118 protein-coding genes and 2 riboswitches (2 of these 120 only partly in view) are annotated in these 115,343 nt (G+C 42.3%); of the genes, 25 read left to right on the forward strand and 93 right to left on the reverse strand.

What is annotated here, in order from left to right:
- The 6 genes from queE to MKY52_RS28725 form a co-directional block, all read right to left on the reverse strand.
- On the reverse strand, positions 1 to 701 hold the 5' portion of the coding sequence (queE, locus tag MKY52_RS28700) for a 7-carboxy-7-deazaguanine synthase QueE (RefSeq protein WP_341055203.1). It extends 22 nt beyond the left edge of the window; 701 of the gene's 723 nt are visible here — the first part of the coding sequence; its start codon is at positions 699 to 701; the stop codon falls past the left edge of the window.
- Positions 694 to 1,176 (reverse strand): 6-pyruvoyl trahydropterin synthase family protein, encoded by a 483-nt coding sequence (locus MKY52_RS28705; protein WP_076298716.1) that lies wholly within the window; start codon positions 1,174 to 1,176, stop codon positions 694 to 696. Before MKY52_RS28705 ends, queE begins: the two co-directional genes overlap by 8 nt.
- The gene (gene queC / locus MKY52_RS28710; protein ID WP_341055204.1) at positions 1,176 to 1,838 is read right to left on the reverse strand and encodes a 7-cyano-7-deazaguanine synthase QueC; all 663 of its coding nucleotides are present in this window, start codon (positions 1,836 to 1,838) and stop codon (positions 1,176 to 1,178) included. The genes MKY52_RS28705 and queC overlap by 1 nt, the downstream gene beginning before the upstream one ends.
- Before the next feature lie 29 nt (positions 1,839 to 1,867).
- Positions 1,868 to 2,341 (reverse strand): preQ(1) synthase, encoded by a 474-nt coding sequence (gene queF, locus MKY52_RS28715; RefSeq protein ID WP_042193989.1) that lies wholly within the window; start codon positions 2,339 to 2,341, stop codon positions 1,868 to 1,870.
- A gap of 163 nt (positions 2,342 to 2,504) precedes the next feature.
- Positions 2,505 to 2,548: riboswitch (PreQ1 riboswitch) on the reverse strand.
- 74 nt (positions 2,549 to 2,622) lie between these two features.
- Complete coding sequence (locus MKY52_RS28720; protein ID WP_341055205.1) at positions 2,623 to 3,309, reverse strand: ABC transporter permease; 687 nt, start codon at positions 3,307 to 3,309, stop codon at positions 2,623 to 2,625.
- The gene (locus MKY52_RS28725) at positions 3,306 to 4,154 is read right to left on the reverse strand and encodes an ABC transporter ATP-binding protein (protein ID WP_341055206.1); all 849 of its coding nucleotides are present in this window, start codon (positions 4,152 to 4,154) and stop codon (positions 3,306 to 3,308) included. The genes MKY52_RS28720 and MKY52_RS28725 overlap by 4 nt, the downstream gene beginning before the upstream one ends.
- 213 nt (positions 4,155 to 4,367) lie before the next feature.
- Here MKY52_RS28725 and MKY52_RS28730 point away from each other — a divergent pair, with 213 nt between their 5' ends.
- Complete coding sequence (locus tag MKY52_RS28730; RefSeq protein WP_341055208.1) at positions 4,368 to 4,703, forward strand: hypothetical protein; 336 nt, start codon at positions 4,368 to 4,370, stop codon at positions 4,701 to 4,703.
- A gap of 60 nt (positions 4,704 to 4,763) precedes the next feature.
- Here the strand turns inward: MKY52_RS28730 and murB are convergent, their stop codons facing one another.
- The 15 genes from murB to MKY52_RS28805 all read right to left on the reverse strand — a co-directional run bounded on the left by murB (position 4,764) and on the right by MKY52_RS28805 (position 20,454).
- Positions 4,764 to 5,675, reverse strand: a complete 912-nt coding sequence (murB, locus tag MKY52_RS28735; protein ID WP_076283599.1) for a UDP-N-acetylmuramate dehydrogenase — start codon at positions 5,673 to 5,675, stop codon at positions 4,764 to 4,766.
- 151 nt (positions 5,676 to 5,826) lie between these two features.
- Positions 5,827 to 6,627, reverse strand: coding sequence for an ABC transporter ATP-binding protein (locus tag MKY52_RS28740; RefSeq protein ID WP_042188632.1), 801 nt, complete (start codon positions 6,625 to 6,627; stop codon positions 5,827 to 5,829).
- Positions 6,628 to 6,702: 75 nt separating this feature from the next.
- Positions 6,703 to 7,737 (reverse strand): FecCD family ABC transporter permease, encoded by a 1,035-nt coding sequence (locus MKY52_RS28745; RefSeq protein ID WP_341055210.1) that lies wholly within the window; start codon positions 7,735 to 7,737, stop codon positions 6,703 to 6,705.
- On the reverse strand, positions 7,737 to 8,792 hold the full coding sequence (locus MKY52_RS28750; RefSeq protein WP_341055212.1) for a FecCD family ABC transporter permease: 1,056 nt from the start codon (positions 8,790 to 8,792) through the stop codon (positions 7,737 to 7,739). The genes MKY52_RS28745 and MKY52_RS28750 overlap by 1 nt, the downstream gene beginning before the upstream one ends.
- Positions 8,793 to 9,013: 221 nt before the next feature.
- Positions 9,014 to 10,021, reverse strand: coding sequence for an ABC transporter substrate-binding protein (locus MKY52_RS28755; RefSeq protein ID WP_341055213.1), 1,008 nt, complete (start codon positions 10,019 to 10,021; stop codon positions 9,014 to 9,016).
- 201 nt (positions 10,022 to 10,222) lie between these two features.
- A complete protein-coding gene (locus tag MKY52_RS28760) occupies positions 10,223 to 12,040 on the reverse strand; it encodes an APC family permease (protein WP_042188640.1) in 1,818 nt (605 codons plus the stop codon).
- A gap of 123 nt (positions 12,041 to 12,163) precedes the next feature.
- Positions 12,164 to 12,322, reverse strand: a riboswitch (cyclic di-AMP (ydaO/yuaA leader).
- Between the two features lie 197 nt (positions 12,323 to 12,519).
- Positions 12,520 to 12,984, reverse strand: coding sequence for a disulfide oxidoreductase (locus MKY52_RS28765; RefSeq protein WP_341055217.1), 465 nt, complete (start codon positions 12,982 to 12,984; stop codon positions 12,520 to 12,522).
- Positions 12,981 to 13,733, reverse strand: coding sequence for a DsbA family protein (locus MKY52_RS28770; protein WP_042188642.1), 753 nt, complete (start codon positions 13,731 to 13,733; stop codon positions 12,981 to 12,983). Before MKY52_RS28770 ends, MKY52_RS28765 begins: the two co-directional genes overlap by 4 nt.
- Before the next feature lie 159 nt (positions 13,734 to 13,892).
- Positions 13,893 to 15,209 (reverse strand): hemolysin family protein, encoded by a 1,317-nt coding sequence (locus tag MKY52_RS28775; protein WP_042188644.1) that lies wholly within the window; start codon positions 15,207 to 15,209, stop codon positions 13,893 to 13,895.
- A gap of 312 nt (positions 15,210 to 15,521) precedes the next feature.
- Positions 15,522 to 15,983, reverse strand: a complete 462-nt coding sequence (gerQ, locus tag MKY52_RS28780) for a spore coat protein GerQ (RefSeq protein ID WP_076283593.1) — start codon at positions 15,981 to 15,983, stop codon at positions 15,522 to 15,524.
- A 125-nt stretch (positions 15,984 to 16,108) separates the two neighbouring features.
- Positions 16,109 to 16,540, reverse strand: a complete 432-nt coding sequence (locus MKY52_RS28785; RefSeq protein WP_076283592.1) for a cell wall hydrolase — start codon at positions 16,538 to 16,540, stop codon at positions 16,109 to 16,111.
- A gap of 213 nt (positions 16,541 to 16,753) precedes the next feature.
- Positions 16,754 to 17,146, reverse strand: coding sequence for a DUF2500 domain-containing protein (locus tag MKY52_RS28790; RefSeq protein ID WP_341055682.1), 393 nt, complete (start codon positions 17,144 to 17,146; stop codon positions 16,754 to 16,756).
- A gap of 191 nt (positions 17,147 to 17,337) precedes the next feature.
- Positions 17,338 to 17,514: a hypothetical protein gene (locus tag MKY52_RS28795; RefSeq protein WP_179085723.1), complete on the reverse strand. Its 177-nt coding sequence runs from the start codon at positions 17,512 to 17,514 to the stop codon at positions 17,338 to 17,340.
- A gap of 241 nt (positions 17,515 to 17,755) precedes the next feature.
- A complete protein-coding gene (locus tag MKY52_RS28800) occupies positions 17,756 to 19,045 on the reverse strand; it encodes a WD40/YVTN/BNR-like repeat-containing protein (protein ID WP_341055220.1) in 1,290 nt (429 codons plus the stop codon).
- A 26-nt stretch (positions 19,046 to 19,071) separates the two neighbouring features.
- Entirely contained in the window at positions 19,072 to 20,454 is a 1,383-nt protein-coding gene (locus tag MKY52_RS28805; RefSeq protein WP_341055222.1) for an amino acid permease, read from the reverse strand.
- A gap of 172 nt (positions 20,455 to 20,626) precedes the next feature.
- On the opposite strand from MKY52_RS28805, the gene MKY52_RS28810 reads away from it, so the two are divergent.
- Positions 20,627 to 21,550, forward strand: a complete 924-nt coding sequence (locus tag MKY52_RS28810; RefSeq protein ID WP_042188714.1) for an L-lactate dehydrogenase — start codon at positions 20,627 to 20,629, stop codon at positions 21,548 to 21,550.
- A gap of 91 nt (positions 21,551 to 21,641) precedes the next feature.
- On the opposite strand, the gene MKY52_RS28815 is transcribed toward MKY52_RS28810, so the two are convergent.
- Together MKY52_RS28815 and MKY52_RS28820 are read right to left on the reverse strand one after the other, a co-directional pair.
- Positions 21,642 to 22,547, reverse strand: a complete 906-nt coding sequence (locus MKY52_RS28815) for a tyrosine-type recombinase/integrase (RefSeq protein ID WP_076283590.1) — start codon at positions 22,545 to 22,547, stop codon at positions 21,642 to 21,644.
- A 63-nt stretch (positions 22,548 to 22,610) separates the two neighbouring features.
- On the reverse strand, positions 22,611 to 23,507 hold the full coding sequence (locus MKY52_RS28820) for a LysR family transcriptional regulator (protein WP_340970073.1): 897 nt from the start codon (positions 23,505 to 23,507) through the stop codon (positions 22,611 to 22,613).
- A 127-nt stretch (positions 23,508 to 23,634) separates the two neighbouring features.
- On the opposite strand from MKY52_RS28820, the gene MKY52_RS28825 reads away from it, so the two are divergent.
- Together MKY52_RS28825 and MKY52_RS28830 are read left to right on the forward strand one after the other, a co-directional pair.
- Positions 23,635 to 24,957: an APC family permease gene (locus MKY52_RS28825; RefSeq protein ID WP_341055224.1), complete on the forward strand. Its 1,323-nt coding sequence runs from the start codon at positions 23,635 to 23,637 to the stop codon at positions 24,955 to 24,957.
- Positions 24,958 to 25,044: 87 nt separating this feature from the next.
- The gene (locus MKY52_RS28830) at positions 25,045 to 26,001 is read left to right on the forward strand and encodes an alpha/beta hydrolase (RefSeq protein WP_341055225.1); all 957 of its coding nucleotides are present in this window, start codon (positions 25,045 to 25,047) and stop codon (positions 25,999 to 26,001) included.
- Between the two features lie 239 nt (positions 26,002 to 26,240).
- Here MKY52_RS28830 and MKY52_RS28835 read toward each other — a convergent pair whose 3' ends face one another.
- From MKY52_RS28835 to MKY52_RS28850, 4 genes are all read right to left on the reverse strand, one after another.
- A complete protein-coding gene (locus MKY52_RS28835; RefSeq protein ID WP_341055226.1) occupies positions 26,241 to 26,618 on the reverse strand; it encodes a hypothetical protein in 378 nt (125 codons plus the stop codon).
- Positions 26,619 to 26,777: 159 nt separating this feature from the next.
- A complete protein-coding gene (gerPC, locus tag MKY52_RS28840) occupies positions 26,778 to 27,398 on the reverse strand; it encodes a spore germination protein GerPC (protein WP_341055227.1) in 621 nt (206 codons plus the stop codon).
- Positions 27,399 to 27,446: 48 nt separating this feature from the next.
- Positions 27,447 to 27,668 carry a spore germination protein GerPB gene (locus MKY52_RS28845; RefSeq protein WP_341055228.1) on the reverse strand — a complete coding sequence of 74 codons (222 nt, stop codon included), beginning with the start codon at positions 27,666 to 27,668 and terminating at the stop codon, positions 27,447 to 27,449.
- Between the two features lie 12 nt (positions 27,669 to 27,680).
- Positions 27,681 to 27,905 carry a spore germination protein gene (locus MKY52_RS28850; protein WP_036687577.1) on the reverse strand — a complete coding sequence of 75 codons (225 nt, stop codon included), beginning with the start codon at positions 27,903 to 27,905 and terminating at the stop codon, positions 27,681 to 27,683.
- Between the two features lie 115 nt (positions 27,906 to 28,020).
- Between MKY52_RS28850 and MKY52_RS28855 the strand changes: the two genes are divergently transcribed.
- Together MKY52_RS28855 and MKY52_RS28860 are read left to right on the forward strand one after the other, a co-directional pair.
- A complete protein-coding gene (locus MKY52_RS28855) occupies positions 28,021 to 28,479 on the forward strand; it encodes an Hsp20/alpha crystallin family protein (protein WP_341055229.1) in 459 nt (152 codons plus the stop codon).
- Between the two features lie 237 nt (positions 28,480 to 28,716).
- Positions 28,717 to 28,893: a hypothetical protein gene (locus MKY52_RS28860; RefSeq protein ID WP_339241515.1), complete on the forward strand. Its 177-nt coding sequence runs from the start codon at positions 28,717 to 28,719 to the stop codon at positions 28,891 to 28,893.
- Positions 28,894 to 29,024: 131 nt separating this feature from the next.
- Here the strand turns inward: MKY52_RS28860 and MKY52_RS28865 are convergent, their stop codons facing one another.
- Positions 29,025 to 29,963: a GNAT family N-acetyltransferase gene (locus MKY52_RS28865; RefSeq protein WP_341055232.1), complete on the reverse strand. Its 939-nt coding sequence runs from the start codon at positions 29,961 to 29,963 to the stop codon at positions 29,025 to 29,027.
- A gap of 148 nt (positions 29,964 to 30,111) precedes the next feature.
- Here MKY52_RS28865 and MKY52_RS28870 point away from each other — a divergent pair, with 148 nt between their 5' ends.
- A complete protein-coding gene (locus tag MKY52_RS28870) occupies positions 30,112 to 30,507 on the forward strand; it encodes a hypothetical protein (RefSeq protein ID WP_341055234.1) in 396 nt (131 codons plus the stop codon).
- Between the two features lie 459 nt (positions 30,508 to 30,966).
- Here MKY52_RS28870 and MKY52_RS28875 read toward each other — a convergent pair whose 3' ends face one another.
- From MKY52_RS28875 to MKY52_RS28890, 4 genes are all read right to left on the reverse strand, one after another.
- Complete coding sequence (locus MKY52_RS28875) at positions 30,967 to 31,149, reverse strand: hypothetical protein (protein ID WP_341055237.1); 183 nt, start codon at positions 31,147 to 31,149, stop codon at positions 30,967 to 30,969.
- A 60-nt stretch (positions 31,150 to 31,209) separates the two neighbouring features.
- Complete coding sequence (locus MKY52_RS28880) at positions 31,210 to 31,623, reverse strand: VOC family protein (protein WP_341055240.1); 414 nt, start codon at positions 31,621 to 31,623, stop codon at positions 31,210 to 31,212.
- Positions 31,624 to 31,657: 34 nt separating this feature from the next.
- Positions 31,658 to 32,581, reverse strand: a complete 924-nt coding sequence (locus MKY52_RS28885; protein WP_341055244.1) for a ketopantoate reductase family protein — start codon at positions 32,579 to 32,581, stop codon at positions 31,658 to 31,660.
- Positions 32,582 to 32,868: 287 nt separating this feature from the next.
- Positions 32,869 to 34,644, reverse strand: coding sequence for an ABC transporter substrate-binding protein (locus tag MKY52_RS28890; RefSeq protein WP_341055245.1), 1,776 nt, complete (start codon positions 34,642 to 34,644; stop codon positions 32,869 to 32,871).
- 143 nt (positions 34,645 to 34,787) lie between these two features.
- On the opposite strand from MKY52_RS28890, the gene MKY52_RS28895 reads away from it, so the two are divergent.
- Positions 34,788 to 36,023: an MDR family MFS transporter gene (locus MKY52_RS28895; protein WP_341055246.1), complete on the forward strand. Its 1,236-nt coding sequence runs from the start codon at positions 34,788 to 34,790 to the stop codon at positions 36,021 to 36,023.
- Between the two features lie 169 nt (positions 36,024 to 36,192).
- Here MKY52_RS28895 and MKY52_RS28900 read toward each other — a convergent pair whose 3' ends face one another.
- Positions 36,193 to 37,149, reverse strand: coding sequence for a helix-turn-helix transcriptional regulator (locus tag MKY52_RS28900; protein WP_341055248.1), 957 nt, complete (start codon positions 37,147 to 37,149; stop codon positions 36,193 to 36,195).
- Positions 37,150 to 37,259: 110 nt separating this feature from the next.
- On the opposite strand from MKY52_RS28900, the gene MKY52_RS28905 reads away from it, so the two are divergent.
- Complete coding sequence (locus MKY52_RS28905) at positions 37,260 to 38,195, forward strand: Gfo/Idh/MocA family protein (RefSeq protein WP_341055250.1); 936 nt, start codon at positions 37,260 to 37,262, stop codon at positions 38,193 to 38,195.
- 288 nt (positions 38,196 to 38,483) lie between these two features.
- On the opposite strand, the gene MKY52_RS28910 is transcribed toward MKY52_RS28905, so the two are convergent.
- The 4 genes from MKY52_RS28910 to MKY52_RS28925 form a co-directional block, all read right to left on the reverse strand.
- Positions 38,484 to 38,963 carry a flavodoxin domain-containing protein gene (locus MKY52_RS28910; RefSeq protein ID WP_076298729.1) on the reverse strand — a complete coding sequence of 160 codons (480 nt, stop codon included), beginning with the start codon at positions 38,961 to 38,963 and terminating at the stop codon, positions 38,484 to 38,486.
- Between the two features lie 33 nt (positions 38,964 to 38,996).
- On the reverse strand, positions 38,997 to 39,644 hold the full coding sequence (locus MKY52_RS28915; protein WP_341055252.1) for a TetR/AcrR family transcriptional regulator: 648 nt from the start codon (positions 39,642 to 39,644) through the stop codon (positions 38,997 to 38,999).
- A gap of 184 nt (positions 39,645 to 39,828) precedes the next feature.
- The gene (locus tag MKY52_RS28920) at positions 39,829 to 39,930 is read right to left on the reverse strand and encodes a sporulation protein YjcZ (RefSeq protein ID WP_197069683.1); all 102 of its coding nucleotides are present in this window, start codon (positions 39,928 to 39,930) and stop codon (positions 39,829 to 39,831) included.
- A 184-nt stretch (positions 39,931 to 40,114) separates the two neighbouring features.
- Positions 40,115 to 40,660: a GNAT family N-acetyltransferase gene (locus tag MKY52_RS28925; RefSeq protein WP_341055253.1), complete on the reverse strand. Its 546-nt coding sequence runs from the start codon at positions 40,658 to 40,660 to the stop codon at positions 40,115 to 40,117.
- A gap of 164 nt (positions 40,661 to 40,824) precedes the next feature.
- Between MKY52_RS28925 and xerS the strand changes: the two genes are divergently transcribed.
- Positions 40,825 to 41,907 carry a tyrosine recombinase XerS gene (gene xerS / locus MKY52_RS28930; protein WP_339796103.1) on the forward strand — a complete coding sequence of 361 codons (1,083 nt, stop codon included), beginning with the start codon at positions 40,825 to 40,827 and terminating at the stop codon, positions 41,905 to 41,907.
- A 229-nt stretch (positions 41,908 to 42,136) separates the two neighbouring features.
- Here xerS and MKY52_RS28935 read toward each other — a convergent pair whose 3' ends face one another.
- The 8 genes from MKY52_RS28935 to MKY52_RS28970 all read right to left on the reverse strand — a co-directional run bounded on the left by MKY52_RS28935 (position 42,137) and on the right by MKY52_RS28970 (position 48,473).
- Positions 42,137 to 43,399 carry a molybdopterin molybdotransferase MoeA gene (locus MKY52_RS28935; protein ID WP_341055255.1) on the reverse strand — a complete coding sequence of 421 codons (1,263 nt, stop codon included), beginning with the start codon at positions 43,397 to 43,399 and terminating at the stop codon, positions 42,137 to 42,139.
- A 173-nt stretch (positions 43,400 to 43,572) separates the two neighbouring features.
- Positions 43,573 to 44,079: a DUF4178 domain-containing protein gene (locus MKY52_RS28940; protein ID WP_341055256.1), complete on the reverse strand. Its 507-nt coding sequence runs from the start codon at positions 44,077 to 44,079 to the stop codon at positions 43,573 to 43,575.
- Positions 44,080 to 44,093: 14 nt separating this feature from the next.
- Positions 44,094 to 44,498, reverse strand: coding sequence for a DUF350 domain-containing protein (locus MKY52_RS28945; protein WP_094869154.1), 405 nt, complete (start codon positions 44,496 to 44,498; stop codon positions 44,094 to 44,096).
- A 123-nt stretch (positions 44,499 to 44,621) separates the two neighbouring features.
- Positions 44,622 to 45,290 (reverse strand): PspA/IM30 family protein, encoded by a 669-nt coding sequence (locus tag MKY52_RS28950; protein WP_042188756.1) that lies wholly within the window; start codon positions 45,288 to 45,290, stop codon positions 44,622 to 44,624.
- Between the two features lie 70 nt (positions 45,291 to 45,360).
- On the reverse strand, positions 45,361 to 45,699 hold the full coding sequence (gene lpdD / locus MKY52_RS28955; protein WP_341055259.1) for a prenylated flavin chaperone LpdD: 339 nt from the start codon (positions 45,697 to 45,699) through the stop codon (positions 45,361 to 45,363).
- 23 nt (positions 45,700 to 45,722) lie between these two features.
- On the reverse strand, positions 45,723 to 46,655 hold the full coding sequence (locus MKY52_RS28960; RefSeq protein ID WP_341055261.1) for a dihydroorotate dehydrogenase: 933 nt from the start codon (positions 46,653 to 46,655) through the stop codon (positions 45,723 to 45,725).
- The gene (locus MKY52_RS28965; RefSeq protein WP_339265031.1) at positions 46,648 to 47,352 is read right to left on the reverse strand and encodes a dihydroorotate dehydrogenase electron transfer subunit; all 705 of its coding nucleotides are present in this window, start codon (positions 47,350 to 47,352) and stop codon (positions 46,648 to 46,650) included. Before MKY52_RS28965 ends, MKY52_RS28960 begins: the two co-directional genes overlap by 8 nt.
- Before the next feature lie 77 nt (positions 47,353 to 47,429).
- On the reverse strand, positions 47,430 to 48,473 hold the full coding sequence (locus tag MKY52_RS28970; RefSeq protein WP_341055262.1) for an NADH:flavin oxidoreductase/NADH oxidase: 1,044 nt from the start codon (positions 48,471 to 48,473) through the stop codon (positions 47,430 to 47,432).
- 185 nt (positions 48,474 to 48,658) lie between these two features.
- On the opposite strand from MKY52_RS28970, the gene MKY52_RS28975 reads away from it, so the two are divergent.
- On the forward strand, positions 48,659 to 49,540 hold the full coding sequence (locus MKY52_RS28975) for a polysaccharide deacetylase family protein (protein WP_341055264.1): 882 nt from the start codon (positions 48,659 to 48,661) through the stop codon (positions 49,538 to 49,540).
- A 132-nt stretch (positions 49,541 to 49,672) separates the two neighbouring features.
- On the opposite strand, the gene MKY52_RS28980 is transcribed toward MKY52_RS28975, so the two are convergent.
- Complete coding sequence (locus MKY52_RS28980) at positions 49,673 to 50,332, reverse strand: 3D domain-containing protein (protein WP_149647339.1); 660 nt, start codon at positions 50,330 to 50,332, stop codon at positions 49,673 to 49,675.
- A gap of 400 nt (positions 50,333 to 50,732) precedes the next feature.
- On the opposite strand from MKY52_RS28980, the gene ppk1 reads away from it, so the two are divergent.
- The gene (ppk1, locus tag MKY52_RS28985; RefSeq protein WP_339265039.1) at positions 50,733 to 52,847 is read left to right on the forward strand and encodes a polyphosphate kinase 1; all 2,115 of its coding nucleotides are present in this window, start codon (positions 50,733 to 50,735) and stop codon (positions 52,845 to 52,847) included.
- Here ppk1 and MKY52_RS28990 read toward each other — a convergent pair.
- From MKY52_RS28990 to glgB, 6 genes are all read right to left on the reverse strand, one after another.
- Complete coding sequence (locus MKY52_RS28990) at positions 52,795 to 54,324, reverse strand: Ppx/GppA phosphatase family protein (RefSeq protein WP_341055267.1); 1,530 nt, start codon at positions 54,322 to 54,324, stop codon at positions 52,795 to 52,797. The two genes, ppk1 and MKY52_RS28990, sit on opposite strands and share 53 nt — an antisense overlap.
- 157 nt (positions 54,325 to 54,481) lie before the next feature.
- Positions 54,482 to 55,204: an amino acid ABC transporter ATP-binding protein gene (locus MKY52_RS28995; RefSeq protein ID WP_042188767.1), complete on the reverse strand. Its 723-nt coding sequence runs from the start codon at positions 55,202 to 55,204 to the stop codon at positions 54,482 to 54,484.
- Entirely contained in the window at positions 55,191 to 55,856 is a 666-nt protein-coding gene (locus MKY52_RS29000; RefSeq protein ID WP_042128253.1) for an amino acid ABC transporter permease, read from the reverse strand. The genes MKY52_RS28995 and MKY52_RS29000 overlap by 14 nt, the downstream gene beginning before the upstream one ends.
- 106 nt (positions 55,857 to 55,962) lie before the next feature.
- A complete protein-coding gene (locus tag MKY52_RS29005; RefSeq protein WP_042188769.1) occupies positions 55,963 to 56,781 on the reverse strand; it encodes a transporter substrate-binding domain-containing protein in 819 nt (272 codons plus the stop codon).
- 330 nt (positions 56,782 to 57,111) lie between these two features.
- Positions 57,112 to 58,536 carry a glycogen synthase GlgA gene (gene glgA / locus MKY52_RS29010; RefSeq protein ID WP_341055268.1) on the reverse strand — a complete coding sequence of 475 codons (1,425 nt, stop codon included), beginning with the start codon at positions 58,534 to 58,536 and terminating at the stop codon, positions 57,112 to 57,114.
- A gap of 48 nt (positions 58,537 to 58,584) precedes the next feature.
- Positions 58,585 to 60,522 carry a 1,4-alpha-glucan branching protein GlgB gene (glgB, locus tag MKY52_RS29015; RefSeq protein WP_341055270.1) on the reverse strand — a complete coding sequence of 646 codons (1,938 nt, stop codon included), beginning with the start codon at positions 60,520 to 60,522 and terminating at the stop codon, positions 58,585 to 58,587.
- A 216-nt stretch (positions 60,523 to 60,738) separates the two neighbouring features.
- Between glgB and MKY52_RS29020 the strand changes: the two genes are divergently transcribed.
- Positions 60,739 to 61,962 carry a glucose-1-phosphate adenylyltransferase gene (locus tag MKY52_RS29020; RefSeq protein WP_341055271.1) on the forward strand — a complete coding sequence of 408 codons (1,224 nt, stop codon included), beginning with the start codon at positions 60,739 to 60,741 and terminating at the stop codon, positions 61,960 to 61,962.
- A gap of 196 nt (positions 61,963 to 62,158) precedes the next feature.
- Here MKY52_RS29020 and MKY52_RS29025 read toward each other — a convergent pair whose 3' ends face one another.
- The 6 genes from MKY52_RS29025 to MKY52_RS29050 all read right to left on the reverse strand — a co-directional run bounded on the left by MKY52_RS29025 (position 62,159) and on the right by MKY52_RS29050 (position 68,662).
- On the reverse strand, positions 62,159 to 63,217 hold the full coding sequence (locus MKY52_RS29025; RefSeq protein WP_341055273.1) for a GNAT family N-acetyltransferase: 1,059 nt from the start codon (positions 63,215 to 63,217) through the stop codon (positions 62,159 to 62,161).
- Positions 63,218 to 63,228: 11 nt separating this feature from the next.
- Positions 63,229 to 64,686 (reverse strand): sensor histidine kinase, encoded by a 1,458-nt coding sequence (locus MKY52_RS29030; RefSeq protein WP_042188776.1) that lies wholly within the window; start codon positions 64,684 to 64,686, stop codon positions 63,229 to 63,231.
- Positions 64,683 to 65,381, reverse strand: a complete 699-nt coding sequence (locus tag MKY52_RS29035; protein ID WP_042128265.1) for a response regulator transcription factor — start codon at positions 65,379 to 65,381, stop codon at positions 64,683 to 64,685. The genes MKY52_RS29030 and MKY52_RS29035 overlap by 4 nt, the downstream gene beginning before the upstream one ends.
- Positions 65,374 to 66,663 (reverse strand): hypothetical protein, encoded by a 1,290-nt coding sequence (locus MKY52_RS29040; protein WP_341055275.1) that lies wholly within the window; start codon positions 66,661 to 66,663, stop codon positions 65,374 to 65,376. The genes MKY52_RS29035 and MKY52_RS29040 overlap by 8 nt, the downstream gene beginning before the upstream one ends.
- Positions 66,664 to 66,691: 28 nt before the next feature.
- Positions 66,692 to 67,417 (reverse strand): phosphonate ABC transporter ATP-binding protein, encoded by a 726-nt coding sequence (locus MKY52_RS29045; protein WP_076283562.1) that lies wholly within the window; start codon positions 67,415 to 67,417, stop codon positions 66,692 to 66,694.
- A 90-nt stretch (positions 67,418 to 67,507) separates the two neighbouring features.
- Positions 67,508 to 68,662: an MFS transporter gene (locus MKY52_RS29050; RefSeq protein WP_076283781.1), complete on the reverse strand. Its 1,155-nt coding sequence runs from the start codon at positions 68,660 to 68,662 to the stop codon at positions 67,508 to 67,510.
- Between the two features lie 162 nt (positions 68,663 to 68,824).
- On the opposite strand from MKY52_RS29050, the gene MKY52_RS29055 reads away from it, so the two are divergent.
- The 3 genes from MKY52_RS29055 (at position 68,825) to MKY52_RS29065 (ending at position 71,354) form a co-directional block, all read left to right on the forward strand.
- Positions 68,825 to 69,742, forward strand: a complete 918-nt coding sequence (locus MKY52_RS29055; protein ID WP_341055277.1) for an ArsR/SmtB family transcription factor — start codon at positions 68,825 to 68,827, stop codon at positions 69,740 to 69,742.
- A gap of 36 nt (positions 69,743 to 69,778) precedes the next feature.
- Complete coding sequence (locus MKY52_RS29060; protein ID WP_341055280.1) at positions 69,779 to 70,525, forward strand: HAD family hydrolase; 747 nt, start codon at positions 69,779 to 69,781, stop codon at positions 70,523 to 70,525.
- Positions 70,526 to 70,628: 103 nt separating this feature from the next.
- The gene (locus tag MKY52_RS29065; protein ID WP_341055282.1) at positions 70,629 to 71,354 is read left to right on the forward strand and encodes a thioredoxin domain-containing protein; all 726 of its coding nucleotides are present in this window, start codon (positions 70,629 to 70,631) and stop codon (positions 71,352 to 71,354) included.
- Between the two features lie 91 nt (positions 71,355 to 71,445).
- Here the strand turns inward: MKY52_RS29065 and MKY52_RS29070 are convergent, their stop codons facing one another.
- Complete coding sequence (locus tag MKY52_RS29070; RefSeq protein WP_341055283.1) at positions 71,446 to 73,701, reverse strand: type IA DNA topoisomerase; 2,256 nt, start codon at positions 73,699 to 73,701, stop codon at positions 71,446 to 71,448.
- Positions 73,702 to 73,887: 186 nt separating this feature from the next.
- Between MKY52_RS29070 and MKY52_RS29075 the strand changes: the two genes are divergently transcribed.
- A complete protein-coding gene (locus MKY52_RS29075) occupies positions 73,888 to 74,751 on the forward strand; it encodes a pentapeptide repeat-containing protein (RefSeq protein WP_341055285.1) in 864 nt (287 codons plus the stop codon).
- An 11-nt stretch (positions 74,752 to 74,762) separates the two neighbouring features.
- Here MKY52_RS29075 and MKY52_RS29080 read toward each other — a convergent pair whose 3' ends face one another.
- The 9 genes from MKY52_RS29080 to pdhA all read right to left on the reverse strand — a co-directional run bounded on the left by MKY52_RS29080 (position 74,763) and on the right by pdhA (position 86,657).
- Positions 74,763 to 76,478, reverse strand: a complete 1,716-nt coding sequence (locus MKY52_RS29080; RefSeq protein ID WP_341055286.1) for a proline--tRNA ligase — start codon at positions 76,476 to 76,478, stop codon at positions 74,763 to 74,765.
- 423 nt (positions 76,479 to 76,901) lie between these two features.
- Positions 76,902 to 78,389, reverse strand: a complete 1,488-nt coding sequence (locus MKY52_RS29085; protein WP_076283556.1) for a glutamate synthase subunit beta — start codon at positions 78,387 to 78,389, stop codon at positions 76,902 to 76,904.
- Positions 78,390 to 78,619: 230 nt separating this feature from the next.
- Entirely contained in the window at positions 78,620 to 79,111 is a 492-nt protein-coding gene (locus MKY52_RS29090; protein WP_149647325.1) for a dihydrofolate reductase, read from the reverse strand.
- A 52-nt stretch (positions 79,112 to 79,163) separates the two neighbouring features.
- Positions 79,164 to 80,144, reverse strand: a complete 981-nt coding sequence (locus tag MKY52_RS29095; protein WP_341055289.1) for a thymidylate synthase — start codon at positions 80,142 to 80,144, stop codon at positions 79,164 to 79,166.
- Positions 80,145 to 80,251: 107 nt separating this feature from the next.
- Positions 80,252 to 81,226 (reverse strand): S66 family peptidase, encoded by a 975-nt coding sequence (locus MKY52_RS29100; protein ID WP_341055684.1) that lies wholly within the window; start codon positions 81,224 to 81,226, stop codon positions 80,252 to 80,254.
- Positions 81,227 to 81,403: 177 nt separating this feature from the next.
- Positions 81,404 to 82,816: a dihydrolipoyl dehydrogenase gene (lpdA, locus tag MKY52_RS29105; protein ID WP_042188806.1), complete on the reverse strand. Its 1,413-nt coding sequence runs from the start codon at positions 82,814 to 82,816 to the stop codon at positions 81,404 to 81,406.
- Positions 82,817 to 82,818: 2 nt separating this feature from the next.
- Entirely contained in the window at positions 82,819 to 84,486 is a 1,668-nt protein-coding gene (locus MKY52_RS29110) for a 2-oxo acid dehydrogenase subunit E2 (RefSeq protein WP_341055291.1), read from the reverse strand.
- 110 nt (positions 84,487 to 84,596) lie between these two features.
- On the reverse strand, positions 84,597 to 85,574 hold the full coding sequence (locus MKY52_RS29115) for an alpha-ketoacid dehydrogenase subunit beta (protein ID WP_042188810.1): 978 nt from the start codon (positions 85,572 to 85,574) through the stop codon (positions 84,597 to 84,599).
- 15 nt (positions 85,575 to 85,589) lie between these two features.
- Positions 85,590 to 86,657 (reverse strand): pyruvate dehydrogenase (acetyl-transferring) E1 component subunit alpha, encoded by a 1,068-nt coding sequence (gene pdhA / locus MKY52_RS29120; protein ID WP_042188812.1) that lies wholly within the window; start codon positions 86,655 to 86,657, stop codon positions 85,590 to 85,592.
- Positions 86,658 to 86,922: 265 nt separating this feature from the next.
- On the opposite strand from pdhA, the gene MKY52_RS29125 reads away from it, so the two are divergent.
- Positions 86,923 to 87,654, forward strand: a complete 732-nt coding sequence (locus tag MKY52_RS29125) for an alpha/beta hydrolase (protein ID WP_076298745.1) — start codon at positions 86,923 to 86,925, stop codon at positions 87,652 to 87,654.
- 136 nt (positions 87,655 to 87,790) lie between these two features.
- Here the strand turns inward: MKY52_RS29125 and MKY52_RS29130 are convergent, their stop codons facing one another.
- Positions 87,791 to 88,255, reverse strand: a complete 465-nt coding sequence (locus MKY52_RS29130; protein ID WP_076283779.1) for a low molecular weight protein-tyrosine-phosphatase — start codon at positions 88,253 to 88,255, stop codon at positions 87,791 to 87,793.
- 162 nt (positions 88,256 to 88,417) lie between these two features.
- Between MKY52_RS29130 and MKY52_RS29135 the strand changes: the two genes are divergently transcribed.
- Entirely contained in the window at positions 88,418 to 89,059 is a 642-nt protein-coding gene (locus MKY52_RS29135) for a thiamine diphosphokinase (protein ID WP_341055293.1), read from the forward strand.
- 379 nt (positions 89,060 to 89,438) lie between these two features.
- Positions 89,439 to 89,885, forward strand: a complete 447-nt coding sequence (locus MKY52_RS29140; RefSeq protein WP_445671050.1) for a C40 family peptidase — start codon at positions 89,439 to 89,441, stop codon at positions 89,883 to 89,885.
- A gap of 45 nt (positions 89,886 to 89,930) precedes the next feature.
- On the opposite strand, the gene MKY52_RS29145 is transcribed toward MKY52_RS29140, so the two are convergent.
- The 18 genes from MKY52_RS29145 to MKY52_RS29230 all read right to left on the reverse strand — a co-directional run bounded on the left by MKY52_RS29145 (position 89,931) and on the right by MKY52_RS29230 (position 108,133).
- A complete protein-coding gene (locus MKY52_RS29145; RefSeq protein WP_341055297.1) occupies positions 89,931 to 90,824 on the reverse strand; it encodes a response regulator transcription factor in 894 nt (297 codons plus the stop codon).
- Positions 90,769 to 91,809, reverse strand: coding sequence for a ThiF family adenylyltransferase (locus MKY52_RS29150; RefSeq protein WP_341055299.1), 1,041 nt, complete (start codon positions 91,807 to 91,809; stop codon positions 90,769 to 90,771). Before MKY52_RS29150 ends, MKY52_RS29145 begins: the two co-directional genes overlap by 56 nt.
- A gap of 72 nt (positions 91,810 to 91,881) precedes the next feature.
- Positions 91,882 to 93,435 (reverse strand): ABC-F family ATP-binding cassette domain-containing protein, encoded by a 1,554-nt coding sequence (locus tag MKY52_RS29155; RefSeq protein ID WP_042188823.1) that lies wholly within the window; start codon positions 93,433 to 93,435, stop codon positions 91,882 to 91,884.
- Positions 93,436 to 93,771: 336 nt separating this feature from the next.
- A complete protein-coding gene (locus tag MKY52_RS29160) occupies positions 93,772 to 95,271 on the reverse strand; it encodes a serine/threonine protein kinase (protein WP_341055301.1) in 1,500 nt (499 codons plus the stop codon).
- 120 nt (positions 95,272 to 95,391) lie between these two features.
- Positions 95,392 to 96,459 carry an SAM-dependent methyltransferase gene (locus MKY52_RS29165; RefSeq protein ID WP_341055302.1) on the reverse strand — a complete coding sequence of 356 codons (1,068 nt, stop codon included), beginning with the start codon at positions 96,457 to 96,459 and terminating at the stop codon, positions 95,392 to 95,394.
- Complete coding sequence (locus MKY52_RS29170) at positions 96,456 to 97,238, reverse strand: ABC transporter ATP-binding protein (protein WP_076283544.1); 783 nt, start codon at positions 97,236 to 97,238, stop codon at positions 96,456 to 96,458. The genes MKY52_RS29165 and MKY52_RS29170 overlap by 4 nt, the downstream gene beginning before the upstream one ends.
- Positions 97,238 to 97,561: a thioredoxin family protein gene (locus MKY52_RS29175; protein WP_339265077.1), complete on the reverse strand. Its 324-nt coding sequence runs from the start codon at positions 97,559 to 97,561 to the stop codon at positions 97,238 to 97,240. Before MKY52_RS29175 ends, MKY52_RS29170 begins: the two co-directional genes overlap by 1 nt.
- Positions 97,558 to 97,902 carry a cyclic-phosphate processing receiver domain-containing protein gene (locus tag MKY52_RS29180; protein WP_076283543.1) on the reverse strand — a complete coding sequence of 115 codons (345 nt, stop codon included), beginning with the start codon at positions 97,900 to 97,902 and terminating at the stop codon, positions 97,558 to 97,560. Before MKY52_RS29180 ends, MKY52_RS29175 begins: the two co-directional genes overlap by 4 nt.
- Before the next feature lie 2 nt (positions 97,903 to 97,904).
- Positions 97,905 to 98,762: a deoxyribonuclease IV gene (locus MKY52_RS29185; RefSeq protein WP_445671051.1), complete on the reverse strand. Its 858-nt coding sequence runs from the start codon at positions 98,760 to 98,762 to the stop codon at positions 97,905 to 97,907.
- Positions 98,752 to 99,567 carry an Fpg/Nei family DNA glycosylase gene (locus MKY52_RS29190; protein ID WP_341055306.1) on the reverse strand — a complete coding sequence of 272 codons (816 nt, stop codon included), beginning with the start codon at positions 99,565 to 99,567 and terminating at the stop codon, positions 98,752 to 98,754. The genes MKY52_RS29185 and MKY52_RS29190 overlap by 11 nt, the downstream gene beginning before the upstream one ends.
- 46 nt (positions 99,568 to 99,613) lie before the next feature.
- The gene (locus tag MKY52_RS29195) at positions 99,614 to 100,402 is read right to left on the reverse strand and encodes an HAD-IIA family hydrolase (protein ID WP_341055309.1); all 789 of its coding nucleotides are present in this window, start codon (positions 100,400 to 100,402) and stop codon (positions 99,614 to 99,616) included.
- A 284-nt stretch (positions 100,403 to 100,686) separates the two neighbouring features.
- Positions 100,687 to 101,634 carry a ribonuclease Z gene (gene rnz, locus MKY52_RS29200; protein ID WP_341055310.1) on the reverse strand — a complete coding sequence of 316 codons (948 nt, stop codon included), beginning with the start codon at positions 101,632 to 101,634 and terminating at the stop codon, positions 100,687 to 100,689.
- Between the two features lie 144 nt (positions 101,635 to 101,778).
- Positions 101,779 to 105,156: a methionine synthase gene (gene metH / locus MKY52_RS29205; protein ID WP_442950259.1), complete on the reverse strand. Its 3,378-nt coding sequence runs from the start codon at positions 105,154 to 105,156 to the stop codon at positions 101,779 to 101,781.
- A gap of 174 nt (positions 105,157 to 105,330) precedes the next feature.
- On the reverse strand, positions 105,331 to 105,756 hold the full coding sequence (locus tag MKY52_RS29210; RefSeq protein WP_341055313.1) for a FixH family protein: 426 nt from the start codon (positions 105,754 to 105,756) through the stop codon (positions 105,331 to 105,333).
- 248 nt (positions 105,757 to 106,004) lie between these two features.
- Positions 106,005 to 106,790, reverse strand: a complete 786-nt coding sequence (locus MKY52_RS29215) for an HAD family hydrolase (RefSeq protein WP_042188841.1) — start codon at positions 106,788 to 106,790, stop codon at positions 106,005 to 106,007.
- Between the two features lie 33 nt (positions 106,791 to 106,823).
- A complete protein-coding gene (locus MKY52_RS29220; protein WP_149647306.1) occupies positions 106,824 to 107,351 on the reverse strand; it encodes a hypothetical protein in 528 nt (175 codons plus the stop codon).
- A gap of 49 nt (positions 107,352 to 107,400) precedes the next feature.
- The gene (locus tag MKY52_RS29225) at positions 107,401 to 107,610 is read right to left on the reverse strand and encodes a DUF896 domain-containing protein (RefSeq protein ID WP_042188845.1); all 210 of its coding nucleotides are present in this window, start codon (positions 107,608 to 107,610) and stop codon (positions 107,401 to 107,403) included.
- 109 nt (positions 107,611 to 107,719) lie between these two features.
- Positions 107,720 to 108,133, reverse strand: a complete 414-nt coding sequence (locus MKY52_RS29230) for a LysM peptidoglycan-binding domain-containing protein (protein WP_339241620.1) — start codon at positions 108,131 to 108,133, stop codon at positions 107,720 to 107,722.
- Between the two features lie 295 nt (positions 108,134 to 108,428).
- On the opposite strand from MKY52_RS29230, the gene lexA reads away from it, so the two are divergent.
- From lexA to MKY52_RS29250, 4 genes are all read left to right on the forward strand, one after another.
- Positions 108,429 to 109,055 carry a transcriptional repressor LexA gene (lexA, locus tag MKY52_RS29235; protein ID WP_341055317.1) on the forward strand — a complete coding sequence of 209 codons (627 nt, stop codon included), beginning with the start codon at positions 108,429 to 108,431 and terminating at the stop codon, positions 109,053 to 109,055.
- A gap of 274 nt (positions 109,056 to 109,329) precedes the next feature.
- Positions 109,330 to 109,668: a L,D-transpeptidase gene (locus tag MKY52_RS29240; RefSeq protein WP_042188851.1), complete on the forward strand. Its 339-nt coding sequence runs from the start codon at positions 109,330 to 109,332 to the stop codon at positions 109,666 to 109,668.
- Positions 109,669 to 109,817: 149 nt separating this feature from the next.
- Positions 109,818 to 110,198: a hypothetical protein gene (locus tag MKY52_RS29245; RefSeq protein WP_042188853.1), complete on the forward strand. Its 381-nt coding sequence runs from the start codon at positions 109,818 to 109,820 to the stop codon at positions 110,196 to 110,198.
- A gap of 234 nt (positions 110,199 to 110,432) precedes the next feature.
- Complete coding sequence (locus MKY52_RS29250; protein WP_149647305.1) at positions 110,433 to 111,011, forward strand: hypothetical protein; 579 nt, start codon at positions 110,433 to 110,435, stop codon at positions 111,009 to 111,011.
- 125 nt (positions 111,012 to 111,136) lie between these two features.
- Here the strand turns inward: MKY52_RS29250 and MKY52_RS29255 are convergent, their stop codons facing one another.
- The 6 genes from MKY52_RS29255 to MKY52_RS29280 all read right to left on the reverse strand — a co-directional run bounded on the left by MKY52_RS29255 (position 111,137) and on the right by MKY52_RS29280 (position 114,830).
- Positions 111,137 to 111,919, reverse strand: a complete 783-nt coding sequence (locus MKY52_RS29255; protein ID WP_445671043.1) for an MBL fold metallo-hydrolase — start codon at positions 111,917 to 111,919, stop codon at positions 111,137 to 111,139.
- Entirely contained in the window at positions 111,916 to 112,416 is a 501-nt protein-coding gene (locus tag MKY52_RS29260; protein WP_341055322.1) for a cupin domain-containing protein, read from the reverse strand. Before MKY52_RS29260 ends, MKY52_RS29255 begins: the two co-directional genes overlap by 4 nt.
- Before the next feature lie 133 nt (positions 112,417 to 112,549).
- Entirely contained in the window at positions 112,550 to 113,173 is a 624-nt protein-coding gene (locus MKY52_RS29265; protein WP_076298757.1) for a DUF4352 domain-containing protein, read from the reverse strand.
- 266 nt (positions 113,174 to 113,439) lie between these two features.
- A complete protein-coding gene (locus tag MKY52_RS29270; RefSeq protein WP_341055324.1) occupies positions 113,440 to 113,643 on the reverse strand; it encodes a DUF5316 family protein in 204 nt (67 codons plus the stop codon).
- Positions 113,644 to 114,036: 393 nt separating this feature from the next.
- A complete protein-coding gene (locus MKY52_RS29275) occupies positions 114,037 to 114,315 on the reverse strand; it encodes a phage portal protein (protein WP_341055326.1) in 279 nt (92 codons plus the stop codon).
- Between the two features lie 95 nt (positions 114,316 to 114,410).
- Positions 114,411 to 114,830 (reverse strand): hypothetical protein, encoded by a 420-nt coding sequence (locus MKY52_RS29280; RefSeq protein WP_341055328.1) that lies wholly within the window; start codon positions 114,828 to 114,830, stop codon positions 114,411 to 114,413.
- A 242-nt stretch (positions 114,831 to 115,072) separates the two neighbouring features.
- Here MKY52_RS29280 and MKY52_RS29285 point away from each other — a divergent pair, with 242 nt between their 5' ends.
- A protein-coding gene (locus tag MKY52_RS29285) for a hypothetical protein (protein ID WP_341055330.1) crosses the window boundary here: on the forward strand, positions 115,073 to 115,343 show its 5' portion. The gene runs 533 nt beyond the window's last position; 271 of the gene's 804 nt are visible here — the first part of the coding sequence; its start codon is at positions 115,073 to 115,075; its stop codon lies beyond the right edge, outside the window.

The raw sequence follows: 115,343 nt of genomic DNA on the forward strand, positions 1-115,343 counted from the left end.
CAGATCAATGCATGCAGCTGTGGAAGGACACGTACTCTATTCATATCAGAGTCTACGATTACTTTATTAAACAACCATTCCAGCCTTCCCAAAAGTCGAGCAGAAATGTCGCCTTCTTCAGTGACATCATCATTCCCAGGCTGCAGAAAGAGCTGCACATTGGGATATCGCTCATGAATGTCTTTTGCATAATCAAAATCCTTATCGTCAAACACTACGACCTTCAAGCTATGCGTAGAACGACCCAGTTTCTCCATTTTACTCATGATGTTATCTAGAATTTCCCAATTCGTTGTCATTCCTGAGCTTGGGGGTTTAGGGCTAATTGTCAACACATCCACGTCATTGAACCACTCCTGCCATTTACTCCCCTGAGTTTCTATTGCAGCTTGAATCCCGCGCTCATGTAGCAGGTTAATAAAAGTGCCCATCCCGTCACCAATCAAAGCAGGATTTCCGCCTGAAATCGTAACACAGTCGAAATTATCTCCAGCTATAGCTAAAAGTTCATTCATAATTTCATCCGAGGTCATCATTCGAACCTTATCCTTAGCAGTACCATCCCAAGTAAAAGCAGAGTCACACCAGCCACAGCGATAATCGCAGCCATAGGTGCGGACAAACATCGTCTTCACTCCAATTACCGCACCTTCGCCTTGAATAGTCGGACCGAACATTTCAATTACAGGAATCTTACTCACAGTCACAGCCTCCATATAAACGGTAGGATGGCCCTTCATCCGGAACATCTTCAGCCAGCACCTCAGCCCAGGAGGTTGGAGTCTCCCATAGCTTTACCGAGTACAAAGGCAACCCTGCTTGCTTAAGCTTGTAGGCAATATATGAAGACATATTCTCCACTGTGGTGCGGAAAGACAACAAGGCTACTTTGGAGCCCGTATTCGTTAACGTCTCTAACACAGGTTCATTTCCCATAGCAAGAAAAGCGTGATCTAAACGATCTACAAGGCTTTGTTGCACAGTCGTCTTGATATCGCTGAAGTCAATAACAAACCCTTCGTCTGAATGGCCTTCCGTAGCCTCTGGTTTGCCCTTAAGCACTACTTCGAGCTTATAAGTATGTCCATGGAGATTGCTGCATTTCCCTTTGTGACCAATTAATTGATGCGCCGCATCAAACGTAAATATTTTGCAGACTGAAACCTCGTTAAGCATTAAGATCCGGCCTCCATTTTCTCCGCCTCATATTGCTCAAGACCACGCTGACGCAACAGACAGGCTGGACAAGTACCGCAGCCACTGCCAATAATACCGTTGTAACAGGTCAATGTGTGTTCGCGAACATAATCAAAATAACCAAGTTCATCTGCCATCTTCCACGTTTCTTTTTTATCCAGCCACATCAATGGAGTGTGTATCGCAAACTCATAGTCCATAGATAAATTCAGCGTAACATTCAATGATTTCACAAATACATCACGGCAGTCCGGATACCCGCTAAAGTCCGTTTGGCAGACACCAGTGACGATATGGGAGTAACCCAATTGTTTAGCTAATATTGCGGAAAAAGATAAAAATAACAGATTCCGTCCGTCAACAAATGTACTAGGAAGCTCATCACCTTCGCCAGCAACGATATCAATATCCTGGCGGGTTAGTGCATTTGGTGCCAGCTGATTAAGCAGCCCAAGATCAAGGATATGCTGTTTTACATTAAACTTAGCTGCTATTTCTGTAGCAACTTCGATTTCAGCTGCATGACGCTGATTATAATTAAAGGTAACTACCTGCACTTCCTCAAACTGCTTCAATGCCCAAACCAGGCAAGTGGTGCTATCTTGTCCGCCGCTAAATACGACGAGTGCTTTTTTGTTCATCTTAATCTCTCCTTATCAACTTGTTGGGATTAGCGGTTATCCACTTTTTCCGGATAGAGGTCGTGATTCATTAAGCGGTGCTCCGCCATCGCCTCATACTTCGTACCCGGTCTTCCATAGTTGCAATAAGGATCAATAGATATGCCTCCACGCGGAGTGAACTTGCCCCATACCTCAATATATCGTGGGTCCATCAGTGAGATCAGATCATTCATAATAATGTTGACGCAGTCCTCATGAAAGTCACCGTGGTTACGGAAGCTAAACAGATACAGCTTTAATGATTTAGATTCCACCATTTTCTGTTCAGGAATATACGAAATATACAATGTGGCAAAATCCGGCTGACCTGTAACAGGACATAAGCTAGTAAACTCAGGGCAGTTGAATTTAACAAAATAATCACGCCCTGGATGCTTGTTATCAAACACCTCAAGAATAGCTGGATCATAACCAAACTTGTACTGCGTTCCCTGATTACCAAGTAAAGTGACTTCTTGCATTTCCTCTTTCAATCTTCCTTCTGACACGACAAAAAACCCCTCTCTTTTCCTTCGGCCTTGGCCGGTAATGGAAAGAAGAACGAGATTTCGAAAACTTTGCTCCACTAAGAAGAAACGGAAGCAACATCCGGGTTAAGGACTGCATCCGCTTATAAGATTTAAGATACTCTTAGTTTTTTATAGAGGGAGTTCGCGAACCTCTCCTGCACAATCCGTGCAGACTTCTTCTTCATGCATATTGCGTCTTGAACTATACCATGGTAATTTGCTTCTGACAAGTTCTACGCTTTGCCCGTCTTCCAAATCCAGAGCGAAAGTACCACAATCCACAAGAGCAAAAGCAGGCTTTCTAGGAGCAATACTCCTTCTCCATTTAGAATACTGTTCAAATTCTGAACGATTTCAATACTTGGCAGAATAACAAAGATCGGATAGGTCCATTCTGGAAGAGCGACGTACACAGAAGCTACTAAGAAAAAAACAACCATAAATGCGGAGCAGATGGCTGAACCATTTTTGGAGGAACTTACCTTTAAACCAATGATAATTCCAACTTGCACAAAGATAATTCCACCCAATAACATATACAATAAGGAAGGGAGTAAATCCATTGTCAAACCTTGATTTAGTACATAAATAATCAGCTGTGATAACAAAGAAAAAACAAGAACAGATCCAGCTTTCGCAGTAATAATCTGGCCTCTGCTTAGCGGAGTAATCAACAGTGCATCATAAGTCTTACTCTCCCGCTCCTCAATTAATCCTGGGCCGGTAATCATGATCCCAACCATCACTTGCGCAAATAATATCCATGTAGAAAGAAGCATGAAGTCCAAACCGCTCTTGTCCACTACAGTGATGATGATTTTAGCCATAAATATAGGCAAAATTATTAGAATTACAGTCGCAGGATTACGCAGTATATCCTTACTTTCATGTTTAAACAGCTTCCATATCTGATAACTCAACTTAGCTCACTTCCCGTCAGGGCAGCGAATACATCTGCCAGCGAAGCTTCTTTGCTGTGCATACTTAGAATTTGATTCGTAGACATTAACTGATAGATATGATCTTTAGTAGCTTCTTCTGCAATCGGCCAGGATTTCATAACCACTTTCCCATCCTGCTGATATATAACTTCAATTTCTGGTTTACCATAAATGGTCTTAAGTCTATGCGGTTCATCAAGTGCCACCAATGCACCAGCGTGCATGATGCCCACTCTATCGCTTAATGCCTCGGCTTCGTGCATATCATGCGTCGTTAGGACAATGGTTGTACCTTCTTCTTGAATTCTCTTGACGTGATTACGTATGAGTGAAGCTGAATTTGGATCTAACCCACTTGTAGGCTCATCTAAAAACAACACTTGAGGCTTATGTAATAATGCTCTGGCGATTAGAACACGCTGCTTCCAGCCTTTGGATAAGCTGCTTACTTTAGCTTTTTCCTTATCTAACAGCTGGAGGGTTTCCATGACTTCATTCACTCGATTTCCTGCTACCCTATACAGATCAGCGAACAGCTCCAGATTATTTCGAATAGAACTACGCATGTATAGGTTCGGAAGCTCGAAAACAACACCAATTTGAGCATGGATTTCTTTTTTATGACGTGAAATATTCATGCCATTAATTAAAATTTCTCCGCTTGTAGACTGAAGAAGCCCTGTCATCATGCGCATCGTTGTAGTTTTCCCTGCACCATTGGGACCTAGAAATCCAAAGACCTCACCTTTCTCCACAGTGAAAGTAATTCGATCAACTGCACACCTCTCCTGATAATATTTTGAGACCTCAGTTAGCTGAATCAATAACACTCCCCCCTTTTTAGAATAGTTAACTTTCTTCTATCCTTATTCTGGTTGTAGAGGATTATCTCTGTTGTTGCTATTCTGTAACATTCGCTATTCCTTAGTACCTTCCTTTGTTCAAATCCGCTCAGATGTGGCAAAAATAAGGATTCAAATCCTAAGAAAAGGGTAACTTAAACATAATAATCTTCGAGGTAAGGGTGGGATCATCTAATGGAACAAAGTACACAGAAACTTATGGACTGGATTAACAGTCATGTGAATGAAACTATTGTAATTGAAAAGAAAGAGCTTCGTGATCTGGATAAAATTCATTTTAATCTAGAGGCTGTTGAGTTTCGGAGTGCGGAGGATGTTATCGATGATTATCTTGGGAGTGCATTAATATTAAAAGGATTTGGCAGCACTTTAAACGCCGATGGTGAGCTAGTATCACTACCTCACTCCACCTATGACTTAGCTATTGACGGGCTTCGGATTGAGGACATAAGTGATCGCAAGGCGGAAATAACTACTGAAAAAGCTAAATATACCCTTTCAGTGGATTAAACTATATGTAATGACAACAAAAGAGCCCACAGTAATCTGTGGGCTCTTTCTAATTAGAAGTTACTCTTCTCCAATGATCTCCACTTCAGTTTCAAGCTCCACGCCGAATTTATCCTTCACAGTCGCTCTTACATGGTGAATTAGCCCGATGTAATCGCTGGCGGTTGCATTATCTGCATTTACAATAAACCCTGCATGCTTCTTGGATACCTCAGCACCACCGATTCTTGTTCCCTGCAAGCCACTCTCTTGAATTAACTGACCTGCAAACCGACCTGGAGGACGTTTAAAGACACTACCACAGGAAGGATACTCAAGCGGTTGCTTGGATTCACGCAGGTAAGTAAGTTCATCCATTTTCGACTTGATGGCTAATGCATCACCTGAAGTCATAGCAAAATTGGCCTCAAGTACGATGTATTCACCGCTTGCGAACACGCTTTTTCTATAACCCCATTGCAGCTCATCCCCTTGCAGAGTCACTAATTGTCCGCTCTTAGTTATAGCCAGTGCACTATGCAGTACATCTTTAATTTCTCCGCCGTAAGCGCCTGCGTTCATGTATAACGCTCCACCAACCGTTCCTGGAATGCCACAGGCGAACTCAAGACCCGTAAGCTCCATATCCAGCGCATATCTGGAAACATCAATAATCTTAGCGCCGCACTCCGCATATAAGAGATTGTCTCGAATCCCCACATCCGTTAGTCCTGCCGTTTGCAGAACTATTCCACGCACACCTCCATCACGGATAATCACATTGGAGCCGTTCCCAAGTACCGTAAGGTTTATCCCATTCTGTTCCGCATATGTAACGATCTTTTGAATTTCCTCATAAGTAGCTGGTGCTGCCAAAATATCAGCTTTACCGCCCATTTTGGTATACACGTGATCTTTTAAGTTCTCATGACTCTTCACAATCCCTGCAGTCATTAGCTGCTCTAGGTCATTTTGAATTTTGTCAATATTCATGTTTCATGCTCCTTTAACCATGTATAAATGATGGTCCTTGATCTATTTTTAGTAGTGGTATCATGGATTTGTAGGCAACCACAACTGTAACAACGAACAGGCTCCCTTGTCAATGACGGGAGCCTGTTCGTTGTATGATTTTCAATTATGATTACACAGCTTTGTATGCAGCAAGCTCGTAAGGAAGGCACAGCGGCACACCGGTGCGTGGATCTGGAACAATATCTGCCTCAATTCCAAACACTTCCCGCAGTACATCTGGTGTCATAACTTCAGTAGGTGAGCCTTCACTAACCACAGTACCGGATTTAATAGCTACCATATGCTGTGCATAACGAGTAGCATGATTCAAATCATGCACGACCATGATAATGGTACGGCCTTCTTCCTCATTCAGCTTTTGCAGAAGCTGTAGAACTTCAAGCTGGTGAGCCATATCTAGAAATGTTGTTGGTTCGTCCAAGAATAGAATGTCAGTTTCTTGCGCCAATGCCATAGCGATCCAAGCACGCTGACGTTGTCCTCCAGATAAGCGGTCAATCGGACGGTCATGGAAAGGCTCCATACCTGTAACAGTGATTGCGTTGGAGATAATGCTGCGATCCTCTGCTGTCATTGTGCCAAATCCTTTTTGATGCGGGAAACGGCCATAGCTGACAAGTTCAGAGACCGTTAGTCCGTCTGGAGCCGTTGGGTTTTGCGGTAAGATCGCAAGCTGACGAGCTACCTCTTTCGTTGAAAAGTTATGGATCGATTTACCGTCCAACATTACACTGCCGCTCTTAGGCTTCATGATCCGGGCCATTGTTTTAAGAATTGTAGATTTACCAGAACCGTTAGCGCCCACTAGTGCGGTTATTTTTCCCGTAGGGATAGTTAAGTTCAACCCTTTAACAATTGTAGCCTCTGCATACCCAATACTTAACTCTTCTGTGTTCAAACGTTCTGACATGTTAACAACTCCTTAAAAGTTTTATGGAGCTATGCTCCTAGAATGAACTACATAGTAAAACTCGCTTCGTACGCATTATGCTTTCGATTTGGCGAGTAAATATAAAAAGTAAGGTGCACCAATGATCGCAACCACGATGCCTGTTGGAACTTCTGCAGGCTGTAACACCCATCTGCCGATAGTATCAGCAGTAATCATAAGAAGCGCCCCTGTCAACGCACTAGCGGGCAATAATACCTGATGACGGGGTCCCACAAGCTTGCGGGCAAGATGTGGTGCAATTAGGCCGACAAAGCCAATTCCTCCACTTACAGCAACGCAGGAGCCGGCAAGCGCAACTGCTGTCACTAGAAGGAGAATACGTTCCTTCTCCACTCGCATTCCAAGTCCTACTGAAGTATGTTCCCCTAGATTCAATACATTAAGAATACGGGCTTTATAGAAGGCGAACGGTAACAGAATCGCTATCCAAGGTAGCAGAGCAAGTACGAATCTCCAATCGCCACCCCATATTTTCCCGGCGATCCAAGTCGCTACAAACTGATAATTATTAGGATCAAGCCGAAGTGCCAACACCAGCTGGCAAGCGTTAATTCCGGCAGCGACTGCAATCCCGATAAGGATCAACCTTGTTGGAGATAGACCATCTGCTTTTCTATAAGCCAGAATATAGATTAAAGCGGCGGTTAAGCTAGCCCCTCCAAGCGCTAAGAGCGGCAAGACAAATACCGGAGCTGCTGTTGTAGCCGGAAAAAACGAGATAAAAATGATTACCGCAAAACCAGCACCCGCACTTATGCCCAGCGTAGCCGGTTCGGCAAGTGCATTTCTTGCGAGACTTTGTAAAATACAGCCTGACACTGCAAAGCCCGCTCCAACCAACAATGAAATTACGATGCGAGGTAATCTAAAATCAAATAAAATAAGCTTTTGCTGATGAGTTCCATCACCCAGCAGTGTATGTAGTACCTCCCGTGGGGATAGACGCATAAATCCTGTATTCATACTGACAATAAAAACAACAACGATCAATATGGCAAGGAGCGATAACACTGTAATAGCACGTGTACGGCGTTCATTATCATTGGGAGAAAGGGTTGTTCTGTGCATTACAGCTCCCCCTTCCGCTTACTCGCTAAGTAAATAAAGAAAGGTACACCGATGATGGCAATTAATGCGCCTAGCGGCGTCTCATAAGGGGCATTTATCATTCTAGCGGCGATATCCGCAAAGATGATCAATAAGCTCCCAAGAACTGCCGAGCAAGGAATGATCCAGCGATAATCTACTCCAACGAAATAACGTGCTACATGTGGAATAATTAGTCCTATAAAAGCAATCGGGCCAACCATCGAGACTGCACTTCCGGCAAGTACTACTACAACAATCATACATGCCAACTGTACTACTTTTGTCCGCTGCCCCAGACCAACTGCAACTTCTCTTCCTAAGCTGAGCAAGGTGACAGACCGCGCTAACATCATCGCTGCGATTAATGCCACGAACACCCAAGGGAAGATAATCTTGATCTGAGTCCAGCTTGCCCCACCCATTCCGCCAGCCAACCAGAAGGCTATATCCTGGGATAAGTTAAAAAGAATAGCTATGCCCTGACTAACAGCAACCAGTAGTGCACTAACCGCGGAACCTGCCAGCGTCAAACGTAAAGGGGTAAGGCCATTAAAAGATAGCGACCCGATTCCAAATACGATAAAAGACGCTATAGCAGCACCTATAAAACAAAACAACATAAGTGAAGTAAATGAGATCGAAGGTGCAAAAGCAAAAACTGTGGCCAGCGCTACACCTGCTCCCGCATTCAAGCCTAACAGACCTGAATCCGCAAGAGGGTTCCTTGTCATCCCCTGCATGATTGCCCCTGCTACAGCGAAGCAAGCACCGACCAAAGCACCTGCTATCGCGCGGGGAAATCGCAGTTCTCTTATCACCTGATGTTTTTGTATATCTGGATTGAAATGAAATATTGCTTCCCATACCGTAGCTAGCTTGATATCTGCCGCACCAACTGAGACCGAAAGTGCCAGTCCAAAGGCAATGGCAGCGAGTCCAATCACTAGAATACCCATCGCAGCTGCCGGTCGGGTATGTAGAGCTTTTTTTGTGTCATTTTTATTACGATGTGCGAAATCTGAGGGTGAAACCATGAGTCGTCTCCTTAATCGATAGTTACAATGGTCTATATGATAACAACAATCATTCTCATTATCGCAAAAAAAATTAAGTTGTACAATTGTAGGAGTTATTTTTCAGTAATACAGGAATGGTTTATAAAAAAATGGTGCAGATCTAAGTATCCTAAGATACTTGATCTGCACGCCCTTCCCCACCCAAATGATCAGTCTCATTCATGGTGAATTACGACTCTTTATTTCACAAAACTTTTTAACACATCGTCAATAATTTTGTCACCAGCGTTCGCACCACTGTATAGCCAACTGCTTGTTGAGCTCATTTCATGCACATTTCCAGCTTTCACAGCCGGGATGCCTTTCCAAATTGCACTGTCCAGAATCTCCGAACCCTCAGTCTTATCACTATTTACAAGGATAATATGATCTGCTGTCAGCTCAGAAAGCTTCTCTAGCGAAATTGGATTCCAAGTAGCTCTTGTACCAACAGGAATTTCTGTTACTAAGTTAGGCAGCTTTACACCAAGGTCTGTATATAATACAGCACCACTGCTGCGGGTTTCGTCTACAATATAGAAGTTCTTTTGTACCAACCATAAAATCGCCACGGACTCTTCTCCAATAGCTCCTTTAAGCTTTTCTTTCGCTGCAGCCGCCTTGTCTTCATAATCTTTAATGGCTTTCTCTGCTTCAGGGGTCTTGTTCAGAATTTCACCAATCTTGAGTAGCGATTTACGCCAATCTTGATTTAGCTTATCCCCAATCACATAAGTCGGTGCAATCTTATTCAGTTGGTCATAGATACCATTCTGTACAGATGACTCCGACGGGATGAGGATAAGATCCGGAGCGAAGCTGGTTACTGCCTCGAGCGGAAGATCGTAGCTGATCGTAGGAACATCCTTCAATTCAGTGGACAGATAATCTTGAATACCATTAGTCACTGACCATTGCGCTACTGGAGTCACACCTAGAGTTACCAAAGCATCCTCCAAATAAGAACCCAGTACACGCCCAGGATTAGCTGGAATCGTTACTTCATGTCCCATTGCATCCGTTAACGTCTTAGGAGCTGTAGGAGCTTCTGTAGCTTCAGCAGTAGGTGCCGTCGTTGGCTCTGTTCCTGCGTTTGAAGCGTTACCGGGATTATTATTACCGCAAGCGGATAAGAATAGCACCATCACCATTAATCCGACCATCGTTAATTTCATGCTTCCAAATCTTTTTCTGTTAAACAAAAACATTAAATACCCTCCTAGTGTGTACATCCTCTGTTATTCAAAGGTGTTGACTACCTCAGTCTCACTTTTAAATGATATTGATTCTCATTCTCTATGTCAACATATAAATTTTAAATTTTGTGGATTTGCAATAATTTCCTTCTTAAAAAGACAAAAAAGGCTATATTCCGAACGTTCCGGATATAGCCTCTCCTTAATGATCCATTATTTATTCAAATGATATGGGACAGTCGCAACTACAACATCTTTTGAATTCATTAGATACGAACGGATTAAAAAGCTGGTCTGATTATGAAGTACAGCTTGCCACCAATGCTTAGTTATAAACTGTGGAATCAGAATCGTGATATGATCCGTCGCTGCGGTCTTCCACTCCACTGTATCAATAAATTTCACTAACGGACGAATAATACTGCGATATCTGGAACGAAGTACAATCAGGCGTACACCTGGATTCCATTCCTCCCACCGTTGCTCCATTTTTTGAATGTCCTCTTCATCAAAGCCAACATACACGGCTACAACATTATCCGTTAGAGACTTGGCATAGCTGATGGAATGTAGTACAGCACGTGTTACACCCGCAACAGGAACAACAACTGTACTGCCCTTAATCAAAGGTTTATCTGTACTCGGGCATATACGAAGCTGATCTGCAGTGTTCAAATAGTGCTTGTGAATCCGGTGGAACACGAACATTACAGCAGGTAAGAAAATGAAAGCCATCCATACGCTTGAGAATTTAGTGATGATAAAAATAAGCGTAATCGTCAATGTTGTCAGCATACCGATGGTATTTACAACAAATCTTTTTTTCCATCCCGCTGGTTTTGTTTTAAACCAATGAACCATCATTCCTAGCTGTGACAATGTGAAAGGAATGAATACACCAACCGCATAAAGTGGAATCAAGCTTTCTGTATTTCCGTGGAATGCAGCTACAAGCACAGCAGACAGAACACCTAGAAAAATAATACCATTAGAGAAACCTAGACGGTCACCACGAACCATAAAAGCATGTGGCATATATTTATCTTTTGCAAACATAAATGCGAGCAGCGGGAACGCTGAGTAAGCCGTATTAGCCGCCAAGAACAAAATTACTGCTGTGATCCCTTGAATGAAAAAATATAAGGTTCCGCGGCCAAAGGTCGATTCAGCGATCTGAGAAACAACCGTTGCCTTTTCATCAGGCACTATGCCGTACCAATACGCCAGTAGTGTGATACCTGTAAACATAAATCCAAGTATAACCCCCATGACCATTAAGGTCTTGGCTGCGTTCTTTTCAGCTGGTGCTTTAAAGTTTGGAATGGCATTAGATACAGCCTCTACACCCGTAAGTGCCGAACAGCCAGAACTGAAGGCTTTTAATAGTAGAAACAAACTAACATTAGAAACAGCAGAGCCAATTTCCGGGACATTCGCATGTACGCCACCTGCTGCATATTTAATAACACCGGAGATAATCAAGACTACAATCGACACTACAAACAAATACACTGGAATTGCGATGAATGAAGCTGATTCTGTAACTCCGCGAAGATTAATCAAAGTAAGTAAAATAATAACTGATACTGCAATAAGAACGGTGTGATTATGAAGACTTGGAAAAGCCGATGTGATCGCATCCGTCCCTGCCGACGCACTAACAGCTACGGTCAGAATGTAATCCACTAACAAAGACCCTCCTGCTAAGAGCCCTGTCGGAACACCAAGATTACTCTTGGCAACGATGTAAGCTCCGCCTCCCTGAGGATAAGCGTAAATCGTCTGCCGATAGGATAAAATCAGGATGGCCAGCAGGCCCAATACGGCTAATGCAATTGGCAGGGAATACCAGATGGCAGTAAACCCCGCAGCCACCAGTACAATCAAAATTTGTTCCGTTCCGTAGGCTACAGACGAGAGCGCATCAGAAGACAGGACAGCCAGTGCTTTAACCTTGGATAACTTTTCATGATCGAGTTCGTTCGACTTCATCGGACGCCCGATCAATAGTCGTTTTACCTTGCTTACCATGGTGGATACAGTTCCTTTCTTTGGGAGCTGAAACGGAATTTCCGCGCGCTGTTTTCATTGGTGGATTTCATAAATGCAGACACTAAAAATAGCATACGGAAATGATCCGCATGCTATGCATGGTCATTATCCCACCTTTGCTTACGAGGTTAGCTGGCGGATTCGGGCTGTGGTTTAGCCCTACGGTATAAGTCTAATCGACCCATTCCGATTCACCCCATTGGCACATATGCCAAGTTTGGTTCCCCCGTTTTTCCTAAGAAAATTCAGCGCATATTCAACTTCTCACAAGGTCTAATATTAGTCTACAATGTGTATACAGTAAAGCGTTGAAAAAAATGAAAAAAGAATGAAAAAACATCCAGTAAGCGCAAATACAGCGTCTTATTGGATGCTCTCTTTCATTCTCTTCAATTATCCCTCTGGATCGTGTTTTTAATCACTTTTCACATTTTTTCGGATCCTTTAAAATTAAAAAATCAAAATCCTAAACTTTCCTCTGTATCTAACTCCATCACTTCTTCTTCCTTGCGTCCGTACCAAAGTAAAATGCTAATTAAAGCAAAAGCGATTAATGCAAGGAAAGGAATCGTCATGAATCCAAAAAAGTTCAAGTAATCCTTATTACAAGGAACACCAATTGTACAAGGAAGCACTTTACTTAACGCGGGAATCTTCTGCTCCGCATAATGATAGATCGAGATACTGCCACCAATCAAGCTTAGTGGAAGTACATATGGGATAATCCTTTTATCCCCTCGAAAGGTTGCAATTCCCAAGAGGAATAACTGAGGATACATAAAAATTCGCTGGAACCAGCAAAGCTTACAAGGTTCATATTTCAATACTTCGCTCAGATACAAGCTACCAGCAACAGCAACTAAAGAGACGAACCAGGCCAGATACAGGCAGTTACGCTTGCAAAAAGATAGGAACTTTGTCACTTTGCCTCCACAGCTTTTGCGGCGTCGTTAATCTCAGTTGAAATCGCTTCAATGTTAAATGGATCCGCAGTCATTACTCCATTGATATAAAGGGATGGTGTAGTCGTCACCCCAGCTTCACTAGCTAACTGCATACCCTTATTCAGCTCATCTGCATACGTACGATCTTTAATATCTTTACGAAGCAGTTCGTAATCGATAGCTAACTTCTCTTTCTCCGCAAGGCTTACTAAGAAATCTTCAGTCGCCCATTCTTCGCTCTCATCACCTTGCTGAGCATATACAGCATCATAGAACTTCCAGAATTCATCATGATTCTGATGGTAAACAGATAATGCAGCAAGTGAGGCAGTTTCAGAGTCTGGACCAACGAAAGCCATATTTACAAAGTAGAGCGCTGCTTTTCCCTCGTTGACAAAATCTTGAACAATTTTCGGTTTAACTGAAGTTGCAAATTGGGAACACGCTGGACATTTTAAGTCTCCAAATTCAACAATTTTAACAGGTGCATCCTCTTTACCGACTCTAGGTAGCTCACTGTAATTGAATGCTACTGGTTCTCCCGAAGTGGCATTTTTTGCGGCATCTTTCGAAGCTAACATAAACAATCCAACAAAAATGATGACTACTAAAGCTATTGAACTAATAATTAAAATTCTCGTCTTCTGCTTTTGCTGCTCCTGTTCTACCCGCCGTTTCTCTTGTTTGCTAAGCTGGGGAACACTTGTACTTTTATTAGGTTTACTCAAGGAGAGTTCCTTTCTGTCCTCTGTGGACTAATGTAGTTTTTATCATATACATTTAAAATTATATAATTTTTAATCTCTTTTTGGCAAACAATACTGTAAAAACGCTGTAAAAAAGACACAGCGCTATAGCACTGTGTCCTAATATTACTAATAAGTTCGTTATGCACCAGCTTCTTCAGTCAATAGCTGTAACTTCAGCAGCTTAATTCGAGAAATCCGCTTATTATCCGTTTCTTCCACAATAAACAGATGATCATCAAATTCTACAGACTGTCCTTTTTGAGGTGGATTAACCTCCAATTTAGAATACAGCCAACCGCCTATCGTATCATAATCCTCAGTATCCATATGGAGCCCCAAAAGATCATTGATCTCTTCAATAAGCATCAAGCCGTCGATGGAGTGTTCATCCTCCCCCAGCTTCTCAACACCAGGACGTTCTTCATCGAACTCATCCTGAATTTCTCCTACAATTTCCTCCATGATATCTTCCAGCGTAACCATTCCTGATGTTCCACCGTACTCATCAATCAGAATGGCGATTTGTGTCTTTGCGCGTTGCATGACCTTCAGCAGAGCACTAATCTGAATAGATTCTGGTACGGTTAGTATAGGACGAATCAATTTATTATAGCTTTGTTCACGATCCCTAATTAAGTCCTTGATATGAATGAAGCCTAGGATATGATCCTTATCACCATCACAGACTGGATAACGCGTCCTCATTCCATCAAAAGCAATCTCAAGGTTCTCTTCCGTTGAAAGATGATTATTCAGGCAGATCATTTCTGTTCGAGGAATCATGATCTCACGGGCCATTGTGTCCACAAATTCAAAAATATTGTCAACCAGCGCCATTTCGGTATTATCAATAAATCCGCTTTTATTACTTTCTTGCATGATAATACGGATTTCTTCTTCCGTATGCGCCGTTCCCAGCTCTGAAGCAGGGGATAAACGGAAGATCCGTAATAAACCACGTGCCAGCCCATTTACGATCCAAATCACTGGATACATGATCTTGTAAAACACATTCATCGGTCCAGATGTTAGCAAAAGGACAGATTCAGCCTTGTTAACTGCAATAGTCTTAGGTGCAAGCTCTCCTAGTACGATATGCAAGATAGTGATAAACATTAGAGCAATAATCAAAGATACAACATTAACAGCGGTTACTCCAAAACCTATACTTCCTAATAAGGGCCCAACAAGGTTAGCTATAGCGGGTTGCCCCAACCATCCTAGCGCAAGTGAAGCCAATGTAATACCAAGCTGACAGGCGGATAGATAACCTTCCAAGTTGCGTACGATGCTTCTCGCTTTTAAAGCTTTTTTACTACCTTCTTCAATAAGGGTATCAATTCTACCGCTTCGTACTTTCACCATTGCGTATTCGACTGAAACAAAAAATCCATTTAATAATACCAACAGAATAATAAGACCTACGTGTAATATACCGGGTAAAGGGTCGCTCAATTTATAATCCTATCCATCATTCTCCGTACGGATGGATAGGCCCACCTCCTTCGTTTTTTCAGAGTATCGGCAAGAAGCTTGCCAGTTGTTCCTTTCAGTATCAATTTCCCAATGGTTTCATCTCCAGTCTGGAATCACGTTTTTGAATATATACTTTATTATATTAATATATTGGGGCAAACCGCAAGCATGCGTGTCCTTTCGAAAAAAAATGGGTCTTTATTCCCCTTATTATTCCAAAACATCAGTATGTATAAAGAAAACCCCCTCACCGTTAAGTGTTGGGGTTCATCCAGAAATATAAGGACTTGATTAGCGACAGTTTCTTGTTGTAGGAGGATTACCGATCACTCCAGGGTACTGGTAAGTAAGGGGCTCATCAAATGTAGCATAATCAAAATAAATCATAAGTAATACAGTACGTTGACCAGTTACTGGGTCACTAATAATAATGTGGTCACGGCCCGCAGCTTCCAGCACACCCTTGTAAACTTTGGCATTCCACTCTTTGTTATTTTCATAAGTAAAATAAAATGTACCTACTTTGCCTAAATTCAGTCTGAAAATATTTTCGATATACGATTGTTCAAACTGTTGAGGTGGGTTTTGAACTACAACCCCTCCTGGTGTCATCGGACTTCCGCTGCTAACTTGTGGAGGCATGCTACCCATGCCTTGCATTCCTTGCATTCCTGTAGACATTGGCATTTGCATACCTGAAGAAGAAACACTACCAATAGTATAAGTGACGGGACGGTATGGTTGAACGATCATTTAATGAAACCTCCTAAATGTTTATCGGAGCAGTTGCTCCCTTTGGACACAAAAGAACCTTTACACTAGCTTACTGAGAGAATTACTCATAATAATGAGTAATTCTCTTTTACACAGTTACCCTGTTAATTACCAATAAATACAGCCGGGCAATCTTCTCCAGTCGGAGTAAAGAAGCAATGAGCTTTAAAGCGGCCTGTGTTTTGTTGGTTATACCAGGTTGGAGGGCAATCTCCTACAGGACGGAAGAACCATAAAGCATTGGTCGCTGGCCATGTTCTTTCACCTGCAATTGCACGTTTAGCAAGACGAATGTCTGCTTCTCTTGCTCGTTGATAGAAGTAGCTTTTCTGCGGGGCTTCGAATCCTCCTGGACTTTGATAGACCATGTCATTCACATTACGAATGTTCAAAAAATCAAGGCAATTGCCAAGAATCCGGTTGACACCAACATTGCCGACCATAAGCATACCGAGATCTCCATCTTCTTCAGCTTCCGCTCTCATCAACCGCGCTAGCACCTTCACATCTTCCGAGTTCGTTTTGATGACGGCCACGCTGTCTCCTCCTTGGGGTTGCTTCGTAAACAACCTCGTTCTTAACTGCATGGTGTATTGTATGTGCATTAGCCCAAGAGGTGACAGTTTCAACCTAATTTTAAAGCCATTTGCATTCTGTTTAGTTGCTAAATAGTCCGCAAATAAAAACCATCCCTCTGCTCCGTTGAATGGAACAGAAGAATGGTTTAAGAATGAATGTATAGCTAATGACTACTCCGCTGTGGAGTATTGTGGTTGTCGCTCAAATCCGTGATATCTGGTTCCTTGATAGGTAAGCATGCCTTTATCGCCTTCTGCACTCATTCCATATTCATGGCCATCTACTTTAAATTCAATTCGACTGCCCCCATTCAATTCGTACGTTAAGTAGTAGATTGTACTCGTACGACTTGAACCATTATCTTCTTGAACCTGCTGCTGCCTTATTTCACTCCGCTTGCTGACGATACGGGCAGGGATGGTTAGCATGGGCGAGCTATTGTTCCGGCTCCATTGAAGCAAACCCCTGCCTGCTGATAATGCAAGAATACCAACCATTACAATGAGAAATATTGGCATCACTGTTCCAGAGAAATCAAACATCCATGAAAGATCCGGGCCCATTCCCATGACATTTTCCCCCTTCATACCCATTAATTCAACCCATAACTTAGCTTCAGGCACTTCTGTACATGTATATGCCTCTTCTAGTTCAGAAAGCATTAAATTAGTGAGACTTCATGCAAAAAGACCACTTCGTTTTCTTAGAAATCAAGAAATCGAGTGGTCTTTAATCATAATTTTGAGTGATCAGATTAAGCATGAACGAGGTCTAGCAATTGCTTCGTTTCGTCAGTCTCAACATCTAACATACCATTGTCTGCCCAGCATGCTCTGCATTGTTCTTCCGTTTCACACAGGTGAGCGTCATCACAGTTGTAGCAAAGTTGCAGCAGGTTTCTTGTCATATAATCTGTTTCAAAAGTTTTCATTGTAATCTCTCCTATTCGAAAGTTAAGTTTGTGAAAATTTGAACTTGTTCTATGTGTTAAATATATCACACGATCACTTAAATGTCATGTGATTTTTTTCACATCTATAAAGAAAATTTTAATTAAGTTTTTTCCTTATATTCAATCAATCAAAAACATATTGATTTAGAAGTTCATTCTTATTCAAAAAAAGCTGTTTCAAAAGTATTATACTCTACTTTTGAAACAGCTTCACTTCACTTTACATCACACGCCAACTAATCCCACCATTTGTAGTTTGTAAGAGGAGCGAGCGTTTTTGTTCTTTTTTCTCAAGTAAAAGCCATCCCACCTCTGTGGAAATAAACTCCATCTTAATCGTCTCAGGATATTCCTCAAGCTTAGACTGCAGAACACTGCTCTCCTTAAGAGGGAGCCAAGTTTTCCCTTGGTTAACGGTATGGTAAAGAGTATCACCAATAATGGCCCAACCAACTTGCGAATTCAGAAACGTCGGAGCGCTCTGATGATTCCCTCCGGTTGGGCTCTTTAATTCAAAAGGTGTAAATTTCCAGTTATCTCCACCATTAGCGGTAAAGTAACCGTGGTAAGTAATCGTCTTATCTTTATCATTTTGGCAGCCCACAGACATCCAACCATTAGTCTTACTAGCATCGAAGAACTCTGGTTTGCCAGTAATGACTCTGTCACAGCTTTCCAGTTGTTCATTTACCAGAAAAGACTGTCCTGGATTCCAACTCTGACCACCGTCCTTAGTTATAAAGATCTTAGGAAGGGCACCGGTCTGCAAAGTCACAAATCCTTCTACACGACTCTTGAAGATCATTCCAGTACTTACACCTGTGAACGGGATCGAATGATTGGGAAGGTTCGGATTATACTGTTCATTCTGCATCACTTCTTCCCATGTGGCCCCACCATCTGACGTTGAATAAATCGCCTTGCTTTCCTTATTAGGAGTAGCGTTCGCAGAGGTCATTAGCCATCCCTGAGTTGGTGAATTGAAATAAACGGAAGATACATTATTATCATCACCTAACGAAGAGATTTTCCAGCTTTTTCCTCCATCTGTGGTTCGTAACACTATATTCTCTGTCGTACCAAATGCACTTCTTATAATCCAACCATGGTTAGAGTCAGTAAAAAAGATGCCTTTTCCATAGACAGGTGTGGACAGGAACTGCACATTGGGTGCAGGAGAAATATTAGCCCAGGTCGCCCCGTTATTATGGGTAACGTACAAACGAAGTTCATTTTTTGTTACACCCCATACCATGCCCTCTGTCTCACTAAGCAGATGAAAACCCGTAATTCGAGTTTGAACCTGATATTTCGGGCCACTCTCTTTGTTAGTATTGTTACTTGGTGGTGTAATCAGAGTAATCGTCTGTCCTTCTTCCGGTGCTTCTGTAGGCTGTGGCTGTGGAGAAGGCTCCGGTGGTGGTGAAGAACATGCTGAGACTATCCACGCTAAAAAAAATAGCATCATAAACATTCTTAGAGTTTTCAATCCAGCGGTTCTAGATGTCAATGCCCTCTCTCCTCTCAATTGGAATCTTATTTATGATTTAACTTACTATTACGGTAGCCGTATAGAAAATAGATCAGAAGTCCAAGACTCGTCCAAATCAGAAACCCAATCCATGTCTCACTTCCTAGATTATACATCAAATATCCGCATGTTGCCGCACTTAGCAATGGAATGAAGGGTACCCAGGGTACTCTGAACCCTCTTTTCATATTGGGATGAATAACCCGCAGGGCAATTACCCCCAAAGAAACGACAAAGAAGGCAAACAGTGTTCCAATGCTTGTTAAGTTAGCCAATCGATCCAAAGGAATAAAGCCCGTTAATACAGCTATAATGATCCCAACCATCCACGTACTACGAATAGGTGTCTGTGTTTTAGCATTGATCTTAGACAATCCTCGTGGTAAAAGACCATCACGTGAGATTGCGAATAACAGTCGGGTTTGACCAAACAGCATTACGAGCAGTACGGTGGTCATTCCCGCAATAGCTCCAACAGAGATTAGACCCGCTATCATATCTTGATTTACAACACGAAGCGCATAAGAAACGGGATCACTAACATTGAGATCCGTATACGGTATAATACCTGTTAATACAAGTGAAACTAGGATATACAATACAGAGCATATAGCAAGGGATGAAATAATCCCTATAGGCAAATCGCGCTGTGGCTGCTTTACTTCTTCTGCAGCAGTCGATAACGCATCAAAACCTATGTAGGCAAAGAAGACCGTTGCCGCACCGTTTACAACACCTTGATAGCCAAAGGGTAGAAATGGAGTCCAGTTCTCTGGTTTAACATAGAAAAATCCAGTTACGATAAACAAAAGCACTACACCTATTTTGATAACGACCATAATCGCATTAAAACGAGCAGTCTCTTTAGTTCCCCGAGTTAGTAAGTAGGAAATTAGTAAAATGATTATTACTGCTGGTAAATTAATAATGGTACCTGCTTCCGCATTATACGCCCCGGATAGTGCTGTAGGAATATGGATACCAAAGCCCTCTAAAAGTCCCTGCAAATAGCCTGACCATCCACTACTTACTGCAGCTGCTGCAACGCCATACTCTAACACAAGGTCCCAACCCAAAATCCAAGCGAGTAATTCTCCAAAAGCTACATAACTATAAGCATAGGCACTTCCGGAGACCGGGATGGTCGATGCAAACTCTGAATAACAAAGGGCTGACAGCACGCAGGCAAACGCGGCTAAAAGGAATGAAATGACCAGGCCAGGACCAGCGTGTTCTGCTGCCGCTACTCCTGTCATTACAAAAATACCAGTACCAATAATCGCTCCTACACCTAGCATGGTTAGATCCAGCGCACCAAGTGTTTTGTTCAACTTGGTTGCACCCGAGTTTGAAGGTGCGATTAGCGGTTTTTTGCGAAATAAATCCATTCTTACATTCTCTCCTGTCTAGTCTTGTTGTCAAATTGATTAGAGAATTTCTATTAAGTATGCCCAAAATGGGGTAATGCATTAAATAAGACCTGCTTGAAAACAATATCGTTAGCGATTATGATGGACAAGATTAAAAGCTAAAAATTTTAATTACTGAGGAGATGGAATCATGGCCCCCCCGAAACCCAATCGTGTCGTAGTCATTGGTACTGGAGCAGTTGGTACAACAACAGCCTATACATTACTGCTACGGAGACGTATGCCTGAGCTCGTACTTATTGACGTTAATCAAAAGAAAGCCCTTGGAGAAGCATTGGATATGAATCACGGCATGCCCTTTGTTGGTGGTGTGAAGCTATGGGCTGGTACATATGAAGATTGCCGGGAAGCGGATATCATCATTGTAACTGCCGGTGCATCACAAAAACCGGGTGAAACCCGGATAGATCTTCTCCGCAAAAACATTTCAATTTTCAAAGATATCGTTCAAAAAATCACCAAATATAATCAACATGCGATACTACTTATTGCTACTAATCCTGTAGATATTTTGTCATATGCCACTTTGAAAATAAGCGGTTTTGATCGCAGAAGAGTCATCGGTTCCGGAACGGTGCTGGATAGTGCACGTTTTCGCTACCTGATTGGACGCCACAAAGAAATTGATCCACGCAGTATTCATGGTCAGATTATCGGGGAACATGGAGACTCGGAACTTCCTGTTTGGAGTCTAGCGAATGTTGCCGGGATTGATCTCGGTTTTGACGAAGCAGAACAAGATGAAATATTCCAAGATACTAAGAATGCCGCTTATGAAATTATTGATGCCAAAGGCTCAACCTCCTACGCGATAGCATTAGCACTAGATCGTATTGTGGTATCCATTCTTCATAATGAAGGCTCTGTATTGAACGTATCTACTTTATTGAATAATTATAACGGAGTTTCGGATGTCTACCTTGGCGCCCCTTGCGTCGTAGATCGGTCCGGTGTACGAGAAGTACTAGATCTTCCATTAAATGAGACAGAACGAGCTCTATTCCAGAAATCTGCCGAGAAGCTTAAAGCTGAGATAGCTAAGCTAGAACTATAAGCAAATGAATACATGGGGCTCTCCCTGTTGTCATGATTACATGGCCGGGGATAGCCCCTTTTTCACGAAAAGAATTGCACTTTGAATTCTATCAAATCTGGACTTGCAATTTCGACATGGCTTCTTCCTTCTCACGGCTCGTGATATGCGTGTAAACCGTTGTAGTCTGAATGGAAGAGTGTCCCAGCAGCTCCTGAACCGTCCGCAGATCCGCACCTTTTCGTAGCAGCATGGTAGCGAAGGAATGTCGTAGCTTATGGCTTGAATAGGGGCGACGTTGCGCAGCAGGCACGTCCCTTTGGAAACGATCGAAGGTGTCCGCAGCGATTTGCTGAATGCCACGTATAGACAGCCTGCGTCCTTTTTGTGAAATGAACATAGCTTCCTCTTTACTGCGCCAAGGATTTAATCGTTCTTCTATTGCCAGATCAAGAAAAGGTACTACATCCTCTGGAATCGGTACATTACGCCATTTACGTCCCTTACCGAACACTCGAAGGGAATGTCTTTCTACATTATAATCACTTAAATTAAGCGTGTGGACTTCCCCCACCCGAAGCCCCATATAGGACATCAGTAAAAAGACTGCTAAATTACGACCTTTGTATTTCCCATCTATAGAAGACAAAAATCGCCCCAGATCACCTTCATCTAAGTAGACCGGTTCGCGATTGATCTCAGTTTTAGATTTCTTAATCCCAGCTGCTGGATTGGTTAGAAGCAATTCCAGCTCAATTAATGCCTTAAAAAAACAGTTAATTGAGGCATGCTTCCGGTTACGGGTAGCATCACTTACACCACGTTCACGCACTGACGTAAGAAAAGAAATAACATGTAGCTTCTTTACGGACTCTAGCTTTTTACCATTCAGACTTTCTAAAAACTGTTTTACATCCACTAAATAGGATTTCTGCGTATAGGGAGTGTAACCGGCATCCTTCATCCAGATTAAAAAAGCCTCAAGCCCCTCTTCGTAGTCTTCACTCCACTCATTCATGGCTTCGAGCCTCCCTTGTTTTCGACAATCTATTGTACCATAGAATAGCTACAAGAATTAAACTTAGCTGCTCCATTTTTCAGCATGCTTTTGCACAGCTTTTAAAAACTCTGTTAGAACAGGAGATTTCCATTTCTTATGATGATAGGCAATTTGAGTGGCCACACGCTGCGATTCATCATTCCAATTCAGCCTAGCTAACTTCCCTTCCGCTAATTCGTTGCTCACAGTAATCATTGGAATAAAAGCGATGCCTAGACCCGCCATAACACATTGCTTGATCGCCTCAATACTCCAAAACTCTAACGTAGGGTCCGGAAATACCCCGTGTCTGTTTAAATGATGTTCAAATAAAGTACGGTAGCTACAACCAGTTTCCGTATGCAATATCGTTTCGCCCTTAAGATGAACCGGTTCTACCACTGGAAGACTCAATAAAGGATGATCCGGCGGAGCGATCAGGGTCATTTGTTCATGCACCAGTGTTTCTATATTCAGATCTTTATCTTCCGTCTCTGGTTGCAGTAGGAAGGCCAAATCCAATTCACCGGATCGAACTAAATCCGTTAGCTCCCAGCAGGCCCCAGGCTTCAGAAGAATTTGGACCTTTGGATATTTCACGCGAAACTCCTTGATAATGCCTGGTAAGCGAAAAGCAGCCAGAGATTCAGGTGCGCCAATGCGTAAAGACCCTGTTAGCTCACTCTCGGAGCGAAGAGCATCTTGCGCTAGAGAATGCATTCTGGAGATCTCTTGAGCGAATGGGAGCAGACGGCGGCCTGCATCAGTTAGGATGATCTTTTTACTGATCCGATCAAATAAAGGCTGACCTATTTCAGTCTCTAACGCTTGGATCTGTGCGGTAATACTGGATTGTGCATAATCAAGCTTCTGTGCAGCTCGTGTGAAGCTACCCGTCTCCACTACGACTATAAAGGTAAAAAGATGACGTGATTCCATACGTGCCCACTGAATAATAGTTACCCATCGAAATTTCGAATGGATACTATTCAAAAAATCTGTTTTTCCAATGGATCTATTATCTGCTACTCTATAACAAAAGACAATGAAAGCAGGATTAAAAATCATGAAAGATTCAAGTTCAACCACTTTACGAAGAAACATCGGCATGCCGCAAGCTATAGCTCTTTATATCGGCGCTGTATTGGGCTCGGGAGTCTTAATCGTTCCCGGACTGGCTGCAGAAATGGCTGGTCCCGCTTCATTGCTGGCCTGGGGATTTATGACGCTGTTGATTTTGCCAATGGCCTTATCGATGGGCCTGCTCTCTGCCAAATTTCCTAACGCAGGAGGCGTGTCCCACTTTGTTACCCTTGCTTTCGGACCTAAAGCCGGATCTTTAGTGGGCTGGTTTTTTCTAATGTCTGTTCCGATTGGTGCGCCTGTCGCTGCGCTGACCGGAGCTGGTTATATGACAGCCGCAATGGGCTGGGATGAACCTGCGAGAATTACTATCGCTGCGGTGATGTTGGCCATCGGGCTAATTACAAACTGGATTGGTATGCAAGTGGCGGGAAAGGTACAAATTGCTGTAGTGATTGCGATTGTAGCTGTTCTCGTCTTCTCGTTTGCTACTGCGCTTCCTCGAATGGAGGTTGAACACTTCACTCCCTTTGCCCCACACGGATGGATGAGCATTGGACAGGCTGCAGCAATCTTATTTTGGTGTTTTATTGGTTGGGAAGCTGTCTCACATCTCTCTGAGGAGTTCAAAGATCCACAACGTGCTGCAGTTAAAGGTGTGACCATCGCTGCTATTATTGTAGGTGTTCTATATTTCTTATCCGCTTTAGCAACGGTTGGCACACAAAGCTACCTTAAAGGTGGGTCGAGCACTTCACTTGTCTGGATCATCAGCCAGCCTCTTGGACGCTGGGGAGGATTTATCGCAGGACTTACAGGTCTCTTCATCTGTACCGCCACCATTATCGCTTATGCCGGTGCTGCCTCGCGTGTGGCTTATGCGTTATCACGTCAGGGCTATGCACCGCAATGGATGGGGAGACTATCCAAACCATATCATACCCCTATCGGTGGGATTGCTTTCCTGCTCCTCTGTTTTGTAACGGTCATGTCACTGTACAGCAGCGGATTGATATCTATCACTACTTTGATCCAGTTTCCAAATGCGACATTTATCCTGACTTATATCGGAGGTTGTGCTGCGGGGATACGCCTACTTAAGGGAAGTAGATTAGGCGTAACGATTAGCTGGATCTCTTTTCTAGCTACCGCTGCCGTGTTTCCTTTTACAGGCTGGGCAATAGGCTATCCGTTACTTATTACTTTGATGTTTATTTTGATCTTCCGTATCAAACATAAACAAACGGTTGCCGGAATAAGGGATTTAAAAAGTGAAATTCGTGAGGATCAACGAAAAGCATTGTAAGACTCATATCGTTTCAGCATTCGTTTAGATGGTTATGGTATGAAGAGGGTAAACTATACTATGACCAGATAAAGGAGACGATACATCATGTCAAATCAACCAAAGATCATTCTTGAGCCAGCAGCGCAGAAATTTGCCGATGATAATTCCAAACCTCCGTTCCTTCCTGATCTTGGACCAGAAAAAGGCCGTGAGACGGTAGATACTGTACAATCCAGTGAGATATATAAACCTGAAGTCGAAATTGAAGATCTTATGGTGCCAGGAGGACCTAATGGTAATGTTTCCATAAGAATTGTCCGGCCCCCTAGCTCCTCTTCCGCATCGTTGCCAGTGATCCTTTACATTCATGGTGCTGGCTGGGTGTTTGGTAATGCACATACCCATGACCGCTTGATCCGTGAGCTAGCTGTTGGAGCGGAGGCTGCCATTGTTTTTCCAAATTACAGCCTCTCTCCAGAAGCTAAATATCCTACAGCAATTGAAGAAATCTATGCTGTTCTGAAATGGATCGCTGCACAGGGTAGTGATCATGCACTTGATGCTAGCAAGCTATCCATAGGCGGTGATAGTGTCGGTGGAAATATGGCAGCCGCCATTACGCTTATGGCTAAAGAACGCAGTGGTCCGAAGATAGGGAAACAACTTTTGTTCTATCCGGTAACGGATGCCTCCTTTGATACCGAATCTTATAATGAGTTCGCAGAAGGATACTTCTTGCAGCGTGATGGAATGAAATGGTTCTGGGATCAATATACAACTGACCCTGAGGAGCGGAAGCAGATCACAGCCTCCCCGCTTCGAGCTAGTGTAGATCAGTTACGCGATCTACCCGAAGCACTAGTCATAACGGGTGAAGCAGATGTTCTACGTGATGAAGGTGAAGCTTATGCCGCTAAATTACGTGAAGCTGGTGTCACTGTTACGGCCGTTCGCTTTCAAGGGATCATACATGATTTTGTGATGCTAAATCCTTTAGCTGAAACCAATGCCAAAAAAGCCGCCATCAAGCTGGCGACTACATGGCTTCGTGAAAGTTTCTAAATAAATATGTTCGTTCACCAAATTAAAGAAAGCCTGCAAATGTGCAGGCTTTCTTTAATTATGAGTTTAATGCTATTTCTATAGCAGAATACCTTTGATGGCCCTCTTTTTCGTAGCTCGAAGGTCTCTTATTTGTGAAAAGTACTTTCTTATAGGATAGTACCTTTTATTAGTTTACATAATAATGATTATGTAAACAATTTTATTTTTATTAAATAAGTATCAACAAATATGCCAAATTACCCCTCATCTTCTGAAGCTATTTCTCGCTTGAACTCACTGGTTCGACTCTCCAGATGAACTGAGCCACCATTTCCAATCTGGAAGGTCGTTCCAGAGCCAATCGATAAGATTTTAATAAATTTAATATTAATGCTTGATTCCTCAGAATCATTCAAAATCTCAACATCATCATTCACTTGGTTCGACCAGGTCGCAAGAGGGATGTCTAAGCGTAAAGCCTCTCTATTATTGCTATTAATCTCTTGTATGTTATTTAGGTAATTTTCTTTACTGCCCACGAATTTGGACTGAATCCGCTCTACAGATCCACATAAGAAAATCGAACTGTCAGACAGATTATTAATGTATACATCTTGTATACGCGAGTTATGCATTGTTAACTACCTTTTTGGACTTGATCCGGAGCACTTGGAGTATATTCTATCACGCTGTCAAACGCCGAAGAACAATTAATCGTCTGCGTATCCCCTACTAAAAATACCGAAGAACCTGATATCGAAAACACTTTTACCGCGTTTACATTTATTTCTCTGTTAATCACGGTTACTTTCATGCGGCTCCCGCCTTCCAGTTATGTTTATTTCCAAATGCCGTTCTACCGCCGTAACAATATCTCGTTTGATTTGTTCAACAATAGAAGCACTTTCCTCTTCTGTGTATCCACGCCCTTCTTCAGCGGCAGGAAGCTGGCTTACATACTCGTTAATCCGGCCATCCATCTGATTCAGCAGATCCTGGGTTACCATTTGGATATACTGCTCATCAATACTTAAGTTCTGCTCTTTTTCTAAGCGTGAAAATTGAAAAGGAACTTCCTCTTGTACATACTTCAGAATCTCTGGACGGATTTTATCCGATAATGCAGATGCAGAAGGTGTCCCCCCCTCTTGCTCCCCAATAGACTTACCGTTGATCATTGCTTCATCCAGATTATTTCCCTCATTTGGTGTTATGCCTATATTTAAAGTGCCTTCCAGCTTCTCGATTTTCAATTGTTCAAAATGATAATTTATAGGACCTATACTTGCAGTTTTATTGTTCTTTAGACTCTCTACGTCACCTTTTAAATCTTGGAGCTGTTTCTCTAGCAATTGAATCTTTTCTGCTTGCACTCTTAATGCATTAAAGACTTGCTGAACGTAATACGGGTTCATACAACCCCCTCCTATAGTTTATTGTATGCGAAGTATAGGAGCCTAATTCTATCGGGTATATAGTTCAGTTGGTGGAGGCAAGGGTACAAGAGGTAAATCACTTACCGCTGGAGTTGGCGCAGGAGGAGATTTTGGAACGTCCCCAGTCTGATAGCTATGAGACAAGGCATTAATGCGTCCGGATGTGCCGATCTGAAGGACCGATGAATTTGAGATCGTACCAATTTTTAGATTATTGACCGATATGCACTGATATACCGTAATATTCATATTAACCCACCCTTAAGGAGGCGATACTTGATCCACCACATCTGAATCCATCGTGTTCGTACTACTGGCAGCATTATTCGTAATGTTCGTGCCTATAGAGTCACCTATTGAGAAGGAGTTGGCACCGGCATAGATTTTAGAGTTACTGCTCAAGATAACAGATGCCGTATTTCCTACTAAGACTGTGGAACTAGGACCCACGCTGTTAATTTTAATGTTGCCGATGATTGAAACCACCAAACCACTCCTCCCTTCGGAATGATAACCTATTCTATGTAGATATTCGCCCAGATGTCACTGAATAAGTCATACGCCCATACAATGGATAAAAAATGAAGGAGGTTCAGCGTTCATGAGTCCGAATAAATCGAACCCTTTAGATTGGATGAACGAAGATCCCTTTTTTAAGAAAAAGCTATCCTTAAAGTCGCTTGAAGAGCAATGGAAGCTGGATCCAAGCCAGATCGATGGTTATGTTGAAAAAATAATCAAAGAAGCTACTGCAGCGACCTCTTCGTCATTTACGAACGAAACCTCAAGTCTGCAATTTGAGCATCTGGACACACATAATTATTTGATCACTAAAATTCGTATTCCAAGTGGAATTCACCCCGAAAGTATTTGGGCACAAATCAACCGAACACAAATCAAATTAAGCGGTCTTAGAAAAGATCATAGCGAGATCATCCCACTTCCCATTCCAGTCAATCCGGATCAGAGCAGAGGCACTTATAAACAAGGCTCACTGCAATTCAGAATGCTGAAAATGTCATCAGGTAAATTTAGAGATATCGATATCCGTTATTTATAAAAAAATCCTTAAAACCCCTCCTTTTTGCTCGTCCAAGTGGTGATCTTCCCTCAATAAAACGTCTTAAAATCAAAACAGCGTATAATTTAAGTTATGCGCTGTTTTTTTAGGGCGTTTTTTTGCCCTTTTTATCCTTAATTTTGTCTCCATCACAAAGGAATTTATAAGCTTCATTCTCCGAACTTTAAGGTTCCCTCGCTCATAAGATAGGGTATCAATCGCAAAGGTGGGCTATTTATGTCCAAAAACAAGCGTGGCAAAGCACTCTGGCGTATGCCATCCCGAAGCAGAGGAACATGTCTGATCTGCGGCAGCACTCGTATTAAGCTTTTGTACATCGGAAAAGGACTTTCTGGCGAAAAGGTTAACGTGTGTAAGAAATGCGAGGGTAAACAAGTAACTAACAGTAACTGAACAAAATTGTTCAGAGGATTTCCAGTCACCATTTATTACATGGCGAAAGGATTACTAAAAAAGTGCAATCCTATCATCGAACCTCGATGAAACCGAATCACACTTTGCTTAGTAATCCTCCACTTCAAAAACTATAGGAGCTCTATACGATACCGTCTTTCCTCACTCGATAAACTGAATCCGACAGATTCATAAAGATGCAATGCAGAATCATTATCTGTTAACACCATTAAATAAGCTTCTTCAAGTCCATGTGTTCTGAAATAGTTTAACGCTTGAGAAAGCATGTACCTAGCAATTCCAAATCTTCTCCACGGCTCAAGAACAAAAACATTTTCAATATACCCACTATTCTCTTCCTGCCATACCATCAAGCTGCCTACAACCCTCTCTCCTTCTCGAACAACCATAGAGTTCCAAAGCGGATTTTGCTTAAACTGAGATAGCCGTTCTTTCCCGAGTGGGGTTTCTGGCCAAACCTCTGCTTCCAATTCTAAATAAAGATCTTCTTCTTGTGGTGTCTCCATCATCCAAGTTGCAAATTCAAATTCCTTTTTCAGTTCAGGTACGGTGTAGGAATGATCAAGAGTATGATTCATTTTAAATAAGCTGTTGTATTGACAGAAGCCCTTTTCTTTTTCAAAAAATTGCGTATTTGCGATCTCCGATGCGTTATTCCCGACACATAGCGTCGTTTTGTAAGCTGTTGATAAAGTTTCCTTCAATTCAAGTGCTCTCAAGAGGAGCGTTCGATACATGCTCTCTAATAAATCGTAGTCTTCTTCTCGTTCAGGTATTGTTTTCAAATTCAAATAGATCGAATGTCTGCTTTCCTTTGAACGCCCGGGCGGCACAATATTTATGATCTCTACTTGACCCTTGGCAACCATTTTTCCATTTTCAAAGGCGCAGTACACATTCTCCCAGTTTTCCTCATCACCAACCCACCAAAAAACAGCATTTCCCCGCGAAGTAACCGAGTTATATAACTCACCCAGTAATGGCATGTCCCCTTGTTCAAAATGACGAATCGTTATTCCTTCTGATGAAAGAATCGTAGATTTTGTCAAAACAAAACCCCTTTTCATATAAATTTTGGCATACATTAAGGGTAGCACATCTCTTCCAATTTCACTTGTTAATGAATAGTTATAATTAATTCTTATATACCGTAACATTTATCGAGTGAACCCTGTCTTACTTACATAGGGGGACTAAATGATGAAGAGACGATTTTTTATAGGTATTGCTATATTTTCAATGGGTATTGTGATAGCTTTCGGGATCAGTACGATATCCAATATTCTGAGTCCATTTAAGAGTTTCTTGCTCACTGTAGATAATCAGTCGGATGATGATATTAGCTCTATTGAAATAGGTTTAATCCATACGGATTCCAAGGAATTATTTACAAGTCCCATCAAGAAAGGTGAAACGAAAAGGTTCAAACCTACACTGAGCTTAAGTGGTGAAGGTTCTATATACCTTAAGTATACTAACGCAAAAGGACAATCCACCCAAGAAACTGTATGCGGTTATACAGAGTTTCTATCTGGTTATTCAACTGTCACGATTACTAATGAGGGCACAACTGTTGTTCAGCAATGTAATTAAATCCGTTCTTCTAAGAAGAAACGATAGTGTCGTCTTTTAAAGACGATAACCGTTTCTCGTAAAAATAGAGGAGGTAAACCCTATTAGGTTCACCTCCTCTTTCATTTATGCAGCTTGCGATTATACCTCCTGAACTGCAGCCCTCGAGATCAGATAATAGTCGTTGAAAGACACCAGTGCGTTGCCCACAATTTTTGAATAACCACTATTTAATAGTGCGCTGATTCTTTGCTCAGCGGTAGGAATGGCCTTGGTAATCATCGCATCAACCCTAAAACAATCATAGAACTCCTTCTCAAACATAGAGAGGATCTCTGTAAGAACTCCTTCATTCTCCAATCTCGAGATCAGATCAAGCCTTAGAACACCAATCAGTCCTACCCCTTCAACGCTCTCATTTCTCGCAAAAAATTCAAAAGTACCAACAGCTTTATCACTATCTTTCTCTACAATACTAAATCAAACGTAACCATGTCCTGCATATTCATCCAGCCAGAATCGTATACAGCCACTCATCTCTTCTATCGTTTGAAAGTTAAAATCGTTATTACAGTTATCGCTATTGAAGAGCGGGATAGAAGCAGCGTCTGAATAACATTCCAGTAGGTCCTCAGCGTCTTCCTTTTGAACCAATCTATACATCAATTGATCACTTTCAAATACCGGGCATTCCTGATATGGGCCTTCTTCAAAGTTTTCTTGCTACGCATTCCCCGAAAAATTTAATTGCCAGGTCACGCCAAATCTATCCGCTACCCAGCCAAATTTCGGACTAAACGGATAGCTTCCAAGAGGCATTAGGACCTGTCCACCTTGTGCTAATGATTCGTAGACCCGATCAATTTCAGCTTCACTCTCACAATTCACATATAAGGATATCGCTGGAGTAAAGGTAAACCCGTGCTGAACATAACTATCTATACACATAAATACTTGTCCATGCAAAGAAAAGGAAGCTTGCATTACACTCCCTTCAGGTCCTGCTTCATTCGCTCCATATCGCTTAATGCTAATCACTTCGGAATCATCAAACAAGGACGTATAGAAATTCATAGCTTCTTCTGCCTTACCTTCGAACATTAGAAAAGTCATAATCTTTTGATTTGTTTCCTTCATAATTGTCCAGCTCCTTATTGTGATTTAAAGTAGATCATTTCATATCATTAACGCTTTCGTATACTTTCAAACGGGCATACACGGTTTCGAGAACCGGATACGCGCCTTGACCCGGAACAGCCATAGCCAGAAGTGCCCCATGCAGATGGTCCGCTTCTACAGGTAGTTGCTTATGCATATCCCGATGCATGGATGAAGTAAATTCAGGTAACACAGAAAGCATCTTTTGCATCGTGGAAGCTATATTTTCCGGTCCCACAGGCATTCCAGCATTTTGAGCCAAGCTAACAATCTCTTGAAGAAGCTGCTCATAGATTGCACGTGCTTTTGGGGAAGCAAAAATAGGCCCAACAGAGCTATCCATTAAAGTGGTAATCCCACTTAGACTAGCTACAAATATATATTTCTGCCACACTTCGCGCTGAATGTCAGAACTTAATGTCACTGTGAAACCGGCTTTATCCAAATGACTCAGAAGCAACTGTGTTCGTTCTGACTCACCACCTGCCCATTCACCAAATACAATACTATGGAACGAACTGCTTTGAACGATAGTACCTGCTGAATCTAAAGTTGTTTCTATATAACAAAGACCACCCAGTACATGTTCTGGGCCAAAACGCTTCTGCAAAATGCTAAATTGATCATAACCATTGAGGAGCGGGAGGATCAGTGTATGTTCACCGACGTAGGGTTCAATGTCATTCATCACCTGAGGCAAATGGTATGCCTTGACCGCTATAATAATGCAGTCGAAGGGCTCTACTGCTTCCCTATTAGAAATCGTTCGTACAGAAGTCTGAAAATCCCCATGAACACTTTTTACAATCAAACCGTCCGCTTCTAACTGAATCTGTTTGGCATTTCGGACGAGAAAAGTAACATCTTCTCCTTTTTGAACTAGACGACCCCCGAAATATCCACCTATAGCTCCTGCACCCACGATAAGAAAACGCATAATAATCTCCCCTTCTTTTCCCTTAATTTAAACAAACAAAAAGACCTTTTAGCTATCTGCTAAACAGGTCCGAAAGGCAAAAAAAGAGTCAAGTATCGACCGTTCTTTTGTCTCGGTCCTTACGGATCTGAGCAAAATCCAACGAGTTCACCTCCATGGCTACAAGTTAATTACTATTCATTTATTAAAACCTATTAGAGCACCATTCGATGATTTATCGATACAGCCTCCCTGGAAAGTATAGCAAAAGAAAACATTCCTGTACAAGCATATTTAGGTAACTCTCCTTAAAGACTAGTAGTTTTGATCCATAGTTTTGAGATATCCAGAAATCCGAATGAACTGGTGTGAAGTCCAAACAAGCTTTGATTTAGCTGCGCTTTTTTATTCATATGACAACCATATAACACCCAATAGTTGTCCCTAAGCACACCTTCTGCCTGATCCAGCAACTTAATTCTTTCTTCCTTTGGGGATTGCGTGAAATCGGTAAGTACATCTGAGAATAACAAGATCTGTTCATCTCTCAGCAGAGAAAAAAGATAATTAAGTTTATTATTAAAGTAGTTAACCATTCCCCACTGCCAATCATCCTCAAGAACCTCTTCGGCAAGTAGGATTTCGGAGGTGTTCTTTATATCTGCTGAGTTAAACTCGTTGAATAAATACAGCTCAATATGCAGTCCTACTGAAGCTGCTCGTGTTTGAAGCCACAGGGCTTCTTCGCGCTCTTCTTTTTTATCTTTTGTAGCTAATCTTAAGGTCTCCCCCTGGTAGCCACTTGCCACTAGAAGCTCTCTCGCATGTTCCAGAGTAGGCTCAATAATACTTCTCTTACTGCTCTCCCAAGGTAAAAAGCTATCAGCAGGGGTACTACGGTTCCCTCCTAACTCCTTAATTAAGGCTTCTCGGCTGTAAAGGATTCGTATAGCCTGCCGGAATAGTTGGTGTTGATGAATTCCGCCTTTATGGAAATTGAACAAGAGATATCGGCATCCCAAGGCAGGGTAGTCAATACTGTGGTTACAGATGATATTAGGTAACAAACCTTCCTGAGCAGATTCAGGAAGTTCATACAAGCGTTCATTTGAAGCTTGTTCTGGCAAATACCAGATTTCTACACGATCTAGTAGCGGGCGTATACCGTAATAATAGTCAAATGCCGCGAGGACTAGCACATCTTCATTAAGATCTAGTAAACGATAGGGCCCTGTTCCACACACTTCATTTACAAGATCTACATCATGAGGAAGAATCGACATATGAATACAACTGAACATATGGAGAAAAAAGAGATTCGGACGAGACAGCTCAAACCTGATCCTGTGATCTCCTTCAAGCTCTACTCGTTCAATATCTTTGTACAAGCTCAACGCCGGACTGTTCAAATCTATAAGTCGTTGAAATGTCTCTTTTACGTCTCTAGAGGTCATAGTCCTGCCGTGATGGAATCGCACACCTTTCCGTAGATAAAAAATATAACTAGTATAATCTTCACTTGCTTCCCACATATGCGCCAATCCGGGAAGAAAGGTATCACTTGCCGCATCATAGGTAACTAATGTGCTATAAATTTGTCCGAGTAAATAGGATTCAAACGCGGTATATACATAAGCTGGATCCAGCACTTCCATGTGCCGGTTTCGTGTAATTCGCAAGACATCCAATCCTGATGTCGACTCCGTTTCACTGCGGAAGCCCATCTGCTTATTTAACACCATTAATAACCGTTCCTTTAATGTGTCGCTAACCTGACCACGACTTAATAACTCTATAGCTTCCTTAATCTTCCCCTTATTAATCAGTTCCTGAAAGTTGTCCTCCAGCACCTCTTCAATCGTTCGAAGAAAAGTTAGCTGCGAGATATTTCCACGTCCTCTTCCAGGCTGCCAGTGTATAAAACCCTGCTCTTCAAGTTTTCGCAGAATAAATTTTACATTACGCGGAGTGCAGCACAGAATCGAAGCTAGTCTATCTATCGTCACTGGATTAGCTTCCCCTATATCTATTGAGGATGGGATGGCTATTGCTAAACATAAAAAATGATTACTAATATGGTCCACGATCGTTCACTCCTTTAAAGGTGAAACACTGTAAGTAATTCTTACACTTTTACTTCCCCCTTTTATCATTATAATTATACATATATCGTCAATGAATATGCAGTACTAAATTATAGCTATCAGATTAGGAGACCTTTTCAATTATGAACCAGCATCTTAGGCATATTCACCCACTAGCTTGGACTATCATCGTCGGTACGATGTTCGGACGTTTGGTAACTTCAATGAGCATTCCGTTCTTATCCATCTATTTAACCCAAGTCCTTGGAGCCACCCCCACACAAACGGGGATTACGGTAGCCGTCAGCTCTCTGGCGGGGGTAATGGCCAGCTTCTACGGAGGATATATCTCGGATATTGTAGGCCGCAAAATTGTCATGCTAATCTCCGTATTTGGCTGGGCGGCAGTATTCTTCGGATTCTCTGTTGCACAACATCTGTGGGTGTTCTTCCTGGTCAACACCCTGAACGGTTTATGCAGATCCGTGTTTGAGCCCACATCACGGGCACTTTTATCCGACATTACCCCTGCTGAAAGTAAGCTGCTTGTATTCAATCTTAGATACGCTGCGATTAACCTTGGTGTTGTCTTTGGTCCGATTATTGGAGTACAGCTCGGTTCTGCCGAATCAACGTTTCCTTTTATGATCGCTGGTATTGTATATGTTGCATATGGAATTGTATTATTCGTCCAATTTAAATTGCATCGTTCAACCATGCAGAGTCATATGCAAGCCGAACCACCACGTTTACTTGAAGCCTTGGCAACAACCGGTAGAGACCGTGTATTCTTGCCAGTTCTACTTGGTACAATCTTTTGTGTACTTGGATACGGACATTTTGGTTCCACTATGGCGCAATATTTAGCAATGAACACCCATTTCACAAATGGTGGGCAATTATTCTCCTATATGTTGTCACTCAATGCCATTACAGTATTAGTGGTGCAATATCCTATTGTACGTACTGCAAGCAAATTCTCACCCATTGTTCCATTGATTCTCGGAAATATCTGCGTTGCTATTAGTCTTCTCTTAGTAGGTTTAGCTGAAGGTGTAGCCCTTCTAATGTTTAGTGTCGTACTATTTACGATAGGGGAAGTACTGCTCTTTACGATGATGGATATGTTAATTGATCGGATCGCGAAGCCAGAAATGAAGGGTACGTACTTTGGAACGATTGGCTTTAACAATTTGGGGAGTGTAATCGCGCCTATCTTCGGCGGAGTGTTGTTGGATCATTATGGAGCTCAGAACGGCCTTACGATCTTCCTGCCACTCGCTTTAACCACGGCTATAGGTCTTCCTTTTCTAATCGTAGCGCACAAGAGGCTTACTGCTAGAGAAAAGTTATCTCTTGGCGTAGACGCTAGCACATAAAAGTCTAATTTATTAAATCTAAAGGTTATTATGGGGCAATCCCAAATTAGTTAACATATTAATTATTATGTAAACTTATTGAATGAATAAAGCCTATTCACAAATGAGCGGGACCGTTTCATTGCAGAACATGCAATCGAAACGGTCCCTTTTTCACAAAAAAATCATACTAATTGTAAACCTCCTGTAGCAAATTCGCCTGTACTTTCACATATTGTCTTAATTCCAAAGGTTCCACAATCTCGGCTTGTCCAAGTATCCTCCAAACATTCGTACATGCACTATCATAACTATACATATTTACAGTATGGGTTATTTGATCTCCTTCCTCTACTCTATTCATAATCTCCACCCCGTGTAGCGAGGCCTCTCTCCTCTTATCCGTTCTAATCAATACTGGGTAGATCTCTTCCTCTTTACAAGCTTGCTTAAATCCCCTCTCCTGCTGCTTCCAGTGCCTTTCTAATGAAAAGTCCTGAGGGATAGCATACTCTTCTTCTATAAGGTGTGTAGAGGCGATTCGCTCACATTTAAACGTGCGGATTTGTTCGATTTCTTCACAGTAGGCTATAAGATACCACTCTTCTTTTTTCACAACTAGACCATAGGGCTGTAATTTCCTGCTCGAAATGACTCCGTTAATCTTGTGGTACTCAATCTGCAGTTTCTGAGATCTCCAAACAGCAGTTCGAATCGATTCCAGACATGGAATCTCTAAGCGTTCTGTCCACCAAGGCGTATCATCAAAATAAAAACGTCTTTGTGCCTTCTGGATATCATTTTGATAGGAAGCGGGTAATGATTTTTCTAATTTCAAGAGGGTTGTCTTTAGCTTTAATCCGGAATCTGTATGTCCGCCAGTATGTATCCCCATTCCTGTTAGAAATAGATTGATTACATCTTCCCCATGAAGCTGATTTAGGTTAACAGTATACCCCTCCATCAAGGAGATGCCACCATTCGGTCCCGGCGTGGATAACAGTGGTATTCCTGCTTCAGCTAATACATCAATGTCTCTGTAGATAGAACGTACGGAGATTTCCAAGGCTTCAGCTAAGTCATTGGCCTTCATCTTCCCTCTTGATTCCACTAATAATAAAATTGCAATCAAACGATGCAAGCGCATGGGAGCCTCCAAGTTTTTCTTTTTTTATAGTATACATCATAATTCTTGCCAAGCTGTTGTCAACAATAGAAGGTTATGATTAGTTCATTACATTAAAGGAGCTGATACACATGATTATAGGCGTATTAGGAACTGGATTCGGAGCTTATCATGCGCAGTTATGGACGACAATGGATCGAGTTGACAAAGTAATTATCTTTGGTCGGAACGAATCTAAGCTGCAGGAGCTAAAACAAGCTTTAGGCGTTGAGATAACTACTAATATTGACGATATTATGCTTGATTCCACCATCAATGTGATTGATATCTGTTTGCCCTCTTTTTTACATAGGCAGTATGTAGTCGATGCGCTTAAGCATGGAAAACATGTATTCTGTGAGACACCGGTTTGCTACAACTTAGAAGATGCTCTTGCGATGAAGGAAGCTGAACAACTGTATAATTCGCGAGTTCTCGTCAACCAGTTTATTAAATTCGATCCTGCGTACAAATATCTTTATGAAACGACTCATAATGAGAAATACGGAAAACTCTTATCTCTTACCTTAAAAAGAGAAACGCCTCCTTTGTGGGGTGACCTCGGTCTGCATGCTATCGCTACAAATCTGATGATTCACGAATTGGATTTTGTGACCTGGATGCTGGGATCTATGGAGCCGCACTCGGTTTGGGGATCCGATGGTGGTAAAAGTACTCAAGCCTTAGTCCGTGCAATTTTTCAACAACCTCATGTATCCGCAGAGATCGTTGTTTCTTCACAAATGCCGGCTTCGTATCCTTTTACCGTAGGCTATGAGGCTTATTTTGAACAAGGCAAGCTTGTCTATCAAGAGAGTGACAACATGAATGGAGCTGTTGAAAGATCATTAGTTGAATATACCGCTGTAGGTAAACAAGATCTTTTGTTAGAACCAGCTAATCCCTATGAAAAAAGTTTGGAGTATGCACTCCAATGTCTAGTGGAGGGTAGTTCATCAATAATTGAGTTAGACCATGCGATACAAGCTATAGAACTAGCTATTTGCATTGAAAAAAAGCTTGTATAAATGGATCAAGGGATGTTATATCCTTTTTCATGGGTTTTGTTTGTAGGGTGAGGTGAATTGTTTATTGATGTGTAGTGTCTAGGGTGAGGCGATAGTGGATTTTGACTAATCTATTGTGAATTTTTCATATGATGAATTAGCGGAAAATAATAGCGATAAAATCAAAAATCAATACTTTTTATAAGCCCCCTTCTCCTATCTAACGATAATTGGTATCTGAAACAATAATCAGTTAACATAATAATGATTATGTTAACTGATTTCAGGAAATCGATTTTCCACACTCGTTCACCGCTTCTTTAGCGCAAGTGCGAACCGTTCTATCGTCTCTTTGGATAATCCATTTACACTCTTATTCTTCCCTTTTACCACTCGTAGAACCACTCGATCTAATGCAGTCATTTTTTCTTCGTAAATCTCATCACCGAACACTTCTTTTGTAATTGATTGGTTATACAGCTTCTCTGGAAATGAAGATTTCAATTCTTGTATGGCTTGCTCCCCCTTCGCTCCTGCACAAATAAACAATCCAACGCGCTTTTTAGCCAGTTCATTTTGATATTTTGAAGTAAACTCCGTCATTTGTTTTTGTATTTTCCCAAAATAAATAGACCCACCTAAGATGACAGTATCGTACCGTTCTAATGTAGGCTCTTTAGCATGCATTAAATTAACTACTTCAGTCTCATCATCCAATTGATTTTTCAATAAATAGGCAGCTTTCTCCGTACATCCATATTTAGAAGTATAAATAATAATCGTCTTCATTCTGATTCTTCCCTCCACCCTCTGATCATCCTACTATGTTAAAGGCTCACGAATCTCCCTGGTGGCTATTGAAACCATAGAATCCAAATAACAAGATATCAGTGCTTCAACCTGATCTTCAGGCAAATCCTTTTCCACAATCAAACGCATAATTAATCCGAACGCAGCACTCCACATCACTTGAGCAGTGAGCTCTATCGAAGATTCCATATGTTGTTCTTTCGATTCGAACCTAGATAGACATTGACAGAGCATACCTATCGCTTTACGCTCCTGACCAGCTCCCTTGAATAGAACTGCTGTGTAACTAAGAACAGCCGGTGTATCATTTAGCATAACATTACGGTACTCAACACTTGTGGAAAGGGTCATCCTGATCCATTGCTCAAGCGATTGTCTCAAAAGCATCTCTGGTGGCAGTTCATGCTCTGCCTTTCGTTGTACAGACTGAAGCCCGTCAACCATATCTGTATATTTCTGTTGCAAATATCTCACCACAATTTCATCTTTACCCTGAAAGTAATGATAAATAATACCCGGAGAATACTCGATTTTCTCTGCAATTTTGCGAATAGAAAGCTTTTCAATCCCCTCCTCTGCAATCAACAAAGCCGCAGCCCCTAAAATTCTTTTCTTCATTTCCTCACGCTCACGCATTTGCCTTTGTTCTTTAGTCATCATGACGTCTCCTTATAATTTGAACATCGTTTAGTCATTGAACATTGTTAAATATATATAATTTATAACGCTCTTTTCTATATAGTAAGTCACAGGCAAACCACCCAACCCTTATTGTCATATCCAAACATGAAAAATCCGCCAGTCCTTATAGACTGGCGGAACCAAACTTCATGATGTTAAAGGATTACAGACAAAGAGTTTTAGTGATGATAACCAACAGGATAAACAGAACCAGAATCGCTCCTGTGGAAGTAAATCCACCATATCCTCCTGCGAATTCGCCCATTTTAACTCCTCCTTTGTAATTGAGTACACCATAAGATATGCTAAATCCCACTCTGTGCTTGGGTGAAATGAACAAAAATAACCCAACAATCCTGTTAAGACTGTTAGGTTATTCATTTATGGTTTACATAACAATTATTATGTAAACTATTGCTGCATTTATCTTAATTATCGTAAGATAACCATTAATTTTTCATGACTACATCATCGCTGTTACCTTTACAATTATTAACCTTATTATTAGTTAATGTGTTGAAGTATTGACTCGGATTTCCTTGAGGCGGATTAAAACGCTCTTTAAATTCTCCATTTGTGTACTCTCCAATCACTCTATGCCAGAAATTACGGGCAGGCGTATTCGCGCGTACCTGTGACACCTTCCAGTCGCCTGGGTACATATCAAACAACTTATGCGCGGCCCAGGTCCCCACACCGCTCCGGCGATATTTTTGCATCACAAAAAACTCAGTCATGTAAAATTGCCCTTCGGGATCATACAACAACCGTTCTACCAATGCAAATCCGGCAATATTCCCGTCTACTTTAAACAAATACGCTAATTTATTGTTGCCACTACTCCAAAATGATTCTAATCCCGGATAAGCTGGATATACTCCATCTTGATCTACATCAAGCTCCAGATAACGGGTGAAATCATATAAATAGTACTGCATTAGTTTGCTTATCGTCTGTTTCCGCTCTTTGGGAACCAGCTCCATTCCAAGTTCCATTTAGTGCACCTCTGCCATTTATGTTTACTACACATCATATAACTTAGTTACTTCAGGAGCAAGTTCATCGCTAGTAAATAGCTTTGATCAAAGCCCATGGGAGGACAAAACATGATAAGATAGAAAGAAGAAATGATATGCAAACTATGGAAAAGGTGAATCACATGAGCGTTCAAAAGAACGATGACCGTAAAAAACTGGATCTAAAGCTACCTCTCATGCCTTGGTTCGTTCAGCAGTTTATTGATTATAAGCGTCCTGATCTATCCCCTTCCACCCTCCTGGAGTATATTCGGGACTATGAGTCCTTTTTTGGATGGCTGCGTGCAGAAGGCCTCTCACAGGCCAACTCCAATACAGAGATCACCCTGCTGGAATTAGAAACCCTGCATATGGATAGTATTGTTGGATACCGCCTACACCTCACTACCCGAGCTGAGGGAACCAATACACGTGTAACCGTGTCCCGTAAGCTGTCCGCATTACGCTCTTTATTTCATTATTTAAGTCAAATCGCTGAGGACGAGAACTTCTATCCATTGCTTAAGCGAAACATTATGGCTAAGGTTGAAGTTAAACGAACGCATAAACCTAAGGATACTGCTGCTAAATTAAAGGGCAAGATTCTAGAGGATGAGGAACTGCTGGAATTCGTGGGGTACATTTTCGAAGGATATGGACGAGATGTCGAAGGAAACAAGCAGGCCTATTACTCCTTTCAATTAAATCGTGAACGCGATGCCTGTATTGCCAGCTTAATTCTGAATTCTGGTCTTCGTGTATCCGAAGTAGTCAATCTAAACGTAGATGATCTGGATGTTAACAACAAGCTGATCTATGTCACCCGAAAAGGGAACAATGATGAAACCTTCAAAACCCCTGTTTATTTTCGAGAACAAGCTAAAGAGGATTTAGCTCTTTATTTAAGCCTACGTCAATCCCGTTATAAAACGCCGAAGAGGGAAAAAGCTTTATTTATCGCTTTGCCCAATGGACGGCAAGAAGGCAAACGCATGACCAAAAGAGCCATTCAAGAAATGATTATTAAATATGCAAAACGCTTTGGTAAGCCCTATCTTACGGTACATAAGCTTCGTCACTCTTTTGCAACAGACTATTATCTGCAAAACGATATTTATAAAACGAAAGAACAGCTCGGGCATGCTTCGACAGAAACAACCGAGATCTATGCTCATCTCACGGACAAAACGATGTCTGAGGCGATTGAACGCCGTTTGGATAGTTAATTTTTGCGAAAAGCCGGCCATACCCTATCCGATTTTTATGGAAAAGGTGTGGCCGGCTCTCTTTTTACATGGTTTAGAAAGACTGATCAGATTAGCATTATGTTGAATTATCGGCTTTTCTATTGTGAATTTTTCATATATTGAAATGTTGTAAATAATATCGTTGGCATATTAGATAATTAGCTATTTCCGTCCTATTGTTAATGTCAAAAAGCATTTTACCTTTATCCTATCCCCGTATTTCTCCCGGAAGCTTGATAATAGTCACTTTAGCACCCGCAGATAAGCCTCGATCCTCTGGTGGAACAACAATCAGACAATCGCTATCCTTGATCGTGACCATCACGGAAGATTCGTCTATCGCTGCTGGAATGGCATAAAGGCTGCCTTCACGGATCTCTAATCGCGCTCTAACAAATCGGGTAAAGTCATTCACTCTGTTATAATCTGCACCGAGTGTGGCTGTCCATTCTGGTAAGAACGGCTGTGACGCACACTGCATTAATCTGATAACCGGACGTGCGAACAATTGAAAACCAACGAAACAAGCACCTGGATTACCTGATAGGGCTAACAGCAGCTTACCACCTCTAACAGCAGCAGTGGTTACACTCCCCGGACGCATCGTCACTTTATTAAATAACATATCTCCACTCTGTTCACGAACTAAATCGCCCATAATATCATAATCTCCTACCGATACTCCACCCGTAGTGATTACAAAATCATAGGTTTCCAGCGCCATCTGTACTTTACTTCGAGCCAGCTCCAGATCATCCACAATAGATCCCAGCATCACTGGCTCCCCACCTGCCTCTTTGACTAAAGCTTCGAGCATGGGTGAGTTGCTGTTTCTAATTTTGCCAGGCTGTAGTGGTTCATGTACCTCTAGCAGCTCTGTGCCTGTCGCAAAGATAGCTACCTTAGGCCGACGATAGACTTTCACTGTATGTATGCCAAACGCTGCCAGAACAGCTATATCCCCCTCAGAGATTAATCGCCCCGCTGGCAGCACTAGCTCACCAGAGCTTAACTCCAGCCCCATCGGTGTGATATTAGACTTCGCTTCCTGCTTCTTTCGAATACCTACGTAAGTCTTTCCTTCTTCCTCACGTGTCTCCGTTACTTCTAGCATAACTACAGTATCTGCCCCTGACGGCACTTGTGCTCCAGTCATTATCCTTGCTGCTGTTCCCGAAGTTATATCTACCGATGCCACAGCGCCACATGGAATATTGTCCACCATTTCTAACCATATGACTTGTCCATTTACACAGTGATTAGTATCTGCTGCAATAATTGCATATCCATCCATGCTAGAACGGTTAAACGCGGGAAAAGGATGTGGCGCAATCACTTCCTCAGCCAAATAACGTCCACAGACCTCATTCAATGAGACCTCCTGTGACTCTAGCGGATTAGCAAATTTGATTATTTTGGCCTGTGCCTCTTTTACTTGAAGCGCTCTGCGCTGAAATTTATGATCCTTCATACCATACCTCCGCTCTAAATCGTCCATTTTTGCAGTACAATAGGTACTATTTTAACATGAGCTATCCTGAAGTAAAATGAATGGTGGAAACGACATTAATCCCTTACCGATTTCATCTACGTAATTACAAAAAAAAGATGCGATCTCAAGATCACATCTCTTACGATTCATGTCTAGGATGCTCTAATTACCTTCACATCACCAGGAATTACTTTCTCCCCTTCATACAGCATAAACCGTCCATGTTGCCATTCTACACGCAGAAGCCGAGAATCATCTGACTGATATTGCCATACATGCTGCTCTCCACCATTCATAAAAGGGGTTTGGCCTATGGCAGCAACATATCCATCATACTCTTCCTCCAGAAAAAATGTATAATCGTCCAGTTCAAGTGTTGTTGGAACCTCAGCAGGATTATCTAAGCGCCCATCAATAGGTTTATATAAACCATATTGCAGCTGTTCCCGCTCCTCAATATGCAAATAGGCAATTTGACTACCATCTCTTAATGTCAGCACTACCGCATTTCGTCCACGATTATGGGTCCTGCCGGTTACCTCGTAGGTAACGAGCGATACTTCACAGATGTCTCCGGGAGACAAATTAAGCATACTTTTCTGAACTTCCTGAGCCGCTGGTTTGGAGAAAAGATTACCTATACGTTTCCATATACTCAACTTGATCGTTCCCCCTACATAAATGCAGAAATAATTAAAGCTCCCGTAATTTGCAGTGAGCCTGATAATAAGCCGTACCCGATTTTGCCAAGCTGTGTACCATGATCCAGATCCAGATTCCCCCATTTAGCCAAGAGGAGACGGACCGTTCTTTCCAATATAAGCAAAAGAAAAAAAGATACAATCGAGATCAGCAAAGCATCTGGCAGGCTGTTAGAAGCAGCTATCGATGATGATAAAATGAATGCCTGTGCCAATAGCTTCATTACAAAACGTGTAGTAACTGCCATATTTCCAGCCTTTAACTCTTCTAAATCATTGTATCGAGTGAAGAGTGAATCTACGAACATCAGCACAAACAGCAACACCGCGCCGCTCACTGTCCACACGACCATGGACACCAGGATATGGAAATCCATTCTAATAGCCCCCGCTTATTCATTTTGCATGCTGTCATAAGCATAGATAAAGCGAAGAGGAAACGATATTCTTGTCTCCCCTTCGCCTGTGAACATCAGCCGTGAAACGGCTAAGATCAAATGTTATTGCTTCTCGTATTGTTTCATCAGAGCAGCCAATTCATCTTCTACTGCTTGATCTTTGTTCAACTTCTCGAACTCATCATCAAGTGATTTGTTGCCCGAGCTCATCTCGTTGCTAGCTTCGGCTTGAGCTTCTGCTTGCAGCATTTTTTCTTCCATACGTTTCAGACCAGCAGATGCGGAATCAGAGCTGAAACCGCTCATCGCTTTATTAATTTCAGTTTGAGCTTTGGCAGCATTATAACGTGCAACCAAGGTTTCCCGTTTGTTCTTCATTTGAGTGAGCTGCTTACGCATCTCGTCAAGTTTGCCGCGAAGATTATCCGCAGATGCTTTGTTCTGGTCGAAGCTAGCTTTGTATTCTACCAGTTTAGCTTCAGCAGCCTTCTTCTCTTCTAGAGCTCGACGAGCAAGGTCAACATTACCAGCTTGAGCTGCAGCATGTGCCTGTTGCGTACGTTTGTTAACTAGTGCTTCCTGCTCTTCATACAGCTGCTTGAACTTCTTCTCAATAGCGATTTGAGCGGCTACCGCTTTTTCTGCATCTTCCAAATCTTCGGTCATATCACGAATGTACTGATCGGTCATCTTAATCGGGTCTTCTGCTTTGTCGATAATCGCATTCACGTTAGACATTGTTAAATCGCGCAATCTTTTAAATATAGACATGGTTTCATTCCTCCAAAAGATAATTTAAATACTCACTTGATATCTTTTACGCAGAATTGCCAATCCCGTTTCACATTTGTTGCGCTAAATATTGAATTACTTTATTATTTACGATCTCAACGACCTCTTTAATACCTTCTTTCGTGAGATTGTCGTAATGAATGCCCATAACCACTGTGACCGTCCTGTTTAAACCCTCAGCTACCCTAATGGCAATATCTTCGCTTATCGTATGCTCTTTATGATGAGGAACGGCAGAGGTCTGCACTTCCACCCGCTCTCCATTTAAATACGCAGTACTTGCCGCTCCAATATGACGAACGCCCCCACTAATTACGAGTAAAAGATCACGACCGACAGACGTCGCCGTCAGCTCAATATCCTCAGGGTTAATCTTGTTAGAAGTCAATAGTATCTCCTCACTACTCCACTTTATATAATGCCACGTATTTCATCCAAGGATTGAATATTCTCTTGAACCATGAATTGCTCAAGCTCTTCAACAAGCTGGCTACCTGCTCTCAAATTCATGAAATTGTAGGTTCCTACTTGGATTACCGAAGCACCTGCCATAATAAATTCAATAATATCAGTAGCTGTGGTGATGCCCCCCATTCCGATTACTGGAATAGATATGTTCTGCGCGACTTGATGCACCATGCGCAAAGCAACTGGCTTAATCGCTGGTCCGGACAGTCCGGCATACAAGTTATTAAATACACTACTTCTCCGTCGCACATCAATTTTCATCCCGGAAATGGTATTGATCAGCGAGACAGCATCTGCTCCCTCTGCCTCACACATTTGCGCCATCCCAACGATATTCTCAGCACCTGGAGACAGCTTTACCGCAAGTGGTAGCCTAGTAGCACATCTAACAGCTTGTACTACTTTTTGCGCTTCTGAAGTCTTGATTCCAAATGCAATTCCGCCCTCTTTTACATTTGGACAGGAAATATTTAACTCAATCATATCAACAGCTGGTTTACCTGCGCTTGATCGAAGATCTGCATCACGCTGGATCATTTCTGCTCCAAGTACGTAATCCTCAAGCGTCCCTCCCCCAAGATTCACCAAACGGGCTGTATCGAGTGTTTCCCAATAAGGGCATTCTTTTTCCAAGAACGCAGCTACACCAGGATTCTCCAATCCTACACTATTCAGCATGCCAGAGGCTGTCTCATAAACTCGAGTGCCAGGGTTACCTGCTTTTGGATGGAGGGTGAGCCCTTTCCCTGAGATTCCACCTAGCAAAGATACATCATACAACTTTCCATATTCACGACCAAAGCCGAATGTTCCTGAAGCCATTACAATCGGATTCTTAAAATGAACGCCTGCAATTGTTGTGCTCATCTTAGTCATGGAAAATCACCTCCTCAGAAAGGAACACGGGTCCGTCTGCACAGGCTTTTCGCTGACCATCACGACAAGAAACACTACAAACAAGACAGGCACCAATGCCGCAAGCCATTCGATTCTCTAGAGAGAGATAAACTTTTGTATTGCTACCCGCCTCTTCGGCCGCTACGCCTTTAAGCTGTGCAGCTTTAAGCATAGGATGTGGGCCGCAAACGAAAACATGATCATATTGACTAAAATCCACACGATCCAAAATAAATCCGCCTACATCTACTGTAAGCTCGGCTGCTAATGGACGAAAAGCTTCTGTCCGGTAAGCTTCCCGACTAAAACCTAGAAAGATATCACAACTAGGCAGCTGCTTTGCACAATAATATAGAGGCGCTATCCCAATTCCACCACCAATAAGTGCAACCTTGCCTTCGACCTGCGGGAATCCCGTGCCAAAAGGCCCTTCAAGCTCCACTGAGTCACCAGGAGTCAACCGTGAAAAGATCTCAGTGCCTTCCCCCACTACGTGATATAAAAATTCGACACTATCTTCTTTTACTTCATGTATACTTAACGGTCTGGAAAGAATCGGATAAGCATCCCATGCCCGTAACATGTAGAATTGACCCATTTCACCGCCGCTATTCGTTTCAACTTTAAGGTGGTACACTCCGTCAGTTAGCCGATCGTTACTTAAAACCATCCCCACGTTATCAAGCTCCTTCAAATTTTATCTTTATTAAGATTGCCTTAGAAGGAGTATAAAATCTGTGACAAACTTCACATTCAAAGCGCGCTTCCCTTTTTCCAGATCCCGCGTTCATAAGGTTTGGGTACATTACGTACGCCTACAAGCGCTTCTTCCGCATGTAAAGCCCAATAGGGATCGCTCAACATCCCACGGCCAACGGCTATCAGCTCTGCCCGTTCTTCCGCGACGATGGACTGTGCCTCAGTAAAGGATTCAAGCCGCCCCACAGCAATTACAGGCACCTGTAATTCACTACGGATAAACTCTGCCAGATCCACTTGATAAGCAGGGCCTGCACCCAGCCCTCCATTTGAACCTATAGGACCTTCTCCTCCAGAAGAAACATGGAACAGATCCACTCCAGCATTCTTATACCGTCGGCAAATATCCAGAGCGTATTCAGCATCATATCCACCCTCTACATATTCCTTCGCAGATATTCTCATAATCAATGGCATGTCTACAGGAACCACTTCTCGGACTGCTTTAACTACCTGTTCTCCGAACAACGCAGGATCTTGTCCATATTCATCATCTCTGGTATTCGTCAATGGTGAATGAAACTGGTGAATTAAATAACCATGTGCACCATGAATTTCGACCGTATCAAATCCTGCCTCTATAGCTCTGCGCGCCCCTTCACGGAAGGCCTCAATTAATTCTGAAATTCCTTTTTTAGAAAGAGCCTGTGGCGTTTTGAAATTAGCATCAAAAGGAATTGCTGATGGAGCCACTGGCGGCTCTGCATCCACAGCTTTTCGTCCAGCATGTCCTAATTGAACAGCGATTTTTGATCCATACGCATGTACACCATCCGTGATTCTACGATAAGCTTCAATTTGCGAATCACTCCAGATTCCTGTATCTCGATTAGTGATTCTACCATCTGGATGTACGCCAGTCATTTCCACGATAATAAATCCTGTACCGCCAATAGCACGGCTTACATAATGAACATAATGCCAATCATTAGGGATGCCATCCTCTTTATCCACCGAATACTGGCACATAGGTGGCATGACAATACGATTCTTCAGCGATAACCCCTTCAATTCATACGGTGCAAACAAATCAGACATTCATGTCTCCATCCTTCCGTAATCTATAATTGACTCGGGAATTCCCCGTTCTATTAGTATACACGCATTGGTTCCTTCAAGAAATCTTAACCAATACTGTATTGTTATCAGCATAAATCTACCCATCTATGGAGATAACAATTAAGAATATGACGGTGATCAGGTAGTAAAGGAGGCAGATGGGGATGTATTTTCAACGGAGAGGTCAGAAACTGCTCGTAATATTAGGAACAATCATAACTATGCTATTCCCAACCTATTCTTCAGAGGTTGCGTCAGCGCCTGTACAGAGTCAGAAGACTCCGCAAGAACAAACACAAAGTGTACCCGCTTCAGACGAAGATACCGCAATTTCAGCAGGTAGCGCTGCTACAAATAGTTCGACACTTAACAGCAATAAAAACACTAAAGGTCTGACATTAAGTCAGCTGTTACACAAATACCCAGAGACTTTTAAGACTAGTGGACCTCGGAATAAAGTCATAGCACTTACTTTTGATGATGTTCCTGATCCAAGATTTACCCCCCAATTGCTTAACATCCTGAAAAAATATAATGTCAAAGCAACCTTCTTTGTGGTGGGAAGCAGAGCAAAAAAACATCCAGCTTTGGTGAAAAGAATGATTAGAGAAGGACATGCGATTGGAAATCACTCGTATAACCACCCTCAGTTTGTGAAGCTTGCGATGAATGATTTTCAATCACAAATCATAAAGACCGAGGATATTATACAAACCTTGGCCGGATATAAACCACGACTAATTCGCCCACCCTATGGGGATATCAGTGAACAGCAGCTTAAATGGGCAAAAAGCCATGGCTACACGCTCGTGAATTGGAATGTGGACTCATTGGACTGGAAAGGACTTTCCAAAAACCAAGTCAGAAATAATATTCTAGCCCATATTGGAAGAGGAGCGATTATTCTTCAGCACGGTGGAGGCGGTCCAGGTAGTCATCTACAGGGAACGATTCAGGCTTTACCTGAAGTAATCACTATTATGCGCAAGCGGGGTTATACATTCGTTACCGTTCCTCAATTACTACAGGTGTCCAAAGGTAAATAAATTACCCCCAAATATATATTTTATAATACGTAAAAAAAACGGAGGCAGCCGCTAAGGACTCCCTCCGTTTCCTGTGTAACCTTATTTTAGAACTTTTCATATCTCATAGGTATTCTCTCTATTTTTATCTATCTATTTAACAATGTATAATTGTACATATTGATAACCGAATGATGATACAAAGCTTTGGCTACCAGGGATAAAGATATCGATACGATTGCCTTTTATAGCACCGCCCACATCCGTTGCCGTTGCTAAGAATGCATCTTTAGGCAATCCATCATGTGAATGGCCTGTCACCAATACTTTGGTTCCGAGAGGAATCACATTTGGATCAACAGCAATAGTTCCAAGCTTGAGAGGATTTCCGAAATAATCTACTGCACCCCATCCGCCGTTCTCACTGCTTGCAGAAGAATAAGCTGAAGCTTTGACTTGAATCGATTTGTCATAATTAAAGGACTTACCCCATGCTTCAACTGTTTTGGACTCTGAGTTTACATTAAGACTTGGTGTAATCACTGGTGATTTGTCAGTTGTAGTTACGGACTCAGCCTGCATCTTACTAGGGATAGTAATTTCAAGACCTTCGTAAATGTTAAGTGCTGCAACGTTTGGGTTTGCTTTCATTAATTCATTCACACCTACATTATATTGCTTGGATAAAGTATAAAAAGTGTTGCCATCCTTAGCGATATGAACGCTGTCTGCATGAGCTGGAACGGCATGCAGTAATGCACTGATTCCCATAATTGCAGCAAGGGTTTTAATTGTTCTAAATCTGTTCTTCATAATTGCCTCCTCATTAGATGGGCGTGAACGGTATCACTTCCGTATACGCTCGTGTACATTTTAAGTACTTATGTACAACCCGTGTGTGATTTCTTGATGTGTTGCAGTCTTTTGTAAAACTGACAGGACTTAATATATCACAATTTTGTAACCTGTGCTTATGTAATTGTTACCATTGTGAAAAATCAAGTTTCAATATTGTCATTTTTTCGGATTGTGGTTAACATATTTTTCATTATGTAAACTACATTAAAAGATCCATGTACCATTTTTAAAAATTATCATATAAAATTCCCGAAGATTTTACATAGCGTTAACATTTCATGCTTTATCCAATAGTAGAATGATAGAATATGATAAATAGAATAGATACAGACAACGAATCATATTTGGAGGTCCCATGAATACAGAAGAGAATAAAAACAACCAAAGCAGCCCAGCCACTGCTTACCTCAATAGAGATTTGAGCTGGATCGAATTTAACCGACGCGTGCTGAAAGAAGCTCAAGACCCTGATAATCCGCTAATGGAACGGGCTAGATTTCTGGCTATCGTCTCAAGCAATCTTGATGAATTCATAAGCGTTCGAGTGGCAGGAATTCAAGATCAAATCCGGGCAGGCTATACTAAAAAAGATTTCACTGGCTATACCCCTTCCGGGCTATACAAACGTCTCATCAAGCGAGTTACCAAAATTGTTGCCGACCAATACCGGATTTTCCGTGATATTTCACGGAGTTTGCATAAAGAAGGTATCGTTTTTGTGGATTATGAGGATCTCACTCATGCACAGGAACAGTCCATAGAACAATATTACCGGGATATCATTTATCCTGTACTTACGCCAATGGCTGTAGATCAGAGTCGACCGTTTCCACTCGTTCATAGCCAATTTATCTATTTAGCAGTAGTTCTTACTCGTAAGAATGGCCTTGAAGAAGAGCCTTTTTTTGCTATTCTGCAAATTCCATCTAATCTGCCAAGATGTATCCCGCTACCACACCGGTCTAACAGTAAGAAACGGCAGTTCGTATTTATAGAGGATGTCATCCGTCATCATATTCAAACTTTATTTAGTGGTTATGAGCCCGTTGCCGTTAGTGAATTTCGTTTGACCCGCAACTCTGATCTCACGATCGACGAAGAAGGGGCCGAGGATCTTCTAGAAGAGATTGAAAAGGAGCTGCGCAAACGTCGCCGTGGTGTTCCAGCAAGACTTGAAGTACAAAAAGGAATTCATCCATATGCCTTGGAACAGCTGCAAGCTGAGTTTGAAATTGAAGATTTCGTATTCGAAATTGAAGGTCCGCTAGATCTAAGTTTCCTTCGTAATTTCGCCGGCAGTATTAAGGGCTTTAGTTACTTAAACTATCCGAGCATTGAACCCGTCTACCCTGCTGAATTTGAAGAGAACGAGGATTTCTTCGAGGTATTACGTGAGCGAGATGTTCTGGTCTACCACCCTTACGAATCCTTTGATGCGATGACGGACTTTATCATTCAAGCCTCAGAGGACGAACAAGTGATGGCCATTAAGATGACTTTATACCGCGTGAGCGGAAACTCTCCTCTGATCACTGCACTCGCTAATGCTGCTGAATCCGGAAAACAGGTAACAGTGGTTGTTGAGTTAAAAGCCAGATTTGATGAGGAACGTAACATCGCTTGGGCTCGCCAACTTGAAAAATCCGGATGCCATGTCGTTTATGGTCTTGTTGGACTCAAAACACATGCCAAAGTCACCTTGATTGTCCGTCAGGAAGGCCATGAATTACGTCGTTACGTGCATGTAGGCACAGGAAATTACAATGATAGTACCGCCAAAGTCTACACGGATCTAAGTCTATTTACTGCTCAAAGCGATATCGGACTTGATGCTTCCGAGCTGTTTAATCAAATGACTGGCTATTCCGCTGATTTTGACTGGAATTCCTTCATTGTAGCTCCAACGGACATGAGCCTTTCCTTACAAAAGCTGATGAAGCGTGAAGCGGAGCATGCTGCAGCCGGAAGACCTGCACGTATCATTGCCAAAATGAACTCACTCTCTAATCAACAAGTCATCGACGATTTATATGGTGCCGCACAGGCCGGTGTATCTATCGATTTAATCGTTCGGGGGGTTTGTTGTCTTCGTCCGGGGATTGAAGGCTTGAGCGAAAACATTACGGTTCGCAGTATTGTCGACCGCTTTCTGGAGCATTCAAGAATTTACTATTTTGAAAATGGCGGGAAGCCTGAGGTGTATTTATCCAGTGCAGACTGGATGACTAGAAACCTAACCCGACGGATCGAGCTGATGTGTCCGGTAAGAGACAGCAATATTCGTAAACAAATCGTTAAGATTCTTGAACTATCCCTTAAAGATAATGTGAAGGCCAGCTTCTTACAGCCTAATGGGTATTACGAGCAACCAGACGACAAAAAGGCCCCTTTCCGGAGCCAGTTCGCAGCAATGGATGTTACACGTTGGAAGGAAAATCGAGTTTTACCTTCACCGCCCAAGCATTCTTAAATGCTTTTAAGGCGTTCTCAATGTCCTCTAGACCAATCAGAAGCGCTGAAGCGCCCTCAAGATCCAGATTAAGAGTATTGCCGTGTAGATTAGCTTTCAGGCCACTTACAATCCCGATCTCGGTGCTGTCTAGTGCAATGCTTAGCTGTACAAGCGATCCGAGCTTATGAATCCACTCTTCGTCGGAAGGCAGTAAAATGTCCTTATACATCTGGGACAATTTCTGCTTCCGGCTTTTTGTGCTATACGAGGCAATCATCGCGCACAGGATAAGCTGGCGGTGTGTCAATCCGCGAATCGGTGAATTCATCAGCCAATACAGGGTGTGTCGTTTAGATTGATAATAGTTAATGTTAGACCCTGTTCGATGTAGCATGATGGATACATAAATTAACATCTCATGTTCAGCTTTATTCTCCTCATCCTTGAACGCGTCAAACAGACTTAGAGCAAGCTTGTTAATATGATCTAAATACCGTTTAGAAGTACGAATATCAAACCGAATAATCGTATTTAAACTGTATTCAAGCGCACTGTCTCGCACCGGTTGCTCCGGCTTCAGTAGATCATGTAGCATACCTTCCCTGAGCCCCTCCCCGCTGATTACAGCCTGGCTAGCCCCAATATACTGATATACCGTATGGAAAATAATCAACCCGGATACGATGATATCTGCTCGACTCTTAGACAACCCATCTAAATCTTTACGCTTATCATAAGGCATTGAAGGTAATGTGTTCATAAAATGCTCAATCGTCTCACTTGCCATGGTGTAACCGTGAGAGTTAGGTAATGAGTATGCTCTAGTCTTTTGATCCAGCTTACCTAGAGAACGAACCGTACCTCCCAGACCAAACAATGGAAGTCCTGCTGTTGCGTTAAGCCAATCATGCTCTACCAATCTCCCCAGAACATAGGTCTCCAGCTTCTGAATCTGCTCTCCATTCCAGTTCCCGCCTTGACCAAACATAAGATTGGTATTCACCGCTCCGAACGGAAAGGAAATACTATGTTGATAACGCCGCCCGCGAAAAAGTGTGATTTCAGTACTCCCGCCACCAATATCGATGACATAACCATCTTCAACATTAAATGCGTTTATGACACCTAAGAAGCCAAAGTAAGCTTCCTGATGACCACTGATAACCTCAATGGGTATGGTAGAAGCTTCTGACAAAAAGGCAATAATTTCACTGGAGTTAGCAGCATTTCTGATTGCCGCTGTAGCGCCCGCACGAATGGACTCTACATCAAAAGCATGGCAGATCTCCTTAAACTGGCGCAAGACTGGGATGATCGTCTCCATATCATTTTGTTCCAGTCGACCTTCCTTCGTAATCTTCTCACTAAGACGTGCAGAGTACTTACACTCCTTGATGATCTTATAGCCTCCCTCCGGCGTTGTATCATAGATTACAAGACGTATGGAGTTAGAACCAATATCGATAATGCCTATCCGGCGCAGATCATCTCTCATTATGTATGTACTCCTTTTCAAGTTGATTGACCATTTATTATACATGGTTTACATAAATAAATGAACTCAGTCCATTATATCCTCAAATTATGCAACTGTTAAAAAAATAAGGCGGCACCCGGATAACTTGCCCGAGCGCCGCTACAATTTGACTTGCTTATAACACTTTACTTAAAAAATCCTGTGTACGTACATGCTGAGGATTTCCGAATACTTGTGCAGGTGTACCCTGCTCTACAATCACGCCGCCATCCATAAATAGAATACGGTCGCCCACTTCGCGTGCAAAGCCCATCTCATGCGTAACAATGACCATTGTCATCCCATCTTCTGCAAGCTTCTTCATAACTTCCAGCACCTCACCAACCATCTCTGGGTCAAGGGCTGAGGTTGGCTCGTCAAAGAGCATCACATGAGGCTGCATTGCCAGCGCACGGGCAATCGCGATCCGCTGCTTCTGTCCTCCGGACAGTTGAGCAGGATATGCATCCTTTTTATCTTCAAGGCCTACAGTCTTGAGCAGCTCCATTGCGAATTTATCGGCTTCGGACTGCTGCTGTTTTTTCACCTTAATCGGTGCTAGTGTAATGTTCTGCAGAACTGTTTTGTGAGGAAAGAGGTTAAACTGCTGAAATACCATTCCCATCTTCTCACGTGTGACATTAATATCATGCTTTTTGGAGGTAATAGATTCACCTTCAAAAGTGATTTCGCCACCAGTTGGCTGCTCCAGGAGATTCAAACAGCGCAGAAAGGTACTTTTACCCGATCCACTCGGTCCGATAACGACGACGACCTCACCTTTATGAATCTCCAAGTCAATTCCCTTGAGAATTTCCAGCTTCCCGTAATTTTTTTGCAAATTCTTAACGGCGATCATCGGTATTCAGCCTCCTTTCCAGTCTACCTAGGATCTTCGATAGCGTAAATGTCAGCACAAAGTACATAAATGCGATAATTACAAGTGGTGTCATACCATCGTAAGAAATCGTTGTAACCGTACGTGCTTGAAACATCAAATCCGTAACGCCGATAAAAGAAATAATCGATGATTCCTTGATAATGGTGATAAATTCATTTCCGATTGCCGGAAGAACACTCTTGAGTGCCTGCGGGAGTATGATATGGCGCATAGTCATCCCTTGCTTCATTCCAAGCGAACGGGCTGCCTCCATTTGTCCACGATCTACCCCTTGTATCCCAGCACGGAAAATCTCTGCAAGGTAAGCAGAACTGTTAATGGATAAAGTGATTGCCCCCGACTGAATCGGTGTAAATTCAATCCCGAATGTAGCCAATCCATAATGGATCAGAAACAGTTGTACAAGCATAGGTGTACCACGAAGGAATTCTACCCAGGCTGTTGCCAAGAAGCGAAGCACACCCCATTTGGACATACGTAGCAAGGAAACAATAATCCCTAGAATAAAACCAAAGAAGACGCCTAGAACAGCAAGCAGCAAGGTATACTGCAAACCGGTTAGGAAAAAATCACGATAATCATAAGCCATTTTAAATAAAGTAATGTCCATAACCTATCCTCCCATCTCCAAAAAAATAGAAAATAGCTTATTGTCGCTATTTTCTGTATACACATACAATTTACTTTAGCAGACTTTAAAATATCCGTTTGTTTCTTTACTTCGTGCTATCTGCAAGCTCGCTAGCTGCCGTTACGTACTCATCAATTTTACCTTCTGAGTTTAAACGTGTCAGTGTGCTGTTTACTTGATCCAGTAGCTCTTTATTTCCTTTTTTAATACCAATAGCATAACCGTCATCTTCAACTTCTGGCTTAGCATCAGTAATTACAAGACCAGGAACATTCTTAACGAATGATTTGGCGACGGGCCCTTCAATGATAGCAGTATCTACACGATTGGATTGCAATTGTAGAACGATTTCGGAGATTTTACCAAGCGAAGTGATTTTCGCTCCCTCGATCCCTTTAGCAATTTCCTCTTGAATGGATCCAGTCTGCACACCAATTTTGGTACCTTTTACAGCATCCATAGTGGCGTATTTATCTTTGTCCGCTTCGCGCACAACAATCGCTTGCTCTGCCTTGTAATAAATGTCTGAAAGATCAACAGCTTTTTTACGTTCTTCCGTCGGGCTAAGTCCAGAAATTACAATATCCACTCTTCCGCTGGACAATTCGTTTAGTAGTGAGTCGAATGGCAAGTCCTTAATTACAAGTTCAGCACCCATATCAGCAGCAATTTCCTTAGCGATATCGATATCGAAGCCCACGATAGTATCTTTACCGTCTACTACTTTATGGAATTCGTACGGAGGAAAATCTGCACTTGTGCCCATAGTAAGCTTCTTAGTAGCCCCACCGTTAGTTGCATTTCCACTTGCAGCGGTATCACTATCATTTTTATTTTGACCGCAGCCTGACAACAGGCCTACTGCTAATAACATACCTAAACTAAGTTTACCCCATTTGTTCATTTCTATATCTCCCCTATTCGTATGAAAAAAATCCAAGTTGTCTCTTTGACCGACTTATTATAAATCAGAACGCATGAATATGCAAAGGCATAATTGTGACAATAACTTCCTTTTATTGGGTTTCAAAGCAAAGAATTCATTCTTCTGAAAAATATTATTCAACATTTATTCAAATTTTATATAATCTTATACATTTTTACTATTCCCTAACTTAACCAAATCATGCGGCAAATCGCCTCTTATTTTCATCAAAAAAAAGGAGTGCACTTAAAGTATGAGTTATACTTCAGTGCACTCCCTTATTAACCTATTACGGAATCTAATGAATCCTTATTCCGTAATTTCATTATAAATATCAATGTACTGTTGCGCCGATACATTCCAGCTATAATCGCCAGCAAATGCGTTTTTCGTAATCTTTTTCCAGTGTTCAGGCTGCTTGTATAATGAGATCGCCCGGCGAAGCGTAAACATCATATCGTGGGCGTTGTAGTTACTGAATGTAAAGCCGTTCCCTTCACCGGATTCTTCATTATAAGCTTGAACGGTGTCATTCAGGCCACCAGTTTCCCGCACAACAGGTATGCTGCCGTAGCGTAAAGCGAGAAGTTGACTGATCCCGCAAGGCTCAAACTTGGAAGGCATAAGAAAGATATCACTAGCAGCATATATTTTGCGTGAGAGTGCATCATTAAAGAGGATTTGTGAAGATAGCTTTGCCGGATAACGCCAAGCCGCTTCCTTAAACCACCGCTCATAGGACTCATCCCCCGTTCCAAGCAGAACAAATTGAATGTCATCCTTATGCAATAGCTCATCCAATACACGCGTAAGCAAATCTAAACCTTTGGAATCCACAAGACGAGTAACCATAGCCACCATCGGAATGTTAGCATCTACAGGTAGTCCTAATTCCTCCTGCAAGGCTAATTTGTTCTCCGTTTTCTTCGCCAGATTAGAACGATAACGGGTAACAAGACTTGTATCTGTTGCAGGATTATAACTTTTTGTATCTATTCCATTCACAATACCGCTTAAAACATCCGCTCGCGCATTCAACAATCCATCCAGTCCGTAACCATAATAAGGTGTTCGAATTTCTTCCGAGTAGGTTGGACTTACTGTGGTGACACGGTCGCTGTATACAATGCCACCTTTTAAGAAATTCACATTCCCGTAATACTCCACGCCTCCAAAATAACTGCTGTCCAGACCCAATAGCTCCCCAAGCACCTCATAAGGAAACACACCCTGATACAACAGGTTATGTATGGTAAATACACTTCGCATTTCGCTGTAAAATGGATTGTGTCGATAATGCCCCTGAAGCAGCATTGGGATTACAGCCGCATGCCAGTCATGGCAATGCAAGACGTCCGGCTGAAAATCAATAGCTGGCAGACACTCCAGCACCGCACGATTATAGAACGCGAAGCGCTCTCCATCGTCCATATATCCGTAGATTCCGTCCCGTCCGAAATAATATTCATTGTCGATAAAGTAAACGGGGATACCGTCATAAACCATATGTTCGATTCCACAGTATTGATTACGCCAGCCGATTGGCACATACACTTCTGTTAAATGCTCCATTTTTGAAGTGAACTTTTCTGGAATCCCACGATATTTAGGCAAAATCACTCGTACATCCACCCCGGCACCCTTCAGCGCTTTAGGTAATGCCCCAATGACATCGGCCAGACCACCCGTTTTGATAAATGGATGAGCTTCAGCTGCGGCAAATAAAACTTTCATGATTATTTCCCCCTTTAAAGTGTACGGATTCTCTATTCGTTCTTTAATCTATGACTCATTTGCCTCTTTACTCTTACCCACTCGTGACGTTTTCTTAAACACCAGGAAGCTAAGAGGCGGTAATGTTAGCTCTATACTGTTCACCTGATTATGCCATTCTAACTTTTTGCTCTTCTGAGGCAAGTTGTGTATACCCGAACCTCCGAACGCTACATCTTCCGAGCTAAAAAGTTCTTCATAAGTCCCTGAACGTGGAACCCCTATACGATACTGTTGACGCTGGACAGGTTGAAAATTGATGATAAACAGCAACGTATCTCCAGGCTTCTTGCCTTTACGCAGATATGAAATTACGCTTTGTTCATTGTCATCTGCATCAATCCATTGATAACCCTCTTGGGAATGATCAAGCTCCCACAGGGCTTTCTCCGAGCGATACAGTTTATTAAGTGCAGCAGTGTAAGCTAGCATACCACGATGGCTGTCATAGTCCAGCAGTAGCCAATCCAGCTGCTCTTGATCCTTCCATTCGATAAATTGACCAAATTCTCCTCCCATGAACAGAAGTTTCTTTCCGGGATGGGATATTTGATAACCGAGCAGTTGCCTAAGTCCTGCGAACTTCTGTTCATAAGAACCGGGCATTTTGTCCAGTAACGACTTCTTGCCATGTACAACCTCGTCATGTGATAACGGTAATGCATAATTTTCGGCATAAGCATAACATATTGGAAATGTTAATAAATTATGATGATGAGTTCGCCCCCAAAAATCATGTTCTATGTAGCCCAAGGTGTCATTCATCCATCCCATATTCCATTTGTAGTTAAAACCGAGGCCACCTTCATGAGCTGGCGCTGTAACTCCCGGCCAAGCACTAGATTCTTCTGCCATCATTAATGCCTTAGGAAAATACTGAAATATCGCCTTATTCAGGTTCTGAATAAACTTAATGGCTTCTAAATTCTCCAGACCACCATTCACATTACGTCGATATTGATGAGCTTGTTTCTCAAAATCGAGACGTAGCATACTGGTAACCGCATCTACACGCATCCCGTCAATATGATAATACTCAAACCAAAAGAGTGCATTAGAAATGAGGAACGAAGAAATCTCAGGCTTGCTAAAGTCGAACGATAGGGTTCCCCATCCTGGTTTTTCCGCTAACATTGGATCTGCATATTCATAAAGTGGCGAGCCATCAAACATTCTTAAACCGTGTGCATCTTTTGCAAAATGGGCCGGAACCCAATCCAAAATGACACCAATTCCAGCTTGATGCAAATGATCGATTAAATACATCAACTCATGGGGTTCACCATATCGGCTCGTAGCCGCAAAATACCCCGTCCCTTGATAGCCCCATGACAAATCGTATGGATGCTCAGCAAGCGGCATAAACTCAACATGGGTATAACCCATTTCCACCAAATAAGGAATTAATAATTCACTCATTTCCTGATAGCTGTAAAATTCCCCATCTTCTTTTTGACGCCAAGTTCCAAAATGCATCTCATAAATGTTCATCGGTTGATGATATGGAGCTTTACTCTTTCTCCGCCATGCAGCATCTCCCCAACGATAACCACTGAGATCCGTAACAACGGATGCAGTCGCCGGTCGAACCTCAGCTTTGAAGGCAAAAGGATCCGCTTTTAGGAAGCTGGAGCCATCACTGGCAACAATCCTGTATTTGTAAAAAGTTCCCGGCTGTATTCCCGGAAAAAAACGACTCCAAAATCCTGAATCGGGTATCTTATATAACGAGTCCATGTCCTGCGTTCCATCCCAGCCATTATGATCACCAGCTAGTCCTACATATGTCGCATGAGGAGCCCACACGGTAAAGCGCACGCCCGTAACGCCTTCTTCAGCGGCAGTGTGCGCACCCAGCATAGAATAGCTGCGATAATTGGTGCCCTCATGGAACAAATAAATATCAGATGCTGACGGAAAGGTATCGATTGTTGCTTTTTCAGCCAATTCTACACCACCTTTTTTGAATGCTTGTACCTATTACATTACCCGAATATTACCATTTTGAAAATGATTTGATGTGAAAACAAAAGATTTTCTGATAAAGAAATATTAATTGTAATTTTTCTTTTTACACAGCAATATACTTCACCTATGTCGTTTCAAGTGCTTGTCGTGAGTTTATATATCAAGCATTGACAAAATAAATGGGAGGGATAACAAATGAATAACAAAAAAGATTGTATCGCCATGCTCTTGGCAGGAGGGGAAGGCCGCAGATTGGCTCCCTTGACTTCCAGTATGGCTAAGCCTGCAGTCCCTTTCGGTGGACAGTATAAAATTATTGATTTCCCACTAAGTAATTGTGTAAATTCTAAAATTGATACAGTAGGTGTCCTGACGCAATATGAAGCTGAATCCTTACATGAACACATCGGTGAAGGTGAACCTTGGGGCTTACATAGTCAAAAGGATAAAGGTGTCACCCTACTTCCTTCCGGTGTTGAAGGCAGAGATAGCTATACAGGAACTGCTGATGCAATTTATAAAAACATTGAGTATATCGATAGCCGCAATCCAGAACATGTTCTCATTCTATCCGGTGATCATATTTACCATATGGATTACCGCAAAATGTTGGATTACCATGTAGAGAAGGCTGCAAAAGCCACCATCTCCGTAATGGAGGTGCCTTGGGATGAAGCTAGTCGTTTTGGAGTGATGAACGTAAATGAAGAACTAAAAATCTCTGAGTTTGCGGAAAAACCAAAAGTACCTAAAAGTAATTTAGCTTCTATGGGTATATATCTGTTTGAGTGGGCTTATCTGAAGGAGCACTTGTTGCGGGATGCAGCTAATCCGAATTCCAGTCATGACTTTGGTAAAGACGTTATACCAACGATGCTTGATCAGAATGATGATTTATTCGCTTACCGCTTCAAAGGATACTGGAGAGATGTAGGTACTGTGGGTAGTCTCTGGGAAGCACATATGGATCTTCTGCAAAAAAACAATGGCATGAAGCTCGACAAAGCTCATTGGCCGATGTATAGCCGGAGTCGCCGGACTAAGCTTGCTGTTCATAAACCACGTGTTCAGATTCCATCAACGGACTCTCTCGTGAATGAATTCTGCACGCAAGAAGGCAGCTTGCAACGTTCTGTAATCTTCAATGGTGTGGAAATTGGAAAAATGAGCCAAATTAAGCAAAGCGTTATTATGCCTGGCGTTCGCATCGGACGTGGAGTACAGATCGAAAATGCCATTATTGGCGAAGGCGCCATTATTAAGGATGGTGCTGTCGTCAAGGGAAGTATTAATAATATTGTAGTTGTTGGGCCCAATGAGACCGTAGCTCCTAAGCCAGCGGTTCGAAACCAACCCTCCCGTCTGTTTCAGGATGTTTATGAGAAGACAGGACGTCTACGGGAAGTTCTCCCTTCATAAAAACCATTATATATAAAAATACTTTATCAAGCAAAAACGCCTTCGGCGTCCCATATGGACGGTAAGCGTTTATGCGAGAAATATAAGGATAATGTATAGTGTGAAACTTATATATTCTTATATTTATAAAAAGGGGCTGTTGTCCTGGTCGAACATGACCAGAGCAACAGCCCCTTCGGTTGTTAGAAGATAACCTTTATGATTCATGGAGCGCTAACCATTCTCGATCTAAAATACTCATTTCCACACAATCTACATATTGCTCCCCAAACAGCGCTGATTCGCGCTCTACACCCTCCCGCTTAAAGCCCAATGCTTCATAGGTTTTCAGGGCAACGGTGTTGAAAGCAAAAGCTCCCAGAGAAATACGATGCAGATCCAAGCTCTCAAATCCGATTCGGAGCATTTCATTCATCATCCTTGTTCCAAAGCCTCTACCCTGATAATCAGTGTCTACTACTACTCTGCCAATACGTGCAGATCGATTCGCCCGGTCTATGGCTGAAAAACTGATGTGTCCCACGACCTGCTGAGTAGCTTCATGCACCGCACAGAAAATAAGGCGATCAGAATTCGCTGGATGATTAGCCCCATCTAAATACTCAGTAAACTGGTCATCGTCAAGAGGAAAAGTTAGTGAAGGTCCAGCCCATTGCTTCAGATACTCAGGTGAGACACTCCATCGTTTCAGGTGCTCAAAGTCCGATTCAGAAATAAATCTAAGAATCAGACGATCGGAATCAGGTTGTTCCTCAAAATGCTCATACAGGTTCACTAAACGACCATTTCCCATATCGTTAGTACCCATGTAATGAAAACCCATGCTCTGATAATAACGATTGAGTTTAATGTTATGTGCGACGGTATCAAATCTGAGTCCTCTGCAGCCAAGTTCTTTGGCTCGCACCGCAGCATATTTAAGCATATGCTGACCAAGTCCCTGACTGCGGTGTGAACCCGCTACAGCTAATCTATGCAAATATGCATAAGACTCATCGTTTTTACTTCCCCAGTATTGAGGATCACTGAATTGTAACGTGAACATTCCAACTACTGCTTCATCGTCAATCGCAAGATAAACATGCCTATCAGCGAAATAGCCTGTGATATCATTCTCGTTAAATTGGCCGGGGGTCCATTGCTTAATCCCATTTCGTTCCATCCAATTTGCTGCTTCCTGCAGCAGCCTCAAGATATCACCAGTCCGATCAGGTTCTCCACGAACGATCCTAATCGAATTCCCCCATACTTCCATTCCCATACCTCCTAGACATCTGATTCAGGTAAAGTAGCTGTTATTTGTGCTACATGATCTGAATTGACTTCAGGCAGCTTCTCAGTAAGTGGCAAGATTACGGTAACTTCAGTTCCACTACCTAGCTCACTTTCCATTTCGAGCTTTCCGTGGTGAAGTTCCACGATTTGTTGTGAGATGGCTAGACCTAAGCCCGTTCCCCCGTTCAACGCATCCACTTGAAAGAAACGGTCTTTCACTCTGGAGATATGTGCTTCACTAATCCCAATCCCACTATCACGAACCATGATAGCAGTCTCTGTAGCCGAAATTCTCTTCGCAGACAATTCTATACTGGACTCCTCATGTGAAAACTTCACGGCATTGTCTACCAGATTCAAGAACACTTGTTTTAGACGATTGGCATCCCCTTTGACATAGATCCCATCTTCACATTCAAGAAGCAGGTGAATCCGTTTCTTCTCCGCCTTGGCCCAAATATTAAGTATAGTCTCCTGAAGTAACACTTTCACGTCAACAATCCCAATGGACAGCTTCATTTGGTTCTGCTGCAGCTTTGAAAAGTCTAGAATCTCCTCTACTAGACCAATCAAGCGTTCACTTTCTTTGGAAATGATGCTGACTCCAAGCTTCGTCTCCTCCGGATCATAGCCACCAGATACCAAGGTTTCACTCCAGCCCTTGATACTAGTAAGGGGTGTCCGAAGCTCATGTGAAATGGACGAGATGAAATCATCCTTAATCTGATTACTGCGCACAATTTCCTGAGCCATATAATTCAGCGTTGAAGCCAAGTCACCGATCTCAAATTTGTAATTCCCCTTAATCCGCACATTAAATCTACCCTTTGCCATTTGGGCTGAAACCGCCGTAATGTTATTGAGCGGCTTTACGATTGAATTGGCAAGTCCGAAGCTGAACACGATAACAACAGCCATAACAGCTGCGCCTATACCAATTGACAGTAACGTAAGATTAAGCAAATCGTTGTTGATGCCCTCAAGTGAAGTAAGATATCTTAGAATATACGTATCACGTCCGTGAACCTGCAGCATCTTGGACACAGCCATAACACTCTCGTTAGTACCACTCTGGCGTCCTACCCAGCGGCCAATACTGCCCCCTACCGCTTCAGGGACGTCACTAGTTGTAATCGTACGATCAGGCTGAAAACCGGTCGAACTGGTAATCATGTCACCATTCATGGTCAATACTTCTAGCTCTGTATTGGGCAGCTCAAATCTATCCAGCAGTACTTGCAGCTGATTCGAGTTGTTATCGCCATCTAGCTCGTATTTATGAAAAAACGACTCTGCCGTGGTAATGTGATTTTTCATCTTGCTATATACACTGTCATAATAATACGTTCTGATGGCAAGCAGGAAGATAACTTCTACGAGGAGAAGCGCCAAAAAAACTACAAGAATGTAGTGTAGAACAATTTGTCTGCGCATCCCCTTCTTAATCATTGTACTTGGCCTTTCCATCTATATCCGTGTCCCCACACCGTTTGTAAAAATTCTGGCTCTGACGGATTATTCTCTATTTTTTGACGCAAACGACGAATATTCACATCCACAATTTTGGGATCACCCATATACTCCTTGCCCCACACATGATCCAGCAGAAGATCGCGGCTGAGCGGTGTATTTTCTTTTTCGAGGAAGAATTGAATCAACGAAAATTCCGTTGGCGTCAGTTCAATCGCTTCATTATCACGTTTAAAATGTTTGGAAATAAGATCCAAGGTAAATGGCCCTGATACGAATGAAACTTTCGCTGACTGTTCACGATGAACGTTCACTCGGCGCAGCAAAGATTGAATTCGAGCAATCAGTTCTGTCGGGCTGAATGGCTTGCTAACATGGTCATCCGCTCCTACAGACAATGCATACACTTTATCTTGCTCTTGAACCTTGGCTGTCAGAAAAATAATACCCAAACGCTCATTGGTTTCTCTGACCCGTCTACATACTTCAAATCCATCAATACCCGGAACCATTACATCCAACAGAGCGATATCAATATCAGGGATCGTGGTTAGCTTGTGAAGAGCTTCATGCCCATCCGCAGCCTCTATCACTTCGAACCCATTACGCTTCAAGTTAATGACAATAAAACTACGAATGGACTCCTCATCTTCCAGTATCAGTACTTTACTCATCTATTCCCTTCCTTTCTATAGGGGAAGCAATTTTATTGCTTCCTTCCTTTGTTGTACTTTGTTCTAACTTACCGCGGTAGGCGATGACCTTGTCTGCATCACGTGCAAGCAAATCCCAACCGTCATTTTTTACGCGATCCCATTCTGAAGGAGAAAAGAAGGAAACCTCAGCAACCGTCTCACCGGTATCTGACATGATAAACTTAAGGTTCTTATCCAGAACCGATTTCGTATCAACTGTCACCTTTCCATGCCATTCCGGAGAAAAATTAATATTGAATCGATCCGATGGATCATGATATAGCTGGGTTGCGAAGGTCAGACCTTCTTTCCCATCCCATTTATAATAGGAGGTAAAGTATGGAATTTCAGCTGGATCGAAATACTCCCATCCTTTAGGCGCCTCAAGCAATCCAATTTCAATAATGCCATCATGATCAATATCTTCACTTGCAATCCGACGATCTTTATAAGTCCGTGCATCGCCCGGTAATACCACACGCAGCTTGTTATTCTCCATAACGACAATAGAGGTATAGGCTGATTGGGAATCCACCGCAGCATCCAATACGATTCCTTCTTTATTCTCTGAGATTTTTCCTGCAACAATATTGTAATAATTATTAAAATAAGGATCGATATTATCAAGCTTATCGAGAACCTTAAAGCCATCATTGTACTGATAGACCGAAATGGTTGCAAATTCATTTCTTTTAAAGTAAACAACGGTTATGTCTTCAATTCCATCCCCATTAAGATCATCAATCATATATTTTGTATAAGGATGTGAAAGCACTTCTTCTAATGTTCCGCTGGAATAGCTATAGACGACAAGACCCTTTTCTTCACCTTGTGAATAGCCGGTAACAATTTCAAGCTTCCCATCACCCGTCATATCCTTCAAATCTACCGACTCCAGCACAGACCCGTCGCCATCGAATACAAGTTTCTTGACCCAAGTGTCGCCCTGTTTCTCCAGTATCATCCCGTGAATCTGTACGGCTTCACCTGGAGTCCTATAGAACACTAACGTCTCCATAACTCCATCCTTATTGAGATCCTCAGTAAAGATGGTACTATCATCGTCATTGGTCGGACGAATCAACGTGGAACCTGCTGGCTTAAGTGAATTAATAGCAGCCATAAGTGTTGCTTTGTCAGCAGACAATTGTGGGGATTTCATCTTAGAAACAGGATCACTGATGAAAGTACAACCCGACAGCATGGATAACGTCAGCGTTGCGGCTACAAAGCACCTAAGACTTCTCATATTCAACTTCATCACTCTTTTCCTTATCCGTGTCCTATATTTAAAGATTTGCACGTTCTTGGAACGTTAATCTACGCCCCTTTATATCATGCTTAATTCTGCCATCTTCTAGTACCCATAGACGCGTAGCAAAACGTTCCGCTAATTCAATCGGTAACACCGTTACAACCGTAAGACCGGTTTCTTTACACAGCTTTCGCAATGTTTCCAAGACACTCTCCGCGGATTTAGGATCTAATCCCGTAACCGGTTCATCCGCTAAAATCACTTTAGCACCGTGAGTCAACGCTCTAGCAATCGCTACACGCTGCCTTTCTCCGCCACTAAGTTGACTTGTCTTCATCTTCGCCTTATCCAGGAGGCCAAGGGCGTCCAGTTCATCCATTGCACCCATATAATCATCTGAACGTACCATCCCAGTGACCATTCGCCATAACGGCGTTTGTGAAGACTGGCCGATCAGTACATTTTTCAATGCAGTACGGTTAGGATTGAGCTCTGCATTCTGCTCCAGGTATGCCCACTCGCGGCGGATTTTTCTTTTACCTGTAAAGGCACTCGCCATTATATCTGTACCGTCCACTCTAAAATTCCCTCTATCCCACTTCTCACGCAGCGCTAAACAGCGCAGTAAAGTGGTCTTACCGCTACCGCTAGCTCCAAGTATTGCTACGAACTCACCCGGTTCTAATTGAAACCCTATATCCTGTAGAACTGGATTCTTATCTTCCCCAACTGCCTTGGCTAAGTGTTCAACTGTGATCATAGTTCAGCCTCTCCCTGTCTTTATCTATAATCTATAGTGTACTCTGAAAGCCAGATGAATTTCCATGCGAGCACTCGTTCTTATCTTACCTCAAATTTTTTGCCGTGGCGAGAAAAATAACCCAAGCAATCCGAAGGCGATATATAAAGCGCCCATCAAGCCGAAAATCCCCCCGCCCCAGCCGACTTGCATGAGCAAACCGCCGATACCTGGACCTATAATACTGCCTATACTAAAATGAAAAGAAGCAACCACATTTGCAGCAGGCAGTAAATGTCGTGGTAAAATATCCGCAGCCAGACTAAGCCCTAACGAGAAAAAGGAGCCTACAAGTCCACCAGCAATCATCAACAGCACCATAGTCACTTTGAAATGGTCACCTGCTAATGGCAGTAATGCGAAGGCAATCCCGCCTCCAATCCCAGTAAGAATCAATACCTTCTTTCGACCAAAACGGTCGCTCCACAGCCCTAGCGGGAATTGTAACAGCAGTCCTCCAATGCCCGCAAAAGGCAATAAGGCTGCAATTTGATCCGTGCTGTATCCGATCCGGAGGCCATACACTGGAAAATTACTGTTTAAACTTGCTTCCATGAAACCATATAGGAGTGCAGGAATTAAAGCGAACCACGCTAGACTGTAACAACGTCCAAACCGGCGTACCTGACTTTCTCCACTCTCAACTTTATCTGGACGTGAATCCGGAAGCATTGTAACGGCTAGTATTAGGACCAGCAAAAAAAGAAAAGCTAAAACAATAAAGGGTGTTGCCTGACCAAAGCGCAGCAGACTAATTCCAAGTGGCCCCAAGCTAAAGCCCAGGCCGTAGGACATCCCATACAGGGAAAGATTTCGTCCGCGATGCTCGGCAGGTGTCATTAGCAGCACCCATAGCTGGGCGGCATAATTGATAGCTGCATCACCAACACCTACAAGTAGACGTAACACAAACCATATTTTGATTCCAGGAAAAAAGGGGAATAAAAGCAAGCTTACTAAGACTAAGCTTATCCCGCCAGCAATCAATTTTTTGAATCCAATCGCTCCGAGAACTCTTTCAGCAATCAAGGTCATTCCGAATGATCCTATGTATAAAGCAGCTGCATTAAGTCCATTAAGCGAAGAGGAAACTCCTTTCTGCTCCAATAGAATGGATAATACGGGAAGCAGCATTCCTTGGCTGAGTCCAGCCGCTATAGTAGCGGTAATAAGAATCATGAAATTCATTTTGCTGTTACTTCGAATAGATAATTTTGGCCGGTCTGACACAGATGATATCCCCCTATGATTAATAACGCTAATTTGTTCTAACGCCAATTGGCAAACACCGAACATTATAGTGGACAACCCTCTTCAAAACAAGAGATAATATGAAGATGTTACGGATTTCCTGGGGGTGCATGAGACATGGAGTACGAATTAAAGATCGACGTATCGCCGGTTTATGAACTGCTGGACAGTTTTATGTTATATGTAACTAGAAAATGGATCTCCAATTTGGACATTGGTCCCCACTGGATAAGTGATGTGGAAGATCGCATTTCTCCTCATAAGGTAACAGCTTTAATGCAAGCCGCCGAGTGGCCTTTTACGGATTATGATGTGCTATATGCCTGGGTTTACATTCGAGGACCCGCAACTTCAGTGCAGCATTTCTTAGATGATCTGGATTCAGCCTCCATAGAAGAATGTTATCAGCAAATCGCTCCGCTCATTGAGGAGTTTACGATTGAAGATGCTTTTCGGATTCGGAGCAGCTATAGTCCACTCTTGCGTCTCTGGTATGAGCAATACTTCCGCCATGTGGAGCACAAAATATTACCGCTATTAATTGAAGATGCTTCTGAGAAAAAAATGCTTGAAAGCAAAATGGACCCCATTTCTCTAATTGAATACGCATCTGGCGGTGTAGTTTTCGAGGAGATCACGGATCTAAAGACGATTGTATTACTACCAACTGTTCATAATCGTCCGATTAACACCTACTGCTTCTACAAAACCATGGTGATCGTACAATATCCTGTAGATGTACCTTTAGAAGACGAAAATGAACCACCTATGGTGCTTTTGCGCATGACTAAGGCACTATCCGACCCCACCAGACTTCGATTGCTTCGCTATGTCGCACATGAACCCAAGTCGTTGTGGGAGATGCAATCTGATCTTAATCAATCCAGAGAAATGCTGATGCATCACCTTATGATTCTACGAGTAGCCGGCCTACTCCGCATCCATCTTAGAGGTGAACAAGATGAACGTTTCAGTATTCGCCCTGACGGCGCATCAGAGCTTCAAATGTTCCTAGAGTCTTATATTTATCTATAGAACACTATACAGATACAGATCCAAGGAGTGAGAGATATGAAATACATGACACAACAGGTGATTTTCGATCTAGATGATACACTGGTCCACTGCAACAAATATTTCGATCTGATTTTAGGGCAATATTTTGAGCTAATGACTGATTGGTTTAACGAATTTGGCCCAAGCACCAGTGAATTACGTGATAAACAAATAGAAATTGACGTGCACACGGTCAACACAAGTGGTCTTGCCAGCGATAATTTCCCTAAATCCCTAATCGCTACCTACCGCTATTTCTGCGCCAAATATAATCGTCCGACGGACCGTTTTCAAGAACAACAGTTACACAAGCTTGGATTAAGCGTCTATGATCAAGAAATCGAAGCTTACCCTGGCATGGTTGAAACGCTGGATACTCTGAAGCAGGATGGTCACCATTTATTCCTGTATACAGGTGGAGACGATACGATCCAACAACGTAAAATTGAGCAAATGAAGCTTGATGCTTACTTTGATAACCGGATCTATATTCGTCAACATAAAAATGTTGAGGCACTTGAAAATATTTTGACTACGCAAGGCTTTGACCGCAAACGCACCTGGATGATTGGTAACTCTTTACGTACAGATGTACTTCCGGCAGTAACCGCAGGCATTAACAGTATCTATCTGAAGCAACAGAATGAATGGAGCTATAACCTTATTGAACTGGAGCAAGAAATGCAACAAGCAGTGAAGACCATTTCCTCCATCCATGAGGTGCCTCCTGTTATTCGTACTGCTACCCTGCAGAAACTCTAGGTGCAAAGTAACCTCAGACATTGTTACAAATGACATATCTACTCTACCTCTGGGATGATTATACTATTTTTGTATAATTCCTAAATGAGGTAGGAGATGAGATATGAACAAGAAAGTGAAGTCCAACCATTCTCGAACTAACAAACAAATGCTTCCCATGCTCTTAGGTATAGTTGTTGTAATCCTTGTCGCTGTTATTGTCTTCATTCTAAATGACAAGACGGACAGTACAGAGGGTTTACCGAACTACACTGATGTGAAGGGGAGCATTGTTGTTGATGGGCTGAAATATGAAAAGCAACCTCATCTTGGTAGTCCTGATGCCAAAATCAAAGTCATCGAATTTGCAGATTTCAAATGTCCTGCCTGCAAAAACTGGACGGAGAAATATCTGGATACGTTTGTTAAGGACTACGTGGATACCGGAAAAGTTGAGCTTTTCTTCATGAATTTTGCCTTTTTGGATCGAGATTCCTATCTTGCTGCAAGTGCAGGTGAAGCCATTTATAGGCAAAGCAACGAGAAGTTCTGGGAATATCTCCATAAGCTGTACGCCAATCAAGGCGATGAGAGCAAAATATGGGCCACACAGAAGTTCATTCTAAATTTCGTCAAAGATAACATTGAAGATATTGATTTCGCTCAATTCGAAACAGATCTCAAGAATCATACCTACATGTTCGACGTCAAAGAAGACTTCAAGATCGCGGGATCGTATGGAGTTAACGGAACACCTAAATTTATGGTGAACGGTGTCCTGCTTCCAGACTCCTCTTACGAAGGGTTAACTGCAGCGATTGAGGCGCAGCTGGCTAAAGCCACTGAATAATTAGCGAACTAGCAATAAAAGAGGTGTCTCTGCCACGTTTCCAACATGGCTAAAGACACCTTTTTGCCGTACACACAATCTTTCTAATCGACTATGATTCTACCGTTAATTGGCCCGTATCCATATTCTGTAGTACTAACTTGCCCTCAAGAGGCGTACCGTCTTCACTGGTTAGCTTTAGCTTGCCCGTCCGACCTTTCTCAATCAAAGCCTTCACTTGCGCATCCGTGAGTGTACGGCCATGATTCTCTTTCCAGATCACGAATTTGCAGCCTTCCTTGTAATGAGAGCAGCCGTAGCCTTTTTTACCCATAAAAATCATTCCACCGCAGCCTGGACGCGGACAGTTTCCAATGACCTTAGGCCCTGAATTGGCAGATTCCTCTTCACTACTTGCCTTGCGCTTTCGCGGCGCCGCAGGTTTGTCGGTGGTTTTACGAGATGTACTTCCAGCACTTCGCCCTTTAGCACTTGTATTGACAGAAGGCGTCTCCCCTTCAAATGAGGTTTTGGACGCCCGAGATTGTACTCGTACTTTGTCTACGATCATGCAGGCGAATCTTTTTACATTCTCCATAAACTGCCCGTCCGACGCCGTTCCTCTCGATATTTCGTTCAAACGACGTTCCCATTGTCCGGTCATTTCCGGTGAAGTCAACAGCTCAATACCCGCTCCACGAATCAGCTCAATGGCTGTTCGTCCTTTTTGCGTGATGGCAATTTTTTTGCCCTGCATTTCGATGTATCCGACATTCTTCAGCCGTTCTATCGTTGCTGCACGGGTAGCCGGAGTTCCAAGCCCTGAATCCTTCATAGCATCGCGAAGCTCTTCATCCTCAATCTGCTTTCCGGCACTTTCCATCGCTCGAAGCAGCGTACCTTCTGTGTAATGCTTGGGTGGCTGAGTATCTTTCTCTTTAACAATAGCCTCACTACAAACCACTTCTTCTGCCGGAGCAATAGAAAATGGTTCATTCACTTCGATCTCTTCGTCCTCTTCGTCATCCTTGTTCTTACCCTTGGAAGTCTTCGCTTTATCCTTCTTCTGGTCCGCGTAAATGACCTTCCAGCCGAGACTTAATAATTCCTTGACTGTGGTTTTGAACTTTTCCTCTTCTACCTCGGTCATCACCGTATGCACTTTATACTCCGCTGCCGGATAGAACTGAGACAAAAAACGCCGCACAATCAAATCATACAGCTTTCCTTCATCTGCACTAAGTCCTGATGCTTTACGATATGTAGGCAAAATCGCGTGGTGATCCTCAACCTTCGAGGGGTTGCAGATGAATTTATTCCCTTTATGAACGAGATTGCGATTCGCACCCTTCACCCACTCATCATAAGCCGTCCCTTGCAGTGCGGATAACGTCTTATGCATCTCAGGAATATTCTGTTCTGTAACATAGTTGGAGTTCGTCCGTGGATAAGAGATCACCTTATGTTTTTCATATAACGCTTGAGCAATATCAAGCGTCTTTTTTGCGGAAAAAGCGTACTTTCCATTCGCCTCACGCTGCAGCAGCGTTAAATCGTACAGCTTATTTGGATACTCTTTTGTTTCCTTAACCTCGTAAGACTCAATCCGGCCCGGTTTTCCTTTGACCTTGGCAGCTAGCGCCTCCGCCTTATCCCCGTCAGTCAGCCGATCCCCCTGCCACATTCCTTTATAGCTCATTTCATTCTGAGTAAAATGTCCCTCCACCTCAAAAAACTTTAGGGAAGAGAACGCCTCAATCGTCTTCTGACGGTCATAAATCAGCGCGAGTACGGGAGTTTGAACCCTACCCACGGACAGCAGCACATTATGCTTTGTAGTAAAAGCACGTGATCCGTTCATGCCGATGAGCCAATCCGCTTCACTGCGTGCTTTTGCAGCTTTCGTTAGATTCTCGTACTCCGATCCATCCTTCAGCTCCTGGAATCCTTTGCGAATGGTCTCTGGGGTCAGATCCGAGATCCACAACCGCTTCACAGGATGCTCCAGCTTCAAATGTCGTTGAATGAGTGAAAAGATATGCTGCCCTTCTCGCCCGGCATCGCATGAATTCACTAGAAGATCGCTACGTTTCGCAAGATCTCCAATTACCTTGAGCTGGTCGATTGTCCGCGCATTAGGAACCAGTTTGAACTGGTCTGGAATAATGGGCAGATCATTAATATTCCACTTTTTGTATTTAACATCATAAGCATCCGGCTCGGCCAAACCGATTAGATGCCCTATTGCCCAAGTAATAATGTACTGCTCCCCTTCAAGATAGGAACGGTAATTTTTGGCCTTCGGTTCTATTGCGGCGGCGATATTCCGCCCCATATCCGGTTTCTCCGCAATAATGAGTGTCTTCAAAAACAATCGCTCCTTACCTTTTCGTTCTTAAGTCCAAAATGCGTCCAGTATTCTATTATACCATTAACCTCGGTTTTTTTTAATGGATTGGTTAGTAGGCCTAGGTAAAATTCAGCCTTCCCTTTGTCTTTTCTATGAATTAGAATAGTTTGGTAAACGAGTTTTATATATCGGAGGAATCAAAACGTGTCTGAAAATCACAAATTTACAGAACCTTATAAGGACAAAAACGGTCACTATTTAAAAGCAGAATGTGAGAGCTGCTTCGGTTTGTGCTGTTCCGCACTACCTTTTTCAGCTTCAGTGGATTTTGCTATGGATAAAGCAGCTGGCCAGCCGTGCCATAACCTACAATCAGACTTTCGCTGTGGTGTACATACAGATTTAAGAGCGCTTGGATTTCGTGGTTGTACTGTATATGACTGTTTTGGGGCTGGGCAAAAGCTTTCTCAGGTTACTTATACTGGTGAGGACTGGCGGAAGAATCCAAAAACTGCAAAGCAAATGTTCGAGGTATTTCCGACGATGTGGCATTTGCACGAATTACTATGGTACTTAAATGAATCATTGAACTTAGATATAACCCATTCAATACATGTTGAGCTGCAAACAGCACTCGATGAGACGGAACAACTCACTTTACTTAACCCTGATTCTCTACAGAAGGTGAATGTTGACGCTCATCGAGCAAAGATTAATCTGTTACTGCTGCAAGTCAGTGAACTTGTGCGTACTGAGGCTCGTCGTAAACTAAAAAAAGCATCGAGAACTTTCAGCCGTGGTGCTGACCTTGTCGGCGCAAATCTTAAAAATGCAGATCTCAGGGGCGCCAACCTGAGGGGAGCCTATTTGATTGCCGCTGACCTTAAAGGCGCTAATCTTAGAGGTGCAGATCTTATTGGTGCAGATTTCCGTGACACTGACCTTAGGGGGGCTGATCTATCAGAGAGCATTTTTCTGACTCAGGGTCAGATTAATGCGGCAATAGGTGATGATCTCACAAAGTTACCTCCAGCACTTTCCCGCCCTGAACAATGGCTTTCAGTTTGAGTTATAGAAGTTTAATTCAGCTGCGAAAAGAATTCTTGGATACGAGAAACTGCTTCTAACTTTTCTAAGACTTCTTTACCCGCAGCGGAGGCTCTTTCTAGATACTCCACCCTACCTTGTGCAGCCTCCTTACCGACTACTAGCGTTACGGGTATACCAATCAAACTTGAATCCTTAAATTTAACGCCAGCACGTTCATCCCTATCATCTAGAAGCGTCTCAAAACCGAGCTTAGTAAGTTGATTATAAAGCTCCTCTGCAACTTCCAGTTGCTCCGAGTCCTTTATGGACATGATCAAAATATGAACCTGATAAGGTGCTAATGCAACTGGCCACATTATTCCTTGATCATCATGATTCTGTTCTACAATTGCGGACAATAGTCGCGAGATTCCAATTCCGTAACAACCCATGATCATAGGCTGACTTTTGCCTGAACGATCTAAAAAGGAAGCTCCAAGCTTCTCACTGTATTTGGTACCTAATTTAAAGACATGTCCGATTTCAATGCCTTGATGAAAATGAAGAACGCCATCCTCGCAATGTGGACAAGCTTCTCCTTCCGCTACATTGCGAAAATCCCCCACATGCTCAAGCCCAAAATCTCTACCTGGTACAACATTACGGAAGTGATAATCTTTTTCTCCTGCTCCCGTCGTACCTTCCGTCATCTCAGCAACTGCGGCATCAACTAGTACAGTTAATTGAAGTCCCACAGGCCCCACAAACCCACTCTCTACACCCGTTAAGGATTTCACAGCTTCATAGTCTGCAAGACCGATCTCCATCGCTCCGATATATTTACTCACTTTTATCTCATTAACTTCATGATCTCCTCGAACCACTACAGCAAAGAATTGTCCGCTACCTTCGTAGATCAATGTTTTCATAATCTGTTCTGGCTGGATCTCCAACTCCTGCTCTAATTGATCAATTGTACGTAAATTTGGAGTATGGAATTTCTCTATCGCTGGTACTTCGAAATTCATTTCCTTCTTAACAGGACGTACAGCTTCTGCCTGTTCCAGATTGGCTGCGTAATCGCAAGAGGAACAAACCGCAATCGTATCTTCCCCGATATCAGCCAGTGCCATAAATTCATGGCTGCCCCCTTCTCCGCCAATTGCACCAGAATCTGCATGAACAGCTCTGAACTTCAATCCACATCGCTTAAATATCCGGTGATAAGCATCGAACATTTGGTGGTATGATTTATCAAGTCCTTCTGAGCTTATATCAAAAGAGTACGCATCCTTCATCAAGAACTCTCTTCCTCTTAGCAATCCAGAACGTGGTCGCCGTTCATCTCGAAACTTAGTCTGAATTTGATACACGGTAACAGGAAGCTTACGATAGGAGCTGATCTCATTCCGCACAAGTGTGGTTACTACTTCTTCATGCGTTGGACCGAGAATGAATTCCCGCTCATGACGATCCTTAAAAGTCATCAACTCCTTACCATAAACATCATAACGTTCTGATTCCTTCCAAAGTTCCGCAGGCTGCATGGATGGCATTAAAATCTCCTGCGTTCCGGAATGATCCATCTCTTCTCTCACAATCGCTTCTATCTTTCGCAGAACCCGCCGTCCAAGTGGTAAATAGGTATATACTCCAGCAGCTAATTGACGGATATACCCCGCACGCAGCAGTAGCTGATGACTGTTTGTCTCCGCTTCCGAAGGCACCTCACGCAGTGTTGTTAATAATAAATTGCTTTGTCGCATCTTAAATACCCTCCCCAGAAATTATCTCTCTAAATGCAAAAAAACACATTCGTCAGGGACGAATGTGTCGTGATACCACCCTTATTCAACTGCCAACTCAAAATACAATCCATTCTGATTTGGCAATCCTCAAATCGGATAACGGTCGATTCCGGTAGCGGGTTAGTAGATACTATCGCTACAGCTACCAAGGCAGGATACCACTCACACGTGTTTGAGGAACCTTTCACCCGGTGGGTTCCCTCTCTGTTCTAACGCTTCTTGAATCGTAGATCCTTGGTCAATGCTTTTATCATGTGAATAATGTATTTAATTTATATGATACTGATATCTACGTCAAGCATCGCTTTATTTAAAAAACCGTTTCTCCAGCAGGTAAACTGCTTTTGAAACGGCTTATTAGACAATTATTATCTTAACGTTTTAAACAAGAACGGTTGAACCCATCAAGTATTTATCCACTTCACGCGCAGCTTCGCGTCCTTCGTTGATGGCCCATACAACCAAGCTTTGACCACGTCTCATATCGCCAGCAGCAAATACTTTATCCACGTTCGTATTGAATTTGCCATAACGAGCTTTCACATTGGAACGACGATCTGTCTCAAGATCAAGCTCTTGAATAATATCTTGTTCTGGCCCATCAAAACCGATGGCTATCAAAGCTAATTGAGCAGGATATACAGCTTCGGTGCCTGGAACAGGCTGATAGATTTTACGACCTGTCTCATCCACGATCCGGCGGATCTGTACAGTATGCAGCTCTTTCAAGTTACCTTCATCATCACCAACAAATTTAGTAGTCATGATAGAGAACTCACGCGGGTCATCCCCAAATATGGCTTTAGCTTCTTCTTGCGCGTAGTCTAGGCTATATACATTCGGGAATTGTGGCCAAGGGTTAGCAATCGGATCACGCTGAAGAGGTGCTTTTTCATGTGTACCAAATTGAGTGATACTGCTGCAGCCATGACGAAGTGCTGTAGCAACACAGTCAGATCCAGTATCACCGCCACCCAAGACGATCACGTCTTTACCTTCAGCAGATACATAGTTGCCATCTTCAAGATTGGAATTCAAATAGCTCTTAATCGTACCATTTAAATAGTCCATGGCGTACATAACACCCTTAAGCTCACTGCCTTCAACGTTAAAACGTCGTGCCTTTGTAGCTCCACCACACAGAACAACCGCATCATATTCATCCACTAGCTGTTGAGCAGGAATATCCTTGCCAATCTCTGTATTCACTACAAAATTAATACCTTCTGCAGCTAATAAATCTACACGACGTTGAACAACTCTCTTATCGAGTTTCATAGTGGGAATGCCATATGTCAGCAGTCCGCCGATGCGGTCACTGCGTTCAAATACAGTTACTGTATGTCCAGCCTTATTAAGTTGAGCTGCTGCTGAGAGTCCAGCAGGTCCAGAGCCTACGATTGCAATCTTTTTGCCTGTACGTTTCTCTGGAGGATTAGGTACAACCCAGCCTTCTTCAAAGCCCTTATCAATAATAGCTAACTCAATGGTCTTAATGGTCACCGGCTGTCCAATTAGACCCACTGTGCAAGAGCCTTCACAAGGAGCAGGACAAATGCTTCCAGTAAACTCAGGGAAATTATTCGTCTTATGCAGACGTTCCAGGGCTTCTTTCCAGAGTCCGCGGTACACCAAATTATTCCACTCTGGAATTAGATTATGAACTGGACAACCCGAGGTTCCTCCAGCCATATCAATTCCTGTATGACAATACGGCGTTCCGCAATCCATGCAGCGCGCTCCTTGTGTCTGAAGCTCGTCCTCGGATAAATGATGGTGGAACTCCTCCCAGTCTTTTACCCGCTGCTCAGGATCCCGATCACCTGGGAGCTGCCGTTTATACTCCATAAAACCTGTAGGTGTAGACATGTTTACGTTTCCCCCATCCGTTCTCTTCGTGTTGAAGTATAGTACATTGTAGCATATTGCGGCTTCGTATGGTCGTGAGCAGCGCAATGAAGTACCTGCACATTCTATACCTGTAGATTATCATTTCTAATTTTAATTATAGTAGCACTCATTACTTTTGCACAGTAATGGATTAATCTACTGATTTTTTGTACTATTTCACATGTTATGTCAGAGAAAACGTTTTATTGCTATTCCGTACGTTCATAAACAAGAAAACGGTAATCATACGGATTCTTTTCATCACGAATTCCCTTCTTATTGGAAACCTCTTTCCACACACTCCAGTCAATATCAGGAAACCGGGTATTTCCTTCAAAATCCTGTTCAATTTGCGTTAACATCAACTTGTCAGCATACGGCAACATCAGCTTATAAATTTCCGCACCGCCGATCACCATCAGCTCATCGTCTTTTCTACCCTCGCTGAGAGCTTCCTCAAGCGTGTGTACAACCTCTGCACCTTCAGGAGCATAATCAGTATCTCTAGTCATAATTAAGCTTGTTCTGCCCTTTAGAGGCTTCCCTCCGAGCGAATCCCACGTTTTGCGGCCCATAAGCATTCTCTTCCCCAGTGTTTCCGCTTTGAAATAAGCAAAATCAAGCGGTAAATGCCAAGGCATATCATTATCTTTTCCAATAACATGATTGGTGCCCATTGCCCATATTAAGCTAATACTCATGAAACACGCTCCTTCCTACCTATATAGATCAAAAATCTTGATAACCATTAATTTATACTGCGATCGGCGCTTTTATCGAAGGATGCGGATTGTATCCTTCAATGATAAGGTCTTCCAGCTCGATATCAAAAAGTGATTTCTTATTTGAATTAATAACCAATGTTGGCAATGGTCTTAAATCTCTTGATAATTGCTCTTTAACTTGATCAACATGGTTTGAATAGATATGTGCATCACTAATGCTATATACAAACTCGCCTACTTCTAGACCACACTCATGTGCAATTAAATGTGTAAGTAAGGAGTAAGACGGGATATTGAAGTTAGCTCCAAGAAAAGAGTCAGCGCTGCGCTGCAGCAAGTGACAGCTTAATTTACCATTTGCAACATAGAACTGGAACATAACGTGGCAAGGTGGTAACGCTGCTTTACTCCCTTTTGCCCCAGCATTTATAACATCTTCCGGGTTCCATGCGCTTACAATTAAACGACGAGAATCAGGATTTGTTTTGATCTGATGAATTACATCTTGTAATTGGTCAATGGATTCCCCCGTAGAAGATGTCCAATTTCGCCATTGCTTACCATAAACATTCCCTAGGTCACCATGCTTCGCTGCGAACGCATCATCTTCTAAGACACGATCACAAAATGCTTTCATCTCTGCTTGATAAACTTGATTGAAGCCTTCATCAATTAAACAACGATTCCCGAAATCAGTCATATCTGGACCTGTATATTCGTCTGATTCAGCCCATCTTTTGAAAGCCCATTCATCCCAAATATGATTATTATTTTTCAATAAATAACGAATGTTTGTGTCACCTTTAATAAACCATAATAATTCACTAGCGATTAAACGGAACGGAGTCCGTTTTGTTGTAAATAATGGGAAGCCTTTTGATAAATCAAATCGCATTTGATAACCAAATACACTAATAGTACCCGTTCCGGTACGATCTTCTTTTTTTACACCATTATCTAAAATATATTGTAAAAAATTCAAATAGGTTTGTTCTAACTCATTATTCAAATTACTGCACCTCCGTAATATTTCACCTCATATATTATATCTGAAAAATCCGATTTTTGTAGAAGGTAAGATATTTTTTAAATTTATTTAATAATCCGAGGAATTCGCTACTCCGATATCCTTAACTCTACTCTAACCCCATAAGCACGAAGTGAGGCTTGTCCACCTACAGGAAAAGTAATCATAGGGGAGGTATGTCCAAGGTCCACGTCTGCAATGACAGGAATGTCTGATAGCTCTTCTTTCGAAGTTATGATTTTGATCAACAGTTCTTTAGTCATACGTGATCCTTGTTGGAATCTGCCAATAACCAATCCTTTAACATGCTGAAAATCTGGTTGATGAATCAGCGATTGTAAATCCCGATCAAAGGTTGCAGGCGATGACTCATAATCATCCTCAAGAAATAATATCGAATTTTTTAAACTTGGCATATACTCCGTTCCCTGCAAAAGATTTAATGTACAAAGGTTCCCACCGATAATTGTCCCTTTCGCTTCTCCATCATTGATAATGAACGGACCTTCATTTCTGATAAATACACGGTTCTCCTGATCCAGATACCACTCATCATCACTCCAATGCTTCGAAGGCCTCACCACTATTTCTTTGTTGTCCATCATCAGCTTACGGAAATATTCGGTGGTATATTCATTGTCGTGAAGCATTGCGAAGCTAGAAAAATGTGGTCCTGAATATGTAACTAATCCTGTTTTAGCATAGATTGCATTACTTAAAGCAGTAATATCCGAATACCCGCATAATCGTTTAGGATGCTCTGCAATGATGGAATAGTCGATATAACGTAGCAGTTGATTGCTATTAAAGCCTCCAATGGTCGTAAGAATCCCTTTAACATTCGGATCTAAAAAAGCTTCGTGCAAATCCTCTATTCTAGAATCGATCGATGAGGAAACAAAATCATCCTTCTCAAAAGAATTTACGGAAAATGATATCCGAAAGCCTAATTTTTGTAGCTGTTCTTTGGCAATTTTCCTTTGTTCAGCAGCGATTAACGACAGACTTCTGGCAGGTGAGATGATTCGCAACTCATCACCAGGCTTTAACTTATTGGGTTTCATCATTTGTCCTCCCTATATAAGTTTTTAAAATACGGATGAATGATTTTATAGTGTATTCGCTCAAATTGTTTCATCTCCTCCCATTATATCTTTTTTCAAAAAAGTGGAAAACTCAAAAAGGCGAAACGCAAATGCGTTCCGCCTTTCAGTGCCTGCTAGAGCAATTGGGTAGAGAAATTATTTCATTACGTGAATAGGATGACCTTCAACCAGTTCAGCAGCTTCCATGACGATTTCGCCAAGGGTTGGATGCGCATGAATAGTCAAAGCGATATCTTCAAGTGTTGCGCCCATTTCAATTGCCAAACCAAGTTCAGCGATCAAGTTAGAAGCTTCGATACCAACGATTTGTGCACCAAGCACAAGATTGTTTTCGGAGTTAGCAACAATTTTGATGAAACCTTCTGGGCTGTTCAAAGATACGGCGCGGCCATTCCCTGCAAATGGGAACTTACCAGCTTTCACTTTGTAGCCTTTGTCTTTCGCTTCTTTCTCAGTCAAACCAACGCTTGAGCATTCAGGATCTGTAAACACAACTGCTGGGATGACTTTGTAGTCAACAACAGATGTAAGTCCTGCAATCGCTTCTGCGGCAATCTTACCTTCGTAAGAAGCTTTGTGAGCCAACGCCAGACCTGGAACAACGTCGCCGATAGCGAAGATGTTAGGAATGCTTGTGCGACCTTGGTGATCGACTTTGATCAATCCACGCTCGTCGAGCTCAAGACCGATCAGGTCTAGTCCAAGTTCACCATCAGTGTTAGGACGACGGCCTACAGTTACAAGCAAGTAATCCGCAGTAACTTCTTTGGATTCGCCACCAACAGAATATTTCACGGTAACTTCCTTGTCGTTCTGTACAGCACTTTCAGCTTTAGCGTTAGTTACGATTTCGATGCCAGTTTTAGCCATGTTTTTCGCAACAAGACGAGTCATATCTTTATCAAAGCCTGGAAGTACAGTATCCAAACCTTCGATGATTGTTACTTTAGTGCCGAATTTGGAGTACATTTGGCCAAGCTCAGCGCCGATGTAACCACCGCCGATTACGATCATGCTCTTCGGAATTTCTGGAAGCTCAAGAGCTTCAGTCGAAGACAAAATGCGTCCACCGAATGGGAAAGGTTTCAGTTCAATCGGACGGGAACCTGTTGCAATGATACAGTGTTTGAAGCGGTAACGTGGGGATTCATGATCATTGAACACACGTGCTTCTGTGTCGCTGATAAACATGCATTCGCCGTTAAATACTTCAATTTTGTTGCCTTTCATCAAGCTAGTCACGCCGCTAGTCATTTTCTTAACTACGCCGTTTTTGAACTCTTGAGTTTTGGCAAAATCCACTTTAACGTTCTCAGCAGTAACACCGAAAACTTCACCATGCTTAGCAGATTCGAACTGATGTGCAGCAGCAATCAGTGCTTTAGAAGGAATACATCCACGGTTCAAACATACACCGCCGAGTTCTGATTTATCCACGATGAGGACTTTTTGGCCGAGCTGAGCGGCACGAATTGCCGCCACATACCCACCAGGACCTGCACCAATGACCAATGTGTCAATATCTAGAGAAGCGTCTCCTACTACCATAATTATACCTCCATAACCAGCAGCTCAGGATTATTGAGCAGCGATTTAATGTAGTTCATAAAGTTTTGAGCAGTCGCACCATCGATAATACGGTGGTCAAAGCTGAGTGACAACGCCATTACAGGAGCAACTACGATTTCACCATTCTTAACTACTGCTTTTTCACTGATACGGCCAGTTCCGAGGATAGCCACTTCAGGGAAGTTAATGATTGGAGTAAAGAACATACCGCCAGCAGAACCAATGTTACTGATGGAGATCGTGCTGCCCTTCATTTCGTTAGCAGACAATTTACCGTCACGACCACGAACTGCAAGGTCAGTGATGCTGCTAGCGATCATCCAGATGCTCTTACGGTCAGCATCTTTGATAACTGGAACGATCAAGCCGTTTGGTGTATCAGTAGCGATACCGATGTTGTAGTATTTCTTGTAAACAATCTCGCCTGCTTCTTCATCAATCATAGCGTTAAGCGCTGGGAATTGACGGGAAGCTGCAACCAATGCTTTAACAATGAACGGAAGGTAAGTAACCTTAACGCCTTTTTTCTCAGCGATTGGTTTCATACGTGTACGGAATGCTACCAGTTCAGTAACATCTACTTCGTCCATAATTGTAACGTGCGGTGCAGTGTAAGCCGATTTAACCATTGCATTGGCGATCGCTTTACGAATGCCCTTGTATGGTACACGTTCTTCTTCAAGACTAACATTACCGCTAGCTGCTGCAGATGTTGCTTTAGCTTCAGTTTTAGCAGCCTTAGGAGCTTCAGAAGCTGCCGCTGCAGGTGTTGCCACTGCCGCAGGTGCTGAACCACCTTTCAAGAATGCTTCAACGTCTTCACGAGTGATTTTGCCGCCTTTTCCAGTTCCGTTCACTTTAGAGATATCCACTTTTTGCTCACGAGCAAATTTACGAACGCTTGGTGTAGCCAACACATCACGGTCAGGCGCTGGTGCTGCACTAACAGATCCACCTTGTTTAGCATCAGATGGGCTAGTTGCTGCAGGGGAAGAAGTGGTATTTGCACTTCCTTTTGCTGCATCTGCTTCTGCGGAAGCATGACCTGCTTGTTCAGGAACGTCACCTTCTGCAGCAATGATAGCTACAACATCGCCAACACGGCATACTTGACCATCTTTAGTCAGAACTTCCAACACAGTACCGTTCACTGGACAAGGAACTTCAACTACTGCCTTGTCATTTTGAACTTCCATGATGATATCATCATCGGTTACTTTGTCACCGGCTTTGATATGCATTTTGATGATTTCACCTTCATGCAGACCTTCACCCAGTTCTGGGAACCGATATTCAAAGTTCGCTGATTTAGCATTCGCAGGAGCTGGTGCAGCAGGTGCAGGTGCAGCAGGTGCAGGTGCAGCTGGAGCTTCTTCAGCAGCATGACCTTCTTGTTCAGGCACGTCGCCCTCAGCTTCGATAATAGCTACAACTTCGCCAACACGGCAAACTTGGCCATCTTTAGTCAAAACTTCCAACACGGTACCGTTCACTGGACAAGGCACCTCAACTACCGCCTTATCATTTTGAACTTCCATTACGATATCATCATCCGTTACCTTGTCACCGGCTTTGATATGCATTTTGATGATTTCACCTTCATGCAAACCTTCACCTAGTTCAGGGAATCGGTATTCAAACTTTGCCACTTTGAAAACCTCCTTGTGAAATTGGGACTGACCTTATGGTTAGAATTCAGAAGAAGAAACGACGTTGTCATCCATAAAGGATGACAACCGTTTCTCATAGAAAAAATATTTTAGAAATCCAAAACTTTCTTCACGCCTGCAATAATACGCGCAGGGTTTGGAAGCCATGTATCTTCAATTTGTGCGAATGGATATACTGTGTCCGGACCTGCGATCCGAAGAACAGGTGCTTCCAAGTGCAGCAATGCTTTTTCGTTAATTTGCGCAATAACCTCAGCAGCAACACCGGAGCTCTTTTGAGCTTCTTGTACTACGATAGCACGGTTAGTCTTCTTCACAGACGCTACAATAGTGTCGATGTCGATTGGACTTACAGTACGAAGGTCAATAATTTCAACGTTAATGCCTTCTTTTTCGAGTTGCTCGGCTGCTTTGGTAGCTGTATGTACCATCAGCCCGTAAGTAATGATAGAAACATCAGCACCTTCACGTACTACGTTAGCTTTGCCAAGTTCAACAGTGTATTCACCCTCTGGCACTTCTGCACGGAATGCATGGTAAAGGTTCAAATGCTCCATGAAGAATACAGGGTCATTGTCGCGGATAGACGCGATAAGAAGTCCCTTAGCATCATATGGGTTTGAAGGAATTACTACTTTAATACCCGGGCTTTGTGCAATCAAACCTTCGAGTGAATCTGTATGAAGCTCAGCAGCCTTAACTCCGCCACCAAAAGGAGTACGGAATACGATTGGAGCATTATATTTACCGCCAGAACGCCAGCGCAGACGTGCCGCTTGAACAACGATCTGATCAAGTGCTTCAAAGATAAAACCAACGAATTGAATTTCTGCAATTGGGCGGAAGCCTTGTACACCAAGACCAAATGCCAGACCACCGATAGCGGACTCAGCTAGTGGAGTATCAAAAATACGATCTTCGCCAAATTCCTTTTGCAGCCCTTCCGTTACACGGAAAACGCCACCTACATTACCAACATCCTCTCCGAAGATAAGAACGTTAGGGTCACGATTCAGTTCAACGCGCATCGCGTCGCGGATCGCTTCTTTCATATTCATTTGTGCCATTGCCTGATATCCCCCTTATTCAAAATCGGCTTTTTGCTCTTCCAGATGTTTAGGTGTTACTTCGAACATGCTGTCGATCAAGCCAGGTATAGTCATTTTTTCGGTTTGTTCAGCTTTTTTAATCTGCTCGTTAACAGTAGCTTTCGCTTCGTCTTTCACGCGCAGCGTATCTTCTTCAGTCCAAAGACCTTTCTTCTCCAAATACTTGGCAAGACGGTTGATTGGATCCTTTTCGCTCCATTGTCCTTCTTCTTCTTTCGAACGATATTTACTTGCATCGTCAGAAAGGGAGTGTGGACGGAAACGGTAAGTTACAGCTTCGATCAATGTAGCACCTTCGCCATTACGTGCACGCTCAGCAGCGTCACGAACAGCACTGATTACTGCAAAGATGTCCATGCCGTCAACTTTAATTCCCGGGATACCAGCTGCAACCGCTTTGTGAGCGATCGATTTGGAAGCTGTTTGTTTTGCGAATGGAGTCGTAATCGCGTAACCGTTGTTTTGAACAAAGAAGATAACAGGCAGTTTAAAGCGACCAGCAAAGTTCAAGCCTTCATAGAAGTCGCCTTCAGAAGAACCGCCATCACCAGTGTAAGTAATTGCAACACTCTTTTGTTTCTTCAATTTAAAGCCCATTGCAATTCCTGTAGCGTGCAGGATTTGCGCGCCGATGATAATTTGTGGCATCAATACATTAACGCCATCAGGAATAGCTCCACCATGTTGGTGTCCACGGGAATATAAGAATGCTTGGTACAATGGAAGTCCGTGCCATACTAGCTGCGGAATATCACGGTAGCCTGGGCATAAGAAGTCTTCTTTCTCCAAAGCGTACTCGCTACCAATCATAGTAGCTTCTTGACCGGATACCGGTGCGTAGAAACCAAGACGGCCTTGACGACCAAGATTTACTGCACGATCATCCCAAGTACGGGTAAATACCATACGATACATAATTTCTTTCAGTTGATCGTCGGTTAAATCAGGCATTTTATCCTTGTTGATAATTTCTCCATCCGGGGAAAGTACCGTTAGAGCCTCGACGTCCTCTGTATACACTTCATAAGGAACTTTACTCATTATCTTCACCTCAATAAAAAAATTTGAATATCAGCTGCCTCTGTTATAATATTATTATACACCTGTTTGGTTACTTTCGTCAAAGAAATACTTATAAAATTTATATTCCTTTAAATTTTGTATGTATAACAGGTGATTTATTTTTATATAACAGTTTAAAGCTTTTGGAACAAGTAAATGATTAATCACACAGTTACTCAGCTATTCATTTTAGAGCAAACCGTTGTGTATTGCAAAATTCGACAAGAAAGGTGACGTGGCAACTATGAGCGATTCTGTTTTTCTGAAACGCACAATTGTAAAAGAAACGCTTTGGAGTAAACATCTGCAGGAGGAACGTAAATTACGCATCTATCTCCCTCCCGGCTACAACGAAGTCTTGAGCTACCCAGTGGTGTACTGCCAAGACGGCGAAGAGTTCTTTAACTTTGGCCGCATCGCTACACTCGCTGGACGTCTTATTATAGAAGAAGACGTGGAGCCCTTCATCATTGTTGGTGTCGAAGTAGACGTCGCTGTTCGCACTCAAGAATACGCTCCTTTTGGCAGCAGATTCAAGCAGTACTTATCTTGCTTTTCCGAAGAGATTATTCCCTTCATTGAACAAAAATATCCTGTGCGCCGTACTCCGGACGAACGAATCTTAGCAGGTGACTCCCTTGGGGGCAGTGTATCGCTCCATCTTGCACTTGCTTATCCTGCGATCTTCACACGTATCATCAGCCTTTCCGGTGCATTCTATCCTGAATCCCGCGACATGCTGGCTAAAGAAGAGGATCTCTCCTGGCTCAACATTAATATGGTCGTTGGTCTGCAGGAAACAGACTACAAAACGGATACTGGCATTTATGATTTTGTTCAGATGAATCGAGAAACAAAAACATTGCTTGAATCACGCGGAGCAACCGTATCCTACCGAGAGAAAGACGGACTTCATCTCTGGGGCTTCTGGCAGAAAGAGCTACCAGAATCTCTACTCTATTTCTTAAACGCATAATGACCTATTGATAGTAGTAAATAGTGAACATCTAAAGAACAGTATGTAGATTACTTGATTGCGCTTACAGTTAAATCCAGCAATTTGCCTCGATTTACCATATGAATCATACAGAGAGAGCTGTAATCCGAATGGGTTACAGCTTTTCTCTTATCATTCTTTCCAGCAATATGTCACAGCCCGCGTTGATCAAATCATATACCTGTTCAAAATTACCTGTAAAATACGGATCCGGCACTTCGCGCAGCTCCTCCTCAGGCAATAAATCCATGAAGAACATTAGCTCGGCGTCTTTCCCGCCTGGAATCTTTCGAACATTCTCTCCATTAGACTTGTCCATGCAGACGATATAGTCAAATTTTTGAAAATCTTCACTGTCGACTAGCCGCGCTAACATGTTCTCATAGCTAATGTCGTTCTGATCAAGAATACGTCTTGTTCCTTCATGCGGCTCTTTTCCTATATGCCAATCTCCAGTTCCCGCTGAGTCTACAAGAATCTTATCAGATAGTTCTCGTTCATTAATCTTATGCCGCAGAACAGCCTCCGCCATTGGTGATCGACAAATATTACCCAGACATACAAACAGTACTCTTACGATTTCGTTCACCTCCCAGTTGTTAAACCTAATTATATGTGAATTTATACTCAAAAGATCGCACACTCTCATTTTAGCGTTCTCGAGGTCAATTGTGCAACCTTTCGATCTGCATTATACTGGACAGGATACTCAACAAGAGGTTTAAGAGGAGGAATGGATGTTATGTCATCCAAACGAGTCGTAATTTTTGCAGGTGGAGAACTGTCTCCAGAATATTTCAACCTATTAGATGAAGATGATTTTATTATCGGTGCGGATCAGGGAGCGCTATTTCTCATTTCACACGGATATACACCAGATATAGCAGTAGGTGATTTTGATTCCGTTTCGCCTGAAGCGCTTCAAGATATTGAATCCAAAAGTAAGAAGACTATCACCTGTGATGCCGTGAACAAAGATTTGACAGATAGCGAGATGGCGCTAGATATTGCGATGGATCAGCAACCCAATTCTATTCTACTATTAGGTGTTACAGGTACTCGAATTGACCACTCCCTGGCTAGCATTCAAATGATGACAAGAGCCCTACAACGTCAAATCAACTGCTACGTCATGGACACGCATAACTATATAACCCTTACAGGATCCCAAGCAGTTATCAAAAATTCAGGCTATACCTACGTTTCTCTACTGCCTTTAACCCCTGAAGTATCGGGTATTACCTTAGAAGGATTTCAATATCCATTGACTGACGCTACACTAAAGCTTGGACAATCACTTGGTGTGAGTAACAAACTGGTTTCATCCTCAGGGACGGTTACCATTCGAAGTGGATTGTTGCTGATCATTCAGAGTAAAGACTAGATACATAGAGATCATGTTTAACGTAAAATGCTACTTTTTTATAGTTTAGAAACATCATTGTAACTTTTATCTTAAATTCGAAAAAGCCGTGAAAACTCTTTTGTACCAAGGGTTTCCCGGCTTTTTTAAGATCCTATTCCATCAAATTATTAATTTTTTGTAACTTTTAATGAATTTTTAATAAAACGCTTACAACCCATACCCAGCCTCACTTTATTGCACCTCTTCCAATTTTTATGTCATAGATAACCTGCTATACTACGAATTAGGCAAGCAAGACAGACAAACACAACAACAAAGACTGACACCTTGGAGGTAATACAACATGAATAAACAACAATGGATTAAAAAAGCGATTGTTATAGGTATGGTTACTACAATGGGCTTGGGTACAATGATGGCAACAGGCGTAGGCGCAACGAAAGTTGAAGCAGCTTCCGTATCTAAAGGTCAAAGCGTAGTCAATCTCGGGAAGAAATATATGGGAGTGCCTTACAAGTTCGGTGCATCCACTTCTACTACTAAAGTTTTTGACTGCTCTTCTTTTACAAAATACATCTTTAAACAATATAACGTAACATTACCACGTACGTCTGTAGCTCAATCTAAAGTAGGAACAGCCGTATCTAAAGCTAATCTTCGTGTAGGTGATCTTGTATTTTTCTCCAGCGGTAGCAGAGCAAACGGTAAAAATGTAACTCACGTTGCTGTTTACGTGGGCAATGGCAAAATTCTGCACACTTACGGTAAACCAGGTGTTACGCTTTCCGATCTGAACTCCGGTAACTGGAAAAAAACATATTTAAAGGCTCGCCGCGTACTGTAAACAACGACTCTGTAGTAGAGTTCTACCTATAATAGAGAAATAGTCTCAGGATGTGGTGCCGCCTTCGGGCGCCCTCATTACATATCCTGTTCCGCGAACGGTGTGAATCAACTTGTTCCGGTGACCTTTATCCATTTTCAAACGGATATGTCTGATGTAAACATCTACAACATTGGTATCTGCGTGAAATTGGTAACCCCATACTTCCTTAAGTATCTCGATGCGAGAGCATATCATTCCTTGGTTCGCAGCGAGATAATACAATAGATCAAATTCTTTGGGTGTCATTTTTAACTCGATCCCGTCGCGACTTACAAACCTGCGGCTGGGATCGAGCATTAAACCATCGACTCTCAGTATTTGATTTAAATTTCGACGCCGTCCAGTAAGAGTTAACAAATTTAGAATTCTGTGTTTGAATTCACCGGTATGTAAAGGCTTAGTCATATATTCATTACCCCCGGCTGAGAAGGCCGAAACTGCCCCAGTTCCAGATTCAGATTGTTCACCGGAAATCACCATTACCGGTAGTATCATCCCCTCAGCTCTTACAGCGGAAATTATGTCCCAGCCTTCCCAAGTCCCCACCTCGCATAACTCAGCAAGCAGCAGTACCGGTTCTACTTTTGATATGGATAAGCGGAGATCCTCGGGATCTTCGCTTTTTGTTGCTTCAAGTCCAATATCTTGTAGCACATTTTCTATAACGGTTCGATCTTCTTCTCTACTACTGCTATCAGCCATATACCATATTATTTGCTCAATCACAAAGTTCCCCCATATCCATATGACTTGCACCAGCATCACTGCGGTACGTATAGAATTCCCGGAAAACAAAAAGACCATTCCTACGAAATGGCCTGAACACCTATTTACAGCTTCTTTATCCAAAATATCGATGATAAAAGCTCCGAGCAGCAGCAATATCTTTTGTTCCATGAATCAACGCTCTAGCATCAGCAAAAATTACTAACCGATAAGGCCCTTCTATAAAAGAAACCAGATAAGCGTTGCTGTCCACGCTTCCGCTTCCTAAACGAGACAAACGGTCCGCAGTTTCCTGCAAGTTAAGCTTCTGTGGTCTCGCAGGGCGAATTTGTACTGTATCCCTTCCACAAAGAACATCGCCTCGTTCGGTATTCGCTGCCATTAGATAGGGATAGATCGGATGACTCCCACAAGAAGGGCAGTTTTTCTTTTTGGCAGCTTTCACTCCGATTTCGTGGTATTCATTCCGCCACACATCAAACGTTAACAGTTTGTTTCTTAATTGATCTTTACGCTTACCTAGTAGTTTCAGCGCCTCTGCCGTTGCATTTGCCGTAACTAGTTGTACTGCTTGCGGAAGTATACCTGCGGTATCACAGGTATCACCTCCTAGCGGTACTGTACCTAGAAGACAATGGAGACATGGAGTTTCTCCTGGCAAAATCGTATAGGTTATTCCATAACTGCCTACACATGCACCATAGATCCAAGGAATACCGTGCTTTTGCGCCATATCATTAATAATGAGCCGAGTATCAAAATTGTCTGTACCATCCATGATCAGATCAACCCCTGAAACAAGCCCTTCCAACTCTTCGGCACGAACATCTATAACATAGGCTTCAATAACGACCTCAGAATTAATCTGTTGAAGTCTGCGCTGCGCAGCAGCAGCCTTAGGCATACGTTCAATAGCATCTACCTCAGTATAGAGCTGTTGCCTCTGAAGGTTACTCCACTCTACATAATCACGGTCAGCTAAAATAATTTTACCTACCCCGCAGCGTACCAGCGTCTCTGCAATCCCTGTACCAAGCGCACCTGCTCCCACTACTAAAACACTAGACTGCGCAAGCCCTTCTTGTCCCACTGCTCCAAATGGCTCAAATCGCACCTGACGAGAATAACGATCTTCACGACCATCTGTATGAATCATTCGGTTTCCCTCCCCGTATCCAAAAACCGGAGAACAGCAGATCGTCTGCTATTCCCCGGGAGTATGATGATTCTATACTTGTACTGCTGACCACTGTTCAACATCCCAAATTTTCGTAACCCAGTCTTCATAGAAATCAGGTTCATGGGAGACGAGCAGGACTGTTCCCTTATATTCTTGCAATGCCCGCTTCAGCTCAGCCTTGGCAATAACATCAAGGTGATTTGTAGGTTCATCGAACAGAACCCAGTTGCTCTCACGCATCAACAGCTTACAGAGACGAACCTTAGCTTGTTCGCCACCACTCAGCATGCTAAGCGGTCGTGTAATATGCTCATTTTTCAGACCACAGCGAGCTAGATGTCCACGCACTTCATTCTGAGTGAGACTAGAAAATTCATTCCAGACATCCTCAATAGGTGTAAGATTAGCTGCTTTCACTTCTTGTTGGAAGTATGCTGAGTTCAGATAATCTCCTAGATAAGTTTTACCGCTATATGTTGGAATCACGCCAAGAATAGTCTTCAGTAGCGTCGATTTTCCGACACCATTGCAACCAGTTATAGCGATCTTCTCTCCACGTTCAATGGTCATGTTCAGCATAGGTAGAAGCGGACGGTCGTAACCAATTTCGAAATCAATGCCTTCGAAGACTGTTTTCCCGCTGGCCCGACTTTCTTTAAACTTAAAGGTAGGTTTTGCAGCTTCTTCTGGTCGATCAATTCGATCCATACGATCCAGCTGTTTCTCACGGCTCTTCGCCCGTCCAGATGTGGAGGCACGAGCTTTGTTACGCTGAATGAAATCCTCTTGTTTCTTAATAAAGTCCTGTTGTTTCTCATAAGCATCTATGTGTTGGATCTTATTCATCTCGGCCATATTCAGGAATTTCTCGTAGTTCGCAGTGTATCGAGTAAGTTTACCGAACTCCAGGTGATAGACCACATTTACGACTTTATTCATGAATTCCGTATCATGAGAGATCAATATAAATGCATATGGATATTGCTTCAAATAGTTAGTTAACCAGTCGATATGCTCAACATCCAAATAGTTGGTAGGCTCATCCAGCAATAGTACATTCGGTTTCTCAAGCAGAAGCTTCGCGAGCAGAACCTTTGTGCGCTGACCCCCACTTAGTGAAGCGACATCACGGTCAAGTCCAATAACGGAAAGACCAAGACCATTTGCCATTTCCTCCACTTTTACATCAATAAGATAAAAATCTCCGATGTCCAGCTGTTCCTGAATGTCCCCCATTTGCTCGAGTAACATCTCTAACTCTTCAGGAGAAGCGTCGCCCATCTTTTCAGTTATAGTTAGCATTTCCTGTTCCAGCTCTAAAAGTGGCAAGAAAGCGTCCTTCAATACATCACGGATGGTTTTCCCTGGCGTTAAGATCGTATGCTGATCCAAGTAACCGTAACGGACGCGAGGCGTCCACTCTACTTTTCCACTATCCTTCAACAGTTTTCCAGTCAAAATATTCATAAGCGTCGATTTTCCTACGCCATTTGCTCCTACGATTCCTACATGCTCACCCGGTAGCAACCGGAAAGAAACATTTTTAAACAACGTCCGATCCCCAAAATTGTGGGAAACGTCTTCTACACTAAGTAAACTCATAAATTCTCCGCAAGCTCCTGTCTATACTTAAATAATGCGTAATAAGAAGAAACGACGTTGTGGTCTTTTAAAGACGACAAACGTTTCTCGTAAAAATATAAGGATAAAGTATAGTGTGAAGCATATACTTTCTTATATTTCAAGCAGAAACGTCTTCGGCGTCCCTATAGGACGGTAAGCGTTCATGCAAGAAATATAAAGATAAAGTATAGTGTAAAACTTATACTTTCTTATATTTTTCAAAACACGTATAAATATATATTTTAACACACTTTAATGCAACACTGAACTAAAAGTTAGTTGAGTGAAAAGAGGAAGCATAGAGAACCGCTTTATTCAGCCTTTCTTTTGAAAAAAACTACGGCTTTTCCCCTTACTGGGTACATCTAATACTCCCTCAAACATTTCATTGATCACTTCTACCAACTTCCCCTTAGGCTTGAATGGATCTTGCTGAAAGGGTAGTCCATAAATCTTATCTGTACCTATAGCGGTCTGCAACAGTTGTACAGTTGAGGGTTCTGCGAGTGGTAACCCCACCCTCCAATTCGTTTCAGGCTGTAACCTTTTACGCCTAAGCCACACAAGTAAATCTTCGAGTCGCCAATCTGCACCAGAAGTAATTAGGATCGGCATAGCGCTATATTTGAACTCATCAAGCGCCCCTTCATATTCCCCAACGCCAAGATCCAACACTACAAATTGATAATCCCCTCTCAGCAAATCAGCCATTTTTCCGTGAATAGGACGTTTCCAATAATGCACCCCTTTCCATGAAAAAGCAGATATCTCATCCTTGGATGCAACAGTTGTAATCTGTGTCTGTAACATGCTGCGAATGCGTTCATAAACCGATGAATCAGGAGAAAAATCAACCCATGCAGTTGCCCCCTTCTGCGCAAGTAAGCTACTCACTGCGAATGAAGTATGTGTTGTTCCAAGACCTGAGGCAACTCCGAGTATGGCAATGACCATCGCTTTTCGCTTTTCTAGAGAATCTGGGATTAAAATAGTAAAATCATTTCCTCTATCCATTTCAGATTCCATACGAATTAGTGCCTGTAGAACTGCTTCTGCATTTTGATAACGCTCCTCAGCGTGATGTCGTAATAAGCGTCTTATGATTGGAATAATGCCAGATGGCATATGGTTATAAAGCCTATTCTCCATCCCAAACTCCCATTGACTACATTGCCCTCCAGTTGCCATATAGAGAATTAATGCTCCTAGTCCATATAAATCGGATACCGGCTGACTCTGCCCACTTCCATATTGCTCAGGTGCCGCGAAGCCAACCGTACCAAGCTTAACCGTATCTTCAGAGATACCGTGTTTGTAGCTACGTGCGATCCCAAAGTCAATTAACATCAGCTTTTTTTGCAGTGTCAACATGATATTTGAAGGCTTTAGATCACGATAGATAATCGGTGGTTGATGACTATGCAGATATTGAAGGACTTCTAAAAGCTGTTTAGCCGCCTGAATGATGAAGTCACTTGGCAAAGGTCCGGGATTATCCTTCATTAGCTGACTCAAGCTCACACCTTCAATATAGTCCATGATTAAATAGGAATACCCTTCTCGATCTGGAAGATAGAAATCGACAATACGCGGCAATCGTGGGTGATCTAGTGTAATTAACATATCGGCTTCCGCTTGGATGTCAGAATGCAGCTCATCTAAGCATAAGCTTTCTTTTACAGCCCATCGTTTACCCTTTAGACGCAAATCATCCGCCAGATAAACAATACTCATCCCACCTGATCCAATCAGTCCCGAAATTTTGTATCTGTCATCAATAACCTGTCCCATCTTAAGCTTCGTCTCAAAATGCAATTTAACTCCTCCTTTTCGCAATAAAAAAAGAGAAAGCTTCCGCCATTAATGTTCTTACCGCAAAATACGGCTAACATTAATAACGGGATGCTTTCCCTTAGTAAATTAAAATTTGTTTGATTAGTATTTAATCATATAAAGTGTGATCTCATCACGATTATGGAACAGCTGCTTTGCACGCTGAATCTGCATGCGCTCCCCTTCAAACATCGCAATAATTTCTTTGATCATCGCAAGTGGTTTCTTATGCATCAGCTTTACAGTCACAATGGCTGTCCCACCCGTCGACAGACTGTGTAGCAGCCCGGTTACAAGCTTCGCCATCAGCTTAGGACTCCAGCTCATATCGCATACGAGTAGATCAAATTCATTATCGCGGAATTTCACTTCTCCTGCGTTTTTACGAAGAATTTTCAAGCCCGGATAATTACGAAGGGACTCATGCATTAACGCAGGGTCAACCGCCGTAACCTTCATTCCACGTTCCAGTAAGAAAGAAGTCCACCCACCTGGAGAAGCACCAATATCTAACGCATTACGGAAACTGTAAAAAGGAATATCAAACTCCTTCTCGGCTTCCATTAGTTTGAACTTGGCACGTGAGATTTGTCCATCTTCCTTACGGAAACGGATGGCACCGCCATTCCAGCTAGATAAATTCGCTTCTGGTCTGGACACACCTGCATATAAAGCATTCCCGTCTGCGTAGACTGAAATAACCCAGGCTGGATCTTGCACAGTAAATTCTGCGCCTAAGCTCTGCAATTGCTCTTGGAGCCATTCACGAAGTTCTCCTGGACTGTCCTGCCAGAAGGAAGGATCACCTTTACGAACGTTCAGGGATACCTTCTCACCCTCAAGCTCAGTGTGGCGACTTAAATACACCGCCAAACGCTGTAGAGCTTCCATGGTTCCTTCATCCTGAAACTGAACAGGTTGTATATGTCGCAGGAAAATGGGAAGATTCTGTGTGAGTAGGCGCGTTACTTCCTCTGGTTCAGATTGCAATGTAGCCAGAAAGATTTCTCCTGGTAGTAACAAGGTACTCTTCACAGCACCGAATAAACGGCGAAGCTCTTCTTGCGCATAAGGCGCAAATCCGTGATTAGCTGTACAAATATATCGTGAATACACTTCTTCTTCCGGAGCAATGTTCTGCTCTTCGGTATCTTGTCTTAAATCGTTCAAATCGTTTTGCCTCCAGGTCTAATTTTAATCCAGGGACGACCGCTATCCCATTCAACATCAACAGGAATATCATAAGTGGCCAAGATCATTTCTTTCGTTAATACTTCTTCTTTCGGTCCAGATCCAGCTAGCTTACCCTCACGGATTAATGCAACATGCGTGAAAAGCGGGACAATTTCTTCCACATGGTGAGTTACGTATACTACAGAAACATTACGCTGTCTCAGCTTGTCTATTTCAGCCAGCATTTTTTCCCTTTCATATAGATCAAGGCCGGCACATGGCTCGTCCATAATTAATAGCTTAGGGTCAGCCATAAGACATCTTGCCAGCATAGCCTTTTTACGTTCCCCCTGTGACAAGGTCCCAAAAGGATGAAATGCCATATTGCCTAGATTCATATCTTCCAGCATGCTGATTGCTTTCTCTTTTACTTCGGAGGGGATCGTCTCGTAGAAACGCAAATAAGCGTAAGCACCTGTTGCTACGACCTCCCACACCGGATCTTCTAATGACATCTTTTCCATCAAGGAAGGCCCGATATAGCCAATTTCTTTACGAACCTCACGTATATCACATTGTCCATATTTATAACCCAGCACTTCTACAGTCCCTTTGCTAGGAAACAAATAACCAGTCATCATCTCTAAAATTGTGGTTTTACCGGAGCCATTCCGTCCCAAAATGACCCAGTTCTCACCTTCTTTAACTTCTAGCGACACATCGTCCAAGATTAAGTTTTCTTCCCTGCGGAGAGATAAATGTTGTAATGAAATAATTATGATATAACACTCCTTATGTATTCCAGTACTCGCTCAACTGAAACCATGGAATAATAAACTTTCGGATCATCTTCCCGTTCTGCAGAAGCTACAAGTAGTGCAGGAACGCTCGTAATACGATATTGTTGTACCAAATTCGGCAGCATGTTCACATTGCCTGCAACCATTTGAAGTTCAGCAGGCAATAGATGAGCCGCCACCTCTAACATCCGTTCAGCAGCCTTACAAGTACCGCACAGTGGAGTGTGTAAGAATACTACCAGCGGTTCTCCTGAACTCTTGAGCGCCTCCAGTAATTCCACTTCATTCATTACCTTCATTTCAAGTTCGTCTCCTCGGCGATATCGCGAAGCTTATCAGAACTTAGGGGACCATTTACCAAAAGCATCCCCTCAGGTTTAGCAGTATATAAGATCTCATACATTTCTTTTCGCCCCCACAAACTGGAAGTGTGCAAATAGATTTCTCGGGGGAATAGTCCTTCCAGTACGATCCGTCTGGCAACTTCTCCGCCCGAATAATCACCCGGCCCCATATCGTAATCCAGTGATAAAATATCCACCTCGCACTCACGCAGCATTAGAAGACATTCTTCCGTCGAACGAGCCAGAGCGAACCCTTTAGGTACCTTTCGAAGATCATCCATATAGATATGAATCACAATTACGCCTCCGCTTCAAACCAGCCACGCACAGTAGCAATTTCTTTTCGGTGACTGCCATCCGCACCCTTCTCCGTTTCCATGACAACAGCTGAGCTTCGTAAAAGCTTGGAGGACAATAAGCTTTTCAGCCCCTGCTCTCCAATATGTCCTTGTCCGATACCAGCATGTCTGTCGCGTCTTGAGTCGAAAGGAAACTTAGAATCATTTAAATGAACAGCAACAAGATGTCGCCAAAATCCAAGTTGCTCTCCTCGTTCAAGGAAGGCTTTTGTTCGCTCAGGGTTCCAGATACCAGCTGCGTAAGCGTGACAGGTGTCCAAACAAAATCCTATTTTCTCCGGAAATTGGCTAAGCTCTCGAACTTTCACGAGTTCTTCAAGTGTAATCCCTTCATTTCCATGGTTGCCCGCTTGATTCTCTATAAGCAGCTTAGTACGACCATCCCAGGACTGAAGCACATCATTCATACATTGTATAATATTTTGATAGCCTTGTAACGGCTCCATTCCACCAAAATGTCCAAAATGAACAACGATGCCTAATGAACCACAAGCTTCTGCAATCTCTAGATCATTTAAGAGAGAATCTACATAAACCTTTCGCGGAGTAACATCATCTACACCAGCCGCCATGTTAATCCCATAGGGTGTGTGAGCAATCGAAGCAATCCCTTCGTCTTGGCAAAAGAGCGCACAATCCCTCGTATCTCGTACATCTACCTGTTTAAGTTTCAAACTACGCGGATTTTTAGGGAAATATTGAAAACATGTTGCACCGCTCTCCCAAGCGAATCGGGCAGCTCTCCCATATCCGCCGCGAATGCTAACATGTGCCCCTATTTTGGGGCTATTCGTCATGCTGACAGTTTGGGCAATAAAACACTTTGCGTCCAGACTGCTCTGTTTTGATAATCGTTCCCCCATCACGAAGACAAGACTCGCCTTCACGATCATACACTTTACATTGATTATTATATGAACCTGTAACAGTATCCCCAGTCATAAACGGCATTTCCATATACCCACCAATTTCAGTGGCCTCAGTCAGTACTTTTTGGATGCTCTCATAAAGACGGGCTATAGATTCAGATGTTAAATTTTGTACTTGTACAGAAGGTAAAAGCCTAGCTTCAAAAGCAATCTCATCAGCATAGCAATTCCCGACTCCTGCCATCACATGCTGATTTACTAACAGGCTTTTGAGCGCACCTCTCCGTCCCTTTAATAATCCAGTGAATCTTTCCAGCGTCATCCGACGATCCAGCAGCTCAGGCCCAAGCTTACCCATTGTGGCTTCGCTTTCCTTCACCGACAGCAAATGTAGATAGCCTAAGCGAAGTCCAATGAAGTAAAGGATATGATCTCCAAATGCGATTTCGACTTGTGTGTTACGATCCGGCCGTTCTTCCTCCCTGCCATAAAAAAGTATTCCACCAAGCATCAAATGTAAAAGTAGTCTTCTTCCATCATGAAGATGAAACAAAATATACTTGGCACGCCGCTCAACAAAAACAACACGCGCACCGATCAATGCATTTCTAAAAGCTTCTGTTTCCATATTAATTGATTTTTCTCTGTTCACGATTACATCAGATATTGGCACATTTATAATATGCTGACTAAGCAGCTTTCTATAATTCTCCATTTCCGGCAATTCCGGCATAGCTCATCGTCCCTTCTAGGTTGGTGAAGTAATAAGATCCTAGCTATTATACACCGAGAATCGTTTTAAGTTCAGTTAAATCGGCACAAATTTCATCCGGTGAGATTCCGGTAAGGTTTTTATAGTGGTCAAGATTTTCTGCATTGGTTAATCCGGTAAATACAAGAACTGTACGACAGCCCGCATTTACTCCAGCTGCTATATCTGTACGCATATTATCACCGACAACCACTGCATGTTCAGGCTCGATACCAAGAAGATCTGTCGCAAATTTGATTAAATGGGATTCCGGCTTGCCAATCACTACCGGACTCACTCCACTAGCAGCCTCGATGGCTGCTCCGATCGTTCCTGCGCCTGGCATAATGCCATCATCTGATGGCAGCATTAAGTCTGGGTTAGTGAGTACAAACTTTGCTCCTCCCAGAATCCAGCGCGAAGCTTGCGAGAGCGACGTATAGTTGAAGGAGCGATCGATGCCTTGCAGTACATAATCGGGTGAGTCTGTGACGATGCGGAGCCCAGCTTCGGTACAAGCCACATGCAAACCCTCTTCTCCAAGTATCGCCACTGCAGCCCCAGGTGATTCCTCAGCTATGTAACGTGCGGCCGCCATTGATGAGGTACATACCTCCTCAGCTTTCGCATCGATTCCCATTCCACATAAATGTGCAGCCACATTAGCCGCTGTACGCGATGAATTGTTGGTAACAAATAAAAAAGGAATGCCCGCTTCACGCAGACCTTTAATCAGTAAATCAGCACCAGGAATCATTTTATGCCCATGGTATAACGTACCATCTAAGTCAATCAATAATCCTTTAATCTGTTCCATTATAAATCCCTCTATTTCCATAAAAAAATTAATTAATGTAATAAATTAATAACGGTATTAATGAACATTCAACCTAAGCCCAGCTTGGATTTAGAATGATTAATAATACTTTTTGTTTGGTGGTATTGCCCGTTTATTTTCGGCAAGATTTCCAGCCATTCGCACCTCTTACACGCTGTAATTACTTTAAATCTAACACACTTCGTCGAATGAAATCGAACGAGAGACTCATCGAGCATTTTTTAGCATAGCACTGTCATTTCCTGCGCTTTCCCGGAAAATAATCATTTCCCCAATTGCCCGTTTTGTCTTCGATAAATTGGATATGTGCCGAATTCCTCCGCTAACAATGTCTCTGGAAAAACGAGCTCAGCTTCTTCCAGCAAAGGAATCAACTCTTCAGACGAACTGTAGCGAGAGCTGAAATGAGTCAACAATAGTTGGCCTGCATTGGCTTCCTTTGCTAGCTCTGCAGCTTGACGTGCTGTACTGTGATGGTATTGATACGCCATTTCTGCCAGATCATGAGCAAAGGTTGCTTCATGAACGATAAGGTCTGCATGAAGTGAGAGTTCTAAAGCTCCTGAACAAGGTCTTGTGTCTCCCAAGATCGTAACAATACGCCCTCTTTTAGGTTCTCTAACAACATCAGCAGCGCAGATACGAACACCGTCATCCGTTAGAACATCTTCACCTTTTTTTAATTTTCCATATAACGGTCCAGGCTTTAAGCCATAACTCTTTAGTAATTCCGTATTGAGGCTCCCGGGACTATCCTTTTCCGTTACCCGGTAACCATAGCTATCAATACGATGCTCTAATAATGCTGCCTCCACTTTAAAACCATTATCCTCAAATACCGTTCCTCCTGTATGCTCGACAATCTCAATCTTGTATGGAATTCGGGATTGGCTCACAGCTAAGGATATATCTAAGTATGCTTTCAATCCAGGGGGACCATAAACCGTTAAAGGAGATGTCCCTCCCTGATAACCACGACTAGATAATAAACCTGGAAGACCAAATAGATGATCTCCGTGTAAATGTGTAATAAATAGCTTTTCCAGCTTCCCTAGGCGAATCGGTGAGCGAAGAACCTGATGCTGAGTCCCTTCCCCGCAATCGAACATCCAAATGCTACGGCGTTCTTCCAGAAGTCTTAATGCAATCGACGTTACATTGCGTTGTATAGTTGGTACCCCTGCATTCGTACCTAAAAAATATAATTCCATCCCTCTTCCTCCCTTCTTCTTATTGACTGAACTATCTCTTATCTATTCTAAACGTCCTTCTTCCAGCAAAAAACCCCCCAGTTACGGGAGGTTCCGCTGAAAGGGATACAATCCCCCTACAGACCGGGTGTATAAATGAAAGAATTACAGCTTCTCTACATTAAAATACTGCGCTTCTGGATGAGCGAATACCATCGCCGAAACGGAAGCCTCAGGCTCCATCATAAAGCCTTCTGTAAGGTGAACACCGATATCCTCTGGGGATAACAGTTTAAATAGTGGTCCCTGATCTTCCAGATCTGGGCATGCAGGATAGCCAAAGGATACACGAATCCCTTGATATCTTGCCCCATGTCTTTGTTTCATGGTCATATCTGCAGGATCTGGGAAGCCCCATGTATCACGCATCATGTGATGAACACGCTCCGCTAATCCTTCTGCTACTTCCAGCGCTACAGATTGTAACGCATGTGAGCGTAAATAATCTCCATTATCCTTAAGGGCTGTAGAGAGCTCACGAACACCGTGTCCCGCAGTTACCACGAGGAATCCAACATAGTCCATCATTCCACTGTCGACCGACTTCAAAAAGTCCGCTAGACAGAGATAAGGCTCAACACCTTGTCTTGGGAAAGTAAAGGTATGCAGAATCTCGGCTGTATTCTGTGGATTATACACGATAATATCGTTACCACTTGATTGTGCCGGAAAGAATTGATACATCGCATGAGGAGTAATCGTACCTTCCAGCATCGCTTGATGTAGAATGTCATCGACAGTACCTTTCAACTCCACAGTCCGCTCATCACCAGCAGCTAATTGCGCCTCTACAGAACCTCGTAGTCCCAGATGGTGACCGAGCAGCATTTGCATGTTCACATAAGGGATAATATGCCCCAATGGATAATTACGAATGACATGGCGCTCTAAATCCGGTGGAACAAATACAGGTGCATCTGGAGATATTTTGGAGCGTACAGCTCTAGTCAGCGTAGGAAGCTCTTGCTTAGGAGCAACTGCCACTGCGGATTCTGCTTCCACTCGGATTTCCTCGGCAATTTTCTCCCGTTCAACAGGATTCATAAGCCGATTAGCAATATCGAGTCCATCCATAGCATCCTTAGCATATAATACCAGCCCATCATATTCCGGCCGGATACGTGTTTTGGTGAACTTGCGAGTCAAGGCAGCACCACCTACCATAATAGGCACATCAATCCCAGCCGTGCGTAGGTCTTGCGCAGTCAGCACCATCTGCTGTGCCGATTTTACGAGTAGTCCAGACAATCCGATCGCATCGGCTTTTTCACGACGAAACGCTTCGATAATGGTCTCAGGTGGTACTTTTATACCCAAATTAATGATCTGATAACCATTATTGGATAAGATGATCTCCACCAGATTCTTACCTATATCATGCACGTCGCCTTTTACAGTTGCCAGCATGATCTTACCTTTTACCGATGTCTCATCCTTCTTCATAAACTGCTCTAAATGACCAACAGAAGCCTTCATCACTTCAGCGCTTTGCAGTACCTCAGCAACAATCAACTCATTGTTATTAAACAGCCGTCCAACCTCTGACATCCCGGCCATTAGCGGGCCATTGATAATCTCCAAAGGTCCTGATTTGGTAAGCGCCTCATTAAGGTCTGGAATAAGTCCTTCTTTGGTGCCTTCAACTACATATGAAGCCAGACGCTCTTCTAGTGACAGGTTAGAAATTTTCTCTTTTTTCTCAACCTTTTTCCCTCGGAAGGCGGCTACAAAAGCAGCAAGCGTGTCGTCATTCGTATTATAAATTAATTCCTCCGCAAGACGACGGTCTTCAGCAGGAATAGACGCATAACGTTCTACCTTCTCGGTATTTACGATCGCATAATCCAACCCAGCTTTAGTGCACTCATAGAGGAATACTGAATTCAGCACTTCACGTCCTGCTTCCGGTAATCCAAAGGAAACGTTGCTGATCCCCAAGATCGTATGAACACCTGGAAGTGCTTCTTTGATTAGACGAATCCCATCAATCGTTTCTTTAGCAGAGCCAATATATTGTTCATCCCCGGTTCCTACAGGGAACACAAGCGTGTCGAAAATAAGGTCTTCTCCAGCTAATCCGTATTTGTTCACTAGTAAGTCGTAGGAGCGTTTGGCAACCTCCAGTTTGTCCGTAGCCTTGATTGCTTGTCCTGTCTCATCAATCGTACCCACTACGATAGCTGCGCCATACTTATGAATCAATGGAGTGACCAGCTCAAATTTTTCTTCACCATCTTCAAGGTTAATGGAGTTAATTATCGCCTTACCTTGACAGTACTGTAATGCCAGATCAATAACCTTCGGATCGGTAGTATCGATCATCAAAGGAACTTTAACCTTTTTTACAACTAATTCTAGAAACAGCTTAATATCTTCAATCTCATCACGGTCCGGATCTTGCACGCAGACGTCGATAACTTGAGCACCACTCTTCACCTGTGCACGGGCAATTTCTGAGGCTTCCTCATATTTACCTTCGACGATAAGACGTTTAAACTTACGCGACCCTAATACATTCGTACGTTCACCAACCATGTATGGACGGTTGTCGTTCTCAATATAAATAGGTTCAATCCCAGAAAGTGCCGGTGGATGATTTCCTGCAAGCGGACGTGGAGGGAATTGTGAAAGTGCCTCCGACATAGCACGGATATGTTCCGGTGTTGTTCCGCAACAACCTCCCGCAATGTTAAGCCATCCCTTTTCTGCAAACGCAGCAATTTTACGCGCAAGAGAATCAGGAGATTCATGATAATGCCCATTCTCATCTGGCAGTCCAGCGTTCGGATAACAACTCACAGCCGCTGAAGAGATTGCAGAAAGTGAACGAATATGATCACGCATGAACTCTGGACCCGTCGCACAGTTCAGGCCTATAGAGATAGGCTTCAGATGTTCTAAAGAAATATAGAATGCTTCAATGTTCTGACCGGCAAGTGTGGTACCCATCGGCTCTATTGTTCCCGAAATCATCACTGGCAATTTGATACCCGTCTTCTCAAATGCATTTCGAATACCTATACTTCCAGCCTTCACGTTCAAAGTATCCTGAGAGGTCTCTAGCAATAACGCATCTACTTGACCATCAATCAATGCCACTGCCTGTTCCTCGTAGCTATCAACGAGCTCTTGGAAAGTCACGCCTCCCGTAACAGAGAGTGTCTTTGTTGTAGGACCCATCGCACCTACAACATAGCGGGGACGATCTGGTGTATCATATTTATCAACGGCATTACGGGCTAGCTTTGCTGCAACCAGATTAATTTCACGAGCCCGCTGCGGAATATCATATTCAGCAAGTACAACAGACGTTGCACCAAATGTATTCGTTTCAATGAGATCAGCACCTGCTTCAAGATACTGCTCATGAATCGTCTGAATTACTTCTGGACGAGTTAATACTAGCATTTCATTACAGCCGTCCAATTCTTCCCCACCAAAATCCTCACCTGTCAGAGGCACCTGTTGGATCATTGTGCCCATTGCACCATCTAGAATTAATATTCTTTGTTGTAAGCTTTCCTCAAGTGTATATTTAGCCAACGTATAGTCCCCCCAGTAAAACATTAGAGTAAGTTTAGCAGAATAAAGGAATTTCGAAAAGCCTTCCTTTCCACTCTGCATTATCTGTAATCATAGGAATTGCTATTCTTTTAATTATGGTTTTACAGAGAGTTCTTTATTAGGCATAGAATGCTGAGTTCTAGCAGTTACGTGTGATGTAACAATATATTGTCCTTCTTTCGTTAGTGTTCCCTCTGCTTGATAGATTCCATCACTGACTAGCTTCCCTTTAAATTCAATTTTCTGTTCACTATCATCTTTACTCACAATTTCAAACAGAACCTCTTTCGCATCATCTACTGCCAAGTTGTCTTGCGTCACCACTGCTTCAAAGGTCACCTTCTGATTTACAACAACCTCTTCAGGATTCCAATGTAACTCGACCTTGATAGGTTCCATAGACATGTCCATGTTCATATTATGTACGCCAGAATGTTCAGTTTGGTCTGATGAACATCCTCCCAATACTAAAAGTGTTGCACCTAATAATAAAGGAACTATTGTTCTTGAAATCTTCATTTAGATTCCTCCCAGTCGAATTGATTACTAAGAATCTACCAATTCATGTTATACATTCTCCATCTATTATACACATTATTATTGGTTTTTCAGTATTTCGCATCAATTCAGCTAAACTCTTGTGACTTAAATCATATACTAGTAAATCTCATCTAACATACTAAATATGATGTAGATATAAAAAAGACAGCAAGTCTCCTAAATACCTAGGAACTCACTGCCTTCTTAAAGCTTAAATGAATGAAATTTTATAAAGATTGGACTAATGAAAGAAGCTCTCCAAGATGTTTGATTTCATAATCCGGCTGAATTTCCGGATCTGGCTGTTTGCCTTTTCTATTAATCCAAACTGTAGTCAAACCTGTTGCCAGCCCACCACGAATATCCGTTGTAAGCTTATCTCCGACCATAACTCCTTGCTCAGGTGCAATATCTAAAAGTTCTAGGGCATGCAGAAAAATTTCCTTATCCGGCTTTCCTTTCCCGAAGCTTCCAGAAATCACGATGTGATCAAAGAAAGGAACGATTTCAGGTACGCCATCTAGTTTCTCTTGTTGCAATGCAGGGCATCCATTAGTCAGAAGCAATAGCTTCACTTTCCCCTTCAGTTCTTCAAGCACCTGAATCGTTTCTTCATAGATGTAAGGTCGATTTCTACGCTCTGCTGCGAATTTGGCTGCTAATGTCTCAGCAAGAGCTTCGTCCTCTACACCAAGTGCTGCAAGACCACGACGCCATGCCTCTTTACGATATCCCGGTGCAAGCTGCTCCAATTGACGGAATTCCGGCTGTTCACCTGCAGTAAAGTTCCCCCAAAGTGCTTCAAACGGATTAATCCCAATCATCTTTGTAAACGGGTTCGTTTCGTAGGATTCATATAGTCCAATGGCTTCTTTACGCACCGCAAGTTCCAGTTCTTGTGGATCAATCGTATCCCCAGCGGCTTCACATGCAGAACGAAATGCTTCATTAACGCTCCGATCATCCCAGAGCAGTGTATCATCAAGGTCAAATAGTACGGCGGAAATTGGCATTACAGGTCTCCCTCTCCCATGGCTGGTTAATTTCTATTCGTGAACTACTTCAATTTGGTGAGCTTTTGCGAATGCTTCCAGTCGAGTCCCCATTGCATTGGTATCATAACGATTCATAAGTCTGGTAAAAATCCATTTCGTGCGTTTGCCTTTATGCTTAATTACAACAGCTCCACGCGAAAGGATGATTTTTTCAATATCAGAAGCTGGCAGATAACGTTCGCGGTTGAATTTTATAGTAGATAGTCTAGCATTCTCTACCTTCAAGTACGGACGTCGGAAGAACAGAAGTGCCGCTAGTAAGTAGTACAAAACGACTCCTAGCCAGTTCATAAGCATACCATTACCTTTGGCCTGGTCCACTGAACCAACCATCCAAAACATAGTACCAAGCACTAATAACACTACTGGAAATGCAATGTTACGGCCTTTAAAGGTTTCACTGTTCTTACCAGGAGATTTAGATTTAGATGCGTAAATCGTTTCCTTCCCCTGTTTCTTTCTTTGCTTATTAATTTGCTGCGTGTTGCGTTGAACCATTCTTTCCCAAGAACGGGCCATATGCGTTCCCCCTAGTCATCCAGTAATATCTATGAAAAGGAACAGGGTGTTAATGCTTACGCCCCTTGTTACCTTGTTCATGCTCATCATTATCGACCAATTCAATCGTATTCAATTGTGCTCGGAAGTTATTGCGAATATTCCCCAAATAAATTTCACGAAGCTTGGCGCGTTCCGCCGTTTCCTCTTGATTAAGGCCTACGCTCTTCTGTTTGCGTGCCAATTCGTTAATACGCGCGACCAACTCATCAATATTCAAAACTTTCCCTCCCCTTATAAATTAATTCTAACTCTGCCATGAGAAAAAGAGCTTGTCAAGGTTTACTCCCTGCAAGCTCTTCATGTCCTCTTGTTATGTTCTTAGAATATTAATAAATAGGTAAAGTGAGAATATCTCCAGCATTAATCTGACTACCTTTAATGCCATTGAATTTTTTGATTCCTTCTATATATACAGCCGTTTTCATATCAGAAGGTTTATTCTCAAGAGCAATACTCCAAAGTGTATCTCCACGTTCAACTACTACGCGCTTCTCATCCTTCATTAAAGTAGTAGATCCTGCAAATACATTACCTACTACTGTAAGTCCTGATAGTACGAGCACAATGATCAATGTCAGTTTAATAACAAAATCTCTACGGAACAAACGCATCAAGCCTTCAAGCAAAAGCTCTGTAATCTCTTTAATCTGAGCTGAATAACGGGTAATAGGATTATGTCCTAAAGATTCAACCACTGGGGCTTTATCGTAGATGCTGCGGTATGTACTGTATTTTAACATGAATATCATCCTCCAAACACTTGTTCTTACTTTTGAAATTATAATAACACGAACATGTGTTTTGTTCAATACTATTTTAGAACAATTGTTCTCTTTTTTTCAGAGGTTACTATTTACCATATTCTTCATATAAAGAATCACTCTTATCGTTTAGATGAAGGAAACGCAATCAAAACAAGACTACCATTTATTAACTCTTTCGAATTAATATTTATAATAGTTAGAACTTATGTTTGTGCGAACGGTAGTTCTATGTTATAATTTTCCCAAACATTACTATATGGGGTTGATTCCAATGTCAAAGATTTCAAGTCGCCAGCTGGCGATCCTGGAATTTATACGTAGCGAAGTCCGCAGCAAGGGTTATCCTCCTTCCGTCCGGGAGATTGGAGAAGCTGTTGGTCTTGCTTCCAGCTCCACAGTTCACGGTCATTTGGATCGGCTAGAGAAGAAGGGACTTATCCGTCGAGATCCAACGAAGCCTCGTGCGATAGAATTGCTTGGCCAAGAGGATTCCGAGAATGTCCATCATTTCGCGCAAACCGTCGCTCGCATTCCTGTCGTAGGTAAGGTTACCGCCGGGATTCCTATCACTGCTACTGAGAATATTGAAGACTACTTCCCGCTTCCAACTCACTATGTTGGAGATAACAAAGTATTTATGTTATCGGTTCAAGGTGACAGTATGGTCGAAGCTGGGATTATGAATGGCGACTATGTTATTGTTCGTCAACAACAAACGGCTGATAACGGAGATATCGTTGTAGCTATGACCGAAGAAGATGAAGCAACCGTTAAGACTTTTTATAAAGAACGTGATCATATACGTCTTCAGCCGGAGAATCCGGCGTACGAGCCTCTTCGCCTTAATCGCGTAACCATTCTCGGCAGAGTTATCGGATTATTTCGAGATATCCACTAAGTATGCACTCCTACCATGCGAAAACGGATACCGCCCTTTAAAGGACGGTATCCGTTTCTACGAGAAGTATAAGGATAGGGAATATCGTAAAAATATATACTTTCTTTTATTTTTTTAAAAAGCTGTTCTGCAAATGCAGAATAGCTTTTTTATTGTTATCAAACTCCATTTATCAATTACAGAACATTTGTTCTCGTAGGCTAAAATGACCATTTTTAATGAATAACCGTTTAGGCATCCTCCTCATATCTTAATTAGAAAGGAGTGTTGCACAATGCCAAATTACCGGATTATAGTTGATCTGACGCAGCGTATGCTTTATCTTCTAGATAACGACATTGTGATCAGGGGCTTCCCAGTCGGAATCGGTAAAATGTTAACTCAATCACCACTCGGTGAATTCACAATCATTAACAAACAACCCGATCCAGGTGGTCCATTTGGGGTCTTTTGGATGGGTCTATCTAAGCCTCACTATGGAATACATGGAAATAATGATCCCTCATCCATAGGGCACGAAGTATCCCACGGTTGTATTCGTATGTACAATGAAGATGTGTTAGCACTAGCTGCGATTGTTCCTATTGGAACACGAGTAACGATCAGGAATTAAATCTATCTCTATAGATAAACACGCCTCACTCATGGTTCAATGGAGGGGGCGTGTTTGTATTTATGTATTTTTGATGACCTAATAGGAATTATGTGGTTATATGTCGAATAATGTTAACAGGATTTCAAATTGAAAGGAAGTGTCTCGTTTTGAACAACTCAAAAATTAGAACCCTCGTCGATTTTAAAGTCGATGCACTTGTTAAACTCTCTGGCTTATTGTTAAATAACGATCAAGCGAGTGGAAAAAAAGTAAATTTACTCACCTCATTCGGCAGTATTCAAGGGACCATCTCCCCTTCCACCTCCAATAAAGAGGATGTTTTTGACTTAAAATCTCTAATGGATGATGTCATTGTAGATGAATACATATCTTATTTAGGTGCGGAACATCCCGATAAAAATTTCAGCTATAACTTTGTAGTCCTTAATGATGTTTCTGTAAGACCCTATACTCACTATGAATCTCCGATCGAATACAAACAGCTAATTGTTTATACTGATCAAATCACAGCCTTCAATTTCTTATGATTTTGACATATTTATTTTAAATGCTCTCAACAAAGCACTCCAGCAGTTGCCCCAATTTTGCACTCAGCTTGCAAAATCGGCAGATCTCTGGGTGCTTTCTCTTTTTCTAATCAGTAGTCGTTTCCTAAATTCCCACGATTTTCGCTCTTAACAGATACTAGTAGAGAGAATTCAGGCATATCTTTCAATAAGCAATAAATCTTGCTCTACTGAGATCATTGGAGGTGTGATTACATGCTGATTTTCTTGATGTATATGTTTGCCATTGTAGGAGGAGTCTTAATTCTAAGTGCCGTTATTATAGAATTAAAAAAACTATCTACTTCTTCTGAACTTTCTAAGCTGTTAAACGCAACCTCATCTTTTAATATTATATTCACCAAAACATTCATTCCGCCCAATCAATCTCACTTGATCGCCCTTAATGAACCTTATAAAAAAATAGCAATAGGTACCAGCAATCCGAAAACAAGCAAAAAAGCAATAGCAAAGCTATACTCGTTCGACAATATAATGGGATCAGAGATTGTTGTTAACGCACTAACCCTTTCAAAAGTATCTAAAAGACAACAAAACAGCAAATCAACTGCTTCAAGTGCGGATATTAATGTGGTTAATAGCGGTGACGAAGAGGCTGATGTTATTGAGGAACTTACGCTTAAAATATATATGAACAGCAATGAAATACCTGTGTATAGTATTTCCTTCTTGCCAGGATTATTGCCCATTCAACAATCCGATAATCAATATAAAGAAGCTTACTCCCAAGTCCAACAATTACATGCGTTCTTCAGGTCGATCGTATCCGAATGAATGCCCCCCTTCCGCCTATTATTACTTCACTTTACCTTTCCCAATTAGAAATTTTGAAAACCTTAAGGAAAGACAAAAAAACGGTCCTTTTGAGAGGGCCGTTTTCGCTGCATCCAACATTCATTTTAAAATTGCACACTAAATCCGTTAAATTGATGAATGCCCGTACCATGAGCAACAAGATCCCGTTCACGTAATTCACGAACTGCCTTCATAACCTCTTGCAAAATAGCTGGATCTAGACCCAACGTATTATGAGAGCCGAATACTTGAGATACATTTGGAATTTGCGCAATCTTTTCTAAAGAAGCCACTAAATCTGCCGGACTAGTAGAGGGATAAAAAGCATAAATTGGCGTAACATCATACAACAAATCCCCTGTAAACAGATACCCGTTGGCATGATCAAAGATGCTAATATGACCTGGCGAATGACCCGGTGTGTGGTAAATTTCTAATCTACGCCCGCCTAAATCAAGCACATCTCCCTCTCGCAATAGAGCTGTTGGTTTTCCTTGATAAGGCGTATACGCATTAGGATCAAACGTCTCAGGAATAGGAAGAGTAATATCTCGGCTAATATCTTTTCTGATCTGGGCAAGGGTCAAACCTCGTATTCCATTAATTAGCCAATCCTCATCCTCTTTATGAACATAGATCGTCTCAAATTGTCCATGACTGCCTATATGGTCTGCATGCACATGTGTAGTGATGACAGTGATAGGTAAATCCGTTAACTGATCCGTTATTCTTTTTATATTATCGATGCCTAATCCCGTATCAATCAACACCGCTTGTTCTTTCCCTAACAACAAAAAAGAGTGCACCTTTTCCCAATGTCCATATTCACTGATTGCATAAGTAATTGGATCAATTTTCGTGACTGTGAACCATCGATCTTGAATCAAGTGTGATCCTCCATTCCGTTCCATTTCTCCCTTACCTGCTTTTCTCCTTTATAATAGTCCGCTTGTTGATCCGCCTGATAAATTTCTTGATAGGGGAGAATGTTGATTTTACCTGAGTCCGGATATTCGCAAACATCTATGCCCTGGTTCGTTCGGAGATCAAGATACTTGCAAGGGGCGTCCGTATGATTATAAAGTTGATGCGCTCCTTCAGGTCCCATTTCAAAAAATAGCACATCACCTTCAGAAACCTCACTAAAACCCTCTGGAGTTCTTAACATCGCTTTTCCCGTCAAAATCACAAATATTTCTTCAGCGTTTCTATGAAAATGATAAGGAAAGGAATACTTATCTGGATCAAGCGATCTTATGTCGAAGACAAGATGTTTAGAATCAGCGATCTCAGCTAACCTCTCACTCGTATGCCAAGCAAACTCAGGGATCGGAGATAACTTTTGTTTAAATGAAACAGTATTTTCATTAAAAATCTTCGCCAAATATAACACCCCTCATCCATTACGCTTTTCTTTCAATATAATCGGTTTGGTACTTTATGTAAATGCAGATTATCAGGTTTAACAATAAAAAAAGCCCCGCCAGCATTGGCGAGACTCTTATATGTGAGATATCCTATTTATTTTGAAGAACGATTTTGATTTCTCCATCTGAACTAAAACTTAAAACCGTAAAATCAGTATTGATTTCAAGTTCTTTCCAATCCTTAGGAAGCTGGTAAGCTAGTTTGCCACGAATTTTCTTTCCCGCAGCTAAAGCGCCGTCCATTGTTCCTACTTGACTATCCAAAGTATGAGCCAAGAGATCTTCATTTATGGAGAAGCTGTCTTGGTATGCATTGAACATTAGCATAGAGCTTACCATATAATCTTTACTGGAAATATTCTCAAGTATAATTCCGATTTCTACAAACTCATTACCCTCTGATGGTTGTACATAATCATTTCCCTTAGGCTTTTCCAGAGATTCAACTGTAAGCTTAAAATTCTTAGTTGTGATGGTTTGTCCAACTTCAGTTATCATCGTTTCCTTTGGCTCTTCTGTAGGCTTGCTGGTAGGCTTTTCCTTTTCGACCGGTTTCTCTGTTGCTGCAGTATCATCTACCTTTGCCACTGCTGGTTCTGATTTTGATACTGTAGGTTCACTATCATTCCCCTGTGATCCAATCACCCCTATTACAACAAAAACAATAATAAGCCAAAACCACCATTTTTTAAAAAAAGGTTTCTTTGTTTTCAATATTCTACTTCCTCTCAGATAATATCCATCTCCAACTTTTGCTAGGAAAATATACCCATATTATCCTATGAAAGATATACCTTTGCAAGAAAAATATAAAATAATGTCAGATGATAAGAATAATTGTGACTGTTATATTAAATTCCATTTTACTAGAACTATAAATATAAAAAACCTCAACGGCAAAGTCATAAAGGGTCTAAAGTTTCTTGTAAAAAGTCATGTATTGCACTCTTCACCACTCTTGAACTTGCGTAAGGTAAATATCACAACAAATATACTAGTCCAGCTATAGCCAAGGAAAGAACCCCTCCTAAAGCAGACCATTTCGCTACTTTGTTTTTAATTTTACGGTCTTCTTTGGATTCCGAATAAAAATTCCCTCTTTGCTGAGTACCTGTCGTAAATCCTCCAACACATATACCAGAGATCACAAAAAAAGCCAGTCCTATATATATGAATATGCGCATATTAGTGCTCCTCCCAGGAAAGTATTGTATATCTATATATAAGATATTCTAACATTATTCTCCACTAACGGAGAAAGTCCTCTTCTTCGAGTTTGGACTCAGATGACGTTATTTACAAAATAATCGTCTTTTGTGCAGGGTTTCGAACTCCAGTAACCTTATTGCTTCTTTAGAGCATAATTTTGGGTACTTTCCAGGCCAATAACTGCATCGCGGTCCGATAGGTCCGATAGCAACCTTGTATGCGAACCTATAAGCCTAATCAGACGACTAAATTAATGCAGTTTGTCGTTATTGCTCAAGAATATCCTCAAAAAGAAGGGAGTGCCACAACAGCCATCGCTGACGGGGCACTCCCTTCTTAAATAAACATGCAACCATGCGCACCCCTTTTTAATGCTCTCCTTCAACAGGTGTCTGGATGCTCATTTCCTTACTCAGCAGATAACCGGCTTTCAGATCAACGAGCTTTCGCAAGAATCCGTGAACGATCTTATTATTAGCGAGGTTTGTAGCTTCTACCAGCGCCCCACCTGCTCCAATGGTCATTCGCTTACGTTCTAAGATATCAGCCTTATTCCGATAGTAGCGTTCACCAACAAGCATGTCCTTACGTTCCTGGGATGATAACCAATCATCTATGTCTTGCTTAACGGTCTCCTCATCTGTCATAGCGGATGCCGCACCTTTTTTCAATGATCCGGTTAAAATAAAAAGCCTCTTTTCAGCGACTCCGTTTTAATCATCAAATTATACCTTATATGTAGTCACTCTAACTTTCCAGCTACGCATAGATCTTTTAGAGCCCTCCATAAGAAAGAAACCAAAAGTTCGTCTTCATTACTTTGAAACATTTCCTCGCTGTTCCATAGTAAAACCCATCCGTTTCCAAAACTCCTTAGGTCGAAAGAGTGCATGAAGCTTATTATATCTATTAACAATCCTGTCGTGAATATTGGTAGGCAATCATCATAGCTGATTGTTTTGTCACCATCATAGGTTATTATATCTTCGCTAAAATTGAAACGATAATCTTCTATAACATATTCTTTGTTAGGTTCTGTCCTAATGAAAAACCTATCGCCTTTTCTAGGCTCATAATGAGTCAATTCTAATATTCTCTGCATAGACTCAGCGCCTATCGAAAGCACTTCTTCTGGCGTAACAGTATCGCGGTCATATCGCATGGTTTAATCTCCCCTTTGACTTGATATAAATCTATTCGACATTAGGAAGTATTTACCTGCCGTTCCACCATATACTTTCCTACGCCTCACATTTGCATCTTTGGGGGGGTTATGAAGCACTTGGAGATATCATTCTTTAAACTTAATTCAAATAATACTGGTACAATTTACCTACTGATAATGTTAAACTAGTAGGACCTATGTCTTTTTATTATTTTACATAAAAGGGAGTTTTCTTTTCTATGAAATTAAAAAATGCTTTATTTATCTTTTCAATTACTTCATCACTAATTACAGTAACCGCATGTTCTCCACTACAAACATTTCATCAAAAAAGTCTTCAAGTGGTAGCTGATATAAAAGGAGTAGAATTACCAGCTCAAGTCGAGAATGCCTCGGATTTAACTTTTACACTTGATCTATCTTCAAAATATGATAGATACGTTAGTAAAGACTTGCTTAAAGTTTCAACAGAAATTGTAAAAGAGTTTGATGAAAAATTTAAAAACAAAC

The organism is Paenibacillus sp. FSL P4-0184 (assembly GCF_038004625.1).
GTDB lineage: Bacteria > Bacillota > Bacilli > Paenibacillales > Paenibacillaceae > Paenibacillus_AQ.

Excerpts from the sequence above, each read along its gene's own strand:
- MKY52_RS29220 (WP_149647306.1), bottom strand. The coding sequence starts at position 107,351 with ATGGCCCGTTCTTGGGAAAGAATGGTTCAACGCAACACGCAGCAAATT.
- gerPC (WP_341055227.1), bottom strand. The coding sequence starts at position 27,398 with ATGAACCCGTATTACGTTCAGCAAGTCTTTAATGCATTAAGAGTGCAA.
- queF (WP_042193989.1), bottom strand. The coding sequence starts at position 2,341 with ATGCAAGAAGTCACTTTACTTGGTAATCAGGGAACGCAGTACAAGTTT.
- MKY52_RS29240 (WP_042188851.1), top strand. The coding sequence starts at position 109,330 with ATGCCAAATTACCGGATTATAGTTGATCTGACGCAGCGTATGCTTTAT.
- MKY52_RS29035 (WP_042128265.1), bottom strand. The coding sequence starts at position 65,381 with ATGAGTAAAGTACTGATACTGGAAGATGAGGAGTCCATTCGTAGTTTT.
- MKY52_RS29155 (WP_042188823.1), bottom strand. The coding sequence starts at position 93,435 with ATGAGTTTACTTAGTGTAGAAGACGTTTCCCACAATTTTGGGGATCGG.
- MKY52_RS28810 (WP_042188714.1), top strand. The coding sequence starts at position 20,627 with ATGGCCCCCCCGAAACCCAATCGTGTCGTAGTCATTGGTACTGGAGCA.
- MKY52_RS28805 (WP_341055222.1), bottom strand. The coding sequence starts at position 20,454 with ATGGATTTATTTCGCAAAAAACCGCTAATCGCACCTTCAAACTCGGGT.
- MKY52_RS29025 (WP_341055273.1), bottom strand. The coding sequence starts at position 63,217 with ATGGAAGTATGGGGGAATTCGATTAGGATCGTTCGTGGAGAACCTGAT.
- MKY52_RS29195 (WP_341055309.1), bottom strand. The coding sequence starts at position 100,402 with ATGGAACAGATTAAAGGATTATTGATTGACTTAGATGGTACGTTATAC.
- MKY52_RS28855 (WP_341055229.1), top strand. The coding sequence starts at position 28,021 with ATGAGTCCGAATAAATCGAACCCTTTAGATTGGATGAACGAAGATCCC.
- MKY52_RS29080 (WP_341055286.1), bottom strand. The coding sequence starts at position 76,478 with ATGCGACAAAGCAATTTATTATTAACAACACTGCGTGAGGTGCCTTCG.
- MKY52_RS29005 (WP_042188769.1), bottom strand. The coding sequence starts at position 56,781 with ATGAACAAATGGGGTAAACTTAGTTTAGGTATGTTATTAGCAGTAGGC.
- MKY52_RS28745 (WP_341055210.1), bottom strand. The coding sequence starts at position 7,737 with ATGCACAGAACAACCCTTTCTCCCAATGATAATGAACGCCGTACACGT.
- MKY52_RS29090 (WP_149647325.1), bottom strand. The coding sequence starts at position 79,111 with ATGAGTATTAGCTTAATATGGGCAATGGGCACCAATCATGTTATTGGA.
- MKY52_RS28915 (WP_341055252.1), bottom strand. The coding sequence starts at position 39,644 with ATGATGACTAAAGAACAAAGGCAAATGCGTGAGCGTGAGGAAATGAAG.
- ppk1 (WP_339265039.1), top strand. The coding sequence starts at position 50,733 with ATGAATACAGAAGAGAATAAAAACAACCAAAGCAGCCCAGCCACTGCT.
- MKY52_RS28925 (WP_341055253.1), bottom strand. The coding sequence starts at position 40,660 with ATGGAACTTGGAATGGAGCTGGTTCCCAAAGAGCGGAAACAGACGATA.
- MKY52_RS28755 (WP_341055213.1), bottom strand. The coding sequence starts at position 10,021 with ATGTTTTTGTTTAACAGAAAAAGATTTGGAAGCATGAAATTAACGATG.
- MKY52_RS28830 (WP_341055225.1), top strand. The coding sequence starts at position 25,045 with ATGTCAAATCAACCAAAGATCATTCTTGAGCCAGCAGCGCAGAAATTT.
- MKY52_RS29175 (WP_339265077.1), bottom strand. The coding sequence starts at position 97,561 with ATGAAGGTAATGAATGAAGTGGAATTACTGGAGGCGCTCAAGAGTTCA.
- MKY52_RS29125 (WP_076298745.1), top strand. The coding sequence starts at position 86,923 with ATGAGCGATTCTGTTTTTCTGAAACGCACAATTGTAAAAGAAACGCTT.
- MKY52_RS28790 (WP_341055682.1), bottom strand. The coding sequence starts at position 17,146 with ATGGGCCCGGATCTTTCATGGATGTTTGATTTCTCTGGAACAGTGATG.
- MKY52_RS29270 (WP_341055324.1), bottom strand. The coding sequence starts at position 113,643 with ATGCGCATATTCATATATATAGGACTGGCTTTTTTTGTGATCTCTGGT.
- MKY52_RS28935 (WP_341055255.1), bottom strand. The coding sequence starts at position 43,399 with ATGAAGGATCATAAATTTCAGCGCAGAGCGCTTCAAGTAAAAGAGGCA.
- MKY52_RS28905 (WP_341055250.1), top strand. The coding sequence starts at position 37,260 with ATGATTATAGGCGTATTAGGAACTGGATTCGGAGCTTATCATGCGCAG.
- lexA (WP_341055317.1), top strand. The coding sequence starts at position 108,429 with ATGTCAAAGATTTCAAGTCGCCAGCTGGCGATCCTGGAATTTATACGT.
- MKY52_RS28750 (WP_341055212.1), bottom strand. The coding sequence starts at position 8,792 with ATGGTTTCACCCTCAGATTTCGCACATCGTAATAAAAATGACACAAAA.
- MKY52_RS28875 (WP_341055237.1), bottom strand. The coding sequence starts at position 31,149 with ATGTATAGATTGGTTCAAAAGGAAGACGCTGAGGACCTACTGGAATGT.
- MKY52_RS28970 (WP_341055262.1), bottom strand. The coding sequence starts at position 48,473 with ATGTCTGATTTGTTTGCACCGTATGAATTGAAGGGGTTATCGCTGAAG.
- MKY52_RS29085 (WP_076283556.1), bottom strand. The coding sequence starts at position 78,389 with ATGTCTACACCTACAGGTTTTATGGAGTATAAACGGCAGCTCCCAGGT.
- pdhA (WP_042188812.1), bottom strand. The coding sequence starts at position 86,657 with ATGAGTAAAGTTCCTTATGAAGTGTATACAGAGGACGTCGAGGCTCTA.
- MKY52_RS28900 (WP_341055248.1), bottom strand. The coding sequence starts at position 37,149 with ATGCGCTTGCATCGTTTGATTGCAATTTTATTATTAGTGGAATCAAGA.
- MKY52_RS28835 (WP_341055226.1), bottom strand. The coding sequence starts at position 26,618 with ATGCATAACTCGCGTATACAAGATGTATACATTAATAATCTGTCTGAC.
- MKY52_RS28795 (WP_179085723.1), bottom strand. The coding sequence starts at position 17,514 with ATGAAAACTTTTGAAACAGATTATATGACAAGAAACCTGCTGCAACTT.
- MKY52_RS29250 (WP_149647305.1), top strand. The coding sequence starts at position 110,433 with ATGCTGATTTTCTTGATGTATATGTTTGCCATTGTAGGAGGAGTCTTA.
- queC (WP_341055204.1), bottom strand. The coding sequence starts at position 1,838 with ATGAACAAAAAAGCACTCGTCGTATTTAGCGGCGGACAAGATAGCACC.
- MKY52_RS29275 (WP_341055326.1), bottom strand. The coding sequence starts at position 114,315 with ATGACAGATGAGGAGACCGTTAAGCAAGACATAGATGATTGGTTATCA.
- murB (WP_076283599.1), bottom strand. The coding sequence starts at position 5,675 with ATGAATATTGACAAAATTCAAAATGACCTAGAGCAGCTAATGACTGCA.
- MKY52_RS28870 (WP_341055234.1), top strand. The coding sequence starts at position 30,112 with ATGATGAAGAGACGATTTTTTATAGGTATTGCTATATTTTCAATGGGT.
- MKY52_RS29215 (WP_042188841.1), bottom strand. The coding sequence starts at position 106,790 with ATGCCAATTTCCGCCGTACTATTTGACCTTGATGATACACTGCTCTGG.
- MKY52_RS29060 (WP_341055280.1), top strand. The coding sequence starts at position 69,779 with ATGAAATACATGACACAACAGGTGATTTTCGATCTAGATGATACACTG.
- MKY52_RS28910 (WP_076298729.1), bottom strand. The coding sequence starts at position 38,963 with ATGAAGACGATTATTATTTATACTTCTAAATATGGATGTACGGAGAAA.
- MKY52_RS28895 (WP_341055246.1), top strand. The coding sequence starts at position 34,788 with ATGAACCAGCATCTTAGGCATATTCACCCACTAGCTTGGACTATCATC.
- gerQ (WP_076283593.1), bottom strand. The coding sequence starts at position 15,983 with ATGATCGTTCAACCATACCGTCCCGTCACTTATACTATTGGTAGTGTT.
- MKY52_RS29190 (WP_341055306.1), bottom strand. The coding sequence starts at position 99,567 with ATGCCGGAATTGCCGGAAATGGAGAATTATAGAAAGCTGCTTAGTCAG.
- MKY52_RS28885 (WP_341055244.1), bottom strand. The coding sequence starts at position 32,581 with ATGCGTTTTCTTATCGTGGGTGCAGGAGCTATAGGTGGATATTTCGGG.
- MKY52_RS28825 (WP_341055224.1), top strand. The coding sequence starts at position 23,635 with ATGAAAGATTCAAGTTCAACCACTTTACGAAGAAACATCGGCATGCCG.
- MKY52_RS28980 (WP_149647339.1), bottom strand. The coding sequence starts at position 50,332 with ATGAAGAACAGATTTAGAACAATTAAAACCCTTGCTGCAATTATGGGA.
- MKY52_RS28820 (WP_340970073.1), bottom strand. The coding sequence starts at position 23,507 with ATGGAATCACGTCATCTTTTTACCTTTATAGTCGTAGTGGAGACGGGT.
- MKY52_RS28740 (WP_042188632.1), bottom strand. The coding sequence starts at position 6,627 with ATGTCAGAACGTTTGAACACAGAAGAGTTAAGTATTGGGTATGCAGAG.
- MKY52_RS28705 (WP_076298716.1), bottom strand. The coding sequence starts at position 1,176 with ATGCTTAACGAGGTTTCAGTCTGCAAAATATTTACGTTTGATGCGGCG.
- MKY52_RS29135 (WP_341055293.1), top strand. The coding sequence starts at position 88,418 with ATGTCATCCAAACGAGTCGTAATTTTTGCAGGTGGAGAACTGTCTCCA.
- MKY52_RS28995 (WP_042188767.1), bottom strand. The coding sequence starts at position 55,204 with ATGATCGCCGTTAAGAATTTGCAAAAAAATTACGGGAAGCTGGAAATT.
- MKY52_RS28975 (WP_341055264.1), top strand. The coding sequence starts at position 48,659 with ATGTATTTTCAACGGAGAGGTCAGAAACTGCTCGTAATATTAGGAACA.
- MKY52_RS29150 (WP_341055299.1), bottom strand. The coding sequence starts at position 91,809 with ATGATTCATACAGATGGTCGTGAAGATCGTTATTCTCGTCAGGTGCGA.
- MKY52_RS28845 (WP_341055228.1), bottom strand. The coding sequence starts at position 27,668 with ATGAATATTACGGTATATCAGTGCATATCGGTCAATAATCTAAAAATT.
- MKY52_RS29040 (WP_341055275.1), bottom strand. The coding sequence starts at position 66,663 with ATGAAGTTGAATATGAGAAGTCTTAGGTGCTTTGTAGCCGCAACGCTG.
- MKY52_RS29100 (WP_341055684.1), bottom strand. The coding sequence starts at position 81,226 with ATGAAACCCAATAAGTTAAAGCCTGGTGATGAGTTGCGAATCATCTCA.
- MKY52_RS28920 (WP_197069683.1), bottom strand. The coding sequence starts at position 39,930 with ATGGGCGAATTCGCAGGAGGATATGGTGGATTTACTTCCACAGGAGCG.
- MKY52_RS29280 (WP_341055328.1), bottom strand. The coding sequence starts at position 114,830 with ATGCGATATGACCGCGATACTGTTACGCCAGAAGAAGTGCTTTCGATA.
- MKY52_RS28730 (WP_341055208.1), top strand. The coding sequence starts at position 4,368 with ATGGAACAAAGTACACAGAAACTTATGGACTGGATTAACAGTCATGTG.
- lpdA (WP_042188806.1), bottom strand. The coding sequence starts at position 82,816 with ATGGTAGTAGGAGACGCTTCTCTAGATATTGACACATTGGTCATTGGT.
- xerS (WP_339796103.1), top strand. The coding sequence starts at position 40,825 with ATGAGCGTTCAAAAGAACGATGACCGTAAAAAACTGGATCTAAAGCTA.
- MKY52_RS29115 (WP_042188810.1), bottom strand. The coding sequence starts at position 85,574 with ATGGCACAAATGAATATGAAAGAAGCGATCCGCGACGCGATGCGCGTT.
- MKY52_RS29145 (WP_341055297.1), bottom strand. The coding sequence starts at position 90,824 with ATGGAACAAAAGATATTGCTGCTGCTCGGAGCTTTTATCATCGATATT.
- rnz (WP_341055310.1), bottom strand. The coding sequence starts at position 101,634 with ATGGAATTATATTTTTTAGGTACGAATGCAGGGGTACCAACTATACAA.
- MKY52_RS28950 (WP_042188756.1), bottom strand. The coding sequence starts at position 45,290 with ATGTCTATATTTAAAAGATTGCGCGATTTAACAATGTCTAACGTGAAT.
- MKY52_RS28945 (WP_094869154.1), bottom strand. The coding sequence starts at position 44,498 with ATGGATTTCCATATCCTGGTGTCCATGGTCGTGTGGACAGTGAGCGGC.
- MKY52_RS29020 (WP_341055271.1), top strand. The coding sequence starts at position 60,739 with ATGAATAACAAAAAAGATTGTATCGCCATGCTCTTGGCAGGAGGGGAA.
- MKY52_RS28815 (WP_076283590.1), bottom strand. The coding sequence starts at position 22,547 with ATGAATGAGTGGAGTGAAGACTACGAAGAGGGGCTTGAGGCTTTTTTA.
- MKY52_RS28990 (WP_341055267.1), bottom strand. The coding sequence starts at position 54,324 with ATGAGAGATGATCTGCGCCGGATAGGCATTATCGATATTGGTTCTAAC.
- MKY52_RS29185 (WP_445671051.1), bottom strand. The coding sequence starts at position 98,762 with ATGACGAATAGCCCCAAAATAGGGGCACATGTTAGCATTCGCGGCGGA.
- metH (WP_442950259.1), bottom strand. The coding sequence starts at position 105,156 with ATGGGCACAATGATCCAACAGGTGCCTCTGACAGGTGAGGATTTTGGT.
- MKY52_RS29055 (WP_341055277.1), top strand. The coding sequence starts at position 68,825 with ATGGAGTACGAATTAAAGATCGACGTATCGCCGGTTTATGAACTGCTG.
- MKY52_RS28860 (WP_339241515.1), top strand. The coding sequence starts at position 28,717 with ATGTCCAAAAACAAGCGTGGCAAAGCACTCTGGCGTATGCCATCCCGA.
- MKY52_RS28880 (WP_341055240.1), bottom strand. The coding sequence starts at position 31,623 with ATGAAGGAAACAAATCAAAAGATTATGACTTTTCTAATGTTCGAAGGT.
- MKY52_RS28760 (WP_042188640.1), bottom strand. The coding sequence starts at position 12,040 with ATGGTAAGCAAGGTAAAACGACTATTGATCGGGCGTCCGATGAAGTCG.
- MKY52_RS29030 (WP_042188776.1), bottom strand. The coding sequence starts at position 64,686 with ATGATTAAGAAGGGGATGCGCAGACAAATTGTTCTACACTACATTCTT.
- MKY52_RS29045 (WP_076283562.1), bottom strand. The coding sequence starts at position 67,417 with ATGATCACAGTTGAACACTTAGCCAAGGCAGTTGGGGAAGATAAGAAT.
- MKY52_RS29140 (WP_445671050.1), top strand. The coding sequence starts at position 89,439 with ATGGGCTTGGGTACAATGATGGCAACAGGCGTAGGCGCAACGAAAGTT.
- MKY52_RS29210 (WP_341055313.1), bottom strand. The coding sequence starts at position 105,756 with ATGAAGATTTCAAGAACAATAGTTCCTTTATTATTAGGTGCAACACTT.
- MKY52_RS29000 (WP_042128253.1), bottom strand. The coding sequence starts at position 55,856 with ATGGACATTACTTTATTTAAAATGGCTTATGATTATCGTGATTTTTTC.
- glgA (WP_341055268.1), bottom strand. The coding sequence starts at position 58,536 with ATGAAAGTTTTATTTGCCGCAGCTGAAGCTCATCCATTTATCAAAACG.
- MKY52_RS29230 (WP_339241620.1), bottom strand. The coding sequence starts at position 108,133 with ATGTTAAAATACAGTACATACCGCAGCATCTACGATAAAGCCCCAGTG.
- MKY52_RS29065 (WP_341055282.1), top strand. The coding sequence starts at position 70,629 with ATGAACAAGAAAGTGAAGTCCAACCATTCTCGAACTAACAAACAAATG.
- MKY52_RS28960 (WP_341055261.1), bottom strand. The coding sequence starts at position 46,655 with ATGACTAAGATGAGCACAACAATTGCAGGCGTTCATTTTAAGAATCCG.